Source organism: Nonomuraea sp. NPDC003214, assembly GCF_053590035.1.
Map to the genome: position 1 here is coordinate 444,701 of NZ_JBSFSX010000006.1, position 112,660 is coordinate 557,360.

The window sequence follows — 112,660 nt, forward strand, 5'->3', positions numbered from 1 at the left end:
GGCTCGGCGACCACCTGGTGAGCCTGCCGCTCGGCTGGTTCGACGCCGGGCGCACCGGGCGGCTGACCCGCGTGGCCACCGACGGCACCATGATGATCACCGGGATCTTCGCGCACCTGCTGGCGCCCCTGGTCATCGCCGTCGCCTCGCCCGCCGCCGTGACCGTCGCCCTGTTCTGGTACGACTGGCGGCTCGGGCTCGCCGCCGCGCTGTCCGTCCCGGTCCTGGCGCCGGCGTTCCGCTTCGCCGCCGCGAGCCTGTCGCGCGGGGAGGCGCGCAACCACGCCGCCGACGTCGAGGCGGCCACCCGGGTCATCGAGTTCGGCAGGGACCAGCGGGTGCTGCGCGCCTTCGGCCGCGGCGCGCACGGCTACCGTCCGCTGGAGGAGGCGATCGAGGAGCAGCGGCGCACCCGCCGCCGCACCCTGGCCCAGGGAGTGGCGGGGCTGACCGTGGGCGGGCTCGCGGTGCAGCTCGCCGTGACGGCGCTGCTGCTGGTGTGCGTGTGGCTCGCGCTCGACGGGGCCGTCACGCCCGCCGCCGCGGTCGCGCTCATCGCGCTCGCGTTCCGCTTCGCCGGCCCGCTCGCCGACGCCGTCGAGTACGCGGGCGCGATCCGGATCGCCGGGAACGACCTGCGCCGCCTCACCGACGTGCTGCGCGAGCCTGCCGTGCCGGAGCCGGCCGTCTCGGCGCCCCTGCCGCGGCCCGGGCGGATCGAGCTCGACGGCGTCACGTTCGGCTACCGGCCGGGGACGCCGGTGCTGCGCGACTTCTCGCTCACCGTGCCGGCCGGCTCGGTGGCCGCGCTGGTCGGGCCGTCCGGCTCCGGCAAGACGACCGTCATCCGGCTCATCAGCCGGTTCTGGGACGCCGGGCAGGGCACGGTCCGCGTCGGCGGGGCCGACGTGCGCGAGCTGCGCACCGAGGACCTGGTTGGGCAGCTCGCGCTCGTCTTCCAGGACGTCTACCTGTTCGACGACACGCTGGAGGCCAACATCCGGCTCGGCCGGCCGGAGGCCACCGGCGAGGAGCTGGCCGAGGCGGCCCGGCTCGCGGGCGTGGACGAGATCGTCGCCCGGCTCCCGGACGGCTGGCGTACCCGGGTCGGGGAGGGCGGCGTGTCGCTGTCCGGCGGCGAGCGCCAGCGCGTCTCGATCGCGCGGGCGCTGCTCAAGCGGGCGCCGATCGTGCTGCTGGACGAGGCCACGGCCGCGCTCGACGCCGAGAACGAGCGCTTCCTGCGGCGTTCGGTCCGCGAGCTGGCCCGGCACAGCACGGTGCTGCTCGTCGCGCACCGGCTGGGCAACGTCGTCGACGCCGACCAGATCGCCGTCGTCGAGGGCGGGCGCGTGACCGAGACCGGGACGCACGACTCCCTCGTGGCCGCCGGTGGGCCCTACAGCAGGCTCTGGCAGGCGCAGCGCGGCGGGCGGGGCTGGCGGCTCACCGCCGCCCCGTCCTGACCACCGCGCCTCCCGGCGCTCCTGCCCGAGGGGGGCGTCAGGCGTCCGGCGGCCTGTTCCGGCGGGTTCTGCGGACGGCGAGGCACCGGCCGAGGAGCACCGAGCCGGGGACGAGGACGACGCCGAACAGGCTGGTGCCGAGCCCCAGGCCGACGTCGGCGTCGAGCAGCCCGTCGCCCTTGCCGCCGAGGACGGGCACGTCCACCGACACCTTGACCGACACCGAGACCAGCGGCTCCTTGCTCTTGGCCGGCGGCCGGGTGCTGGGAGGGGGCGGCGGGGCGCTGGTGGCGGGCGGGTCCGGACGCTCGGTGCCGGGCCCGGGTTCGGGCTTGGGCCGCTCGTGCTCGTCGGGCTCGGCGGGGCCCGCCGTGCCGGTCGGAGCGGGGGCCGTGGTGGGGGTCTTGGTGGGCGCTTCGGTGGGTGCGCCGGTGTGCGCGTCGGTGGGCGCCGGGTCGCCGGGGCCGGCGTCGCGGGTGGGGCGGTGCGGATCGGGCGTGCGGGCGGGCGGGACCGTGGGGCCGAACGTCGCCGCGCGGGCAGGGTCGCGGGCAGGGTCGCGGGCGGGTGGCGTGCCGGGCTGGGCGGTGAAGCGGACCGGGGGCGTCATCCAGCCGGACGCCGTGGGCTCCGGGCTGCCCGTACCGGGTACGGGCGCGGGCTGCGACGTGGCGGGCGGGGACGCGTACCGGGGGCCGGGTGTCTCGTTCCAGATGAGGAAGACGGAGACCACCGCCACCGCGGTCGCCAGCACGAGGCCGCCGGTCACGGCGAGGCGGGAGGCGGGCGCGAGCCCGGCCGGGAACGGGAGGGCGCCCGCGCCGGGGGCCGGCTGCGGGGTGCGCAGGGTGAGGAACGGCACGGTGAGCGCGCCCAGCCGGGAGCGGCCCCGCGCCTCCCACCGCGAGCCGTAGGCGGCCGACGCGACGCGGTCCAGCTCGGCCAGGAACGCCTCGGCCGAGCCGGGCCGCTCGGCCGGGTCCTTGGCCAGCCCGTACAGGACCAGGCCGCGGACCGGCTCGTCGACCGCGCCCAGGTCGGGGACGGCGTGCCGGTGCTGGTGGGCGAGGGCGGCGACGTTGTCGCCGGTGAACGGGCGGCGGCCGGTGAGGCACTCGTAGAACACCGCCGCCGCCGCGTACACGTCGGAGCGCGGCCCGGCCGGGGTGTCGTCCCACCGCTCGGGCGCCATGTAGGGCGGGGTGCCGGCCGGCGGGCCCGCCTCGCCGGTGCGGGCGGCCACGCCGAAGTCGACCAGCTTGCTGCCGCCGTCGTCGGTGACGATGACGTTCTCGGGCTTGAAGTCGCGGTGCACGATGCCGTGGCGGTGCGCCTCGGCCAGGCCGAGCAGCGCGCCCTTGAGCACGGCGAGCGCGGCCTCGGGGCCGGTGCCGCCCTCCTGCCCGAGCAGGCGGCGCAGCGGGACGCCGTCGACGAGCTCCATCACGATGGCGGCGCCGGCCTCGTCCTCCACGTAGTCGAGCAGGCGGGCGATGTGCGGGCTGTCGAGTTCGGCGATCACCCGCGCCTCGGCGCGGAAGCGCGCGGCGAAGACGGGGTCCTCGCGTAACCGGTCCGACAGGTGCTTGACGGCGACGGCCGTCCCGTCGGAGTCGCGCACGGCCAGCGTCACGTGCCCGGTGCCGCCGCGCCCGAGTTCCCGGATCTCGGTGTAGCCGGGAACCTCCATGACGGAACCTCCGCGTTCGAGGGGGAAAGATCCTTCTGCGGGGGACGCTAGCCTATCGTCACAGCCTGTGTCGAGAGGTTCCGAATTTGTAACCATGAGCCGCTGAGTCGGTATTTTTCCCCTCGCCGATGCGGTCCGGCGAACGCTCAGGCAGCGGGCACGCCGGCTGACCCGCCGATCAGTCCGGGCCGGTTTTCGGTCGCCCCCGACAGCAGCCGGCGCACCTCGGCGGCGGCGGTGCGGCCGGCCCGGTTCGCGCCGATGGTGCTCGCCGAGGGGCCGTAGCCGACGAGCTGCAGCCGGGGCTCGCGCACCGCCCGGGTGCCGTCGACCTTGACGCCGCCGCCGGGTTCGCGCAGCCGCAGCGGGGCGAGGTGGTCGAGCGCCGAGCGGAACCCGGTCGCCCACACGATCACGTCCGCCTCGTGGTGCCGCCCGCCGGCCCAGGCGACCCCGCCGGCGGTGATCCGCTCGAACATCGGCACCCGCTCCAGCACGCCCTTGGCCAGCGCGTCGCGGACGACGGCGGTGTGGCCGAGCCCGGTGACGCTGACGACGCTGCGCGGCGGCAGCCCCGCCCGCACCCGCTCCTCGACCAGCGCGACCGCCTCCCGGCGGGCCTGCTCGCCGAACTCGCCGTCGCGGAAGTCGGGCTCGCTGCGGGTGACCCACAGCGTGCTCGCGGCCACCCCGGCGAGCTCCGACAGCACGTGCGCGGCCGAGTGCCCGCCGCCGACCACGACGACGCGCCGCCCGGCGAACTCCGCCGGACCCCGGTAGGAGGCGTAGTGGAGCTGCCGGCCGCCGAACGCGCGGGCGCCCGGGTAGTAGGGCCAGTACGGGCGCGTCCAGGCGCCGGTGGCGTTGACCACCGCGCGGGCCGCCCACTCCCCCGCGCCGGACACGACGGTGAGCCGGTCGCCCGGCAGCACGGCGGTCACCCGGACCGGCCGCAGCACGCGCAGCCCGGCGCTCGCCTCGTAGCCGGCGTAGTAGGCGGGCACCACCTCGGCGGCGGGCCGCGCGCCGTCGACGTCGGGCTCGCGGCGCACGCCCGGCAGGTCGAAGATGCCGTGCACCTTGTCCATGGTCAGCGTCGGCGACCGGTGCCGCCACGCGCCGCCAGGACCGTCGGCCGCGTCGAGCACCAGCGGCTCGAAGCCGAACCTGCGCAGGAAGTACGCGCTGGACAGGCCCGCCTGCCCGGCGCCGATGACCACGACGTCGATCTCCTCCATGTCCTGTCCCAACCACGCGGGCGCCCGCCGTCTTCCTTGACAACCCCGCATGTGATGAACGATCGTTCATGAACGCACGTTCATGAGGAGGCGCGATGATCGTCAACGAGCACCAGTCCGAGGCGTGGAACGGCTACGAGGGCGCCCACTGGGCCGGCCACCCCGACCGCTACGACGCCGTCAACAGCGGCTTCAACGACCACCTCCTCCGGCACGTCGCCGACGGCGACCGGGTGCTCGACGTCGGCTGCGGCACCGGCCAGATCAGCCGCCTGGCCGCGCGCCGCGCCCGCCACGTCACCGGCGTCGACCTGTCGGCCCCCATGCTGGAGACCGCCCGCAGGCTGGCCGCCGCCGAAGGGCTCGGCAACGTCGCGTTCGAGCGGGGCGACGCGCAGATCCACCCGTTCGAGGCCGGCGCGTACGACGTGGCGACGAGCCGGTTCGGGATCATGTTCTTCGCCGATCCGGTGGCCGCGTTCGCCAACATCGGGCGGGCGCTGCGGCCCGGCGGGCGGGTGGCGTTCCTGGGCCTGCGCGACCCGGGCGACCTCGGCACGGTGCTCGCCGCCGTGACCGCGCACCTGCCGGAGGCGCCGCCGTCGCCCGACGGCACCTCGCCGCTCTCGCTCGCCGACCCCGGCCGCGCCGCCGAGGTGTTCACCGCCGCCGGGTTCACCGGCGTCCGGGCCGAGGCGGTCGGGGCCGAGCAGGTGCTGGGCCGCGACGCGCGCGACGCCGCCGACTTCCTGGCCGCCGGCGGCCCGCTCCGCCACCACCTCCGCCACTCCGACGCCGGCTCCGCCCGCCGCGCCCTCGCCGCCCTGGAGCCCGCGCTGCGCCCCTTCGAACGCGACGGCGCCGTACGGCTGCGCGTCACCGCCACCTTGATCACCGCCACCCTGGACGCCACTCTGGACACCGCCACCCAGGACACCGGCACCCGTCTCGCGGGCGGCCGCCCGTGAGCCCGCGCAAGGCGGGGGCGGTGGGCGGGGACGTGACGCTGCCCGAGCACCTGGTCGCCGCCGCCGGACGCCTGATCGCCCGCCAGGGCGCGGCCGGGCTCACCGTACGGGCCGTCGCCCGCGAGGCCGGGGTGGCCGACGGCGTCCTGTACAACCACTTCGCCGACAAGGACGAGCTGCTCGCCCAGGCCCTGCACGCGCACGTCCGCACGGTCGCCCGCGCCCTCCCCCCGCTGCCGGAGCCCGGGACGGGCGACCTGGAGGCGAACCTGCTCGCGTACGTGACCTACGGCGTGGAGTTCCACCGGGCGATCCTCCCCGCGTTCACCGGCCTGCTGACCCAGCCCGGCATCCTGACCCGGTTCGCCGCCCTCGACGGCGGCCCGGCCCTGAAGGAGACGCTGGCCGGCTACCTGCGCGAGGAGCTGGCCCTGGGCCGCCTCTCCCCGTCGGCGGACCCGGACGCCGCCGCCACCATGATCGTCGGCGCCTGCCACGAGCTGGTCCTCCCCCACCTGTTCGCCGGCGCCCCGGCGGCCGCCGTCGACGTCCCGCCCGGCTTCGCCGCCCGGCTCGTCGCCACCTGCCTCCACGGCATCGGGCCGCACGGTCCGTGACCTATCGTGAGCGGAGAGTTCCGGGGCGTGTCAGCGATGATTCCGGCCGCGCCCGCGGGTCCATCTCACGACAGGACGGCCGAGCCACCGGGAGAACACGTCATGGGCCTCATCCACATCGAGCTGTTCACGACCCTCGACCTCGTCGGGCAGGCGCCCGGCGGCCCCGAGGAGGACCCGCTGGGGTTCTCGTTCGGCGGCTGGCAGGCGCCCCTGCTGGACGAGGTGGCCGGGGCGCAGGTCGCCGCCGCGTACGAGGGGACCGACGCGCTGCTGCTCGGGCGGCGGACGTACGACATCTTCGCCGCCTTCTGGCCGCACCAGGAGGGCGGCGAGGACCACGAGTTCGCGGTGCTGTTCAACCGCGTCCCCAAGTACGTGGCCTCGCGCGGCCGTCCGGACCTGTCCTGGGCCGGGTCGGCGCAGCTCGGGCCGGACCTGGCCGGGGCGGTGCGGGAGATCCGGGAGCGGCACGAGCACGTCAAGGTGGTCGGCAGCCTCAACCTGGTGCAGACGCTGCTGCGGGAGAAGCTGTTCGACCGGCTCGACCTGTGGGTGCATCCGATCGTGCTCGGCAGCGGGAAGAAGGTGTTCGACGGCGGCGCGGTGCCGACGAACCTCACCCTGCTCGAACCGCCGGCGGCGAGCCCGAAGGGCACGGTCCTGCTGCGTTACGGGCTGGCCGAGGGCACGCCCGCGACGGGGGACATGAGCGCGCCCGGCCGCGAGGGCTGAAGGGCGGCCGTCCGGGGGCGGCCGGGAGTGGCCCGATTGCGGACGAGTCCGTCCGGGCCTCTGTTGGACAGCCCTGACCTGCGGGTTCGCTGGTTCTCGGCAGCGGCGACAGGCGCCGCTCCCCGACAGGGATGAGGAACAGCGATGAACGACATCCGCACGGTCAAGGGTCTCTTCGCGGCGGCGGTGCTCGCCTGCGGCGTGGTCGCCCTGGCTCCGTCGGCCCACGCCGACCACCAGTCCTGCAGCAACCGGAGCGACGTCCCCGGGGTGTGCCTGAAGGTCGTCAACGAGGGCACCCGCGTCACGTACGCCGAGGCGTACCACGACGGCCGCACCGGGGCCTGGGAGGGCCACATCGACCTGCACCGCGAGGGCAGGGCGACGATCCAGCGGGGTGACTCCCGGCCGCCGCAGGCGGCGATCTGGAGCGGCGTCGACGACTACGCGCCCGGCATGCGGATCTGCGCGCAGGGCTGGGAGAAGGTCGGCGCGGGCTGGCGGGCGAAGGGCCGGACCTGCTTCACGCTCTGAGCGTGGAGCGCGGACGCCGGGCGGGCAGCCGGGGGCGCCTGTCCGGCGTCCGCGCGTGGTTTGCTCCATGCCTCCCGTGGCAGGGGGACGAAAGGCATGAAAGGGGGCTAAACCATGACGAAGCCACAGCAGCAGGAGCTCCGCAGGTCCGGAAAGGGCGCCACGGACGACAGCTCCGCGCAGGCCATCCCCGAGAAGCGGCGCGGCACCCGGGGGACCGCCCAGCCGCACGGGACGGACAAGGGCAAGAAGGGCGGCGGCAAGGGCGGCGGCGTGCCTCCCGAGCAGCGGCCGCCGCATCCGGCCTGACCGGCTCCTGGGAGGACCGCCATGCGCGACAACGGGCTGACGTTCATCGGGAACGCCACCATGCTCATCCGGTACAACGGGTTCACGCTGCTCACCGATCCGAACTTCCTGCACCGGGGGCAGGCGGCCTATCTCGGGTACGGGCTCGCGTCGCGGCGCAGGACGGACCCGGCGCTGGAGATCGAGGAGCTGCCGACGCTGGACGCCGTGGTGCTGTCGCACCTGCACGGCGACCACTTCGACCGGGTCGCTCGGCGCGGCCTCGACCGCGACACGCCGATCGTCACCACCGGCCAGGCCGCGCGCCGGCTGCGGCGGCGCGGGTTCCGGCAGGCGACCGGGCTGGACACCTGGGGGCAGTACGAGCTGCGCGGCGCCGGGGGAACGCTGACGATCACCGCCACGCCGGGACGGCACGCGCCGGGGCCCGCGCAGGCGCTGCTGCCGCCGGTCATGGGCAGCGTACTGGAGTTCTGCGACCGGGACGGGCTGCTGGACCTGCGCATGCACATCAGCGGCGACACTCTGATGGACCGGCGGCTGGAGTCGATCCCGATCCGGTTCCCCGACATCGACGTGGGCGTCGTGCACCTGGGCGGCACCAGGCTGCTCGGGCTGATGACGGTGACGATGGACGGGGAGCAGGGCGCGAGCTGGGTGGACCTCATGGATCCGGACACGGTGGTGCCCGTGCACTTCGACGACTACACGGTCTTCAAGTCGCCGCTGTCGGACTTCCGCGACCACGTCGAGCAGGCCGGGCTCGGCGACCGGGTCGCCTACCTGCGGCGGGGGCAGACGCTGGAGCTGTCGGGGCGGCGCGCCCGCCAGCGCCCCGGCGAATAGCACCCGGCGAACAGTTCTGGCGAACAGGGCCGACCAGCAGGGCCGGCGAACAGGCCCGTCAGGCGGGCGTGGCGCCGATCCTGCCGGCCAGCTCGGCGGGGAGCGGGTACGGGCGCTCCTCAGGCAGCCGGGCGGAGATGTCCTGGCCGGCGCGCAGGGCCGCGCGCAGGTCGTGGACCCGGGCGGTGATGTCGGTGATCGACAGCGTCCACTCGTCGGCGTAGCGGGCGACGGCCTCGCCGGACAGCCCGATCTGGATCGAGCGGTACGGCAGCGCGTTGTGGTGCGGGTCGCGTTCCGGGTCCCACTGGACGCGCACGGGGCTGCGCCGCAGCCGCTCCGGCCAGTCGCCGCGCCCGTCGTCATGGCTCAGGCAGGAGTGCGCGAGCGCCCAGGCGAGGCCGTCGCGGGTCACCTCGATCGCCAGCACGCGGGTCTGGCCGGGCTTGGCGGCCCAGCCGCAGCGGTACATCATCCACAGGAACGACGGCTTGATCCAGGTCATCCGCTCCCGCTTGAACGGCGGGACGAACCGCTGGGCAGCGACGGCGGGAGCGGCGACGGCCGGGTCGTAGGCCTGGTAGACGGTGACGGACTCCTCGGTGTGGGCGGCGCGGATCTGCCGGTAGGGGACGTTCATGCCGATCAGCGTGGCGAACCGGAGCGGCCGGCGGCAACGGGATTACCGGATGGCCCCGAACGCCACGGCGGTGGTCGAGGCGATCACGGTGGTGAGCACGACCATGAGGAGCACGGTGCCGAGGGGGTTCTCGCGCCGGGGCGGGGGCGCCGGGCGCGCCGCCCTGGCCCGCAGCTCCGACGCGCTGGGCGTCGGCGTGGGCGTGGGCGTGGGGGTCGCGGTGGGCGACGCGGCGGCGGCCGCGCGGGTGGCGGCGGGGACCGGGACCCGCAGGGTGGCCCGGGGGCGGGCGGTGGCGCGGGCGCGCGGCGAGCGGCACGCGCCCACGTGCACGCTGGAGCCGGGCACGTCCACGCAGACCGCGTCGTCGTAGACCGAGACGCCCGGCACCGAGACGCGCGGCCTGGGGGTGGCCTTGCGGGTGCGCGGCGTGCTGCGGATGGTGACGCCGGGCACGTCCCGCTGCCGGGAGGGCACCGTGCGCGGCACCGTTCGCGGCACCGTGCGCGGCGGAGTGCGGGCCGCCTTGCGTGGCGCCTTGACCAGCCGGTCCACGTCCACGGGCAGCTCGCCGGGCGGGGACCCGCGCCGCGCGCCCGCTCCGGACGCGGCGGCCGGGACGGCGGCGGGGGCGGCGGCGGGGGCGGCGGGGAGGCGGACCGGGGTGACGTCGGCGTCGCGGACGCCGTACAGGCCGCCCTCGGTCGCGGTGCGGCGCGGGTGCTCGGCGGTGGCGGGGCCGCTCACGCAGATGGCGAGGAGCGCGGCGGCGACGAGCAGGGGCGCGTGCCTGGCGGCCATGTCACACCCCGCCGGCGATGCGGGCGAACTCCTGCAGCGCCCCGCCGAACGCCTCCGGCCCCACGGCCAGCGGCCCGGCGAAGGCGTGGGAGATGTCGGCGGTCAGGTAGACGCCGAAGCCGAGCATCGCGGCCATCGCGCCGAGCGGCAGCAGCGACGCCCCGCGCGGCCTGGCCCCGGCCAGGAACGGGAAGACCACGACGATCAGCCCGGTGAGGACGGTCAGCAGCAGCAGCCCGTCGGGCGGGGTGGCGGCGGCGTCGGCGGCGCGCTGCGCGCGGGCGGCGGAGACGGCGGCGAGGTGGTCGAGGACCGCGCCCTTGGCCTCCTGCTCGTTCTCGGTGGCGGGCTTCAGCGCGGAGACCTGGGCGCGCAGCGTGTCGAGGCGGGCGGACCCGGACGGGTCGAGCCTGCCCTGCGCCATGACCGGCCACTCGTCCTCGACCACGAACGCGACGTACTCCTGCAGCCCGCCGCGCACCTGGGCGAGGGAGTCGGCGGGCAGGTCGGCGGCGGCCCAGTAGGCGTCGACGGCGGCCCGGCTCTCGGTGTGGGTGTTCTGCCGGGCGGCGTCGGCGGTGGTCCACGGCACGATGATGGCGATGGCGAACACCAGCAGGAACAGCGCCGACAGCATCGCGCCCGCGTGGCCCGCCGACGGGCCGTCGGCGTGCCGGTCGTCGGTGCCCTTGCGCGCCACCCGGAACACCACGGCGGCGGTCGCGACCACCCCGACCGCCGCCATGACCGACAGCATGTACGCCATCATGTGGATCTCCCTCTGCCCGTCGACTACTGACCGTTATCTGGCTATCACATTGCGCAATGCAAAGGAAGTCATGACGGTCACTGGACGGATCGCCGGAGCGCGCCGTCCACGGGGAAGATCCGTCCAGCCGGGCTGTCAGCCGTCCTTCCGGAGGGCGGCCCGGCCCTCGGCGGCGCCGACGAAGCGCATCTTGCCGAGCGGCACGTCGCCCGGGGCCTCGGGCGCGGGCCGCCGGGCGGGGCGGCTCCTGTCGCCGTCGCCGGGCAGCACGTAGGGCCGTCTGAGCACCTCGTCGAGGATGAACACGGTCTCGGTCGCCTTGACGGCCGGGATGTTGGCCAGCCGGTCGGTCACCATGGCGTGCACCTCGGCGACGTCGGCCACGCGGACCTGGATCATCGCGTCGTGCTGACCGGTGGTGATCGCGCAGTACTCGACCTCCGGCATCCTGGCCAGCTCGGCCCTGAACTGGCGCCACATCTGCTGCCGCACGGTCACGAAGATGAGCGCGGTGATGCCGAGACCGGTCCTGACGTGGTCGATCTCGGCGGTGAAACGCTTGATCGCGCCGTCGGCACGCAGCGCCTCGAATCGGGTGTAGGCGTTCGCGCGGGAGATGCCGACCCGCTCGGCGAGCGCCGCGACGGAGATCCTGCCGTTCTCGCGCAGGACCTCGAGGATCTTCATATGGATGTCGTCCAGCTCGAGACCGATGCCGATCCGTCCAGGCTGAGCGCCACCCATGCCACCATTTCTGGAAATTTCACTCATTGTTACCTCTCGCCCCTTTATATCCGTCTTGGTGACCGCACGGGGCCTGGACATTCTGCCGGACAATCCTCGGCATCCTCGTTCCGAACGTCCATCTGGAGGACTCACCATGGCGACCCGCTCGCAGACGGCGGCTGTGCTGCTCGCCGGTGCACTCGCCCTCGCCGCCTGCGGAAGCGGCGGCTCACAGGCCCCTGCCGCGCAGAGCGGCGGCAAGACGCTCGTCATCGACACGTCCTTCGACCTCAAGACGGCCGACCCCGGCCGCACCTACGAGCCGACCGGCCTCATCGTGGGCAAGGCCACGTACGAGACATTGCTCACCTTCGACGGCGGCGACGTGACCAAGCCGGTCCCGGCGCTGGCGGAGTCGTACGAGCTGTCGGAGGACGGCAAGGTCGTCACGCTCAAGCTCAAGCAGGGCGCGACCTTCGCCGACGGCGCCCCCGTCACGGCCGACGACGTGGTCTTCTCGCTGACCCGGGTGCGCGACATGAAGGGCACCCCGTCGTTCCTGCTCGACGGCGTCGAGATCGCCAAGACCGACGACTCGACGATCACGCTCACGTCGGAGAAGGCCAACGCGGCGCTGCCGTACATCCTGCCGAACCCGGCGCTCGGCATCCTCAACAGCAAGGTCGTCAAGGCCCAGGGCGGCACGGCCGACGCCCAGGACAAGGCCGAGCAGTACCTGAACGGCAACTCGGCGGGCTCGGGCCCGTACCAGATCGAGTCGTTCAACGTCAGCAGCCAGGTCGTGCTCAAGGCGAACCCCAAGTACTACGGCGCCAAGCCCGCCTACGACAAGGTCGTCATCCGCAACGTCGAGGCGGCCACGCAGAAGCTGAACGTCCAGCGCGGCGACAGCCAGATCGCCCTCAACCTGTCCGGCGACCAGGTGACGAACATGCCGGCGACGCTGCAGGTCAAGAAGACCGCCTCGGCCAACGTCATCTTCCTGCTGGCCAACCAGGACCCGGCGATCAGCAAGACCACCACGAACGCCAAGTTCGTCGAGGCCGTGCGCAAGGGCGTCGACTACGCGGGCCTGCTGGAGCTGGCCGGTGAGGGCTCGACGCGGGCGCCGGGTGTCATCCCGTCGCAGCTCCTCGGCGCGCTGCCGGCCGATCGGGCGCCGGCGCGCGACGTCGAGGGCGCCAAGAAGGCCCTCGCCGAGAGCGGCCTGTCCAACCCGAGCGTCAAGCTGGAGTTCCCCAGCGAGCTGACCGTGAACGGCCTGTCGTTCCAGCCGCTGGCCGAGCGCATCCAGGCCAACCTCAAGGAGGTCGGCATCACGGTGGACCTCCAGCCCGCGCCGGTGACGGTGGCGCTGGACAACTACCGCAACGGCAAGGAGGAGATGGGCCTGTGGTACTGGGGCCCTGACTACCCCGACCCCAACGACTACCTGGCGTTCCTGCCCGGCCAGACGGTCGGCGCGCGGGCCGGGTGGAAGACCGGCTCGGCCAAGGAGATCGAGGAGGCGGGCGAGAAGGCCGCCAAGGCGATCGGCGACGAGGCCCGCACCGCCGCCTACCACGAGGTCCAGGAGAAGCTGAACGCCTCCGGCCCGTTCGTGCCGCTCATCCAGCCGGGTCAGAACATCGTGACGGCCGCCTCGGTGACCGGCGTGGAGTACCACCCGGTGTGGACGGTCGACCTGGCCGACCTGGGCGCGAAGTAAGCCGATGGCCTGGACCATGCCGCCGCTGGCGCGGTTCCTCATCCGGCGGGTGCTCACCGCGATCCTGCTGGCCTGGGGCATCACGGTGGTGACGTTCGTGTTGACGAACCTGGTGCCCGGCGACCCGGTGGCGGCCAACCTGGGCCAGCGGGCGATGAACGACCCGGCCATCGTCGCGCAGTGGCGGGCCGAGCACGGCCTGGACAAGCCGCTGTGGGAGCAGTACTGGCTGCACCTCCAGGGCATGCTCCAGGGCGACCTGGGCACCAGCCAGCAGAGCCACCGGCCGGTCGCCCAGGACCTGGCCGAGTTCGTGCCGGCGACGCTGGAGCTGGCCGGCGCGGCCATCCTGGTGTCGCTGGTGCTCGGCGTGGCGTTCGGCGTGGTGGCCGCGCTGCGCCGCGACCGGCTGCCGGACCACGTGCTGCGCGTGCTGAGCCTGATCGGCATCTCGGTGCCGACGTTCTGGCTGGCGCTGGTGGCGTTCTACGTGTTCTTCTACCGGCTGCAGATCACGCCGGGCAGCGGCCGGGTCGACCCGGCGCTCGGCCTGGCGCCCGGCGTGACCGGGCTGCAGACGGTGGACGCGCTGATCGCCGGCCGGTGGGACGTGTTCGTCTCCGCCGTCGGCCACCTGGTCACGCCGGCGCTGGTGCTGGCGCTCTACACGATCGGGCTGCTGACCCGCTTCACCCGCTCGGCGGTGCTGGAGGTGCTGGGCCAGGACTACGTGCGCGCCGCTCGGGCCAAGGGCCTGCCGGGCCGCACGGTCCTGTTCCGGTACGTGCTCCGCTCGGCGCTGGTGCCGGTCATCACGGTGGCGGGGCTGGCGTTCGGCAGCCTGCTGTCGGGGACCGTGCTGGTGGAGGCGATCTTCGCCTGGCCGGGCATCGGCCAGTACGCCTACAAGAGCGCCACCACGCTCGACCTGCCCGCCGTCATGGGCGTCGGGTTCGTGGTGGGCGTGGTCTACCTCGTCATCAACCTGATCGTGGACGTGCTGTACGGCGTGATCGACCCCCGAGTGAGGCTGCAATGAGACGGGACCCGCTGGCCCGCAAGGGGCTGCTGCGGCGCCTGCCCGAGGCCTGGCGGCAGCCGCTGGCCGTCGTGGGCGTGGTGATCGCGCTCGCCTGGGTGGTGATCGCCGTGGCGGCACCGCTGCTGGCGCCGCACGACCCGCTCGCCCAGGAGCTCCCCCGGCTGGCCCCGCCCGGCCCGGACCACTGGTTCGGGACCGATCAGCTCGGGCGCGACATCCTGAGCCGGGTGCTATACGGGGCGCGGGTGTCGATCCCGCTGACGCTGCTGCTGGTGGCGCTGTCGGTGCTGATCGGCGGCCTCCTCGGCGCCTGCGCTGGATATTTCGGCAAATGGGTGGACGAGACGATCATGCGGGTCGCGGACCTGGTGTTCGCGTTCCCGACGGTCATCCTGGCCATGGTGGTCGCGGCGGCGCTCGGCGCGAGCCTCACCAACGCGGTCCTGGCCGTGCTCGTCGTCGCCTGGCCCGCCTACGCCCGCGTCACCCGCGGCCTGGTGCTCGGCGTGCGCGAGCGCGAGTTCGTGCTCAGCGGGCGGCTGCTCGGCTTCTCCGCGTGGCGCTCGCTGCGCGTGGACGTGCTCCCGAACGTGACCGGCCCCATCCTGGTGCTGGCCACGCTGGACATCGGCACCGCGCTGCTGCTGCTGTCGGGCCTGTCGTTCCTGGGGCTGGGCGCCAAGCCGCCGTCGCCCGAGTGGGGCTCGATGGTGGCCTCCGGCATGGAGGTGTTCGACAGCTGGTGGGTGGCGGCCTTCCCGGGCCTGGCCATCCTGACCGTGGTGCTGGCGTTCAACTTCCTCGGCGACACGCTGCGCGACGCCCTCGACCCCCGCACCGCCCGCGCCATCAAGGAGCGTGCCCTGTGACGCTGGACATCACCGGCCTGAAGGTGTCGATCGGCGGCAAGGAGGTGCTGCGCGGCGTCGACCTCACGCTCCAGGAGGGCCGGGTGCACGGCCTGGCCGGGGAGAGCGGCTCGGGCAAGACGATGACCGGGCTGGCCGTGCTCGGCCTGCTGCCGCACGGCTCGCGTACCTCGGGAAGCGTCACGCTCGGCGGCCGGGAACTGCTCACGATGCCGCCCGCCGAGCTGAACAAGGTACGCGGCGGCGAGGTCGCGATGGTCTTCCAGGACCCCGCGACGAGCCTGCACCCGATGCTCACGATCGGCAGGCAGCTCACCGAGCACATGCGCCACCACCTGGGCCTCGGCAAGCAGGAGGCGCGGGCCAGGGCCGTCGAGCTGCTCGGCAAGGTGCGCATCCCGGGCGCGGAGGAGGCCGTCGGGCGCTACCCGCACCAGTTCTCCGGCGGGATGCGGCAGCGCATCGCGATCGCGGTGGCGCTGGCCTGCTCGCCCCGGGTGCTCATCGCCGACGAGCCGACGACCGCGCTGGACGTGACCGTGCAGGCGGGCGTGCTGCGGCTGCTGCGCGGGCTCTGCGACGAGCTGGGCCTGGCGGTGCTGCTGGTCACGCACGACCTGGGCGTGATGTCGGCGGTCGCCGACGAGGTGAGCGTGATGAAGGACGGCCTGGTCGTCGAGACCGGGCCGCGGGGCCGGGTGCTGCGCGAGCCGTCGCACCCGTACACCCGATCCCTGCTGGATTCGCTGCCGGACGCGCAGATCGACGAGGGGGGCCGATGAGCCTGCTGACCATCGACGACCTGGTCGTCGAGCACCGCTCCCCCGGCCGGCCGGTGGTCCGCGCCGTGGCCGGGGCCAGCCTGGAGGTGCGCGCCGGCGAGGTCGTCGGCCTCGTCGGCGAGTCCGGCTGCGGCAAGTCCACGCTGGCCAGGGCCGTGTGCGGGCTGAACCCGATCACCTCGGGCGGCATCTCCTTCGAGGGCCAGGCCGTCACCCCGCTCGGGCTGCGGCGGCGCAGGCTGACCGGCATCCAGATGGTGTTCCAGGACCCGTACGCGTCGCTGAACCCGCGCCGCCGGGTCGGCGACCAGATCGCCGACGGGCTGCGCACCTCGGGCGACACCACCACCCGGCCCGCCGACCTGCTGGAACGCGTCGGGCTGCCGCGCGACTTCGAGCGGCGGCACCCGCACGAGTTCTCCGGCGGGCAGCGGCAGCGCATCGCGATCGCCCGGGCGCTGGCCGCCCGGCCGAGGCTGCTCATCGGTGACGAGCCGATCTCCGCGCTGGACGCCTCGGCGCAGGCGCAGGTCGCCACCCTCATGCGCGACCTGGCGGTGGAGTCGGGGGCGGGGCTGCTGTTCATCAGCCACGACCTGTCGGTGGTGCGGCTGATCGCCGACCGGATCGCGGTCATGTACCTGGGCCGGATCGTCGAGTCCGGCGACACCGCCGAGGTGTGGGCGAACCCCCGCCATCCCTACACGCGGGCGCTGCTGGAGGCGATCCCCGCGCCCGACGGCCTGGGCGTGCTGCCCGCCGAGCTGCCGGGCGACGTGCCGGACCCGGCGGACCCGCCGGCCGGCTGCCGCTTCCATCCGCGCTGCCCGCACGTGATGGACGTGTGCCGGGTCAAGGATCCCACGTTCGGCCCGGTGGCCTGCTGGCTGCACGCCGACGACGGCCCACCGGCCCCGGCGGCGGCCGGGCGGCCCGAGAAGGCGTGATACGGAGGCCGTGGTGACGGGCATTCCCGAAGACCCGGCGCGGCTGGCCCAGGTGCGGGCCGCCATGACCGGATCCGAGATCGACGCCCTGGTGCTGCGGCCGTCGCCGGACTTCCGGTTCCTGGGCGGGCGCGGCGGGGCGTTCCTCGTGGTGACGGCGGACGCGGCCGTCGAGACCGCCGACCCCGCGCCGCACGTGCCCGCGGGGGCTCGGCGGGTGGGCGTGGACCCGGAGATGCGGGTGCGGGAGCTGTTCGGGCTGGCGATCGAGGCCGAGCTGGTCCCGGCGGCGGCCGTGCTGGCGCCGCTGCGGCTGCGCAAGCACCCGGCCGAGGTGGAGGCGGTCGCGGCGGCGGCCGGCGCGGCCGAGGCGGTGCTGGCGCAGGCGCGGGAGCTGGCCTGGTTCGGCGCGACCGAGCGGGAGATGGCCGCCCGGCTGCGGCTGCTGCTGCTGGAGGGCGGCTGCGAGGAGGCGCTGTCGGTGCGGGTGTCGGCGGGCGAGCACACCGCCAGGCCCGCGCACCTGCCGGGCGAGCGGGTGATCAATCCGGGGGACGCGCTGCTGGTGTCGGTGTGCGGGCGCTGGGACGGCTGGTGCGCGGAGGCCGCGCGGGTGTTCGCCGTCGCCGAGCCGCCCGAGGACTTCGAGGCCATGTACTCGGTGGTGCTCGCCGCGCACCGCGCGGCCCTGGCCGCGGTACGGCCCGCCGCCCCGGCCGGGTCGGTGGCCGCCGCCGCCCGGGCGGTGATCGAGGGCAGCGGCTACGGCCACTTCGCCGCCCCGTCGGCCGGGCGGGGGCTCGGCCTGGGCCACGACGAGGGACCCCGGCTGCGGCCGGGCGAGGACACCGCGCTGGAGCCGGGGATGGTGCTCTGCGTCGAGCCGGCCATCTACGTGCCGGACCTGTTCGGCGCCCGGGTGGCGGACGTGGCGGCCTGCACGGCGCAGGGCGCGGCGCTCCTGACGGCCGGCCCGCAGCCCCTGCTCGTCCTCGACCGCTGACCCCCGGCGAGGTTCCCGGCTCCCATAGGACGGCTGGACGAAGGTCGGCGCGGTCTTGGTGCTCTGGCACGAATCCGTTCGGCCCCGCCGCGAAGTACGGTCGCGGTGACATCCGATCCAGGGAGAGGGCCGACAGCTTGATCGCCATCAGGGAGCTCCACGACATCGCGGAGTTCAAGCAGGTCATGGCGCTGTTCGAGGACATCTGGCAGTTCGAGCCGGCCGGCCGGCCGATCACCGTCGAGCTGATGCGGGCGCTGGCGCACGCGGGCAACTACGTGGCGGGCGCCTTCGACGGCGAGCGGCTGGCGGGCGCGTCGGTCGCGTTCTTCGGCGCGGGCGCGACGCTGCACTCGCACATCACCGGAGTGTCCCGGGCCCCGGGCACGGGTTTCGCGCTGAAGCTGCACCAGCGGCGCTGGGCCCTGGAGCGCGGCGTGGAGCGCATCACCTGGACGTTCGACCCGCTGGTGCGCCGCAACGCGCACTTCAACCTGGCCAAGCTGGGCGCCATGCCGCAGGAGTACCTGCCGGCCTTCTACGGGGTGATGGGCGACGCCATCAACCAGGGCGACGAGTCGGACCGGGTGCTGGCGGCGTGGCCGCTGACCGCGCCGCACGTGCGCGCGCTGGAGGGCGGCCGGGTGGCGCCGGCGCGGGTGCCGGCGGACGCGGTGGTGGCGCTGGCGGACGAGGGCGGCCGGCCGGTGCCCGGCCGGGCCGACGCGGCGACGGTGCTGGTGGCGGTGCCGGAGGACGTCGAGCGGTTGCGGGGCGCCGACCCGGGAACGGCCAAGGCGTGGCGGCACGCCGTACGGGACACGCTGGGCGAGATGCTGTCCGAGGGCCGCAAGGTCACGGGGTTTCACGATAAATCGTTCTATGTAGTGGAGAGAGCGTGAAGATCACAGGAGTAGAGCTGCGCCGGATCGCGATGCCCCTGGTGGCGCCGTTCCGCACCTCGTTCGGCACCGAGACGGCCCGGGACGTGCTGCTGGTCCGGGTGGTGACGCCGGAGGCCGAGGGCTGGGGCGAGTGCGTGGCCATGTCGGAGCCGCTCTACTCCTCCGAGTACGTCGACGGCGCGGCCGAGGTGATCCGCCGCTTCCTGCTGCCGGCGCTGCCCGCGACGCTGGACGCCCAGTCGGCCGGCCGGGCGATGGAGCACGTCAAGGGGCACCGGATGGCCAAGGCGGCCGTCGAGACCGCGGTGCTGGACGCGCAGCTCCGGGCGTCGGGCGAGTCGTTCGGCCAGTATCTCGGCGCGGCCCGCGACCGGGTGCCGTGCGGGGTGTCGGTCGGCATCATGGACTCGGTGCCGCAGCTCCTCGACGCGGTCGAGGGCTACCTGGACGAGGGCTACGTGCGGATCAAGCTCAAGATCGAGCCCGGCTGGGACGTGGAGCCGGTCCGCGCGGTGCGCGAGCGCTTCGGCGACGACCTGCTGCTCCAGGTCGACGCCAACGCCGCCTACACGCTCGTCGACGCCCGCCAGCTCGCCAAGCTGGACGACTTCGGGCTGCTGCTGATCGAGCAGCCGCTGGCCAACGACGACTTCGTCCAGCACGCCAAGCTCGCCAGGCAGCTGCGCACGCCGATCTGCCTGGACGAGTCGATCGAGTCGGCCGAGCATGCGGCGGCGGCGATCGCGCTCGGCTCCTGCTCGATCATCAACGTCAAGCCGGGCCGGATCGGCGGCTACCTGGAGGCGCGCCGCATCCACGACCTGTGCCGGGCCAACGGCGTCGCCGTGTGGTGCGGCGGCATGCTGGAGACCGGGCTGGGCCGGGCCGCGAACGTGGCGCTGGCCGCGCTGCCGGGCTTCACGCTGCCGGGCGACACCTCCGGCTCGCGCCGCTACTACGCCACGGACGTCACCGAGCCGTTCGAGCTGCGTGACGGCCACCTGGACGTGCCGACCGGCCCCGGTCTGGGGGTGGAGCCGGTCCCGGCGATCCTGGACGAGGTCACCACGGCCACGGAGTGGATCCCGCTGTAGCGAGACGGCAGCAGCGGCAGGGCCGCCTTCCGGTGCGAAGGCGGCCCTGCCCGTTTCGCGGGCTCAGCGGCGCAGGCGGGGCACCGCCTCCAGGAGGGTGCGGGTGTAGTCCTGGCCGGGCGAGCCGACGACGTCCTCGGTGGGGCCGTGCTCGACGAGCCGGCCCCGGTGCATGACGGCGACCTCGTCGCACACGTACCGGACCACGGCCAGGTTGTGCGAGATGAACAGGATCGGCAGGCCGAGCCGGTCGCGCAGCGAGCGGACCAGGTTGAGCACCGCGCCCTGCACGGAGACGTCCAGGGCGCTGGTGATCTCGTCGGCCACCAGCAGGTCGGGCTCGGCGCCGAGGGCGCGGGCGATGGCGACGCGCTGCCGCTGGCCGCCCGACAGCTCGCGCGGGTAGCGGCCGGCCGCCTCGGCGGGCAGCGACACCAGGCCGAGCAGCCGTTCCACCTCGGCGGCCCTGGCCTGCCTGGGCATCCGCAGCAGCGCCTCGGCGACCGACTCGCCCACGCGCATGCGCGGGTCGAGGGAGGCGTACGGATCCTGGAAGACCATCTGGACGCGGGAGGCGCCGGTGACGCTGCCGGTGTGCGGGACGAGCCCGCACACGGCCTTGGCCAGCGACGACTTGCCGCTGCCCGACTCGCCGACGAGGCCGACGATGCGGCCGGGCGGCACCTCCAGGGTGACGGAGTCGACCGCGGTGAAGGCGCCGAAGCGCACGGTCAGGCCGTCGATGTGCATGTGACCTCCCAGCAGGCGACCCGGTGGGCGGGGCCGTGCTCGACGAGCGGGGGGCGCCCGGCCGCGCACGCGCCGGTGGCGAGCGGGCAGCGGGGGGCGAACGCGCACCCGTCGCCGACCTCGGCGGGGGCGGGCTGGCGGCCGGGGATGCTGGCCAGCGGCAGCGACCGGTCGGTGTCCATGTCGGGCAGCGAGGCGATGAGCGCCCGCGTGTAGGGGTGGGCGCCGTCGGTGAGCCGGTCGGCGGGCAGTTCCTCGACGACGCGGCCGGCGTACATGACGACGACGCGGTCGCACAGCTCGCCGACGACGGCGATGTCGTGGGAGATGAACAGCACGGCCGACCCGGTCTCCTCGGTGACCTCGCGCAGCAGCCGCAGGATCTGCCGCTGCACGGTGACGTCGAGCGCGGTCGTGGGCTCGTCGGCGATGATCAGGCGGGGCGTGCCCATGAGACCCATGGCGATGACGGCGCGCTGGCGCATGCCGCCGGACAGCTCGTGCGGGTGCCTGCGGGCCTGGCGTCCGGGCTCGGGCAGGTGCACGTGGCCGAGCCGGTCGACGGCGCGGGCGCGGGCCTCGGCGCGGGTGGCGCCCTGGTGGACGACGGCGACCTCGGCGAGCTGGCCGCCGACCTTGAGCGCGGGGTTGAGCGAGGCCATCGGGTCCTGGAAGACCATGGCGAGCGAGGTGCCGAGCTCCTTGCGGCTGAGGCCGGCGACGTCGCGGCCGTCCAGCCGCAGCCGGGCGTGGCCGACGACGCCGGGGTAGGGGACGAGGCCGCCGATGGCGGCGGCGGTGAGCGACTTGCCGCTGCCGGACTCGCCGACCAGGCCGACGATCTCGCCGGGGGCGGCGCTCAGCGACACGCCGCGCACGGGCGTGACGCCGCCGGGGAAGGTGACGGTCAGGTCCCGCACGTCGAGCACGGCGCCCGGTTCGGGCTCGCCGGGGTCGGCGCTCTCGGGCGCCACGGCCTTCGTCCGGGGCGCGGAGGTGCGCGCGGCGCCTCTGGCCAGGGCGTCGCCGAGCAGGTTGAAGCCGATGCCAGCCAGCGCGACGGCCAGCGCGGGCCCGAGCGCGACCTCCGGCGTGACGTAGATGCGGCCGAACCCGTCGAACAGCAGCCGTCCCCAGTCGAACGAGGGAGGCTGCACGCCGAGGCCGAGGAACGACATGCCGGCCAGGCCGAGCAGCGCGCCGCCGAGCGCCTGGGTGAGGTGGAGGATGAGCGGTTCGGCGATGTTGGGCAGCACGTGCCTGGCCAGGATGCGGCGGCGCGGCACGCCGAGCATGCGGGCGGCAGAGACGTAGTCGGCCCCGGCGACGGAGGCGGCGAGCGTCTGGGTGAGGCGGGCGAAGCCGGGCGCGATGGCGGCGCCGATGCCGAGGACCGCGCCGCGCGCGCCGAGCCCGGCGACGACCGCGGTGAACATGGCCAGCAGCAGCCCGGGGAAGGCGACGAGCGCGTTGACGGCGCCGGTGACCAGGCGGGCGGGGCGGGCGGGCAGCACCGACGGCAGCGCGCCGAGCACGATCCCGGCGGTGGCGCCGATGAGGGCGGCGGCCAGCGCGAGCAGCAGCGAGTAGCGGCCGGCGACGAGCACCCGGGCGAGCAGGTCGCGGCCGAGGTTGTCGGTGCCGAGCGGGTGGGCGGCCGAGGAGCCCTGGAGGATGGCGCCGGCGTCGATGTGCTCGGCGGCCTCCCCCCAGATGGGCGGCCCGATGACGGCCAGCACCACCATGGCGGCGACCAGGACGGCGCCCGCGACGGCCGCGGGGGTGCGGAACATCACGACTCCTTGATCGAAGAGGTGGGGTCGAGGACGCCGAGCGCCAGGTCGACGAGGAGGTTGACGAGCAGCACGATCGCGCCGTAGACGAGGATGACGCCCTGGGCGACCGGGTAGTCCTTCTGCGTGATCGACTCGACGATCTTCATGCCGAGGCCGGGCCAGGCGAAGACGTACTCGACGAGCACGCTGCCCGCGATGAGCGCGCTCAGCATCAGGCCGCCGAGCGTGAGGGTGGCGGTGAGCGTGTTGGGCAGCACGTGCCGCAGGTGCAGCCGGGCGGCCGGCAGCCGTTTGGCCCGGGCCAGGCGGACGTAGTCGGTGCCGAGCGCGCGCAGCGTCTCGACCCTGGCGATGCGCGCGATCGTGGCGGTGGGGCCGATGGCCAGCGCGAGCACGGGCAGCACGTACGAGACGGCGCCCTCCTTACCGGCGGGCGGCAGCACGCCGAGGCCGATGGCGAAGACGGTGACGAGGGCGATCGCGTACAGGAACTCGGGGACGGCGACGGCGGTGCCGGTCACCGAGCCGAACGCGGCCTCGGTGCCGCGGTTGCGGCCGTTCTCGGTGCGGACGGCCGCCCACATGCCGAGCGGCACCGCGGCCAGCAGCGCGACCGCGGTGGCGATCAGCGCCAGGCCCACCGTGTTCGGCAGGCGGGTGGCGATCACCTCGGCGACGGGCTCGCCGGTGAGGAACGAGGTGCCGAGGTCGCCGGAGAACAGCCCGGCGACGTAGGCGGCGAACTGGGCGGGCAGCGGCTGGTCGAGGCCGAGCGCGGCCCGGCGGGCCTCGATCAGCTCGACCGGGGCGGCCGGGCCGAGCGAGGCCCGCACGGGGTCGCCGGGGATCAGGTGGATCATCGCGAACGCGGCCACGACGAGCACCGCGAGCGACACGGCGAACCGGACGAGCCTCCTCAGCACAAGGCGTGACACTCAGGTCCCCGTGACGCGGATCGACGTGGGCACCAGCGCCCCGGCATCGAAGGCGAACGTGGCGCCCTTGGTGGCGACGAGCAGCGTGTTCTCCACGACGGGCACCAGGTCGACGTTGTCGAACAGCGCGGACTCCGCCTCCAGCCACGACTTGCAGCCCTCGGCGCCGGGCACCGGCATGGCCTTGGCGACGAGCTCCTCGTAGCGGTCGTTGGACAGGTGCGCGAAGTTGGCGCCCTTGGGCGCGGCGGGGCCGGACAGGAACCCGATGAGCTGGGAGGGCAGGGTGACGGTGATCGGCAGCCAGACCACGTCCCAGTCCTGGGTGGCGTTGAGCGACTCCGACAGCTTGGTGTCCAGGACGCCGTTGAGCTTGACGTCGACACCGATCTTCTTCCAGGCGGCGGCCATGTACTCGACGGCGGCCTGCACGCCGGGCCCGCGGGTGGTCGCGTACAGCACGCGCAGGCTCAGCTTCTCGCCGTCCTTGGCGCGGGTGCCGTCGGGGCCGGCCTTCCAGCCGGCGGCGTCGAGCGCGGCGGCGGCCGCGGCGGCGTCGAAGGCGGGCAGGTGGCCGGTGACGCTGTCGCCGGGGCAGGGGCGCGGGTCGATGACGAGCCCGGTGACGGGCCTGCCGGTGCCGCTGGAGGCGATGCCGGCCAGCTCCTGGAGGTTGAGCGCCTGGGTGAGTGCCTTGCGCACGGCCACGTCCTCGGTGGGCCGGCCGTCGCCCTGGTGGAAGAGGAACTGGCCGTTGCCGCCGGGCGGCGTGAGCTTGCCGAGGCCGGGCGTGGACTCCATGCGGGCGCGGTCGGGGCCGAAGAAGGTGGCGCCGTTGATGCTGCCGGCGACGAGCAGGTTGGCGGCGGTCTGCTCGTTCGGCACGACCTTGAGGACGACCTTGTCGGGCAGGTCCTTGCCGGTGGCGCCGCCGGGCCCCCAGGCGTACTCGCGGCGCGGCTCGAAGGTGTAGTGGTCGCCGGGCGCGGCCTCGGTGAGCACGAACGGGCCGGAGCCTGAGGTGCCGCGGGCCAGCACGGACCGGTCCTCGACGCCCTTGCCGCAGACGATGAACAGGTTGCGGGTGGTCTCCAGGATGAACCCGTACGGCTCGGGCATGGACAGCGTGACGGTGCCCGCGGCGTCGTCGGCCTCGGCCTTCATCCCGGTGGGCAGCAGGACGCCGTAGACGGGCGACTTGGTGGCGGGGTCGGCGATGTGGTTGACGTTCGCGGCGACCTGGGCCGGGGTGAGCTTGGAGCCGTCGGAGCAGGTGACGTCCTTGCGCAGGGTGAAGGTGACGGAGTCGGGTTTCACCTCCCACTTCTCGGCCAGCCCGGGGATGATCTCGCCCTTCTCGCCGACGTTGACGAGCGTGTCGTAGGCGAAGACGAGCAACGAGTTCGTGGCCGACAGCACGGCGGTGGCGGGGTCGAGCACCCCGGGGTCGGCGGGGATGGCGAAGGTGAAGGTGCCGCCGCCCCCGGCGGGCGCGGTCTCGGGGGCGCCGCCGCAGGCGGTGGCGAACAGGGCCAGTGCGGCGGCCGCTGCTGCTTTTCTCATGGTGACTCCGGGAGTCTGGGGGTGATGCCTCACCCTGTCCGCTCACCGGCGCGCGTTCTTCGTTCCCTGCGACGAAATGTACGGGCGGCGTCGTGCTAGGGGCCGAAGATCCGCATCTGCAGCATGACGGTGAGCCGGGCGTCGGGGTCGGTCAGGTCGAGGCCGCTGATCTCGACGAGCCGCTTGAGCCGGTAGCGGAAGGTGTTGGTGTGCACGTGCACCCGGGCGGAGGCGGCGTTGACGTCGCCGAAGGCGTCGAGGTAGGCGCGCAGGGTGGCGACGAGCTCGCTGCCGTGCTCGCGGTCGTGGGCGAGCAGCCGCTGGTAGGGGCCGGTGGGGGTCTGCTCCTCGGCGTTGACCACGTCGGCGACCTGGAGCAGCAGCGACTCGAAGTGGACGTCGGCGTAGCCGGCGGCCTCGCCGGAGGCGCCGCGCGAGCGCAGCACGCGCAGCGCCCGGTCGGCGTCGGCGCGGGACCTGGCCACCTGGGCGAGCGTGCCGGCCAGCCGGCCGACGCCGACGTTGGCGGGGTGGCGCGGGCCGACCCTGGCCAGGAAGCTGCGCGCGATGCGGACGGCGCGGGCCTCCTCCTCGCCGCCGGGGTTGAGCGGCAGGACGGCGTAGGCGACGGAGCCGACGAGCGCGGCGGCGGCCTTGGGGTGGATGGTGGCCACGTGCAGGGCGAGCGCGTCGCAGAAGCGCTGCCGGTCGCTCTCGCCGCGTGCCGGGTCGCCCTCGGGCTCGCCGGTGAGCTGGGCGGCCAGCACGCACAGCCGCTGGGTGGCGACGCCGAGCCGGCCCGCGGCCTCGGCGGCGTCGGCGCCGCCGGCGAGCACGGTGGACAGCAGGTCGGCGCGCAGGCGGCGCTGGGTGTCGGCGCCGGCCCGCTCGCGCAGCAGCCGCAGCGCGACGATCTTGGCGGCGTCGGCGAGCGCCCGCTGGCGCTGCTCGGTCAGCGGCTCGTGCACGGCCGCCCAGATCGAGCCGAGGATCTCGTCCCCGGACCGGACGGCGACGGCGGCCCGGTTGATGCTGTCGCCGGGCAGCTCCATGTAGATGGGGTCGCGGCTCTGGTAGAGCTGCTTGATCAGGCCGCGCTCGTCGAGCATGCGCTGGTAGCGCTCGGGCACCTGGCGGCCGAGCACGGTCTCGACACGGCCGGGGTCGGCCTCGTCCTGGCGGCCGGAGTAGGCCAGCACCCGCGAGGAGCGGTCCTCGATCGTGACGGGCGCGTCGAGGAGCGCGCACACGGCGTTGGCCAGCGAGAACAGGTCGCCCTGCGCCTCCTCCCCCGCCTCAGCCAGGTCGCCCTCGGCCAGCAGCGAGCGCAGCAGCGCGGCGACCTGCGCCCAGGAGGCGGCCCGGGTGAGCCCGAGGACGGCGACCCCGGTCTCGGCGACCGCCGCCCGGACGCCGTCGTCCACGTCGACGGGCAGCTTGACCACCACGCCGGCCGCGGCCGGCACGGACTCCAGCAGCGCGCGGATGCCGGCCGCGCCGTGGATGCCGACGGCCAGCACGATCCCGCCCGGCGGCACGTGCGGCTCGTCGAGCGGGTCGTGGATGTGCACGCCGGTGACCTCGGCGTCGAGGTCGCCGGGCGCGGCGGCGACGTCGAGCACGGTGCTGCCGAGGTCGTCCAGGATCCGCCGCAGGCTGGCACGTGGGCGGGTGGTCATCCACACACCATAGGCGGCGTTCGTCATCGCCCGCGCAACCGGTCCACCGCGTGGCGGGCGGCGCGGCCGATGGCGGCGTCGGCCTCCGGGTCGCGGCCGCCGAGACTGGTGGTGCGCAGGAAGACGGCGACGGCGTAGCGGCCCCCGTCGGGGTACTCCACGACGCCCGCCTCGTTGCGGATTCCCCACAGGGTGCCCGTCTTGCCGGAGACGCGCACCTCGTCGCCGAACCCGGCGGCCAGGCGGTGCGGCCAGATCTGGTTGCCCATGATCGTGCGCACCTCGGCGCACGCCTCGGGCGGGCCGGCCTCGTCCCGCCAGATGGCCGCCAGCAGCGCGGTCGTCTCGCGGGGGGTGCTGGACGTGGTGCGCTCCGGGTCGCGCACGGCCAGCGGCTCGATCCGCTCGCGCGGCATGCCGTCGGTGTCGATCGTGCCCAGCTCGGCCACCACCTGGGCGAACAGCTCGGCGCAGCCGCCGATCAGCCGGGTCCGGCGCAGGCCGAGACCGGCGAGCGTGGCGTGCACCCGGTCCAGGCCGACCCGGCGCAGCAGCACGTCGGTGGCGGCGTTGTCGCTCATCGTCAGCATGAAGTGGGCCAGGTCGCGCAGCGTGAGCGAGACGTCGTCGGCGCAGCCGGAGGTGCCGATGCCGCCGTCCTTGTCGGCGGCGGTGACGGTCAGCCGCTCGGTGCGCGACAGCTCGCCCGCCGCGGCCTGGCGGGCGTACTCCAGCGCCACCGCGATCTTGAACACGGAGGCGAGGACCACCGGCTCGTCCGGGTCGAGACCGAACTCGGCGTCGCCGTCGATGTCGCGGGCGTGCACGAAACCGCGCGCGCCCGCGAGCATCTCCCGCACCGCTCAGCTCACCTTGGGGGTCGCCCTGGCCCCCAGGTGCACGTACGGGGATCCGTCGGGGAGTTCGTAGAACACCGCGGACATCCAGTCGGGGTCGCCGTCGCGGCGGCCGACGAACGTGGTCGCGTCGACGGGGACCAGGCCGAGCTCGACCGGCTCCTGCAGCTCGGCGAGCGGGCCGGTGGCCTCGATGCGCAGCTGGAGGCCGCCCTCCCGCTCGCTGATCGTCATCCGGGCGCCGGCGCGCTCGTAGACGCCCGCGTAGCGGGACGCGTCGACCTCGACCGGTGTCGCGGGCGGGCCGAGCGTCGGCGGCACGGTGATGCCGTCGAGCTCGGCGAACAGCTCGGTGGCGACGGCGTGGGTGAACGCGCCGCTGTGGCCGCCGTTCGCCACGACCGCGACGACCGTGCCGGTGCTGGGCACCACCCACAGCATCGCGTGCTGGCCGATGGTGTTGCCGCCGTGCGAGATGACGCGGTGGCCGTCCCACTCGTCCAGGATCCAGCCGATGCCCCACTGCTTGCCGAGCGTGTGCGGGTTGGGGATGTCGATCTGCGGCTCCCACATGGCCTGCGGGTCGTCCAGCAGGCCGCCCTCCAGGTGGGCGCGGCCGAAGGCGACGACGTCGGCGGCGCGGGCGCAGATGAGCCCGGCCGGTCCGGCGGAGCGCATCAGCCCCCACACCGGGGCGACCTTGCCGCCCTCGACGTGGCCGATGGCGGCCCGGTGGCGCAGCACGTCCTCGGGGAGCGTGCAGGTGTGGGTGAGGCCGAGCGGCTCGATGATCCGCTCGCGCAGCACGGCGTCCCACACCTTGCCGTCGAGCTTCTCCAGGATGCGCCCGGCGACGGTGAACCCGGAGTTGCAGTAGGACTGGGTGACGCCGAGCGGGTGGTTCTGCACCAGGTCGGCGCAGGCCTCGACGTAGCGTTCCACGCAGTCGTCGCCCCGGCCGGTGTCGAGGAACAGGTCGCCGTCGATGCCGCTGGTGTGCGACAGCAGGTGGCGGATCGTGACCGTCTTGGTCACCTCGGCGTCGGCGACGCGGAACTCGGGCAGCACCTCGGCGACGGGCGTGTCGAGGGTGAAGGCGCCCGCCTCGACGTGCTGCATGAGCATCGTCGCGGTCCACACCTTGGTGACCGAGCCGATCTGGAAGAGCGAGTCGGGGGTCGCCTCCACGCCGGTGTCCGCGTTGAGCACGCCGGCGGCGAACTCGTGGACCTGGCCGTCGTGCAGGTAGGCGAGGGCCGCGCCGGGCACCTCGTACTGGGTGATCAGCTCGGCGAACCGGTGACCCATTGCTCCAGCCACGCGATGATCCTCTCGTTGTAGTCCAGGCGGTGTGAGGGGCGTCCGTTGAGAATGAACAGGTGGGAGGCGTTCGGGTAGCGCACCATGCGTACGGGGACGTTCCGCTCGCGCAGCGCGCCGAACCACTGCTCGGCCTGGCTCACCGGGCATCGGTCGTCGGCGTCTCCGTGGAGGATCAGGGTGGGGGCCGTCACGTCGCTCACGTGGGTGAACGGGGACTGGGCGACGACGTCACCTCCACATTCAAAGGTTTTCAGGAAATATCCCATATCGGAGGTTCCTGCCATGCTGACCAGATCGGTCACGGCTCCGCCGGGGATGGCGGCCCTGAACCTGCCGGTGCGCGCCGACAGCCAGCACGTCATGTAGCCGCCGTAGCTGTAGCCGGTGACGGCCTGCCGCTCCGGGTCGGCGATCCCGTCGGCGATCAGGTCGTCGAGCGGGCCGAGGAAGTCCTGCTCGTCGGCCAGCCCCCAGGCCCCGGCCGCCGCCGTGTAGAACGCCTCGCCGTACCCGTCGCTGGCGCGCGGGTTCATGGTGAGGACCGTCCAGCCGTTCGCGGCGAGCACCTGGTGGTAGAGGTGCGCGCCGTCGAAGACGGGCGCCCACGCGTTGTGCGGCCCGCCGTGCGCGTCGAGCAGCACCGGGCCCGGCCCGTCCCGCGTCTCGTCCCGCAGCACGAAGCCCTCGACCGGCGTCCCGTCGGCCGCGGTGAACGTGCGCCGCACCGGCTCGAACAGCTCCACCCCGTCCAGGGCGTACGCGGTGAGCGGCCTGCCGGGCAGCGTCCGGCACGGCTCGTCCGCAGGGAGGCCGGCCAGGTACACGTCCCCGGCGCTGCGCGGCGTCGACGCCACGTACGCCATCACGCCCCCGGCGACGCTCGCGCCCGACACCACCGCGTCGCCGCCGGCGACCTTCACGGCCGCTCCCCCGCCCGCCGGCAGCGCGTACAGGTGGGTGCAGCCCGCGTCGCGCGCCGCGAACAGCAGCCGGTCGCCCGCGAGCTGCGGCGCCGCGCCCGGGTAGCCGGGGGCGCCCACCATGACGTTGCGGTCGAGCCCGGTCTCCAGCTCCTCGGCCCCGCCCTCGCCGACCGTGTACAGCCGCGTGTGGGCGACCGGCCCGCGCATCCCCGCCACGACCAGCCGCTCGCCGAGCCACCACACGCCCACGGCGATCATCTCGGGCCCGGTGAGCCGCTTGGGCTCGCCGCCCGCCGCCTCGACCGTGTAGACGGAGCTCGACAGGTCGAGGTCGCCGTCGGGCTCCATCCCGGCGGTGAACGCGAGCCGCTCCCCGTCCGGCGACCACGCCGGCTGGCCCGCGTGGAAGCCACCCTCGGTCAGCCGCACCGGCTCGCCGCCGTCCTGCCCCGCTGCCACGACGAACACGTGCGTGGTGACGCCGCGCAGCAGCCCGGCGCCGTCGGCCTTGTAGTCCAGCCGGTCGGCCACCACCGGGGCGTGCGGGTCGACGTCGCCGTGCGGGCCGGCGTACGCGATCCTGGTGCCGTCGGGCGACCACACCGGCGCGCCCGCGCCCAGCGGCGCGGACGTCAGCGCGACCGGCTCGCCGCCGTCCATCGGCAGCAGGCAGATCTGCGGCGGCCCGCCCTCGGCGCGCAGGTACGCCAGCGTGCGCCCGTCCGGCGACCAGCGCGGGCACGAGCCCTCGGCCAGCCGCCGGGGCTCCGCGCCGGGCGCGGCGAGCCAGATCTCGGCACGGTTCTCGTCCGGCTCGCGCCGGGAGGTGGTCAGGGTGTACGCGACCGCGGAGCCGTCGGGCCGCGTCTGGGGATCGGACGGTACGGCGATGCGGAACAGGTCGTCCAGCGTGAGGCGGGGCATGAGGCGAACGCTAGGCCAGCGCCGCCCCGCGTTCTTCGGTCTGCACGACGAAGGCGAGCTCCGACCTTGTACGGCGGGCCAAAGGGAATATCCCGTTGCCCGGGAACGCTCACTGCCTCACCATGGTCACCATGATCCGGCACGCCCTCCTGACGACGCCCCGCACCGCGGGCGCGTCCGGGCTTGCCTGCGACGGCCTGGAGCGCTGACCTCTTCCCGTATGTCCCGAGTGTGACCCGGCGGGGGGAGGTAGCGGCCCGTACGGGTCACCACGGATTCCAGGCGTCAAGAAGGAAGGATCATGGCGAAGCAGGCTTACGCCCGCACCAAGCCGCACCTCAACATCGGCACGATGGGCCACGTCGACCACGGCAAGACCACGCTGACGGCGGCGATCACCAAGGTGCTCGCCGAGCGGGGCCGGGCGACGTACACGCCGTTCGAGCGGATCGACCGGACCCCGGAGGAGCACTCCCGGGGCATCACGATCAACATCTCGCACGTCGAGTACGAGACCGCGACCCGGCACTACGCGCACGTGGACATGCCCGGGCACGCCGACTACGTGAAGAACATGATCACGGGGGCGGCGCAGCTCGACGGCGCCATCCTCGTCGTGTCCGCGCGTGACGGCATCATGCCCCAGACCAGGGAGCACGTGCTGCTCGCCCGGCGCGTCGGCGTCGAGCACCTGGTCGTCGCGGTCAACAAGGCCGACGGCGCCGACCCGGAGCTCACCGACCTCGTCGAGCTGGAGCTGCAGGACCTGCTCGGCGAGCACGGCTACCGCGGCACCCCGATGGTGCGGGTGTCCGGGCTGCGCGCGCTGGAGGGCGACCCGTACTGGACGGCGTCCGTCGAGGCGCTGCTCCAGGCCGTCGACGACCACGTGCCGGTCCCGGTGCGCTACGTGGACGCGCCGTTCCTCATGCCGGTGGAGAACGTCCTGACCATCACCGGCCGGGGCACGGTCGTCACCGGCGCCATCGAGCGCGGCGCCGTGCGCGTCGGCGACACCGTCGAGGCCGTCGGGCTCGGCGGCGAGCTGACGGCCGTGGTGACCGGCGTCGAGACGTTCGGGCGGACGATGGAGCGGGGCGAGGCGGGCGACAACGCCGCCGTGCTGCTGCGCGGCGTCCGGCGCGAGCAGGTGCGGCGCGGCATGGTGCTGGCGGCCCCCGGCCACCAGCGGGCGCACCGCACGTTCACCGCCCGCGTCCACCTGCTCACGGCGGACGAGGGCGGGCGGCGCACGGCCGTCGCGCCGGGCTACCGGCCGCAGTTCTACCTGCGCACGACCGACGTGCCGGGCGAGCTGCTGCTGCCCGGGCCCGTCCGGCCGGGCGACACGGTGGACGTCAGGGTCGAGCTCGGCAAGCCGGTCGCGCTCGACCCGGGGCTCGGCTTCGCCATCCGCGAGGGCGGCCTCACGGTCGGCGCCGGCACCGTCCTCACGGTGGACGACTGACCCTCCCGCCGCCACCACGGGACGCCCCCTCCCCTCCCGGGAGGGGAGGGGGCGCCTCCTCGCCCTCAGGGACGCGGCCCGGGACCGGGCGAGAGCACCCGGCGGGCCACGGCCCCTCGGCCGGGCGAAGCGCCCGGCGCCAGGCGCGGCTCCGGAACCGGGCCGGGCGGTCGTTGCCGGGGGCGGTCGGGTCAGATCGGGGCGAAAGTGAAGGTGAAGGTGGTGGGGGCGGGCCTGAGTTCGTAGCGGGGCAGGGTGCCGGGGCCGCACGCGGCGGTGCCGATGCCGTGCTGGGCCGCGTCCAGGTGGACGTGCACCCGGTCGCCCGGCACGAGGTCGGGCAGGTGGGTGGCGCGGTCCAGGTCGGCGGTGCTCCAGCGGCGGGCGGTCAGCCCGAACACGGGGTCGCCCGTCACCCGCAGGCCCGCCGCCGGCCCGGTGAGCTCGGCCCAGCGCACGTCCGCGCGCTGCCCGTTCTCCTGCGGGTAGACGTACGGGGTCTGGAGCTCGTCGACGGTGGCGCTCCAGCGGCCGACCCGGGTGGCCATCCCGGTGTCCGGGTACGCCTCGCCGGGCCCCCTGCCGAACCAGGTGACGCGGTCGAAGGCCGCCGGCAGGGTCAGGGCCACGCCGAGCCTGGGCAGCGGCTCGGTCCAGTCGCCGTCGGGCTCGACGTCCACGGTGAGGCCGAGGACGTCGCCGCCGGCGCTCCACCGGTAGGTGACGCGCAGGCCGACGTCGGTGGCGGCGGGCGCGACGCGGGTGCGCACGACCAGCCCGTCGCCGGTTTCGACGGCGTCGACCCGGTGGGTGAGCCGGTGCAGCCCGAGCCGCCGCCAGCGCCCTTCGGCGTCGCTGTAACGGTCGTTGTCGATCGGCGCCCGCCACAGCTCCAGGCGTGGCCCCTCGACGTCGATCCCGAACAGGCGGGTGAGCCGCCCGCCGACCGGGTCGAACACGCCGCCGCCGAGCACCAGCTCACCGCCGGGCGCGGCGGTCACGGACCCCGGGGCGGAGATCGCGGCCGTCGCGGGCCGGGCGCCGCCGTCGTGGTACGGGGCTCCGCCGTCGTGGTAGGGGGCTCCGCCCGTGCCCAGGCGGACCTGGCCGAACGCCACCTCGTGGCCCGCCGGCGCCCACGCCTCGTCGCGGGCCAGCACGGCGCGCACGGTCAGCCACCGCTCACCGTCACCCTCGGGCAGGTCGGGCATCTTCACCTCGCCCCCGCCCGCGGGCACCTCCAGAGCGAACGCGGCGGCCTCCTCCCCGTCGATCTCCAGCAGGGCGGAGAAGGCCAGCCCGGTCAGGTCGCGGAACCCGTACAGGCAGGTGATCGACACGGCCCCGGCCGAGAAGGCGAACCGGACGGGCTCGTACACCTTCTTGAGGTCCAGCAGCCCGGGTGACGGCGTCCGGTCGGGGAACAGCAGGCCGTCGATGACGAAGTTGCCGTCGTGGACCGGCTCGCCGTAGTCGCCGCCGTAGGCGTGGCCGAGCACCGGGTGGGTGAGCCCGTGGTCGATCCACTCCCAGACGAACCCGCCGGCCAGCCTCGGGTAGCGTTCGAACAGCTCCTGGTATTCGGCCAGGCCGCCGGGCCCGTTGCCCATCGCGTGCGCGTACTCGCACTGCAGGAACGGCATCGCGCGCCGCCGGGCGTCGAGCGCCGGGTCGGCCAGCGGCTCCTCCACGCCCCGCCCGATGGCCTCGACCTCGGCGTGGGAGGCGTACATGCGGGAGTAGACGTCCACGTCCGGGCAGGACAGGTCGCCCTCGTAGTGGATGGGCCGGGACGGGTCGCGCTCGCGGGTCCAGGCGGCCATGACGGCGAGGTTGCGGCCGGTGCCCGCCTCGTTGCCGAGCGACCACATGACGACGCTGGGGTGGTTCTTGTCGCGTTCCACCGTGCGGCGCATGCGGTCGAGCAGGGCTTCTTCCCAGCGCGGGTCGTCGATGGGGTTGGCGCGCCAGCCGACCTGGCCGAAGCCGTGGGTCTCCAGGTCGCACTCGTCGATCACCCACAGCCCGAGCTCGTCGCACAGGTCGAGGAAGTCGGGGTGGGGCGGGTAGTGGCTGGTGCGGACGGCGTTGACGTTGTGCCGCTTCATCAGCAGCACGTCCTCGCGCATGGTCTCGTACGGGACGGCGCGGCCGTGGTCGGGGTGGAACTCGTGCCGGTTGACGCCCTTGAACAGCAGCGGCCGCCCGTTGGCCAGCAGCACGCCGTCGGCGATGGAGATCGTCCGGAAGCCGATGCGCAGCCGCACGGTCTCGTCGTCGAGCCGCACCTCGGCGTCGTACAGGCGGGGCGTCTCGGCGGTCCACGGCTCGACGTCGAGCGTGACGGGGGTGCCGGGGGCCAGGCCGGTGACGCCGAGCTCGGCGACGGTGAGCAGGCCGGGCCCGTCGAAGCTGAGCGTGCCGCGCCCGTCGTCGTAGGAGGCGTGCACGAACACGTCGGCGGCCGAGCGGGTGAGCGTCACGTCGCGGAAGATGCCGGGCAGCCACCACATGTCCTGGTCCTCCAGGTAGCTGGCGGCCGACCACTGGTGGACCCGGACGGCGAGCACGTTGCGCCCGGGGCGCAGCCAGGGCCCGGCGTCGAACTCGGCGGGCAGGCGGCTGCCGGTGGTGAAGCCGAGCTCGTGCCCGTTGAGCCACACCTTGGCGTACGACTCGACGCCGTCGAACCGCAGCCGCCCGCCGGTCCAGCCCTCGGGCAGGTCGAAGACGCGGCGGTAGTCGCCGGTGGGGTTCTCCGACGGCACGTGCGGCGGGTCGATCGGGAACGGATAGGACACGTTGGTGTAGGCGGGCGCGCCGTGGCCGTGCAGCGGCCAGTGCGACGGCACGGGCAGCTCGTCCCAGCCGGAGTCGTCGTAGCCGGGGGCGGCGAAGTCGTCGGCGGCGCGGGCGTGCGGCGAGAGCCGGAAGCGCCAGGGGCCGTTGAGGTCGAGGGAGGGTGCGTCGGAGCGGAGAGCCGCCCTGGGAGCCAGGCGGCCGGAACCGGGGGTGAATGTCTCGATGTCCATCGCCGCCGAGCCTAGAGGCTGGCGGTGCTTTCGTCAGCGGCGAGGTAGCCGGCCAGCATGCTCTCCGCGACGGCGCCCACGCTGGCGTCGTCCGGCAGGAATTCGGGCGTGTGCAGGCCGGTCTCGGTGTCGACGCCGACGAACATCATCAGCGACGGCACCAGCGCCCCGTACTGGGCGAAGTCGTCCGCGCCGCACGAGCGCAGCTCGGCGGTGACCGTACGGCCCTGCGCGCGCAGCAGCTCGCCGGTCCGCACGGCCAGGGAGGCGTCGTTGACCAGGACGGGCTCGCCGGGCAGGACCGTCACCTCGGCCTCGCAGCCGTGCGCCCTGGCCACGTCGGCGGCCATCTGGGCGAAGCGCTCGTGCAGGGTCTCGCGCCAGGGCTGCGACAGCGACCGGAGCGTGCCCCGGGCGACGGCCTCGCCGGGGATGGCGTTGGGCGCGGTGCCGGCGTGCACGGTGCCGAAGGTGACCACGGTCGGCGTCATCGGGTCGGCGGCCCGGCTGACGAGCTGCTGGGCGGCCACGATGACCTGCGCCATCGCCACGACGGGGTCGCGGGCCAGGTGCGGGTAGGCGGCGTGCCCCTCCTTGCCCCTGACCGTCACCCGGAACTCGTCGGAGGAGGCGTTGACGGCGCCGGGCGTGCAGGCGATGACGCCGTCGTCCAGCACCGGCTGCACGTGCGCGCCGATCATGGCGGCGATCCGGTGGCGGCCGAGCGCCCCGGAGCGGACGATGTCGGCGGCGCCGGACGGGTAGCTCTCCTCGCGCGGCTGGAGCACGACGACGAGCGGCGTGACGCCGCCGTCGCGGGGGCCGAGCACGTCCGTCACCCGGTCGACGGCGCGGGCGAGCGCGACCACGGCGGCCAGGTGCACGTCGTGGCCGCAGGCGTGCATGGCGCCGTTGACCGACGCCCACGGCACGCCGGTCCGCTCGACGATCGGCAGCCCGTCCAGCTCGCCGCGCACGCCGACGGCCGGTCCGGCGCCGCCCACGCGCAGCAGCGCGCCGGTGCCCGCGACGTGCTCCACCTGGCCGCCGGGCAGCGCGTCGAGGACCCGTTTGAGCGTCGGGCCCTCCTTGCCGGACAGCCGGGGCTCGGCGTGCAGCTCGCGCCGCAGCTCCACGGCCGTGTGCAGCTCGCGCCGGAGCACCTCGCGCAGCAGGACGTCGCGGCGGCTGGTCACGGCGCCCCCAGGCCGTAGACGCGGCGGGCGTTGTCCGCGCCCACCATCGCCGCCACCCTCGCCGCCTGCGCCGCCGACCACTCCCCCTCGGCGACGAAGCCGCCCAGCACCCGGGCCATCGCCCGGCGCCACAGCTCGGCGCCGAGGAAGTGCAGCTCGGCCGGCCCCCACGCGTCGGAGGAGAACAGCAGCTTGGCGAACGGCGCCACCTCCAGGCTCTCGGCCACCAGCGCGGCGCAGGCGGCGCCGCTGTAGTGCAGGCCCAGGCCGACGTCGAAGTAGACGTTCGGGTACGCGTGCGCGAGGTAGCCGGCCTGGCGGTGGTACGGGTAGCAGTGCAGGAGCAGCAGCGGCACCCCGGACGGCTCGGCCCGCTCGATCAGCCCGCGCAGCAGCAGCGGGTCGGAACGCCGCAGGTCCAGGTCGGGGTCGCCGAGCCCGGTGTGGATCTGCAACGGCAGGCCGCGCTCGATCCCGGCCCAGACGGCGTGGCGCAGCAGCACCGGGTCGTCCAGCCGGGCGCCGCCCCCAGCCAGCCAGCGGCCGGCCGCCTCGGTCACCTCGGTGGCCGTGGGCGGCTCGGGGTCGGCGTCGAGGCCGTGCCGGTAGGCCAGGACGGTCTTGACCGCCCGGGCGGTGCGGGTGCGCTCGGCCAGCGTCTCGGCGAAGCGTCCTGCGTAACCGGCGGCGTCGACGCCGGTGGCCGCGACCTGTTCGGCGACGGCCTCCAGCCGGACCACCTCGTCCACCGGGGCGCCGGTGACCTCGGCCATGCCGGACGGGCCGAGGATCTCGCCGGGCCGGTAGCCGGTCTCCACCAGGTAGTGGCCGACGCCGGAGGCGCCGAGCAGGCGGCGGTTGACCTCGTCCGCGCCGAGCCGGGCACGCCTGGCCAGGTACGCCTCGGGCGCGGTGTGCGGCTCCAGCCCGAGCAGCGGCGCGCAGTGGCGCAGGATCGCGTGACCGAGCTGGGAGTCGAACTGCGTCATCCAGGAGGGCACGGGCCGGTCGGACTCGGTGATGAGCTCCTCGAACGCGGTGCGCGACAGGTCGTGCCCGGTGACGCCGTGCACGTGGTGGTCGACCAGCGGCAGGTCGCGCAGCGCGGTGATCAGGTCGGTCACTGGGAGGGTCCTACCCGGTTGTCGGACTTCGGCATCCTCCCTCCGTTCCCGCGAGATCGCCTCCCGAACGCCCCGCCCGCGAAGGGGCGGGGCGCCCGGGGCGATCAGGCCGCGGCTCTGAGGTCAGGCCGCGGCCTTGGCGGTCAGGCGGCGGCTCTGAGGTCAGGCGGCGGCCTTGGCGGTCAGGGCGACGCCTGCCTGCCGGGTGACGCCGTTGACCGTCACGGCGACCGTGACGTTCCCGGGCCGCAGCGCGGTGAGCGTGCCCGCCTCGGGGTCGAGGACGGCCACGTGCCACGGCTTGGCCGTCTGCCGGGGCCCGACGTGCAGGTTCGGCGAGCCCGACCAGCGCGCCGACACCGGGTAGGCGGCCGGGACCGCGCGCTCGTCCTGCTTGACCGTCGCCGACACCGTGGCCGGCGCGCCGACCGCGACGGTGGCCGGAGCGGTCAGCGTGAGCTCGTCGACGTGCGGCCTGACCTGGGCGCCGATCCACGTGGGCGCGTCGGCGAACCAGTTGCGCCTGACGTGCTCGGCCTCCTTGCCCGTAACCGGGTCGACGCCCCACAGGGACCAGCCGGTGAAGCCGCCGTCGCCGGGCGCGGTGGCCGGGTTCTTGCCGGAGTTGCCGTTGATGAAGTACGGCACCGCGTCCACGCGGGAGGCGTGGAAGGTCCCGACGTGCGCGCCGATGAACGCGGCGCCCTTGCCGGTGTCACGCTGGAAGGCAGCCAGCCAGCCTTCGACCAGCGCGGCCTCCTTGCGGTCGCCGAGCTGGCTGCCCTTGCCGGGCGTCGGGTCGCGCGGCGGCACGTGGAACAGCACCGCCACCGAGCCGACCGAGGAGTCACGGGCGGCCTCGTCGAGCTCCGAGCGCAGCAGCGCGACCTGCTCGAAGCCGCCGCCGCGCAGGTTGAGGCGGGAGGTGTCGAGCGTGATGAACCGGGTGCCCTTGTGGTCGAAGGTCCGGTACGTGTCGCCGAAGACGGCCCGGAAGTTGTCGATCTTGCCGCCCATCACCTCATGGTTGCCCGGGATGTAGTGATATTTCAGCTCACCGCCGAGTTCCTCGTCGAGGATGCGCTTGGCCAGCGCGAAGTCCTCCGGCGACGCCTCGTCCACCAGGTCACCGTTGATCACCAGGAAGTCGGGCTTGGCCGCCTTGATCTCGCGCAGCGTGCGCCGGGCGTTGCGGACGATGTCGCTGTCCGGATCACGCGCGACGAACTGGGCGTCCGACATGACCGCGAACCGCCACGGCATGTCGCCCACCTCCGGCCGCACCACCGGATCGGCCACGGCCGGGACCTCGGGCGCCTCGACCGACGGCGGCACCTTCGCCACCAGCCCGTCGATCAGGATCTCGTTGGTGTACGAGGCCGCGGCCTTGGTCTCGGCCACGTAGAAGCGCCGCAGCTTGAGCGGGTAGTTGACGCCCGCCGGCACCGCGAACTCGACGAACTTCCAGCCCGTCCACGTCAGGTACGGGCCGCGCAGGATCTGCGACTGCCCGGCCGCGTCGTAGAACTCCAGGCTGGGCCACTCGCCCTTGCCCGTGGAGTGGATCCACAGGCCGAACGCCTGCGGCTGGCCGTTCACCACGATCTGCTCGGGCGGGCTGGCGTACGCGGCGCGGGTGGCGGTGGACTGGGTGAAGTCGTAGGCGAGCTTGAGCCCGCCGCCGCTCTGGCCGGGCGCGGCCGACAGCGAGCCGGTGGCGCGCGCGGTGGCGAACTTCCACGAGGCGGCGTTCTCGAAGTCGGCCACCGGCTGGTCCTCGAAGCCGACCGTCACCGGCACCGCGGTGCTGATCTTGCCGACCTTGGCGGTGATGAGCCCCGACCCGGTGGGCCGCTTGGCCTTGACCGTGAAATAGCCCTGCTCGGCCGCGGTGACCTCGAACAGGCCGCGGTCGTAGTCGAGCGTGAGGTCGGCCGGCTCGATGGGCGCGCTGTTGCCGTTGCGGTCGTAGCCGACGACGCCGAACGCGGCGGTGCCGTCCTGGCCGGGCAGGCCGACCCGGTCGGTGGTGGCGCCGAGCCGCCGCAGCGGCTGCAGCACGGTCAGCTCCAGGGTGCCCTTGGCCTTGCCGCGCGAGGCGGTGACCTTCGCCTGGCCGGGGACCAGGGCGTGGAACCTGCCGTCGCGCACGACGCCGTGCACGGCCGGGGTGGAGCGCCACAGGGGCGTGCCGGACGCGGGCCCGTACGTCTCGTCGTAGCCGGCGGCGGTCAGCCGCCGGGTGAGCCCGGGGAAGACGCGGTCGGGGCGGCCACCGGCGACGGGGGCCGCGCCGGGGGCCCTGGCCGGGTCGGTAGCGGTCTCCAGCCAGAAGCCCTTGAGCTTGCCGCTGCCCTCGGGCGCGTAGAGGGCCAGGCCGTTGGGCACGTGGCGCTCGCCGCCGTCGGAGGGGCTGTTCTCCACCTGGACGTCGGCCTGGCCTGGCTCGCGGGCGAGCAGCGTGGAGGAGCCGCCGCCGTCGAGGTTGAGCGCGTCGGCGGCGCCGAGGTCGGCCATCATGGCGGCCAGCTCGTCAAGCGTGACGCCGCGGCTGTCGGCCTGGCGGCCGTCCACCGTGAGCAGGTACATCTTCCTGCCGTCGGCGGAGAAGCCGACCGCGGTGCGCGGGTGGGCCGACTGGTCGGACGAGTGCTGCACGGCGCCGTCCTTGACCAGGACGTAGTTGCCGCCGACCGCGGACTCGACGGCGCCGCCGTCGGAGGCCTTCGGCTGGTAGCGCACGTCGACCCGGTCGCCCGGCTTGAGCGCGGCCAGGGCGCTCGCGCCGGCGTCGCGGCCGAGCAGGATCGTGGTGCCGGCCGTGACGGGGCCGCTGCCGGCCTCCTGCCGCACCGCCGCGACCACGCCGTCCTTGAGCTCGACCTCGGTGACCGAGGCGGCGCCCTCGACCGCGCGGGCCCGGGTGTAGGAGCCCCACAGCGGGGTGAACAGGCCGACGCCGTTGTTCTGCACGATCTGGTTGAACTGGGTGAGCGTGACCGGCGCGCCGCCCTCGGGGGTGGCGGTGCCCTCGAAGTACATCTTGAGCACCCGGCCGACGCCGTCGGCGCTGACGGCGACCGCGTTCTCGTGGCCGGCGCGCGGCGACTGGACGAGCTCGCCGTTCTGGACGCCGATGCCCTGGGCGGCGCCGGAGTTGTTGATGTCGAAGAAGTCGCCGTTGACGGCGGCGACGGCGCGCGAGCGCTTGGCCGGTCCGGACAGCGGCTCGGTCTTCGACACCTCGCCGGAGTACACGTACCCGGCCTTCGCGCCGCCGCCGAGGTCGGCGGTGAGCGCGTCGGCGCGCAGCCAGCCGAGCGCGTCGTAGGTGTCGAAGGAGGTCAGGGTGATGCCGGGCGCGACGGGCCGGGTCTTCTTGTCCGTCTCCAGCCTGCCGCCGGGGGCGTCCGAGGCGGCGATCAGCGTGGAGGGCGGCGGATAGGACGACGCGGTGAGCGCGTCCTCTGCGGGGGGTGTGGGCTCGGCGTGAGCGGGGGACGCCGCGGTTAACACCAGAGCCGCGGCGGCCAGATAACGGAGGGTCTGCACGACCGAACTCAATCGCCCATGGATATAACTTTCAAGACTTGGGGGTGAACTAAAAGAAAATTTCAGATCTTGCCGGCGACGACCCGCCCATCGGGCGCCCCGTCACCGGCTCCGGCCTCCTGCGGGGCCGACCTGATGCCCGCGTAGAGCACCAGCGGCACCGCCGTGGCCACCGCCATCGACAGCACGGCCGTGCCCGAGTCGTTGACCAGCATGCCGACGACGCCGCTGACCAGGGCGCCGATGAGCCCCGCCCGCAGCATCGGGGTGCGCGCGAACGCCCTCGGCACGATGCCCGCGCTGATCTTCTCCGGCCGCAGGATCGCGAAGACCAGGAACGCCAGCCCGGCGATGACGATCGGCATGAGGTTGGGCGAGAGCATGGTGTTGAGCATGGCGCCGAGCTTGCGCATGATCATCGGCCAGAACGTGCCGTCGATCACCTGGCCGACAAACCTGCCCAGGTGCGTCTGCGCGGCCGGGGGCCGCAGGTGGTCGAGCACCGCGATGATCGACACGGCCACGCCGCCCAGCACGCAGAACGCGCCGAGCTTCACCACCGACACCTTCCGGCCCGCCACGAGCAGCGCGGTCACCGCGATGCCCGGCACGAACGCGATCACGCCGCCGAAGTCGCTGCCGACGCCCGGCCAGCCCGCCAGCAGCATCGCGACCACGCCCAGCCCGGCCACCACCCACACCGCGGCCCGCCTGTGCCCGCGCCGCACCAGCCGGTCGGCGGCCATCGCCGTGGTCATCAGCACGCCCGTCGCCAGCAGCGCGAACGGGATGTTGGCCAGCCCGTAGTAGCGCCCGCCGACCACGGCGGTGTAGCCCATGAGGCTGTTGAACTGCAGGTTCGTGCCGGTCAGCAGGTCGGCGACGAGCACCAGGCCGGTGAACGTCGCCACCACCGCCGGCGGCCCCAGCGGGTCGCGCCGCCACGGCCCGCCCACCGCCAGCCCCACGATCGCCAGGTCGATCGCCACGACCGCGCAGACCAGCGGGACGATCGGGTACGTGCCCTGCACCCAGGGCACCAGGTTGACCAGGTACGTCGAGACGGGGACCGCCGCCAGGCCGAGCGCCACCGGGCCGATCGCCCCCGGCCGCCTGCGCCGCGACAGCACGAAGTAGGCGATCGCGTAGAAGAACACCGTGATCGTGGCGAAGACGGTGAAGAACACGCCGGTCGCGCTCCGTACGGTGGTGGCCTTGAGGTCGGCCTCCCGCAGCCGCTCCACGCCCGCGTCCCGCCCGGCGACGTCGCCGGGCTTCCAGGCGATGCCGATGACCGTGGGCGGCACCGGGATGCCGGCGGCGGTCAGCACCGTCGTGGTGATGTCGGTGAGGATCACGATGTCCTCGCGCCGGGTGGAGCTGGTGCCGAGGATCGCCCCGCGCGCCTGGTCGTGCTTCCACATGGCCACGCGCAGGTGCGGCACCGAACCGTGGTCGCCGTTGCCGGCCAGCACCACCTGGGTCCCGGCGGGCAGCTTGGCCAGCGCCGCGCCGACCTCCGCGTCCGCCGCCCGCACCGCCGCGCGCCGCGCCTCCGGCGTGATCGCCTCCGGCTCCCTCGACAGCTTGCCGTCGGCGCCGAGATAGGGCCTGATCAGCTCGTCCACGTCCACGGCGACGACCTTGCAGCGCGACCAGTCGGCCAGCGAGGCCGGGTCGGGCGCGTACACGTCGACGCGGCCCTCACGGTCGCCCAGCGCCAGCGCCGCGCCCCGGCCGACCGCCGTCGTGCACTCCCCCGCCGCCTGCACGGCCGCGCCGAGCGTGCCCACGTAGCCGCCGTCACGCTTGGCCAGGATGCCGGCGAACCCCGGCACCACCGCGCCCTCACCCCGCCGCTCCGGCTCCGGCGGCAGGCCGCAGCGCTGCCCGAACGCCGACCGCACGCCCGCCGAGACGGTCAGCCAGCCGTCGTACGGGCACGCCACGGTGCCCAGGGTCTTGACCGACACCGAGCCGAGATCGCTCTGCCCGGCCAGCCGCCACAGGTTCGGGGCCGACTCGGGGGTGACGTCGTCCCAGTGCAGGCCCGGCACCCCGATGAAGGCCACCCGGCCGGGAGCGGCGTCGTCGGTCGCCGCCACGGCGGGCGCCGCCCACCACAACGTCGAAGCGACCAGCAGGAAAAGCGCCCACCTCACCGTTGGCCCCCATGCGGAGAAGGAAGGGAGTGCGGCGGGGCCGCCCCGCGCCACTCATGTCATGGAACGCAGGCAACCTAGCACGGGAGCAGCCGCGGAGGTGATCCTTTTCACGCCCCGGGACCGGGTGCGGCACAGGCACCCGGGGCGCGGCTCACAGGAAGGCGGCCACGACGATCCCGGCGACGATCAGGGCCGCCGCGGTGAGCACGACGGCCCGGGCGATCGTCACGACGAGGCGTCCGGGGTGAGGCCCGCCCGCTCCTCCAGGCGCTCCAGCCGCCGGATCACGGGCTGCAGCTGGTCCCGCATCACGGCGGCCAGCATCTGCGCCGGATCCTGCGCACCGCCCGCGGGCGCCCCCGCCGGCCCGCCCGCCGCGGGGGCGCCCGCCGCGGGGGCGCTCGCCGTGGGGGCCTGCTGGGCCTGGGCGCGCAGGTGGACGTAGCCCGCCAGCGCGGCGACCACCGCCCGGCGGGTCAGCCTCGGCTCCGCGCCCAGGCCGCGCAGCACCTGCCCGGCCGTCCCGTCGGGCTCGTTCACCAGGCCGAGCAGGAGGTGCTCGCAGCCGATGTAGTTGTGCCCGAGCGAGGCGGCCTCGTTCACGGCGAACTCCAGCGCATTGGCCGCCGCCCCGCTGAACCGCCCCCCACCCTGCTCCCCAGAGGAAGCCACCCCGGCAGCGCTTTCGGGGGCAGCGCCTTCGGAGGCAGCGCCTTCGGAGGCAGCGCTTTCGGGGGCAGCGCCTTCCGGGGCAGCGCCTTCCGGGGCAGCGACTTCGGGAGACGGCGCATCGGCGGGCCGGGGGGCGGCGCCCTCCGGGGTCGGAACCCCCGGGAGGCGGGAGGCGCCTTCCGTGGTCGGGGCGGGCGGGAGGTGGGGGCGGGCGTGGGCGGGGTCGATGTCCATGGCGCGCAGGACGTGCAGGGCGAGGTTGGTGCCCTCGTCGAGCATGGCGGCGAGCAGGTGCTCGGTGCCCACGGCGGGGGCGCGGCCGGCGGCGGCGAGGTCGGCGGCGCGTTTGAGGACCGTGCGGGTGCGGGCGGTGAGGTGGCTGAGCGCCCCGGACGGCCGGTCCGGGTCGAGGTCCGCGGGGACGCTGGCGCGGATCGCCGTCACCCGGCGCACCGCCTGCTCCAGCGCCCGCTGGCAGATGGCCGACACGGGCACCCCCGCCTCCTTGACGGCCTCCGCGAGCTCGTCGGGCAGATAAACGTTGATCTTCGGCACGCGACCTCCTCCTTCAACTATGCCCCCACTATAACCCCACGCGGGTTATATGATCCCCGAGCTGGAGAAGACTGGCTTTGCCGCGACCGGGAGCGCAGACTGGAAGGACGGCGATCCCGCGAAACAGTGGAGCACCCGTGGACAACCACCTTGATCACATGCCGGTTCTGTCCCGAGGCAGGCATCGCAACCCCAAGCGGGGCGCCTGCTTCATGGAGCTGGCCTCCTACCTGGCCGGAGAGCGGTGGAGCGACCACCCCGCCTGCACCCATCCGCTGCTGGCGGCCCTCGCCCGGCTGGTCAACGACAACATCGGCGACGCGCAGCGCGGCCAGCTCGTGGAGCTCGTCCCGTCGATCATCGGCCTGACCTCCGACGACCTGCGGGTGGACGCCCACATCGCACTGCGCTGCGCCACCACCGCGCTGCCCGTCGCGGCGGCCGAGCGGCAGCTCGCGCTGGCGGTGTCGGTGCTGGCGGCCGAGGAGATGCTGGCCAGGCTCGACGGCCGGCCGCCGGGGCGGCTGAGCGAGCGGAGCCGGGCGGCGATGGAGCAGGTGCCGCAGGCCGCCGAACAGGCGCGCAGGTTCAGCCGGGCGGCGCGGATCACCGAGAAGGGCTTCCGCCGCTACGCCGCGCCCAACGCGGTCCAGCTCGCCGTGGTGGGCATCGTCCAGGCGTGCGTCCCGGACCCGGACCCGCTGCTGCGTGACCTGCTGGCGGGGGCGATCGCCGACTGCGCCGCCCTCATCCAGGGAGGAGAAACCCGGCAGGCCGTCACGAACCCTCTCCCGGTCCCCCTGTCCTGAGCGGACCGGGCCGTACCCTTGACCCTCTGGATGGGGGTGGGGATGGACGACGAGGACGTGCGGGTGGCCGTCTACGCCGGGTTCGCCCGTACGGGACGGGCCCCCGGGGTCGAGGAGCTGGCCGCGACCACCGGCGCCGGGCCCGGCGAGGTGCGGCGGGCGTTGCGGCGGCTGCACGGGGCCCGGGCACTGGTGCTGGGCGACAACGGCGACAGCGACAGCGACGAGGGCGAAGGCGAGGGCCAGGGCCAGGGCGGCGCGATCGTCATGGCGCATCCGTTCTCGTCGGTGCCGCTGGGGTTCTCGGTCATGGGCCGGGAGACGCTGTGGTGGGGCGGCTGCGCGTGGGACGCGTTCGCCGTGCCGCACCTGCTCAAGGACGAGCCCGAGGTGCTGGTCGCCACCCGGTGCCCCGGGTGCGGGACGCCGCACGCCTGGTCGGTGGGGCGCGCCGCGCCTCCCCCGGGTGAGCAGGTGGCGCACTTCCTGGTCCCGGTGGCCCGCATGTGGGACGACGTGGTGCGGACGTGCTCGAACCAGCGGCTGTTCTGCTCGGCGGGCTGCGTGGACGGATGGCTGGCGCGTACGGGGCTGCCGCGCGGTTACGTGATGGACGTGCCGGCGCTGTGGCGGCTGGCCCGGGGCTGGTACGACGGCCGTCTGGAGCGCGGCTACACCCGCCGGGAGCCGTCCGAGGCCGCCGCGCACTTCGCCGCCGCCGGGCTGGACGGCCCGTTCTGGGGCCTCTGAGACCCCCGCCCCGACCTGCGCCTTTTCTCGTCAACACGTTCGGGAAGCGGTTCCGCCCGAGGACGGAACCGCAGGTCAGGCAAGCCTCCCCTTCGTTGCGGATCATGCCGACATATGTCTAAATGTCGGACGAGTTGGTCTTATGGGAGGGAATGTCATGACCATTGAGCTGGAGCGGACGTACTCGCCCGAGAAGCACCACAGCCACCGTGACGTGACCGGCGGCTGGCTGCGGCCGGCGGTGTTCGGCGCCATGGACGGCCTGGTGTCCAACTTCGCGTTGATCGCCGGAGTGGTGGGCGCCGCCGGGGCCGGGCGGGGGGCCGTGCTGGCGGGGTTCGCCGGGCTGGTGGCCGGGGCGTGCTCGATGGCGGCGGGCGAGTACACGTCGGTGAAGTCGCAGACCGAGCTGATGCGCGCCGAAATCGCCGTGGAGCGCCAGGAGCTGGCCAGGAACCCGGAGGGCGAGCGGGCCGAGCTGGCCGCGCTCTACCGTTCGCGGGGCCTGGACGCCGAGCTGGCCGACCGGGTGGCGGCGGGCCTGTCGGCCGACCCGGAGCAGGCGCTGCGCGTGCACGTGCGGGAGGAGCTGGGCGTGGACCCGGACGACCTGCCGTCGCCGCGCCTGGCCGCCGCCGCGTCGTTCGGCGCGTTCGCGCTGGGCGCGCTGGTGCCGCTGGCGCCGTTCCTGTTCGGGGCGTCGGGGCTGACGCTGGCCGTGGTGCTGAGCGTGCTGGGGCTGTTCGGGTTCGGGGCGGTGGTGGCGGTGATGACGGCCCGCCCGTGGTGGCTGGGCGGCCTGCGCCAGCTCGCGCTCGGCGTGGGCGCGGCCACGGTCACGTTCGGGCTGGGCCACCTGCTGGGCGTGACCATCGCCTGACCGGCCCACGCCCGAGCCGGTACGCGCCCCGCCCCCGGTCCCGGCACGCGCCCCGTACCGGGAAGGGGGTCAGGGGCGGGCGGCGGTGGCGAGGTTGACGCCGAGGGCGACGAGCGCGGCGCCCGTGAGGCCGTCGAGCGTGCGGCGGACGGCGGGCCGGGCGAACGCGCGGCGCAGCGCGCTGACGACGTTGGCCACGGTGAGGAACCACAGCACGGTCCCGGCGAGCGCGATCAGCGACAGCAGCAGCGTGTCGGCGAGCGAGGCCCCCGCGGAGAGGAACTGCGGCACCAGCGCGACGAAGAACAGCGCCGCCTTGGGGTTGAGCACGTTGGTGAGCAGCCCCTCGGCGAAGGCCGCCCACGGCCCCCTGCCGCCCCTGGCGGGCGCGTCGAGGGCGAGCCCGCCGCCGCCCTTGACCGCCGCGCGCAGCGCCTTGGCGCCCAGGTAGAGCAGGTAGGCGGCGCCGACGACCTTGACCACGGTGAACGCCACCGCCGAGGCGGCCAGCAGCGCGGCGACGCCGGTCGCGGCGGCGACGACCCACACGAACACGCCGAGGGAGATGCCCGCGGCGGCGGCCATGCCGTGGCCGCGCCCCGACAGCGCCGAGCGGCGCACCACGACCGCGAAGTCCGGGCCGGGCGACATCGCGCCGAGCATCACCACACCGCCGAAGGCCACGATCTGCGTCAGAGAGGTCATGGCCCCCAGCGTAGAGGCGATCACCGCTTGCGGCGGCCCCGGCGTTTGAGGATCGCGCGCAGCGTCAGCAGCAGCACGACGGCGACGGCCTGGCCGCCGAGCACGATGCGGTTGACGTCGACGGCGGGCTGCCAGCGGACGTCGCCGTCCTTGACGACGAAGACGCCCGCCGGGGCGGCGGCGACGCCGTAGCCGGAGCCGCTGCCCTGCTCGCCCTGCCCGCCGGTGCCCTGGCCGCCCCCGCCGCCGTGGGCGACCCGGGCGACCGGGATGATCGTCACGCCGTCGCGCTCGACGGGCTCGCCGAACACGCGCCCGACCGTCGCGGCGTCCTTGGCCTGATCCACCAGTCGCATGATGTCCATGCGGCCATGCTCTCCCCGCGACGGCCCGGGCGCCAGCGCCCTCGGGGTCAGACGCGCCGTCCGCGCAGCTCGCGGTAGCGGCGCACGAGCAGTTCGGTCGACGGGTCGGGGAACTCGGCGGGCGGCTCGGCGGACGTGAGCGCGGGCGCCAGGTCGAGCGCCATCTTCTTGCCCAGCTCGACGCCCCACTGGTCGAAGGAGTCGACGCCCCAGATCGTGCCCTCGACGAACACGACGTGCTCGTAGAGGGCGACGAGCTGGCCGAGCGTGGAGGGCGTCAGCTTGGGCGCGAGGATGGTGGAGGTGGGCCGGTTGCCCGGCATCACCTTGTGCGGCACGACCTCGGGCGCGGTGCCCTCGGCGGCGATCTCCTCGGCGGTCTTGCCGAACGCCAGCGCCGAGGTCTGCGCCAGCAGGTTGGCGGTCAGCAGGTCGTGCATGCCCTCGTGGTCCTCGTACGGCTCGGCGAAGCCGATGAAGTCGGCCGGGACGAGCCGGGTGCCCTGGTGCAGGAGCTGGTAGAAGGCGTGCTGGCCGTTGGTGCCGGGCTCGCCCCAGAAGATCTCGCCGGTGTCGACGGTGACGGGGGTGCCGTCGGCGCGCACCGACTTGCCGTTGGACTCCATCGTGAGCTGCTGCAGATAGGCGGGGAAGCGGTGCAGCCGCTGGCTGTAGGGCAGCACGGCGCGCGTCTGGGCGCCGAAGAAGTCGGTGTACCACACCCCGAGGAGGCCGAGCAGCACCGGCATGTTGGCCTCGAACGGGGCGGTGCGGAAGTGGCGGTCGATGGCGTGGAAGCCGGCCAGCATCTCGCGGAACCGGTCGGCCCCGATCGCGATCATGAGGGAGAGGCCGATGGCGCCGTCGTAGGAGTAGCGTCCGCCGACCCAGTCCCAGAAGCCGAACATGTTGCCGGTGTCGATGCCGAACTCGGCGACCTTGGCGGCGTTGGTGGACACGGCGACGAAGTGGCGGGAGACGGCGTCCTCGCCGAGCGCGCCCACCAGCCAGTCGCGGGCCACCTTGGCGTTGGTGAGCGTCTCCAGGGTGGTGAAGGTCTTGGAGCTGACCACGAACAGCGTCGTGGCCGGGTCGAGGCCGCGCAGGTTGCCCGAGATGTCGGCCGGGTCGACGTTGGAGACGAACCGGGCCTCGATGCCGGCGTCGGCGTAGTCGCGCAGCGCCTCGTAGGCCATCGCCGGGCCCAGGTCGGAGCCGCCGATGCCGATGTTGACCACGGTGGTGATGGGCTGCCCGGTGGCGCCGCGCCACTCCTGGGACCGGACCCGGCCGGCGAACTCGCTCATCCGGTCGAGCACCGCGTGCACGTCGCCCGTCACGTCCTGGCCGTCCACGACCAGTTTGTCGCCGGCGGGGGCGCGCAGCGCGGTGTGCAGCACGGCGCGGTCCTCGCTGACGTTGATGTGCTCACCGGTGAACATCGCCTCGACGCGCTCACGCAGCCCGGCCCGCTCGGCCAGGCGCACCAGCAGGCCGATGGTCTCCTCGGTGGCGCGGTGCTTGGCGTAGTCGAGGTAGAGGTCGCCGGCGGTCACCGTCATGCGGGCGGCCCGGCCGGGATCGTCCGCGAACAGCTCGCGCAGATGCCTGCCCGCCAGCTCCTCATGATGCTTCTCCAGGGCCGCCCACTCCTGGCTCCGGGTGATGTCGCCGCTCACGTTTCCTCCTGGCACCGTCAATCCGATCTCATCCGGCCGATCACCGCCGGCCGGTCACATCGTCCCGCAACCCCGTACCCCCCGGTCCTCATTCCGCGCATGGCGGAGCGGACTCTTTGCCGGCCGGTTTGCCGGTCAGTGGGAATCGCGGCCCACGGCGTCGCCGCTCGACCCGCGCAGGAAGTCCAGGTCGGCGCCCTGGTGGGCCTGGTTCACGTGGTCGATGTAGAGGCGTTCCCAGCCGCGGGCGGGCCTGGCGTGGCCGTCGGCGACGGGCGGCCTGGAGTTCAGCTCGGCGTCGGGGATGTCGACGTCGAGCCGCCGGGCGGCCACGTCGAGCACGATCGGGTCGCCGGTGCGGACCCGCGCCAGCGGCCCGCCGGCGGCGGACTCGGGCGAGGCGTGCAGCACGACGGTGCCGTAGGCGGTGCCGCTCATGCGGGCGTCGCTGACGCGGACCATGTCGCGCACGCCCTTGGCCAGCAGCTTGGCGGGCAGCGGCAGGTTGCCGACCTCGGGCATGCCGGGGTAGCCCTTGGGGCCGCAGCCGCGCAGCACGAGCACGGAGGTCTCGTCCACGTCCAGGTCGGGCGAGTCGAGCCGGGCGTGGACGTCCTCGACGCTGTCGAAGACGACGGCGCGGCCGCGGTGGCGCAGCAGCTCGGGCGAGGCGGCGGCGGGCTTGATGACGGCGCCCGACGGCGCCAGGTTGCCGCGCAGCACGGCGATGCCGGCGTCGGGCAGGAGCGGGTCGGCGCGCCGCCTGATGACGGTCTCGTCCCAGATGCGGGCGTCGTCCAGGCAGGCGGACAGCGGCGCGCCGGTGACGGTGGGCTCGTCGTGGAGCAGGTCGGCGACCTCCTTGAGGAGGGCGCGCAGCCCGCCCGCCCGGTAGAGGTCGTCCATGAGGTGGCGTCCGGCGGGCTGCAGGTCGGCCAGCAGCGGCACGCCCGACCCGGTGCGGTCGAAGTCGTCGAGGTCGAGCTCGACGCCGAGGCGGCCGGCGATGGCCAGCAGGTGGATGACGGCGTTGGTGGAGCCGCCGATGGCAGCGAGCGTGACGATCGCGTTGAGGAACGCGCCGCGCGTCATGACGTCGCTCGGCCGGCGTCCCTCGCGGACCAGGCCGACGGCCAGGCGGCCGGTCTCGTGGGAGCGTTCGAGCAGGCGGCTGTCGGCGGCGGGGATGCCGGCGGTGCCGGGGATCGTCATGCCGAGCGCCTCGGCCATGCAGGCCATGGTGGAGGCGGTGCCCATCGTGTTGCAGTGGCCCCGGCTGCGGATCATGGAGGATTCGGAGTCGAGGAACGCCTCGCGCGACAGCGTGCCGGCGCGCACCTCCTCGCTGAGCCGCCACACGTCGGTGCCGCAGCCGAGCGGGACGCCGCGGAAGTGGCCGGTGAGCATCGGCCCGCCGGGCATGACGACGGCCGGCAGGTCGACCGAGGAGGCGGCCATGAGCAGCGACGGGATCGTCTTGTCGCAGCCGCCGAGGAGCACGACACCGTCGATCGGGTTGGCGCGCAGCATCTCCTCGACGGACATGGCGGCCAGGTTGCGCCAGAGCATGGCGGTGGGGCGGACGTTCGTCTCGCCGAGTGACATCACGGGCAGGTTGAGCGGGACGCCGCCGGCGGCCCAGACGCCGTCGGAGACGCTGCGGGCCACCTCGCCGAGGTGGGAGTTGCAGGGGGTCAGGTCGGAGGCGGTGTTGGCGATGGCGATGTGCGGCCGCTCGCCGTCGAAGGCCTCGCGCGGTAAGCCTCTGCGCATCCAGGCCCGGTGGATGTAGGAGTTCCTGTCGTCGCCCGAATACCACCGTGAGCTTCTCAGCGCCATGCGGGCACTGTAGCCGAGCGTCCGGCTCCGGTCCCGTACCCGCTCGCGGCCCGCCGCTTACGCCCCGCCCTGCCGGGGCAGGGGGGACGGCATGGACCATGTCGACGCATACTGGCGCGCGGCCAACTACCTGTCGGTCGGCCAGATCTACCTGCTGGACAACCCGCTGCTGAGCGAGCCGCTGCGGCCGGAGCACATCAAGCCGCGCCTGCTCGGCCACTGGGGCACGACACCGGGCCTGAACTTCTGCTTCGCCCACCTGAACCGGGTGATCCGGGAGCGGGACCAGGACATGATCTACATCGCCGGTCCCGGTCACGGCGGCCCGGCGGCGGTGGCGCACGCGTGGCTGGAGGGCTCCTACACCGAGCGCTATCCGGACGTCACGCGGGACGCGGAGGGGATGCGGCGGCTGTTCCGGCAGTTCTCCTTCCCCGGCGGGGTGCCCAGCCACGTGGCGCCGGAGACGCCGGGGTCCATCCACGAGGGCGGCGAGCTCGGCTACGCGCTGGCGCACGCCTACGGGGCCGCGTTCGACAACCCGGACCTGGTGGTGGCGTGCGTCATCGGCGACGGCGAGGCCGAGACGGGCCCTCTCGCCGCGAGCTGGCACTCCAACAAGCTGCTGGACCACGAGCGTGACGGCGTCGTGCTGCCGATCCTCCACCTGAACGGCTACAAGATCGCCAACCCGACGCTGCTGGCCCGCATCCCGGAGGCCGACCTGCTCAAACTCCTGGAGGGGTACGGGTACCGTCCGCACGTCGTGGGCCCGGACCACGGCGAGATGGCGGCCACCCTGGACGAGGCGTTCGAGGAGATCGCCGCCTACCGGGAGGGCGCGGACCGCAGGCTGCCGATGATCGTGCTGCGCACGCCCAAGGGCTGGACGGGCCCGCGCGAGGTCGACGGGCTGCCGGTGGAGGGCACCTGGCGCGCCCACCAGGTGCCGCTGGCGGCGGTGCGCGACAACGCCGAGCACCTGGCGATGCTGGAGGAGTGGATGCGCTCCTACCGGCCGGAGGAGCTGTTCGACAGCGGCGGGCGGCCGGTCGCGGGCGTCCTCGGCACGGTCCCGGAGGGCGGGCGCCGGATGAGCGCCAACCCGCACGCCAACGGCGGCGAGCTGCTGTCGCCGCTGCGGCTGCCCGACTTCCGCAGGTTCGCCGTCGAGGTCAAGTCGCCGGCGACGCAGGCGAGCGAGCCGACCAAGGTCCTCGGCACGCTGCTGCGCGAGGTCATCAGGGACAATCCGCGCACGTTCCGGCTGATGGGCCCGGACGAGACCGCCTCCAACCGGCTCAGCGCCGTCTTCGACGCCACCGACCGGGCCTGGAACGCCGAACGGCTGCCCACCGACGAGCACCTGGCGCCCGGCGGCCGCGTGATGGAGGTGCTGAGCGAGCACCTGTGCCAGGGCTGGCTGGAGGGCTACCTGCTGACCGGCAGGCACGGGCTGTTCAACTGCTACGAGGCGTTCATCCACATCGTGGACTCGATGTTCAACCAGCACGCCAAATGGCTGGAGTCGTCGCAGAAGATCCCCTGGCGGCGGCCGGTGGCGTCGCTGACGTACCTGCTGTCGTCGCACGTGTGGCGGCAGGACCACAACGGCTTCAGCCACCAGGACCCGGGCTTCCTGGACGTGGTCGTCAACAAGAAGGCGTCGGTGGTGCGCGTCTACCTGCCGCCGGACGCCAACACGCTGCTGTCGGTGGCCGACCACTGCCTGCGCTCGCGCGACTACGTGAACGTGATCGTGGCGGGCAAGCAGCCGGTGCTCGACCTGTTCACGATGGACGAGGCGATCGCGCACTGCACGCGCGGCCTGGGCATCCTGCCGTGGGCCTCCAGCGACGCGGGCGCCGAGCCCGACGTGGTGCTCGCCTGCGCCGGCGACGTGCCCACGCTGGAGACGCTTGCGGCGGCCGCGATCCTGCGCGAGGAGCTGCCGGACCTGAAGGTGCGGGTCGTCAACGTGGTGGACCTGATGCGGCTGCAGCCATCCTCGGAGCACCCGCACGGCATGTCCGACGCCGAGTTCGACACGCTGTTCACCACGGACAGGCCGATCATCTTCGACTTCCACGGCTACCCGACGCTGATCCACCAGCTCACCTACCGCCGCCACGGCCACGCCAACCTGCACGTGCGCGGCTACAAGGAGGAGGGCACCACGACCACGCCGTTCGACATGGCGATGCTCAACGACATCGACCGCTTCCACCTGGTCATGGACGTCGTCGACCGGGTCCCCGGCCTCGGCGCCCGGGCCGCCCACCTGCGCCAGCGGATGGCCGACGCCCGCCTCCAGGCCCGCGCCCACACCCGGCTGCACGGCGAGGACGCCCCCGCGATCAGCTCGTGGACCTGGCCGGACACGTCCATGTCCTGAGCGCCGCGCCGGGTCTAGCCGGCGGCGGCCCGGCGCACCGCCGCCACGATGGCCGTGTTGGGCAGGCCCTTGAGCAGGTACGTGGTGACGCCCGCCCGGCGCATCTCGGCCACCGAGCCGGAGTCGCCGTAGGCGGAGAACGCCACGACGCGGGTGGCGGGCGAGCGGCGGCGGATCTCGCGGGCCGCCCACGCGCCGCCGCCGGGCATCCGCACGTCCAGGACCGCCACCGCCGGCCGGTGCAGCTCCGCCAGCTCGGCCGCCTCCCCCGCGTCGGCCGCCACCGCCACCACGGTCAGTCCCGGCTCGGCCTCCAGCACCTCGGCCAGCACCTCCCTGATCAGCGGCTCGTCATCGGCGACCAGCACCGTGACCGGGTCGCTCACGGCTCGCCCCGGGAGACGGCGGGCACCCAGAACTCGACCGTCGCCCCCTCTCCCGGGTTGCCGCGCACGGCGCACCAGCCGCCCGCGATCTCGGCGCGCTCCCGCATCTCGATCAGCCCGAAATGGCCGGGTTCGGGGTCGTTCTCCCCGGCGTGCTCGAAGCCGTGGCCGTCGTCGTTCACCCAGACGTGCACGCCCTGCTCCGCCGAGGCCAGCCGGACCGTCACCGCGCGGGCGCGGGCGTGCTTGCGGACGTTCGTCAGCGCCTCCTGGCAGATGCGGAAGATCGTGATCGACGTCTCCGGCGGCGGCTCGGCCGCCAGGTCGTGGGTCAGCTCGTAGGTGAGCCCGTCGCCCGACACCACCTGGTCCAGGTAGCGGGTCAGCCCCTCGACCAGGCCGGTGCTGTCGATGCCCGGCGGGTGCAGCCGGAAGGTGAGGTTGCGCAGCCGGCCCACGGCGGCGTCGACCGTGTCGTTGAGCCGCGTCACCGCCGCCTGGTGCTCGCCCGTCAGCCGCGTGGCCAGCAGTTGCAGCCGCATGCCCACCGCCACCATGGACTGGATCGTGTCGTCGTGCACGTCCCAGGCGATGCGCCGGCGCTCCATCTCCTGCGCGTGGACCAGGTGCGCCAGCAGCCTGCCGCGCTCGTCCAGCGCCCGCTCGACCGCGCGCCGCTCGGTCAGGTCGCGCGTCACCTTGCCGAACCCGCGCAGCCGCCCCTGGTCGTCACGCAGCGCGGTGATGATCACGTTCGCCCAGAACCGGGTGCCGTCCTTGCGGACGCGCCAGCCCTCGTCCTCCAGCCGGCCCTCCGCGACGGCCACCTCCAGCTCGCGCGCCGGTTTGCCCGCCGCCACGTCGGCGGGCGGGTAGAGCGCCGAGAAGTGGCGGCCGACGATCTCGCCGGCGGTCCACCCCTTGATGCGCTCGGCGCCGGCGTTCCAGCTCACGATGTGTCCGCGCGGGTCCAGCATGAAGATCGCGTAGTCGACGACGTTCTGGACCAGCAGCTCCAGGTCGCTCTGCTCGGGCATACCGCAGCTTCGCACAGCCGCGCGCTCGTCACACCGCCCGCTCCCCGGCTGTCAGCTCGCACCAGACCACCTTCCCGCCCGTGTGCGGCGTGACGCCCCAGCGGGTGCACAGCTCGCCGATGACGTGCAGGCCCCAGCCGTCGGCCGGTCCGGGCATGCGCGCCTCCGGCAGCCGCTCCGCGTCGTCGCCGACCTCGACGCGGACGTGCCACGAGCCGCCGGTGATGCGCAGCACCGGCTCGCCCGAGCCGTGCCGCAGCGCGTTGGTGACCAGCTCCGACACCACCAGCAGCACGTCGTCGCGGGAGCCGTGGTAGTCCCAGGCGTCCATGGCGTCGCGGGCGATCCGCCGGGCCGCCGTGATGCTGCCCATCTCCTCGGCCAGGCGGTGCTCCAGCCTGAACGGCCCGACCTCCGTGCCCATGCCTTTACTGTCGGGCAGCGCGCCCGTCGATCACGAGACGCATCCGCCCCGGTCCGCCTGGTGCAAACGCATCAGTCGAGCAGGCCCTCGCGGCGGGCGATCGCCACCGCCTCCAGCTTCGAGCGGGCCCCCAGCTTCTCCAGGACGTGCTGCACGTGGTTGCGCACCGTGTTGCGCGCCACCCCGAGCCGCCTGCTCATCTGCTCGGTGCTCACCCCGTCGGCGAGCAGCAGCAGCGTCTCCCGTTCGCGCCCGGTGAGCGTCCCGCCCGGGCCGCGGTCCCGGCCCGCCAGCCGGTCGAGCACCCCGGGCAGCAGCGCCGGCCCGAACACCACGCCGCCCGCCGCCACCTCGCGGACCGCCGACTCCAGCTCCCGCAGCGGCGACGTCTTCACCACCAGGCCCGCTCCCCCGGCCTCCACCACCCGCGCGGCCACGTCCGCCGACGCCTCGGCCGTCAGCACCAGCACGCGCGCGCCCGGCGCCGCCTCCCGGATGCGGCCGATGGCCGCGACGCCGTCGCCGTCGGGCAGCCGCCGGTCCAGCACCACCACGTCGGGGCGCCACCTCCCGGCGCCGGCCACCGCCGCCGCCACGGTCGCGGCCGTGGCCACCAGGTCGATGCCCGCCGCCTCGCCCAGCGCCGCGCCCAGCGCCTCGGCCACCATGTCGTGGTCCTCCACCAGCATGAGCCGGATCGGGCCGGTCGCCGTGGGGCGCGGTAACTGCGTCATGCGGGCTCCGTTCGCTGAGGGCCGATCACCGGGCCCGTCCATTGTCCGCGATCCCGCCGGACGCCCGCGAGACCCCTGCCTGCGTGCGGGGGCGACCGAACCGGGCTCGGTCTGTGGCCGCGAGGGGAGCCTGTTGTGCCCTGAAGAGGGCTTCTGTATGGACAAACCCAGCAGAGAGCATTGGTAGGGTATTCGGGATATTTCCGGACTTGATGGGTGGGATAGACCGGTGGAGGTCGAGCAGACGGCACTGCCCGGGATCGGGCTGCGCCATGATTTCACCACCCAGTCCGGCAAACGCGTCGGTGTCGTCTCGCACCGCACCGGCCGCCGCGACCTGGTGATCTACGATCGCGAGGACCCCGACCGCGCCTGCGAGGTCGTCAAGCTGAACGACGAGGAGGCCGACGCCCTGGTCGAGCTCCTCGGCGCCCCCCGCATCGTGCAGCGGCTCAACCAGGCGCACCAGGAGGTCGAGGGGCTGGTCAGCCTCCAGCTCGCGATCCCGCCGGGCTCCCCGTACGCCGGCCGCCCGATGGGCGACGCCCGCGTCCGGACCCGCACCAACGCCTCCATCGTGGCGGTGGTGCGCAACGGGAACGTGGTCGCCAGCCCGGGCCCCGGCTTCGTGTTCGCGGCCGGCGACATCGTCGTCGTGGTGGGCACCGCCGACAGCACGTCCGAGGTCGCCGACATCCTGGCCGAAGGTTAAGGGCCGCGGGTGCACCACACCGCCATCCTGTTCCTCGAATTCGGTGCCGTACTTCTTGGTCTGGGTGTGCTGGGCGCGCTGGCGTTGCGCGCCGGCATCTCGCCCATCCCCCTCTATCTGATCGCCGGCCTGGCCTTCGGGACGGGCGGCGTGCTGCCGCTGGCCACCAGCGAGGAGTTCATCTCCGTCGGCGCGGAGCTGGGCGTCGTCCTGCTGCTGCTGACGCTGGGGCTCGAGTACAACGCCGACGAGCTCGTCACGAGCCTGAAGAGCAACGCCCGCGCGGGCATCGTCGACCTGGTGCTCAACGCCGCGCCGGGGGCGATCTGCGCCCTGCTGCTCGGCTGGGGCCCGGTCGCGGCCGTGGCGATGGCGGGCGTCACGTACGCCACCTCGTCCGGGATCACCGCGAAGGTCCTGTCCGACCTGGGATGGATCGGTAACCGCGAGACGCCCACGGTGCTGTCGCTGCTGGTGTTCGAAGACCTCACGATGGCGATCTACCTGCCGGTGCTGACGGCGATGCTCGCCGGGCTGAGCCTGCTCAGCGGCGCGGTGACGGTGGCGATCGCGCTGGGCACCGTGAGCGTGGTGCTGCTGGTCGCGCTCAGGTTCGGCAAGTGGATCGAGGCGTTCGTCTCCAGCCCGAACTCCGAGGTGCTGCTGCTGAAGGTCGTCGGCCTGGCGCTGCTGGTGGCCGGGCTGGCGCAGCAGCTCCAGGTGTCGGCGGCGGTCGGCGCGTTCCTCGTCGGCATCGCGCTGTCGGGCCAGCTCGCGCACGACGCGCAGGCGCTGCTCGCGCCGCTGCGCGACCTGTTCGCGGCGGTCTTCTTCGTCTTCTTCGGCCTGCAGACCGACCCGGCGAAGATCCTCCCGGTGGCCGGGCTGGCCGCCGCCCTCGCGCTGGTCAGCATGATCACCAAGCTGCTGACCGGCATGTACGCGGCCCGCCGGGCGGGGATCTCGAAGGCCGGTCAGGCGCGGGCCGGCATCGCGCTGGTGCCGCGCGGCGAGTTCAACATCGTCATCGCCGGTCTGGCGGTGGCGGCCGGGGCGCATCCCGACCTCGGGCCCCTGGCGGCGGCGTACGTGCTGATCCTGGCGGCGTTCGGCCCGCTGGCGGCCAAGCTGGTGCAGCCGCTGTTCGAGGCCATCGCCAAGCGCGCCTGACCCCGGGCGCGTTTTCTGTCGGTGGGCGATGGCAGGCTGGTCCTCCGAGGTGAGCGCTGGGCGCGGAAGGGGTGACGGGCTGGATGGCCGACCGCAAGCACGGGGTCCCGGCGCCGCCGACGGAGTCGGCGATCAGGTCCGCCGACTGGGACGGCCGTGAGCTGATCCGCGAGACCTATCACCGGGTGCTGTTCGTCGACGTCGACATGACCGAGCTGGTCGACCGGGGCTCGGCGTTCGAGGAGTGCACGTTCAGCAACGTGCGCTTCAACGTCTCCGAGCACGAGGACGCCAGCTTCCTCAACTGCACGTTCTCGCGTTCCTCCTTCTTCGACGCGACGTTCCGCGGCTGCAAGCTGACCGGCAGCATGTTCGACGGCTGCACGTTCGGCCTGTTCAAGGTCGAGGGCGGCGACTGGTCGTTCGCCGGCCTGCCGGGCGCCGACCTGCGCGGCAGCTCCTTCCACGACGTCCGGCTGCGTGAGGCCGACCTGACCGGGGCCCGGCTGGAGGGTTCGGAGGTCAGGCGGTGCGACCTGTCGGGCGCGTGGCTGCACAGCGCCGACCTCACCGGCTGCGACCTGCGCGGCAGCGACCTGGGCAGCCTCGACCCGCACGTCACGGCGGTCAACCGGGCGATCATCGACCCTTTCCAGGCCACGGTCGTCGCGAGCGCCCTGGGTTTCACGGTGACCGGCTGAGCCTCGCCCCTCATTCGTGGGGTTGACCGGGTGGTTCACGCGGCGGACAGTCGCGTTGTCAGGTCGGCCACGCACGACGGTGAGAGCCGCGCGACGCGTTCTCCTTCGCCGACCGGTCCGTCTCACCGGCCCGTCCCACCCGCGCGTGCTGCCGTCCAGCCCTCGCTCGCCCGCCGTCCAGCACCCTGAGGAGAAGCATGCAACCGCCCGCCCCCGCAGAACGCCGCCCCACGCGCCGGGTCCGCCGCGCCTTATCGGCGATCGTCGGACTCGTCGCGCTGGTCTTCCTCGTCACCCCGCCCGTCAGCGCCGTCGCGCTGCCCACCCCGCTGCAACTGGTGTCGAACCTCGACCTGGAGTGCTTCAAGACCAGCCCCTACCAGCCGCCCGCCGTCGGGCTGACGCTGCGCCACCTCAACCCGGTGCTCAGCGGCCTGCGCAGCGAGCAGGTCACGCTCGGCCAGCGCGACCAGCTGTGCGTCCCCGTCGCCAAGAACGGCGTGATCCCGCCGGACGGGGTGCTCGACTTCATCCGGTTCGTGGACCTGTCGTGCTACCGGGTCACCGGGCCGGCGGCGAACAAGCCGCTCGTGCTCAGCCAGCTCAACCCCGTCCTGCGTGACGTGCCGCGCAAGCAGATCACGCTGAACCGGCCGGAGCAGCTCTGCGTCCCGGTCGCCAAGAACGGCGTGCTGCCCCCGGCGGAGGTGCTGCGGGTCGCCAGCCACGTCGACCTGCTCTGCTACGGCGCCACCCCGAACGTGCCGATGAACAGGGCGCTGACGCTCCAGCAGCTCAACCCGGTGCTCGTCGGCAAGATCCCGACGGCGGACGTGCGGGTGAGCTACTCGCGCCAGCTCTGCGTGCCCGTGTACAAGGGCGGCGACGACATCCCGGCCGACGTGCTGGAGATCGTCCGGTGGATCGATCTGGAGAAGTACGACATCACGGCGCGCGCGATCACGCCCGTCGACCTGGCGCTGCGGCATCTCAACCCGGTGCTCGCCCGCCTGCCCGAGGAGCGGGCGACGCTCACCGCGGCGGTCCAGCTCGGCGTCCCGGTCGCCAAGGACGGCCGGATCCCGCCCGGCTGACCGGGGGTTCCGACAGCGGGCCTCGCCGCCGGTGGCGGCGGGGCCCGCCCTGCCGTGCTCAGCCGGTGAGCGCGCGGGGACGCCGCTCCGCGAGCGCGTCGAGCGCCGCGGCCGTGGCGGCGTCGCCCGGCAGGTGGACGATCAGCCGCTGGTCCGCGTCGGGGATCTCCAGGGTCTCCGGCGTCAGCCGCAGCTCGCCGGCCTCCGGATGGACGACCCGGTACGCGCCGGGCTCCGCGGCCGTGAGCGCCGGGCGGCCGGTGAACGCGGCCCCGGCGGTGACGGCGAGTTCGTCCACCAGGGCGCGGGCCTGGACGTCGGCGAGCGCGGCGGCGCGGTGCAGCTCGACGGCCTGCGCGGCGGCGAGGCGTTCCCAGTCCGGGAAGGCGGCCCTGGCCCGCGGATCGGTGAACAGATGACGGGCCAGGTTGGGCGCCTCACCGTCGAGCACGCCGAGCGGCCCGGCGAGCCTGGCGTAACCGGTGGTGTGCGCGAGCACGTCGTACACCCGGTTGACCAGCACGGCCGGGGCGGGCTCCAGCCGGTCGAGCACGGCCCGGACGGTGGCGCGCACGGCCCGCGCGGGCGGCTGGTCCATGCCCGGGCACAGGGCGCTCTCACCGGTGTTGACCTTGACGAGATGGTGCAGGTGGAGCCGCTCGCCCGGAGGCAGGCGCAGCGCGTCGGCGAGCGCGCCCAGCACCTGCGGCGACGGCTTGCGGTCGCGGCCCTGTTCGAGCCGGGTGAGGTACTCGACGCTGACGCCCGCCAGCGTGGCCAGCTCGGCGCGGCGCAGGCCGGGGGTGCGCCGCCGGGGGCCCGCGGGCAGCCCCACGTCGGCGGGGCGGACGGCTTCACGGAGGGCGCGCAGGTAGGAGCCGAGCTCGTTGTCACTCACGGGGACGAAGTGTACGGATCGGACGGGCTCAGGGTGGCCCCCGCAGGGCCGGTATCGGGCCGGTCTCCCTCCGGCGCGACCAGCACGGCATCGTGGGCGGGGACCGCTCATGACGAAAGGGTACGGACAACATGCGTTATCGCCTGCTCGGCCGGACCGGGTTGCGGGTCTCCGAGCTGTTCCTGGGGGCCATGACGTTCCGCGAGGCGTCCCCGGAGGTGCGCGAGATGGTCGACCTGTACGCGGAGGCCGGGGGCAACGTCATCGACACCGCCTCGGCGTACGGGGAGAGCGAGGAGGTCGTCGGCGAGCTGCTGGCCGGGCGGCGCGACCGGTTCGTGCTCGCCACCAAGTACACGCTCAGCCGCGACCCCTCCGACCTGAACGCCTCCGGCAACCACCGCAAGAACCTCGTCCTGTCACTCGAACGCAGCCTGCGCCGGTTGCGCACCGACTACGTCGACGTGTTCTGGGTGCACATGTGGGACCGGCACACGCCGATCGAGGAGACCATGCGCGCCCTCGACGACGCGGTCCGCGCCGGGAAAGTCCTGTACGTGGGTATGTCGGACGCTCCCGCGTGGGTGGTGAGCCGGGCCGACACGCTGGCCGAATGGCGCGGCTGGACCCGCTTCGCCGGGCTGCAGGTGCCGTACAACCTGCTGTGGCGCGACATCGAGCGCGAGCTGCTGCCGATGGCGGGCGAGCTCGGGATGAGCGTCGCCGCCTGGGGGCCGCTGGCGGGCGGCGTCCTGTCGGGCAAGTTCACCGGCGGCGCGCCGGTCGCGCCCGGCACCCGCGTCGCGCCCGGCTCCCTCGGCGAGCGCGAGCACGCGGCGGCGCGCGCGGTGCTGGAGGTCGCGGCCGAGCTCGGCGCCACGGCCTCGCAGGTCGCCATCGCCTGGACGATGGCCCGCTCGCGCGCCGTCCACCCCATCATCGGCGCCAGCGGCCCCGGCCAGCTCCGCGACAACCTCGGCGCCGCCGCCGTCACCCTGCCCGACGACGCCCTGCGCCGCCTGGAGGCCGCGGTCCCCTTCTCCCTGGGCTTCCCGCTGGACTTCATCGGCGACGCCACCTCCGCCGCCCTCGGCCCCGAATACCGCCTCCTCGACGGCCGCTGAGACGCGACCCGGGGATCCGGCCCCCTGGAGGCGGACGAGGTCAGCGTGGGACGGCCCGGCGCGGGCGGTCCGGCGCGGGTGGTCCGGCGCGGGGGCGGGGGTGCCCACGTCCGCGAGGGTCAGGGGGGAGCCAGGGTGTGGGCGATCCCGGTAAGGGCGGGGAGGGCGGCGAGGACGCGGGTGGCGCGGTCGCGGCGGGCCTGCGGGGTGTCGGCGCCGAGGTCGGCGAGGAGGGCGTGGAAGCCGTCCAGCAGGACCGCCGGGGGCCGCCGGCCCGCTGAGGCGAGTTTGGCGAGACAGCGGGCGTACGTGGCGACGAGCCAGAAGGCGGCTTCGCGGTGGAGGCCGCGGTCGAGGAGGTCACGGCTGCCGTCGACGGCGACGGGCCGGGCCGCCCTGCTGATGTCGGAGGAGAAGCGGTAGGCGGGCGCGTGGACCGGGGCGGCGTGGTCGAAGGCGCGTTCGACGGCGGCCAGGTGGCGGCGGGCCCTGGCGGGGGTGAGGGCGGCGCTGCCCAGCAGGTCGAGCAGGTGTTCGTGGCACCCGGGCAGCCCGCGTGCGGCCAGCAGCTCGCCGGCGGCCTCGTAGCGGCGGCGGATGGTCGGGTTGCGCAGCCCGGCGACGAGGAGGACGTGCGCGGTGACGCCGGTGCCGAAGAGCCAGGCGGTGACGTGCGCCTCCTCCGTCATACCCGGGCGGCCGGGGGTGACGACGTCGGCCAGGAAGGCGCGTACCCGGCTCAGCGCGTGGCCGGTCCGGGCGAGGACCCAGCGGCGTTCGGCGAAGCGGCGGGAGACCTCGCGCTGGAGCGCGGTGAGCCGCCCGGCGGGGTCGGCGAGCACGCCGGGCCGGTGGAAGGCGCCCGCGAGGTGGTAGTCGGCGAGGACCGTCTCCGCGTCGGCGACGGCGTCGGCGGGCAGGCAGGAGACCTCCAGCAGCACCCCCCGGTGCCGGAACTTGCCGCCCCCGGCGAGGGGGACGGGGTCGAGGGCGACCATCACGTCCACGTCGGAGCCGGTGGGGAGGTCGTCGCCGGGCTCGGCCCACAGGGCGGACCCGGTGAGGAACGCCCCGGCGAACCCGGGCAGCCGCGCCCCCTCCTCGCGTGCCCACTCCCCCGCGACGCGCCGGGCCTCAGCGATCAGCATCCCGCCGAGCCTAGCGCGGCCAGGTTCGCCGCGCCCGTCCTCGGGCAGTCGTACGGGATGCACGCTGTGAGCCCGGACCTGGAGCGGCTGGTCCGCCGGGAGCTGATCGACGCCGGGTTCACGATCGAGCGGGCGGCGGCCCCGGCGGACGGCGGGCTGAGCGTGTGGCGGGAGCCGGGCCGCGGGGTGGTGGTCCGGTGGGACGTGCCCGCCCGCGGCGACGGCGCGCGGGGGGCGACGATCCGGGTGGCGGTCCGGCTGGCGTTACGGACGGTCCTGGCGGAGGCGGGGTTCGAGGTGTCGGAGGACGGCGACGGCGCGGAGCTGGTGGTGCTGCCCTCACCGTAGCGGGCGGCCGACCTCGTGCAGGTGGCGCAGCGCCTGTCCCCAGGAGGCGAGGAGCCCGGCCTCGGTGTACGAGACGTCGAGGGAGCGGCAGTAGTCGCGCACGATGGGCCGGGCGCGGCGCAGGTTGGGCGCGGGCATGCTGGGGAACAGGTGGTGCTCGATCTGGTAGTTGAGCCCGCCGAGCGCCACGTTGACGAGATGGCCGCCGCGGACGTTGCGTGAGGTGAGCACCTGCTTGCGCAGGAAGTCGAGCTCGTCTTCGGCGGTCAGGACCGGCATGCCCTTGTGGTTGGGGGCGAACGTGCAGCCGAGGTAGACGCCGAAGCACGCCTGGTGGACGAGGAGGAAGACGAGCGCCTTGCCCACGGGCAGGACGGCGAACACGGCGGCCAGGTAGGCGACGTCGTGGGCGATGAGCAGGGCGGCCTCGGTGCCGCGGTTCTTGAGCGTGGGGCGGCGCAGCGATCGCAGGCTGGAGACGTGCAGGTTGAGGCCTTCGAGCGTGAGCAGCGGGAAGAACAGGAACGCCTGCCACCGGCCGACGAAGCGGGCCACGCCGCTGCTGTTCTCGGCCTGCTTGACGGACCAGACGAGCACGTCGGGCGAGACGTCGGGGTCGTGGTCCTCATGGTTGGGGTTGGCGTGGTGGCGGGTGTGCTTGTCGGTCCACCACCCGTAGCCGAGGCCGATGCCGAGGTTGCCGGCGATGAGGCCGGCGACGCGGCTGCGGCGGCGGGAGCGGAACACCTGGCCGTGCGCCAGGTCGTGGGCGAGCAGCGCGACCTGGGCGAACATCACGGCGAGGAAGACGGCGACGAGGATCTGCCACCAGGAGTCCCCGACGAGGGCGAAGGCGGTCCAGCCGCCGGCGAACAGGGCGGCCACCAGGGTCATGCGGACGGCGTAGTAGACGGGCCTGCGCTCCAGGAGCCCTGCCTGGGCGATGCGGCGGGACAGGCCGGCGAAGTCGCTGCCCTGCCGGGCCGGGCGTGCCGGGGCTTGGTCGATCGTCATATCGCTCAAGCATCGCGGTCGCGCCCGGCCGGCGGACTGCCGCTGCCACCCGTCTTCGCGGTAGGGCTGGCCCTACCACGGCGGGGGGTCAGAGCCGGGTGACGAACTGCTCGTCCATCGGCGGCGTGTCGCCGAACACGTGCAGGTCCTGGCGGAACGTCCGCAGGTAGGCGTCCTTGTCATGGTAGGTCCCGGCCAGGGCGTCGCCGTAGTCGATGAGCTCGCCGTGCGCGCGCCTGCGGGGCTCGTACGCGTCCTCCAGCGCCTTCTCCAGCCGGGCGGGGTCGCCTCCGGCGCCGATGACGGCCTCGGCGAGGATCTCGGCGTCGTGCAGCGTGTAGCTCATGCCCATGCCGGTCATCGGGTGGCAGGCGAACGCGGCGGAGCCGAGGAGCGCGGCGTTGCCCCGGTGGTAGGCGGGCACCCGCATGGCGGAGATGGGGATCGTCTGCCAGGCGGCGTTGCCGAGCACGCCGAAGGCGTCGGCGTTGTCGGTGACGAACGAGCGGAGGCCGTCGAGCAGTTCGGGCGTGCTGGGCTCGGCGTCGCCGGGCAGGCCGACGAACACCCTGGCCTGGTCCTGGTCGACCGGGTACAGGTAGCTGAACCAGCCTCTGGAGTCGAAGTAGAGCCGGTTGAGCTGGGCGATGCTGGCCGTCAGCGGCACGGTGGCCACGCGCAGCAGGTGCGGGTACGCGGTGGTCTTCTTCTCGACGCCGAGCGCCTGGCGCACGGCCGAGCGGGTGCCGTCGGCGCCGATGACGACGCCGGCGCGCAGCTCGCGGCCGTCGGCGAGGACCAGGTGGCCGATGCGGTCGCCGTCGGCGGCCAGGTGGTCGATGCGGGCGTCGAACAGGAACTCGACGCCTTCCATCGCGCAGGAGGAGTAGATGACCTCGACGAGCTCGCGGTAGGGGCGGATGAGGAACCCGTCGGGGTAGCGGCACTCCTGGATCGGCTGCCCGTCGTGGTAGTAGCGGACGACGTCGCGCTTGAGCGCCTGCCGTTCGACGAGGCCGATGAGGCCGTGGCGGGCGAGCACCTGCATGCCGGGGCGCTTGACGAAGTCGGCGCCGGCGGTGGGGACGGACGGCCCCTGCTCCACGACGACGACGTGCTTGCCGCCGCGTCCCAGCAGCAGTGCCAGGAAGCAGCCGCCGAGCCCGGCGCCGACGATCGCGACGTCGCAGGATGTCATTGCCATGACGAGAGCCCTTCTGATGATCGGACGAGACGCGTGCCCCCATGGGCGCGGGTGGACGAGCCGGGGGTGGCCCTCATGGCATGGGCCTGGGCTCGCCGCGGAGCTGGTACGGGATGGGGGGCTCGGCCGGTCGCGGCTGCCGGGCGCTCTCCGGGTTGGGCGGGCAGCAGCGCGTCGGCCTCGGCGGCGACCGCGGCGAGCGTGCTGCGGAGCTCCAGGAGCATGCGGCGCGGCACCAGTACCATGACCTCGCCGGTGGCGTGCGGCATGCGGAGCATCTTGATCAGGGCCAGGCTGCCGATGAGCACCGAGACGGCCACGCACAGCGCGAGCGCGCTGGCGAGTCCGCCCATGGGCCCGGCCATGAACGGGTGGTCGATGACGACCGAGACGGTGGCGACGCCCACGGCCCCGCCGACCATGCGGGACATGACGGCGGCGCCGACCGCGGAGGCGTACTGGTGCGGGTGGGCGGCCAGGGTGGTGGCCATGGAGGTGCCGGGCGCGAGGGCGCCGACGCCGACGCCGACGGCGACGCTGGCGGCCAGTCCCCACAGGGTCGGCCCGGTCTGGGCGAGCGCCACGACGCAGGCGCCTCCGGAGACCGCGGCGCCGAGGTAGATGAGCCCGTACGGCCCGATCTTGCGGACGATCTTGCCGCCGAGCCAGGCGGTGATCACCATGGCGATCGAGGTCGGGGTCAGCCAGAGGGCGACCTCCATCATGGAGAAGCCCACGTGCATCAGGTAGAGCGGCTGGAGGGTGAGCAGCCCGTACGACAGGACGCCGAATCCCCACGTGGCCAGCCAGCCCCAGGCGAACCCGGGCCGGCGCCAGAGCGTCAGGTCGATGGCGGGCACCCGGTGGCGGCGGGCCTGCGCGAGCGCGGCGGCGAGCAGCACGAGGGCGCCGCAGGCGAGCCAGCCCGCGTCGGCTCCCCAGGCGGTGACCTTGGAGATGGCGAGCACGAGCGCGGCGATGGCGGCGGCCAGCAGCACGGCGCCGATCATGTCGGGCCTGCTCCTTGCCTGGGCGCGGGCGCTGCCCTCGGGCAGCCAGGCGCTGGCGACGAGGAGCAGCAGGCCGACGACGACGACGGGCGCGAACAGGGCGCGCCAGCCGAAGGCGCCCGCGAGCCAGCCGGCGCCGGCCTGCATGAGCAGGCAGCCGAGGCCGGAGGCGGAGCTCCACAGCGCGATGGCGCCGCGCCGCTGGTGCTCGGGCAGTTCGCCGAGCAGGACGGCGAGGCTGGCGGGGATCATCGCGGCGGCGCCCGCGCCCTGCACGGCCCGGGCGGCCAGCACGAGCGGCCAGGTGGGCATGGTGAGGGTGGCGATGCCGCCGATGACGAACACGAGCAGCCCGATGACGAGCACGCGCCGCCTGCCGAACAGGTCGGCCCAGCGACCGGCGGTCGCCAGCAGCGCCGCGATCGGGACGAAGGCCGCGCTGGTCAGCCAGACCAGGTCGTTCAGCGGCATGCCGTTGCCGGCGTCGGTGTGGCGCATCAGGCCGACGGCGATCGTGGTGGCCGTGATGTCGGCCATGACCGCCAGCATGACGCCCGCTCCTACGAGCCGGAGCAGGGTTCCGCGCCGGACGGCGGGGCCTCCTGCCTGGATGGCCGCTGGTGACGAGGGCACGTGGTCACCTCCATGAGAGCCTATGGTTGACCGCCGCCGGCGCGGGGTTCCGGCCCTGGCGCGCCGGCCGGCGGACGGGGGTCGGTCAAGCGCTGTAACGTCCGGGCGACACCAGCCCGTACGGGTCCATCGCGGTCTTGAGCCTGCGCAGCATGCCGAGGGTGTCGGGCGTGCTCTGCGCGTAGAGGTCGGCGGCGGAGTTGTCGATGTCGGAGCGGTAGATGGCGCATCCGTGGCCGCGCAGCAGGCCGCCCGCGTCCTGGCGGAGCCGGTGGGCGCGGCTGACGGCGTCGGCGTCGTCGCGGTCGAAGAAGATCTGGATGACGCCGTTGGCGAGGTTCCTGCTGATCAGGTTCCACTCCAGCATGGCGGCGGTGCCGTTGCACTCGACGGCGGCGCGCAGCACCTGGAGGATGTTGTCGGTGGAGCGCGACTCCATCGGGAGCTGCGGCAGCAGGGCGAGGAAGCCCATCTTGCCGGTGTCGATCTGGTCGCAGGAGGTCACGCCGAGCGCCTTGTGCACGCCGCGGCAGGTGGGGATGCCCTGCGCCATGAGCGCCCGCGGGTAGAGCGGGTCGTCGGGCATGACGGCGGTGGCGTCCAGGACGCGCAGGCCCTCGGCGCCCTCGACCTCCAGCAGCGCCTTGCGCAGCAGCTCCTCGGCGAGCTGGACGGTCTCGCCGCTGCCGAGCAGCGGTCCGACGATGGTGAACAGCTCGGGGTCGACGCCGTCAGGGACGGTCCAGCCGCCCCGGCTGGGCACGAGCGCGATGTCGCGGACGCGCAGCAGTCCTTCGGCGGGGTTGCCGCGGCGCAGGAACGTTCCCAGCGCGCCCACGGCCCGGCCGACCTGGTCGCGGGGGATGCGCCCGTGCACGAGGCCGAAGCTGGCCGGCCTGGGCACCAGCGCGATCGCCATGGCGGTGACGATGCCGAGGTTGCTCTGCACGAACGCGCCGGTCAGGTCGGGGCCGGCGACGCGGCCGCGGTAGCGGCCCCAGGTGTCGAGCCCGCCGGTGTGGACGAGGCTGCCGTCGGGCATGACGGCCTCGATGCCGGCGACGTCCTGGATGCGGGAGCGCACGGAGCCGTCGCCGCGTTCGAGGGCGTTGCCGAGCACGGAGGTGTCGGCGCACGAGGCGGTGACGTTGAGCAGCCACGGCGTGTCGCGCAGCTCGGCGGCGAGCTGGGCCTGGGTGACGCCGGGCTCGACGACGGCGAAGCCGTTGTCGAGGTCGAGGCTGCGGATGCGGTCGAGGCCGCTGAGGTCGACGACCACGTTGTCGTCGGTGGAGGGGACGCCCGATCCCATCCCCCAGTTGCGGCCGGTGCTGATCGGGTAGATCCGGTGTCCGTCGGCGGCGGCGCGGCGGACCACGGCGCGCACCTCGGTGACGCTCTGCGGGCGTGCGACACCCGCGATGACGCGTGGACGGTGAGCTCCGACGTCCCGTGCTGCCGACGCCAGTCGCGTTTGACCCTGCATGACACTCCTCTTTGCTGAGATGTCGTCCCGTGTGGTCCCGCCGGTGCGCTCCCGGCGGAATCCCCCCGCTGGTCCCGCGATCAGGCGGTGCGCTTGAGCAAGTCGTCGATGGATCCGATGGCCCGGTGGGAGATCTCCCGGATCTGCTGGAGTCGCTCGGCCACCTGGGTGTCGGGCTCTTCCGGGGGGAGTTCCGGCGGGGCTTCCAGCACGGCGAAGCGCGGCCGGCGCGGCGGGTCGGCGCTGTAGGGGTGGCGGTAGTTGTCGGTGTGGAGGGACATGACGTTGGGCTCCTACCGTGGGGGTGCGGTCAGCCGTGCCTCTGTAAACTTCCACTAATTCTGTGAGTCATGATCCTGCCAATAGCCCCCCTTCTGTCAACTGGCACTTAACGAAGGCGGCTGGTTTACCGTTCGGCAGGCTGGGCAAGCGCCTCGCCCGCCGCAGGGCGCCCCGAACGCCGCTCCAGCCGCGCCCGTGCGCCATTTCGGCAGGACTCGTCAGGTAAATGCGGCTCATCGCGCCTTTCGTGATCTACAGTCCGGATATGGCGCTAAGGCAAGATGAACGTCCCCTGAGGCCGGGAAAAGGCGACCCCGCGGTTACAGCGGGGGACCCCGATACGCGGGCTCCGTCGCGGTCGTCGCGGCGGCCTGCCTCCTGCCGATGCTGCCCGCCACCCGGAGCGCGGCGGGGGTCGCGTACTGCCGGGTGCCCGACACGCGGCTGACCGAGCCGGGCTGGATCCACCCGGCCCCGCACCCCCCGGCGGCCGAGCCCGACACGCGGCAGCGGCTGGACTTCGCCGGCTTCCCGAACGCCACGGCGATCGACACCGCCGAGGCCGACGGGTCGCCCTCGCAGCGGGTGCTCGTCACCTACTCCCGGAACGCCGACGCCGTGATGGAGTCGTACAAGAGCGCCGAGGCCGCGTCCACGGACGGCGGCCTGACGTTCGGCGCGCCCGCCGACACGCCGCTGCGCGAGGCGCCGATCCAGCTCCACGACGGCAGCCTGTTCGCCACCGCGTACTACCTGACCAGGCAGGACGAGCACACCAACCGGCTCGGCGTGTTCACCTCCCCGGGGCTCGGGCAGCCGTGGACGCGCACCGAGGCCACGTTCACCAGCCCCGGCGAGCTGATCGGCGGCGGGGTGGCGCACGGGCTGCCGATCCAGCTCGCCGACGGCACGATCCTGGTGAGCGTCTACACCCGCTACACCGACACCGGCAAGCACCAGGCCGAGGTGTACGCCAGCGCGGACGGCGGCAGGACGTTCACCCGGCGCGGCGTCATCGCAAGGCCGTCCGGCATCCACGTGTACAACGAGGCGGCGATCGAGCAGACGGCCGACGGCAGCCTGCTGGCGGTGCTGCGCCGGGAGGGCGGCCAGTACGCCACGCTGGCCACCAGCCGCTCGGCCGACGGCGGCGTCACCTGGTCGCCGGTGCGCGAGCTGACCTTCGCCGGCCAGGACTGCGTGGTGCGCGGGGTGGCGCCGCGGCTGCTGCTGATGCCGGGCGGGACCCTGGTGCTGAGCGCGGGCCGCCCGGACGTGTGGCTGGCGCTCTCACCCGACGGGCTCGGCGAGACGTGGGAGGACCCCCGGGTCACCTACCACAACCGCGACGGCGTCTACGACGCGCACGGCACGTCCGGCTACACCGGCATCGCGGCGGTCGGGCCGCACCGGCTGCTGCAGGTGTTCGACAACTGCAAGCTCCCTGGGCTGCTGCCCGGCGGCGGCCTCAACGAGACCGCCTGCCCGGACAGCGGGCTGTTCGAGCACGGGAGCTGGTACGGGATCCGGCACCGGACGATCGACCTGCCGGAGCCGGCCCCGGGCAGGCTGGACCTGGCGGCGCTGCACCGGTCGGGCGCGCTCGCCGTGGACTCGACGATGACCTGGTCGAGCCCGTCACGGCCGCGCACGCGCGCGGAGGGGGCCTTCGACGGGAGCACCGCCTACTGGTCGGGCGCGGTGGCCGCCGGCGGGCCCGGCACGCTCACGCTCGGCTTCGGCAAGCGGCAGCGGTTCACCCGGCTCGGGCTCAGCCTGCGGCCGGGGCATCCGGCGAGCGCCCGCGTGTACGTCTCGGACGACGGGGTCTCCTGGGGCGAGCCGGTGGCGACGGTCACGGACCGCACCGATTACGCGCTGCGTCATGTGACGTTCGACCCGCCGGTCAGGGGCAGGCACGTCAGAATCGTCGCCGAGGAGAGCGCGGGATGCGATCCCGAGATCGGCGCGACCTGCGCGATGCTCAACGAGGTCGAGCTTTATGTCAAGCCTCGCAAAAAGCTTCTGACAGGCGACTTGACTGAGCTTGACAATACAATATTCGATTGAATCTATAACTTTATTAGGAAATGGCGGGAAACGCGGTGCGCTCCCGCCACATCCGGGCCGGCGGCCGCCCGCTCAGCGGTCGCCGCGCCTGTCGCGGTCGCGGCGGACGCCTTCGTCCAGGGGCCTGCCGTCCTGGTCCTGCTCCACGTCGAGGTGCTCCTTGCGCACCTTGCCGCGCACCTTCTCCTCGCGGCTGACCCGCTCCTTGTGCACGTGCACCCGCTCGACCGGCGTGGTCTCGGTCCCGACGACGGGCCGCTCCTCGTACAGGGTGATGACCTCCTCGTCCTCGCCGATCCTGGCGTCCATGGAGCTGCCGTCCTTGATGGGCTCACGCTCGATCACGACCTCGTCGTGCGCGAGCGGCACGGTCTCCTCGACGTCCTCGCTCTCGACGTACTTGCGCAGCCGCACGTGGCCGGCCTCGCGGCGCTCCTTGCCGACGTGCATGTGCTCCTCGGAGCGGGTCATGTCGATGTCGCCCTCGCGATCGCGCTCGCGCCCCCGCATCGCCTGGCCGGCGCCCGCCGCCGTGCCCGCCGCCGTGCCCCTGCCCGCGGTCGTGCCGGTCGTGCCGGTCGTCCCGGTGCCCGTCTCGGGCTTGCGCTGGGTCGGGATGTTCGACGGCTGCAGGCCGTAGTAGCGGTAGAGCGCGGCCTCCTCCTCCAGGGTCAGGCGGTCGTCCACGTCGACGTTGGGCGCGCCCTTGATGGTCTCCTTGTCGTACGGGGCGCGGATCTCCCCGCCCGAGCGGCGCGAGCCGGCCAGCGGCACGAAGGTCTGCCGCATGCCGAACATGCCGGTCCGCACCGTCACCCACTCCGGCTCGCCGGTGCGGTCGCTGAGGAAGACCTGGCCCACCTTGCCGATGTGCTGGCCGTCCGAGCCGATGACATGGCAGTCGAGCAGACTGCGGATCTCTGTTTGCATAGCCACGACGATTCCCCCGAATTGTTCGTCCCGCGGCCTATGTCATGGCCGACAGGTGGCTCAAATCGGACAAATACCCCGCATTTCTATAAGCGCACGCCTGACGGGCAGGTTTTGCCGGATCCCGGGATTCAGTTCCCCGCCCCGGCCTCCTTGATCATGTCCAGATGGTGCTGCAGCTTGGGCAGCGCGTCCTCGGCCATCGCCTTCACCTCGGGCGAGGAGCCCTTCTTCAGCTCCGTCTGCGTCTCGGCGACGGCCTTGCGGTGCTCGACCCGCATCGCCGCGAGGAACTCCTCGTCGAAGTCCGCCTTGGCGGCCGACTCCAGCGCCTGGACGGCCTTCTTCTGCGTGCTCGTCGCGCTCGACGGCAGCTTGACGCCCAGCTTCCCGGCGGCGGCCGTGAGCTGCTCGTCCAGCGCAGTGTGGTCCTTGACCAGCAGCTCGCCCACCTCCTTGACCTTGGCCCCGGTCGCCTTGTCCGCCGCGAGCTCACCGGCCTGGATCTCGGCCAGGTTGCCCTGGTGGATCTTCTTCATCCAGATCCGGTCCTGGTCGGACAGCGCCCCCGGAGAGGCCGTGCCCGTCGCCGTGGGCGAGGGGGCGGGCGACTGCAGCCCCGCCGAGGTCCTGGCGTCGGCGCAGCCGGACACGGCGGCAGCGGCAGCCCCCGCGGCCACCAGCAGGGCAAGAGATCGGATACGCATGAACGGTCCCCCGAATCACTGTCAGCGAGATGTCAACCACGAACAGTAATAAGGTGTTCGCGTTCTCCGCAGCGCCATGCCGCGCCGGGCGGCGCGCACCGAACGGTAAAGATTTCGGCCGCGGATGGTTGGGTCCGGTGGAAGGGGGAAGGGCAGGCAACTCATGTACGTCGAAAACGAGGAGGAGCCCTGGTGCTCACCCTGACAGCCAACGCAGCGCAGGCCATCCGCGACCTGACGGCGACGGCGCCCCAGCCGGCCCAGAGCGGCATCCGCATCTCGTCCCAGGGCGACAGCGCGAACTCGCTGACCCTGTCGCTGGCGACGGCTCCGGAGCCGGCCGACGAGGTGGTGGAGGCCGAGGGGGCCCGCGTCTACCTCGACCCGGTGGCCGCCACGGTGCTGGAGGACAAGTCACTCGACGCGGGCGCCGACGACCAGGGGGCGGTGTCGTTCCTGGTCACCGACCGCCCAGCCTGACCACACAGCCTGACCCCGCACGCCCACGCCGCCGGTCCGGTACGCGCCCGTACCGGACCGGCGGCGTGTCAGGCGGACAGCAGCTTGTGCAGGTAGCGGAGCTGCTCCTCACGCTGGTAGCCGCTGCCGCCCTCGTGGTCGTTCCACGGCCAGACGGTGATCTCCTTGGCGCCCTGCCAGTGGTTGTAGCCCGCGAACACCGTCGAGGGCGGGCAGGTCAGGTCCATCAGCGCCACCGAGTACAGCGCCGGCACCCGGCCGCGGGCGGCGAAGTTCATCCCGTCGAAGTACGACAGCGTGCGGAACACCTGGTCGGCGACCTCGCGCCGGCTCGCCAGGAAGCGCACGATCTCCTGGTACGGGTCGCGGTCGGTGATCTCGACGGCCCGGCGGAAGTGCGTCAGGAACGGCACGTCGACGAGCGCCGCCAGGACCCCCGGGCGCAGCGCGGCCGTGGCCTGCGCGATGCCGCCGCCCTGGCTGCCGCCGGAGACGACGATGCGGCCGGGATCGACGGCGGGGTGCTCCGCCGCCGCGTCGACCGCCCGCACCGCGTCGGTGAACACGCGCCGGTAGTAGTAGTCGTCCGGGTCCATGATCCCGCGCGTCATCATGCCGGGGGCCTGCGCGTTGGCGCTGCCGTGCGGGTCGGCGGTGGTGCCCGGGCTGGCGAAGTTCGCGCCGCCGTGGCCGCGCGTCTCCATGACGAACACCGCGTACCCGGCCGCCGGCCACAGCAGGTGGTCGTGCGGGAAGCCGCGCCCGCCGCTGTAGCCGATGTAGTGCATGACGCAGGGCAGCGGCCCATCGGCGCCGCGCGGCGTCAGGAACCAGCCGTTGATCCGGTGCCCGCCCCAGCCGGAGAAGGAGACGTCGAACGCGTCCACGTGGGCGTAGGGAGCGTCGTAGGGGGTGTAGACGGCGTCCAGGGCGAACTCGCGCGCCTCGCTCAGCGTACGGGCCCAGAAGTCGTCGAAGTCGGCGGGCTCGTCGCGTTCCGGGCGGTAGTCGCGGAGCTGGTCAAGCGGCAGATCGAACAGGGGCACTGCGAAACTCCAGCCTTTTGTTGAGGGTCCGGAGATATTTCACCGCATGAACCCTGGTAACCGCTATCCCCCGTTTTCCTGGGTAGTGCGGGCGGATGGACCTCATCGAGACCTCCGACCCCCGGCTGGCCCCCGGCATGATCCTGGACGCGCCGGTCGAGTTCGACGACCTGCTGCTGCGCTTCGGCGACGACTCCGAGTCGCGCGCGGAGCTGACCCTCGACGACACCGGCCGCCCGGTGCTGCGCGTGGGCGGCTACATGACCATGGACGGCACGGTGGTGGCCGAGCGCGTGTGGACGGTGAGCGAGGTCGTCGAGCGCGGCGGGCGCCGCCTCATCCGCCTGGGCCACCCCCTCGACTAACCGCCGCCTACGCCCGGCAGCCCCCGGCGCGCGCGTCCACCTTCCACACGGCGCCGGGGAACGGCGACATGAAGTGGGTGAGCAGGTCGACCGCGTAGTCGGGCGTCTGGCCGCCGGGGTCCAGGAACGACACCATCTGCGGGCCGCCCGCGCCGCGCAGCGTGATGGAGTCGCCCTTCCCCCGCGCCGCGAACCCCGGCTTGGCGCTGACCGCCAGGCAGGCGAGCCGGATCCCGGCCGCCGCGACCTGCGGACGGGTGGAGATGCGGCGCAGCCGCTGGTCGTAGCGGCGCGGCGCGAGCGACGTGGCCGCGCCCAGGCGCACCGACTCGCGGAAGACGTCCGCGCCGACCTCCCGGCTGAGCCGGACGCCCAGCGTGACGTCCGGCCGCAGGTCGACGCCGCGGGCACGCAGCGTGAGCCGGTCGTAGGCGCCCTCGAAGCCGGGCGTCAGGTAGCCGAGCGCCGCCGGCGCCTTCAGCCCGAACGGCACCCGCCCCGGCCGCACCGTGAGCCGCGACACCTTCCGCACGGCCAGCGACAGGTCGGCGACGGAGCTGCGGCCGAGCGCGAAGTCGCCGTTCACCTGGTAGGACAGGAAGCCGCCGGTGTAGGGGACGTCCTGCGCGGCGCGCACCCGCTGGCGGGCGACCGGGTCGACGGTGAGCCCGGCGCGCAGCGCGACCCGGCCGGTGGGCACCGGCCGCGACACCAGGTCCACCGACAGGTCGGGGCCGAGCCTGACGGTGGTGTCGGCGGCCAGGTCGGTGACGGAGAGCGACACGTGCCCGAGCCTCCCGGACCGGTCGGCCAGCCCGCCGTCCACGCGGAGCAGGCCGTCGAGCGTGGACAGGCCGCCCTCGGCCTTGTACGTGACGGCCGGGACGCGCAGCCCGGTGGCCGAGGCGTCGGCGTCCACGCCGAACCGGGCGGGCACGTCGGTGAACCGCAGCTCCCCGCTCCCGGCTCCCGGGACCGTCACCTGGGCGCTGAGGCGCTCGACCGGCGCGGAGTTGATCACCCTGACGCGGGTCCGCGCCCCGTACGTGCCGTGGACGGCCACGGCGGCGGGCACCGGCGCGACGGCGACCCGCCCGCGCGCTCCCCCGGCCTCGGCGTGCGCGGTGAGCGCGCCCAGCGTGGCCGCCGGTTCGACGCGGTAGGCGGCCTCGACGACGTTCCCCTGCGGGCCGGGCGTCACGCCGAACGGGCCCAGGGACATGCGGGTGATCCGCGACGGCAGCCCGGTGAGCCGGGCGGCGACCTTGACCGGCGCGGGCGGCAGGACCGTCCCGGCCAGGTAGAGCCCGAGGCCGCGGCCGCCCGGCCGGTAGCCGTCGAAGGTGAACGTCCTCCTGGCGGGGTCCACCGTCACCTTCTCCGGCAGCCCGGCCACGTCCAGGTGGGCCCGGACGGCGAAGCAGCCCCGTTCGGCGCAGAACGGGCCCGGCGCGCACCCCCGCGTGCCCGGCCGGCAGCCGCCGTCGACGAGCGAGATGCCGTCGTCCAGCGCGGGCGCGTCCTTCAGGTCGCGCAGCGCCCCGGTCTTGCCGGCCCAGGCGCGGGCGCGCACGTCCATGCGGGTGCCCGAGTACGTGACCTGCCCGCCCGACACCGAGACCGCGAGCCGCCCGGGCGCGGGCCCGGCGGTGCCGAGCAGCCCGGCGCGCACGTCGCCGCGCGTGACGTCGGCCGACAGCGCGAGCGTCTGCCGGGCGGCCCGGACGTCGGCGGCGAACCCGCCGTCCGACGGCGTGAACGCGACCGAGCGCAGCCCCCTGACCCGCACGGCGGCGTCCAGGTCGCCGGACGCCTCGTCATAGTGGGCGGCCAGGTGCGGCCCCGCCGGGACCTTGGCGCCGTCGTGGTTGGTGAACGCGAGCGCCGCCGAGCCGACCGGCCCGGACAGGCCGCGGAAGCGGTAGCCGCGCGGGTCCCAGGAGGCGTCGAAGCGGGCCGGCACGCCGGTCACCCGGGCGGCGGCCCGCACCTTCCGGCCGCCGGCGGTGGCGCGGGCGAGCGCGTCCACCGAGCGGACGGGCGCGCCGGAGGTCCAGGTCAGCGTCCTGGCGGCGGCGTCGGCGACGAGCTCGGCGCGCCTGCCGGGGCCGGTCACCGTGGCGCTCAGGTCGTCGCCGCCGCGCCGGGCGCGCAGCCGGATCTCGCGCAGCGGCGCGGACCCCGAGACGGCCGCCCTCGACCGCTCCCCCAGCTCCCACGACGCGCCGGCGTCGCCGCGCACGCCCCGCGCGGTGACGTCGACGGCGAGGGCGGAACGGGTGTTCGCGTAGGCGGCGCGCACCTCGCCGATCGTGCCGGCGGACCGGTAGACGGCCTTGCCCGCCGGGTCGAGCGTGACCTCCACCTCGTGCGGCGTGTTCGACAGCTCCAGCCTGGCCCGGTGCGCGCCGTCGACGCTCGCCGCGCCGGTGAACGGCCGGCCGCCGCCCGACTCCAGCCGCGCCCGCGGCCGCGCCCCGTACGTGACGTCGAACGCCGACAGCTTGGTGAGCAGCGCCGAGACGCCGAACGCGGCGCCGTCCTTGATCATGGTGACGTGGCCGCCGCGCGGGGTGGCGATCGCGCCGCCGCCGCGCTGGAGCACGGCCTCGAACCGGCCCACGGGCGAGCTCGCCGTCAGCCGCACCCGGTGCGCGGCCGGGTCGTTGACCAGGCGCAGCCGGGCGGGCAGGCCGGTGAGCCCGGCGCGCAGCACGGCGCGGCCCGCCGCCCGGTCGTAGTAGCGGACGCGCGCCGCCCCGGCCCGGCCGCGCCCGGTGCCGAACGTCAGCACCTGCCTGCCGCGCTCGGTCGCGTACCGGGCGGTCAGGACCGGCGGCACGTCGCGCAGCTCGACGCTCGCCAGCCGGGTGAGCCGGCCCTCGCTGTAGTGGTGGTCGTGCAGCTCGGCGCGGCCGATCCGGCTCGGCGCGGTGAAGCGCGCCCCGCCGCCCTCCAGGGTCACCCGGGCGCTCCTCGGCATCCGGTCGAGCACCGCCCGGGTCACGCGGCGGCCGGTGACCGCGAGCGCCTCCACCCGGGCCGGGGCCGACGCGGTCACGTCCAGGCGCGGCGAGCCCAGGCTCGCGTCCACCGTGAGGCGGCCGGTGGCGGGCGTCTGGCGCAGGCTCACCAGCGCCTTCCCGGTCAGCCCCGCCACCGTCGTGGCGGACGCCCCCGGGTCCGTACGGGTCACGCTCGCCTTCACGCGGCCGCCCGACAGGTCGACGGTGAACGTGCCCCGGTCGGTGCCGGACAGCAGGCCGCCGAAGCCCACGGAGACGCGGCCGTCGTACTCGGCCCACACCCGGGCCCTGGCGGCCGGGCGGCCGGGCAGCCGCCTGACCGTGAAGCCGAGCCCGACGGCGGACTTCCCCGGCTCGGCCTCGGGCAGCAGGTACGCCGCCACGTCGGCCCTGTCGTCGCCGGTCACGTCCGCGGCCACCGGCTTGGCCAGCGGCTGCGGGCCCGAGCAGGAGACGGGCACCCGCTCGCTCTCCACGCACAGCCGGTACGTCAGGCCGGGAACCTGCTTGGCCAGCTTGCCGAACAGCCCGGCGACGGGGGCCTGCAACGCCAGCGGCGCGGCCCCGTCGGCGGCGGGCAGCACGTCCCGCGGCGACACCGGCCCGCCGTCGCCCGGCCCGTCGTTCTCCCGCCCGTTGCCCGGCCCGTCGCTGGCCGGCCCGTCGTCCGCCTGGGGGTTCGTCTCCGGCGCCCGGGCGCTCTCGCGGGCCTCGGCCTCGACGGCGTCGGCGAGCGCCGGACCCGCCGGGGTGGTCACCTCGGGGGCCTCCGGGCCGGTCTGCCCGTCGCCGGGGTCGGCCAGGGCGGGCGACGGCTCCAGCGCGACCCGCACCGGCGTGCCGGACGGCGTGGGCACCGGCGGCACGGTCCCGGCGCGGGGAGTCTGGGCCTCCGTCCGGGCAGGCTGCCCCGCGGGGCGGGCCGGGTCGGCGTGCGCCGGGGCCGGGTGAGGGGTGGCCGCCAGAGCGGCGATCGCCATGGACGTGGAAGCGAGCACGCGGCCCACGGCGTGCCGGCATGGCATGGCGCGAAACCCCCCGAAGTCATCCCGTTACGAATAGAAGTGACGAGACGACCACATATCCTGACTTGTAGTCAAGCCGTGGAGCTCCAGGCTACGGACGGTGAGCACGGAGCCGGTCGGACGGCGGCTCATCAGGCCGTCAACGCGCGAATGCCGCACCCGTGGCACGGGTGCGGCATCAGCGTTCAGGCCGGGCGGGCGCGCGGGCGCGCCCGCCGGTCAGTCGTCGTCGTGGTTGCGGTCGTGGTGGCGCCAGCCTTCCCACCAGCCGTTACCGTCGTCCCAGCCGCGGTTCCAGTCGCGGTCGTGGTCGTGGTCGTTGTGCGCCCACCACGGCTCCAGCTCGTGCTGTTTGTGGGGCCACACCGGCTTGTGGATGACCTTTCCGGGAGGGCCCTGGGGGCCCTGCGGACCCGCCGGTCCCTGCGGGCCGCGCGGGCCCTCGGGGCCCCTCGGGCCGCGCCGGCAGTGGTGGTGGTGACGGTGGCACTTGTGGCGCCAGCCACCCCACCAGCGGTGGCCCCAGCCGTGCCCGCAGCGGCGGTGACGGCAGCCCAGGAGGGGCTTCTCGTGCGCACCGGTGACCACGCCCGCCTGGACGGCGGTGCCGGCCACCTGAGCCGTGCTGGCGCCGGCGGCCTGCGCCGCCGGGAGAAGCATGACGCTGGCGGCAGCAGTCGCGAGGGCCAGGGTGGCGACCCGCTTGAGCGCGCGTGGCGCTCGACTCTCAGTGTTCATGGGCGATCGTTTCCGTTCATGGGTTTATCGATCTGGACGCGGGGCGCCGACTCGCTCGCTCCGCGACAGCCGCAGACATACCCGCACTCCCGATCACTCTTATCCAGTCGAACAGCAATGGATGATCAAAGGATCGCCATTTCCGCGAGGCGTGAGAGCGTAATTCAATTTGTCCGGATTTAGTGGGACAACAATGGCTCGCAGCCCTTTACGGAAAAAGGCATTTCGCCGGGGTGCGCATGCACCGAACAGGGAAACGAAGTGGCGTATGATCAACGTCTTGGTTCTCGCGGTGGGCCTGGGACTGCCCCTCGCTCCCGCCGTCCCCGCACCCACGGCGCTCGCGCCCGCCGCCCGCGCGGCCGCCGATCCCGCCGCTCCGGCGGGCGTGCTGCGGCCCGGCGACCGGGGCCCCGCCGTGAAGCAGATGCAGCGGCGGCTGCGGGCCGGCGGCTATTTCTGGGGACAGGCCGACGGGGTCTTCGACGAATCCACCCGGGCCGCGGTGTGGGGGTTCCAGAAGAGCCAGGGAATGCGCCCGCGCAACGTGGCCGACGCCAAGGTGCTGCGCGCCCTGGAACGTCCCCGGAGAATGCGCCCGCTGGTGCCGGGCGGCCCCCGCGACCGGGTCGAGATCGACCTGCGCCGCCAGCTTCTCGCCGTTTACCGCGACCGGCGGCCGGTGCTGGTCTCCCACATGTCGAGCGGCGCCGGAGTGCGGTTCTGCGAGGGCGGCCGCTGCCGGATCGCGCGCACCCCGGAGGGTGACTTCCGGGTGACCAAGCGGGCCCCGGGATGGACGACGGGGCCGCTCGGGTCGATGTACAACTCGCTGTACTTCGTCGGCGGGGTGGCGATGCACGGGTCGACGAAGGTGCCGCTGCGGCCCGCCTCCCACGGCTGCGTGCGGGTGCCGATGGACACCGCCGACAAGCTGTATCGCCTGGTCGACGTGGGTGAGCCCGTGTACGTGCGGCGCGGCGGGAGGTGAGCCGGCCGCCGGGGGCGCGGACCGGCCGGACGGGGTCTCTGCCAGAATGGCCGCATGTCCCCAGCCCGCGCCCTCCTGATCACGGGCACTGTCGGCGCTGGCAAGACCACGGTGGCTGACGCGCTCGGCGACCTGCTCGCCGACGCCCGCGTCCCCGGCGCCGTGCTCGACCTCGACTGGCTGCGCCGCTCCTGGCCGTCGCCGCCCGGCGACCCGTTCAACTCGGCGATGACCGTGCGCAACCTGCGCAGCGTCGCCCGCAACTACCTGGAGGCGGGGGCCGTGCGGCTGGTCCTCGCGGGCGTCATCGAGAGCCTGGAGGAGCGGGGTCGCTACCGGGAGGCGCTCGGCGTCGACCTGACCGTGTGCCGGCTGCGCGTCGAGCCCGCCACGCTCCGGCGGCGGCTGGTCCGGCGCCACGACGGCGACGAGGCGCGGCTGCGCTGGCACCTGGCCCGCGCGGGCGAGCTCGACGACATCCTGGACGCGGCCGAGGTCGACGACGTCACGGTGCGCGTGGCGGACGACCCGCCCGCCGCCGTGGCCGCCGCCGTCCTGAAGGCCACCGCCTGGGCCCCGTGACGCCGCCGCGAGTCCCGGTACGGCGTCCGGTCAGGTGAGGAGGGGCCGCACCTCTTCCGCGGTGAAGCGGACGAAGCCCGCCGGGTCGGGCTCGTCACCGGTGGGCTGCAGGATCACGGTGTCGGCCCCGGCCTCGGCCAGCCGCGCGGCGGCCTCGGCGATCGCCGCGGCCGGCCCGGCGGCACCGTACTCCGGCCTGCCGCTGAGTGCGGTCTCGGCCTCGAGCCGGGCGGGCCCGTCGGGGCCGGTGGCGGCGTGCAGGTAGCAGACGAGCTCGTGCCGGTCGTCACGCCCGGCCGCCTCCCGCCCCTCGTCGATGAGCCGGCGCGCCCGCCGTACGTCGTCCGGGGCGGTGCCGGCGACGATGACGGTGCCGTCGGCGGCCTCTCCCGACAGGCGCAGGGTGCGCGGCCCGGTGGCGCCGGCGAGCACCGGCGGCGGCGAGGCGGGCGGCCACACGAGGGCGACGTCGTCGAGCCGCACGTAACGCCCCCGCGTGGTGACGCGCTCGCCGCGCAGCAGCGCCCGGGTGGCCGCCAGGTGCTCGCGCAGCAGCGTGAGCGGCGACTCCACGCGCGCGCCGGTCTGCCCCATCCAGCTCTGCACGCCGTGGCCGAGCGCGACGACGGCCCGGCCGGGGAACATCCGGTGCAGCGCGGCCGCCTCCATCGCGGCCAGCGCGGCGTTGCGCAGCGGGACGGGCAGCAGCCCGACGCCGACGCGCAGCCTGCGGGTCCAGGCGAGCGCGGCGGAGGCGGTGGAGACGCCGCCCTCGAAGAAGCAGTCCTCCCACAGCCACAGCTGCTCCAGCCCGGCGTCGTCGGCGGCCTGGGCGACCTCGCGGAGGCGTTCGGGCGGGAGCTGGGGCCGGAACACGGCGCCGAGTGCGGTCATGTGATCCTTTGTACCCCGCCGGTCCGGGACTCAGGCGAGGCCCGTGTCGCGTTCGACGACGGTGAAGCGGTCGGCCACCAGCCCGACCGTGGCGCCGGTGGCGAGCGGCCGGCGGTGCTCGAACGTGACGTGCTCGCCGCCGGGCAGCTCGGCGACGGACTCGCGGCCGGACCCCTGGAAGCTGCTGCGCACCACGGTGCCGGTGAACTGGGCGCCGGCGTCGACGAGGCGCAGGTCCTCGGGGCGCAGGGCGACGTTCACGACGGCGCCGGGCGGGCCGGGCGGCCGGCCGAGCGCGACGGTGGCGCCGCCGCCGAGCGCGAGCCCGCCGTCGGCGGTGACCTCGCCCTTCAGCAGGGTGACGGTGCCGACGAACGAGGCGACGAACGTGGTCTCCGGCCGGTCGTAGACGTCCTCGGGGGCGCCGATCTGCTCGACGCGGCCGCCGTTCATGACGGCGACCAGGTCGGAGATCTCCAGCGCCTCGTCCTGGTCGTGGGTGACGTAGACGGCGGTGATGCCGGTCTCCTGCTGGATGCGGCGGATCTCGCGGCGCATCTCGATCCGCAGCTTGGCGTCCAGGTTGGACAGCGGCTCGTCCATGAGCAGCACGTCGGGCTCCAGGGCGAGCGCGCGGGCCAGGGCGACGCGCTGCTGCTGGCCGCCGGAGAGCTGGCCGGGCCTGCGCTGCTCGCGGCCGGTCAGCCCGACCATGGCCAGCCCGGCCTCCACCTTCGCGGCGATCTCCTGCTTGGGCAGCTTGCGCAGGCGCAGCCCGTACGCGACGTTCTCGGCGACGGTCATGTGCGGCCACAGCGCGTAGCTCTGGAAGACGAACCCGATGCGGCGCTTCCACACCGGCACCCGGGCCAGGTCGCGCTCGCCGAACCGGACGCTGCCGGTGTCGGCCGTCTCGAACCCGGCGACGATGCGCAGCAGCGTCGTCTTGCCGCAGCCGGACGCGCCGAGCAGCGTGACCAGCCGCCCCGACGGCACCCGCAGGTCGACCGACTCCAGGGCGGTGGTCTCGCCGAAGGACTTGGAGACGCCCTCGATGCTGATGTCCATCAGATGCTCCGGATGTTGTAGCGGCGGCGCAGCAGGTAGAGGGGGACGTAGACGGACACGAGCAGCACGGTGGTCATGGCCGAGGCGACGCCGAACGGGCTGCCCGGCTGCATGGCGTTGGTGAAGATGACCACGGTCATGGTCACCCACGGCACCGCGTACAGCATGACGGTGGCCGACAGCTCGGTGATCATCTGCAGGAAGCCGACGGTGCCGCCGGAGATGACGGCGGGCCTGATGATCGGCACGACGACGTCGCGGAAGCTGCGCCTGGGCGGCGCGCCGACGCTCATCGCGGCCTCCTCCAGCGACGGGTGCACCTGGGCGAGCGCGGTCTCGATGGACTTCATCACGTACGGGAGCCGCCGGATGAAGTAGGCGACCACGATGATCAGCGCGGTGCCGGTGAGGATGACCGGCAGGTGGTTGAACGCCAGGATGAACCCGATGGCGAACACCGTGCCCGGCAGGATGTACGGGACCATGACGAGGTTGTTCAGCAGCGGGCCGGAGATCCGGAAGCGCTTGCGGGCCACGATGTAGGCCACGACCACGCCCGTGACCAGCGCGAGCAGGCAGGCGATGCCGGCGAAGACGAAGCTGAGCACGATCGGCTGCAGCGACTCCTCGAACAGCCGCCGGTAGTTGTCCAGCGTCGGCTCCCACTGCAGGATGCCCGACTGCCAGCGCAGGAAGCTGGTGAGGACGACCACGAGGTGCGGCACGAACCCGAGCAGCAGCGCCGTCCAGATCCCGCCCAGCGTCAGCGCCCTGGGCAGGCCGCGCAGCTCGCGCAGTGGCTGCTCCCGGCCGCCGGTCACGGCGAACGAGCGCCGGGCGACGATCCGGCGCTGCGCGACCAGGGCGAGCCCGGAGACGAGCACCATCACGATGCTGGCCGTGGCGGCGACGCCGGGGCTGGCGGCCACCTCGGACATGAAGTTCTGGTAGACCACGACGGGCAGCATCTGGTAGCCGCCGCCGATGAGCATGGGCGTGCCGAAGTCGGCGAAGATCCGCATCCCGGCCAGATAGCAGCCGGTGACGATCGCGGGCACCGCCAGCGGCAGCGTCACCTTCCAGTGCGCCCGCCACGGCGTGGAGCCGACCGACAGCGCGGCCTCCTCCAGCGCCGGGTCGACCGCCCGGAACGCGTCGTACACCATGAGGAAGATCAGCGCGAACGTGAACCACACGCCCACCCAGATGATGCCGCCGACGCCGAGGATCGAGTCGAACGGCAGCGGCACCCCCGCCTCGCGGGCCGCCTTGGTGACGATGCCGCCGCTGCCGAGCAGCAGCAGCCACGCGTACGCGCCGAGGAACGGCGGCGAGGTCGTCGCCATCGTCAGCAGCGTGAGCACGGCCTCCCGGCCGGGCACCCGGTAGCGGGCCATGACGAACGCGAGCGGCACCGCCACCAGCGCCGCGCCCGCCGCCACGGCGAGGCTGACGACGACGCTGTGCACCAGCGGCGCGGTGAACCGGTCGTCGGCGGCGAACGCGGCGAACCGGTCGAGCGTGAACTCGCCCGTGTCGGAGGTGAACGCGGCCGTGACGATCCACAGCTGCGGGTAGACGATGAAGATCAGCAGGACGAGCAGGGCGAGGAGGCCGGCCAGCCGCCACGGGTCGCGCCAGTTCGCCCGGGAGGAACGGGACCGGGACCGGACGGCCATCAGCCCGCGCTCTTGACCGCGTCGTCGAACTTGGCCAGGATCTCGTCCTTCTGCCCGGCCGCCCACTTCTCGTCCACGCCGGCCCGCTTGAGCTGCTCGACCGGCGGCAGCCCGGTCGGCGCGGACACGTCGGCGCGGGAGGAGCGCCGCTGCACCTGGTCGACCATCGTCTGCTGGGCCTCCTTCGACATCAGGAAGTCCACGAACGTCTTGGCCGCCTCCAGGTGCTTGGCGCCCTTGATGACCCCGGCGGAGCCGATCTGGCTGGACACGCCGTCGGACGGGTAGATCAGCTTGATCTTGGCCCCGGCCTCGATCCACTTGGCGCCCAGGTCCTCGTTGATGAACGAGGTGCCGACCTCGCCGTCCTTGACCATGTTGAACATGGCCGTGGAGCCGTCGAGCAGGCGCGCGTTCTTCGCGAACCGCGTCACGTACTCCCAGTCGTGCAGCGTGACCATGGTGGTGAGCAGGCTGTAGGAGGTGCCGGACGACTTGGGGGTGGCGAAGGCGATCTCGCCGCCGGGGTAGTCCGGCTGGGCCAGGTCGGCGAACGTTTTGGGGTGCTTGCTCGCGTCGGGGAACTTGTCGGTGTTCACGGCGATCGCCTGGAAGAGCAGGTCGGTGGCGTGCCACACGTGGTTGGGGTCCTTGGCCACGGTGGCGGCGTCGTTGGGCAGCTCGACGGGGGCGATCAGGTCGGCGTTGGCCGAGTACAGCTCGGACGAGCCGCCCCAGATGACGTCGCCGAGCGGCCGGTCCTTCTCCGCCCTGACGCGGGCGAACGCCTCGCCGGTGCCCGGCAGGCTGATCTTGTTGACGGTGATGTCGGGGTGCGCGGTCCTGAACGCGGCCAGGATCGGGTCCGTGACCTCGGGGCCGCTGACGGAGTAGAGCGTGAGCGAGTTCGCGTCGCCCTGGCCGGCGCCCGCGTCGTTGTTGGTCAGCACACCCGAGCAGCCCGCCAGGGCCAGCGTGACCGCGCCGAGCATGATCCCGTACCGCATGGTGGTGTCTCCTGATCTGAGGGGGGTTTCAGCGGATCCATACCGGGTTGCCGGCGGCCCGCAGCGAGCTGTGGTCGCGCATCGAGCTGGCCCAGAAGCGGGGGTCGTGCCTGCCGGGGTCGGCGTGCGCCTCGGCCCGGTAGTAGCCGGGCCGGTCGATCACGTCCTCGACGGCGATCCGCTGCCACTCCCCCGGCCGGTCCGCGGCCGGGACCACGCCGATGATCAGCCCGTCGCGCAGCACGAACACCACGACCGGCTCGTCCGCCCGCACGTCCACCTCGACGCGCACCCGCCCGCGCCCGGTGCTCGACCCCATCGGCGCGCCGTCCACGCGCATGTCGAGGTCGGCGCCGCGCCACACGGCCACCCGCCCGGCCCGCAGCCCCGCCACGATCCCCGCCCGGCTCGCCTCCTCGGCGTGCACCACGGTGACCACCTGGCCGAGCGCCTGCGCCGGGTCGTGCGGGTCGTGGCAGTCGCTGCCCGCGACGCCGATCACCCGGTGCCCGGCTGTGAGCAGCCGGTCCCACAGGCCGATCTGCGCGTCGTTGTTGGCGCCCTGCTGGAGGTGGGCGATCTCGATGAGGTCGACGCGGTCCCACGGGGTGTCGAAGCGCCGCCACGCCTGGTCGCCGCTGAAGGCGTGGTTGACGCAGAGCAGCCCGCCCTGCTCGTGCACGTCGGCGGCCACCTGGGTCATCGTGTGCTCGGGGCGGTCCACGTACGTGTCGACCCAGCGCGACAGGCCGTGCAGGTTGGCGTGGCCTCGGTGGCTGGTGAGCTCCATCGAGCGCAGCAGCACGAGCTCGTCGTCGTGCGCGGCCAGGTCGTCCCAGTGGGCGGAGGTGAAGTGGTCGGTGACGGCCAGGAAGTCCAGGCGGGCGTCGCGGGCGGCCCGCACCAGGTCGGCGACGGGCCTGCGGCCGTCGGAGTGGTGGGAGTGGCTGTGCAGCTCGCCCCGGTACCAGCCGGCGCCGCCGCGCGCGACCTCCCCGGGCGCGGGACGCTCGCGCGGCACGGCCCGCACCGCCGCCGTCACCGGCTCTCCGGCCGGGCGGGCGCGCACGGTCAGCTCGTACGGCGCGGCCCGCTTGTGGCGGTCGAGATCGAGGCGTACGGTCCACCGGCCTGGCGGGACCGGGCCCGGGACGCATCCCGGCGTCGCGTCGTGCCGCCCGACGCGGATCACCAGCCGCCTCGGCCCCGGCCCGCCGGGACACTGCACGTGCCCCCGGAACGTTCCGGCGGGGTCGAGGAGCACCGCGTAGATCTGGACGACGTCCATGACCTTGTCGTACGCGAGCTCCAGCTCCAGCTCGCCCGCGCCGTCGGGGACGTCCAGCGGGTAGTGCAGGTAGTGCAGGTCCAGCGCGGGCTCCGGCAGGCTGGTGGCCACGCTGAGCAGCTCGATCTCCCCGATCATGGTGCCGCCGGACTCCCGTCTTCCTTGCCGATCAGTGACAGCTTTCTATCCGGGAGATGAACAAAAAGTCAACGTTTGTTAAGACATAAGGTGAATCTGTCGTATGGTCGCGGGGACATCCCGGCTTTCCGAGGAGGGGCGGAGTGCGGCAAGCCGGTTGAAATCGCCGGTCATTCACCGGCAAGCCGGTTGAAACCGCCGCATCACACAGTGAGGCCATCCACCAGGAAGGACGGTCCTCCGATGAGCCTCTCCCGCGCCCTCGCCGGTCTCGCAGCCGCCGCCACCGCCGCCATCACCCTCGCCACCGTCGCCCCCGCCGCGCACGCCGCCCCCGCCGCCGGGTCGTGGGGCCCGTACCAGGCTCCCGGGAAGCGCGCCGTCGCGGCGGGCACGCTGACCGCCACCGGGGAGGACCACGCCGACCTGCCGACCGCCGACGCCGTCCGGATCAGCGGCACCGTGCGCGACAACACGCGCGGCGCCGCGTGCGGGTGGGCGGTCTTCCGCATCACCTACCGCACGGGGGGCGAGCTGCCGTTCCGGCACCGCTGGGCCCGCGACTGCTCCTACCGCACCCCGAAGCACTTCACGATCAGCCACGGGGACGTCTACCAGGTCGAGCTCAAGGTCTGCGCCGAGCCCAAGGCCGCCAAGCCCTCCCTCACCTGCCTGTACGCGGGCACCTGGAAGACCCTCTACCTGTCGAAGTGACCGGCGGCCGGGCCGGGAAAACCTGTCGAACCGCGCCGGAGCCGGGTGGTATGCGTGTGCGGGTGGACATCTACCTGCGGACCGACCGCCTGGCCCTGCGCCGCTTCACCGAGACCGAGGCCGACGCCGGCCTCCTGTACGACCTGCACAACGACCCCGAGGTGATGCGCTACCTCAACGGCGGCAAGCCGGTCCCCCGCGAGGTGATCACCGGGGAGACGCTGCCGAGGTTCGCCGCCGGGGGCTTCTACGCCGCGTTCGACGGGGAGACGTTCATCGGCTGGTTCCTCCTGAACGGCCCCGCCGAGGGGCCCGAGCTGGGCTACCGGCTGCACAAGGCGGCCTGGGGCCAGGGCTACGCGACCGAGGGCTCGCTGGCGCTCATCGACCGCGCCTTCTCCCTCGGCGCCCGGCGCGTGCACGCCGAGACGATGACGATCAACCGCGGCTCGCGGCGCGTCATGGAGAAGTGCGGGCTGCGCTTCGTGCGCACGTTCTTCCAGGACTGGCCGGACGTGATCGACGGCTCCGACCAGGGCGAGGTCGAGTACGAGATCACCCGCGAGGAGTGGGAGGCGCGCCGGTCCTGAACCACCCGGCCTGGTGCACTGGTCAGACCAGTCGTTAGGGTGCCTCCATGGCATACGAGCGGTTGTTCCGCCTGGACGGGCGGCGTGCGGTGGTCATCGGGGCCGGCAGCGGCATCGGCAGGGAGTCGGCGCTCGCGCTGGCCGCGCACGGCGCCGACGTCGTGTGCGCCGACCGCGACCTGGCCGCCGCCACCGCCACCGCCGAGCGCTGCGGCGGCTCCGCCCGGCTGCTCGACGTGCTCGACACCGGCGAGCTGCGCGCCGCAGCCGCGGCCGAACACCCCGTCGACGTGCTCGTGTTCACCGCCGCCACGAACGTGCGCAAGCGGCTGCTCAACTACACCGGCGAGGAGTTCGACCGGGTCGTCGACCTGAACCTGCGCGCCTCGTTCGAGGTGATCCGGGCCTTCGGCGCGGGCATGGTCGAACGGGGCCGCGGCTCCATCATCGGCTTCGCGTCGATCCGCGCCTCCGTGACCGAACCCGGCCAGGGCGTCTACTCGGCCACCAAGGCCGGGCTGGTGCAGCTCCTGCGCACCGCCGCCGCCGAGTTCGGGCCGTCCGGGGTGCGGGTCAACGCGATCGCGCCCGGCGTCGTCGAGACGCCGCTGACCAAGCAGATCAAGGACAACCCCGCCTGGTACGACGCCTACGCGGCCAAGAGCGCGCTGGGCCGGTGGGCCACGGCGGACGAGATGGCCGGCGCGGTCGTCTACCTGGCGAGCGACGCGGCCGGCTTCGTCACCGGCTCCGTGCTCCATGTCGACGGCGGCTGGACCGCCGTCGACGGCCGCTTCGACCCACCGAACTAGCGACCGGCCGAGGTCACCCGCCTCCCGGGCTGGCCGCCTCCTGGGCCGGCTGCCCCCGGAACCCGCTGCCCTCCGGACCGGCCCCCTCCCGGACCGGCCCCCTCCTCCCGGACCGGCCCCCTCCCGGTCGGGCCGCCCGCCGGGCCGGCGTGGCGTGGCAGAGTGGGGCCATGCGCATCGGGGTGCTCGGGCCACTGGAGGTGGTGGCGGACGGGCGGCCGGTCGACGTCGGCGGGTTCCGGCTGCGGGCGCTGCTCATCCGGCTGGCCCTGGACCCGGGCGGCGTGGTGACCTCACGCGCCCTGGCCGAGGCGCTGTGGCCCGACGGCGGCCCCGCCAACCCGGCCCCGGCCCTGCACTCGCTCGTGTCCCGGCTGCGCCGCGCCCTGCCCGGCCGCGACGCCCTGCGCTCCGAACCCGCCGGGTACCGGCTCGACCTGCCCGGCGACAGCGTGGACGTGACCCGCTTCGAACGGCTCGCCGCCCAGGGGCACCGGGCGCTGCGCCAGGGCCGCCCGGACGCCGCCCTGACCGCGCTGGCCGGCGCGCTGGCGCTGTGGCGGGGCGAACCGCTGGCCGACGTCGCCGCCCTCCCTTTCGCCGCCTCGGCCGCCGTACGCCTGGAGGAGCTGCGGCTCGGCGCGCTGGAGGACCGCATCGAAGCCGAACTTGCCGCCGGGCACCGGCCGCCGGGCGGCGTGGCCGAGCTGGAGCAGCTCACCGCCGCCCACCCCCTGCGCGAGCGCCTGCGCGCCCTCCACCTCCGCACGCTCGCCGCCCACGGCAGGCAGGCCGAAGCCCTGGCCGCCTTCGAGACCTACCGCCGCCTGCTGGCCGCCGAACTCGGCACCGACCCCGGCCCCGACCTCCGCGCCCTGCACCTCCACCTCCTCCGCGGCACACCCCCCGCCCCGCCCGCCCCGCCCCCGTCGCGCACCCCAGCGCACGGCCCTGGGCACCCCACCCCCCTCCCCTCCGACCCCCCACCCCCCGGGGCCACGCCAGACGGCGCACACCCGAGGGAACTTCAGGACCGCACCCCCTCCGGAGCGGACGAGCGCGAAGGCCAGCGCCCGAGCAAGGGCGAGCGCCCGCACGGAAGCCAAGCCCCGCACGGAGACGAGGGCCAGGCCCAGCACGGGGGCGAGGGCCCGCATGGGGCCGAGGGCGCGCACGGAGGCCAAGCCCCGCACGGGGACGAGGGCCCGTACGAAGGCCAAGGTCCGCGCAAGGGCCAGCCCCGGCACGGGCGCCAAGCCCCGGACGAGGGCGGGAGTCCGTACGGAGGCGGGAGCCCGTACGGAGGCGGGAGTCCGTACGGGGGCGGGGGCGCGCACCTCCCGGACTCCCGCACCGGTCCGTCAGGAGAGGGGCCGTTCGGGGGTGAGGGGCGGGTGCCGGTGGCCTTGACGGAGCTCGTCGGGCGGGAGGCGGAGCTGCGGCTGATCGCGGCGCGCCTGGCCGCCGGTCGGCTGGTGACGCTGGTCGGCCCCGGCGGCGTGGGGAAGACGCGCCTCGCCATCGCAGCCGTGGCCGCCGGCGGGGTGCCCGCCGAGGCGCGCCGGAGCGATCCCACCCGTCGGGTGTGGTGGGCGGGGCTGGCGGCGGTGGCCGACGCGGGGGACGTGGCGCTGGCGGTGGCGCGGGCGTTGGGGCTGCGGGTCCGGGCGGACGCCGTGGAGCAGCTGGCCGAGGCGTTCGCGGGGGCGCGGGCGCTGCTGGTGCTGGACAACTGTGAGCACGTGGCGGACCCGGTGGCCCGGCTGGTGGAGGCGCTGCTCGGCCGCTGCCCCGGTCTGCGGGTGCTGGCGACGAGCCGGGAGCCGCTGCGCATCGGCGGGGAGGCGCTGTGCCCGGTGGCCCCGCTGCCGCAGGAGGAGGCCGAGCGGCTGTTCACGGCGCGGGCGCTGGCCGTGCAGCCGGGGTTCGTCCCGTCGGGGCGGGTCGGTGAGGTGTGCGGGCGGCTGGACGGGCTCCCGCTGGCGATCGAGCTGGCCGCGGCCCGGCTGCGGACGATGACGCTGGACCGGCTGGCCGATGGGCTGGGCGACCGGCTGCCGCGCGGGGACGGCCCGTTCCGGCTGCTGACGGGCGGCAGCCGGACGGCCTCGCCCCGGCACCGGACGTTGCGCGGCGTGGTCGAGTGGAGCTGGGACCTGCTGGACGGCGGCGTCCGGGAGGCGGCGGAGCGGGCGGCGGTCTTCCCGGCGAGCTTCACGGCGGAGGCGGCGGCCGGGGCTGGAGTCGGCGAGGACGCGCTGCACGCGCTGGTGGACAAGTCGCTGCTGCAGCTCGACGGCGACCGCTACCGGATGCTGGGGACGATCCGGGAGTACGGGCTGCTGCGGCTGGCGGAGTCGGGCCGGTTGCGGGCGGCACGGGAGGCGCATGCCGCGTGCTTCCTCGCGCTGGCCGAGTCCGCGGGTCCGGAGCTGCGGGGCGCCGGGCAGCTGGGCGCGGTGGCGCGGCTGGCGGCCGAGCGGGACCATCTGCTGGCCGCGCTGCGCACCGCGTGTGACCACGGCGACGCGGATGTGGCCGTGCGGCTGGGTGCGGCCCTGGCGATGTTCTGGACGGTGCGCGGTGAGCACGCGGAGGCGGTCGCCCGGCTGCGCGCGGCCCTTCGGGTGCCGGGCCGGTCCGCGCCGGGTCCCCGGCGGACGGCGGTGGCCGTCTTCCTGCTGAACGCCCTGATGGCCGGTGATCTGGCGGGCGCGGCGGCGGCCCTCGCCCCGGATGATCTCGGCGGTTCGGGTGAGGAGGGAGCGCTCGGGGCCTTCGCGGGGGCGTTGCTGGCGCTGGCCCGTGGCGAGGCGGGCAGCGGGCTGGGCGGGCTGGAGCCGTACCTGGGAGCGGGAGATCCCTGGACGCGCGGGATGGTGTGGCTGGCGCGGTCGCTGCTGCGCGGCACGGGCGCCGGGATGGCGGCCGGGCGCGCCGATCTGGTGGCGGCGGTCGCGGGGTTCCGGGAGGCCGGGGAGCGGTGGGGGCTGGCGTTGACGCTGATGTCGCTGGCGTCCGTCGAGATCGCCGCCGACGCGTACCAGGCGGCCGTGGCGGCGCTGGAGGAGGCCGAGGGGCTGGCCGCCGACCTGGGCACGTACCACGAGCTGGGGGTGTGGGTGGCGATGGTGCGCGTCCACGCCGGGCAGCCGGAGCGGGCCCGGGCGCGGCTGCTGCGGCTGGCCGAGGAGGGCGAGCCGGGGCCCGGCGGGCCGCGGCGGGCGGCCGTGGCGCGGGTGGCGCTGGCGGACCTGGCCCGCTACGAGGGGGACCTGGACGAGGCCGGCCGGCAGTTGCGGCTGGCGGGCGAGGAGGGCGACACGCCGTACCGGACGCTGTACGCGGCGGGGGCGGGGCGGCTGGCGGTCGCCGCCGGGGAGCTGGAGGCGGCGGCCCGCTGGCTCGGGGAGGCGCTGGCGCTGGCGGCGGCGATGCCGGACCCGCCGATGGTCGCGCAGGTGGGGGTGGGGCTGACGGATCTGCTGCTGCGGCGCGGCGAGCCGGTGCGGGCGGCGGAGACGCTGGGCGCCGCCGAGGCGGTTCGGGGCGGTCCGGACGCGCGCCACCCGGACGTCGTCCGGCTGACGCGCGCCCTGCTGGTCACCTCCGGGCGCCGGGCCGCCTACGAGCGCGGCCGCCGCCTGGACCGGGCGGCCGCGCTCGCCGTCCTGCGGGCGGTGTGAGGCGCGTCAGGAGCGGGCGGCCTGCCTGGCGCGCCTGTCGACGTAGGCGTCGCGGCAGCCGGAGCAGCAGAAGGCGTGCAGGACGCCGTCCTCCTCCAGGGTGACCGCGTCGTCGTCCAGGGGCACGATCACGCCGCACATCGGGTCGCGGGCGGCGCGTCCGCCGGCGAGGTCGGTTTCGACCGGCGCGTTCAGGAGTTCCACGATGCCCTCGGAGGTGGTGGCCCGCCCGTTGAGGCCGATGCCGCCCTCGGGCACGCCCAGCACGTGCACCTGCACGTCCGGGTCCCGGCCGTCGGACTCCCTGAGGACCTTGGTCACGTACGAGACCACCGCCTCGCTCATGTCCTTGCGCCAGGGGCCGGGAACGTACACGCGGACCAGGTAGCGGGGCCGGTCGCCGGGGCCGAGGGCGCGTCCGGCGGCCACCCACACGTCCGGTTCGTGCACGACCACCTGGAACATGGACCGGAACACCTCGGCGGTCCCGTCGCCGATCAGCTCGCCTCCCCCGGTCAGCTCGTGGAGGGAGCCGAGGCGTTCGGCGACGAGGCGGCGGTCGGAGTCGAGGACGCCTTTGGGAACGAAGAGTTCGATGAACATCATGCGGCCCAGCGTGCCGCCGGGGCCTGCCGGGCCGCTGTCAGACGGCTGTCAGGACGGGCGGATGATGGCCATCCGGGTGACGGTCAGCTCCTCGATGGCGAAGCGGGGCCCCTCGCGGCCCGCGCCGGAGTCCTTGACGCCGCCGTACGGCATGTTGTCCGCCCGGAAGCCCGGCACCTCGTTGACCACCACTCCCCCGGCGTCGATGCGCTCGATCGCGGCGAACGCGGTGGCCAGCGAGCGGGTGTAGACGGAGGCGTGCAGGCCGTACCGGGAGGCGTTGACGGCGTCGAAGGCGGCGTCGAGGTCGGGCACCGGGCGGACGCACACGACGGGGCCGAAGATCTCCTCGTCCCACACCTCGGCCCCTTCCGGGACGCCGGTGAGCACGGTGGGCGCGATGGCGCGGCCGTCGCGGACGCCGCCCGTCACGACGCGGGCGCCGGACGCGCCGATCCGGTCGAGCACCCGGTCGGTGGCGGCCGGGTCGATGAGCGGCGCGACGCGGGTGTGCGGTGAGCGCGGGTCGCCCACGGTCACGTCCTTCATCCGCTCGGTCAGCAGCGTCAGGAACTCCTCGTGCGCGGCCTCCTCGACGAGCACCCGCTGGACGGAGATGCACGCCTGGCCGGAGGCGTAGTAGCCGCCGCGCACCACGGCGTCGGCGGCGGCCTCCAGGTCGGCGTCGGCGGCGACGACGAGGGCGGCGTTGGAGCCGAGTTCGAGCAGGACCTTGGTGGGGGCGGCGGCGCGGGCGATGGCGTGCCCGGCGGCGGCCGAGCCGGTGAACGACACCGCGCCGATCCGCCGGTCCTCCACAAGGGTGCGGCCGACCTCGACGTCTCCGGTGACGAGCTGGACGGCGGCGGGCGGCAGCGCGCCGGAGGAGCGCAGCAGGTGGACGAGCCAGAGCGTGGCCAGCGGGGTGGCGGGGGCGGGCTTGACGATCACCGGGCAGCCCGCCGCGACCGCCGGGGCGATCTTGTGGGCGGCCAGCAGGAGCGGGTAGTTGAAGCCGGTGATGCCGACGACGACGCCGATCGGCCGCCGCGTCCAGAACCCGATCAGGCCCTCGCCCGACGGGAGGAGGTCGAGCGGCACCGTCTCGCCGTGCAGCCTGGCCACCTCCTCGGCAGCCGTGGCCAGGGTGATGACGGTGCGCGCGACCTCGACCTTGCAGTCGGCCAGCGGCTTGCCGGTCTCCAGGACGAGCAGGCGCTCGAACTCCTCGCGCCGCTCGCGCAGCGCGTCGTGGGCGGCCGTCAGCGCGGCGCGGCGGGCGTGCGACGGGAGCGCCGCCATGGCGGGGGCCACGGCCAGCGCCTCGTCCACCGCGCGGGCCGCGAGCGCGGCGTCGCCGACGGGCGCGCGGGTCACGGCCGAGCCGTCGTACGGGAAGATCACGTCCGAGGTGGCCGGGGCTTCCACCCAGCCGTCGCCGACCGGCAGCCCGGCAGGCCACTCCGCCTGAAATGTCATTTCATTTCCCCCAATTGATCGCTCATCGCAGCGCGCTCGGGAACGCGTCCAGGTACGCCGGGGCGCCCTCGCGGCCCGTCGCCGCCAGGATCGCGTGCGCGACGGCCCGGCTGAACACGTCCGCCCCTGCCGACAGCAGGTCGTGCAGGTGCGCCTCGCCCGTCCCGAACACCTCCGGCTCCGCGCCCGGGGCGGGCCGCGCGCAGGTCGCCAGGCCGAAGACGGTGTCGCCGTCGACCATCGTGTGCGCCGGGCGGATCGCCCTCGCCAGGCCGTCGTGCGCCACCCCGGCCAGCTTGCCGCACTGCGCCTTGGTCAGCGTCGCGTCGGTGGCGACGACGCCGATGGTGGTGTTGAGCGACGTGACCTTCGCCTGCTCCCAGGCGGCCACGTCCCGCGGCGACGGCGGTCCCAGGTGATCGAACTCGCCCGGCAGCCCGTAGCGGGTGCCCGACAGCACCCCGCCGCCCGGGTCCAGCACCGACCCGGCGGCGTTCACCACGACGAGCGCGGCCACGGTCACCCCGGCGTCCAGGACGGCGCTCGCCATCCCCACGCCCCCGGCCAGCCCGCCCGCCACCGCCCCGGCCCCCGCCCCGACCGACCCGGCGGCGGGCGCCTCACCGGCGGCGCGGCGTTCTGTGGAGGGCAGGGCGGCGTCGCAGGCGGCGCGGCCGAAGGCTGCGTCCGGGGTCGCGCGGAAGGCCCCGCCCCGGCCGAGGTCGTAGATGACGGCGGCCGGGACGATGGGCACGACGCCGCCGTCGACGGGGAAGCCCACGCCCGCGTCCGCGAGCCGGTCCATGACGCCGCAGGCGGCGCTCAGCCCGTACGCGCTGCCGCCCGACAGGACGACGGCGTGGACGCGTTCGACGAGGTTGCGCGGGTCGAGCAGCTCGGTCTCGCGGGTGCCGGGCGCGGCGCCGCGCACGTCGACGCCGGCGACCATGCCGCCCGGCGGGGCGAGGATGACGGTGGTGCCGGTGCGGTAGCCGTCGCCGACGCGGTGGGCGTGTCCGACGCGCAGGCCGGGGACGTCGGTGAGGGCGTTGGCGGGGCCGGGTCTCACGTGAGGGTCCCGGTGAGGAAGCGGCGGGCGGCCTCGGCGAACACGCGGGTGCACCGGACGATCTCGTCGACGGAGACGTGCTCGTCGGCCTGGTGGGCGATCCACTTGCCGCCGGGCCCGTACACGACGGACGGGATGCCGCCCCAGTGGGTGAGGACGGTGCCGTCGGTGGAGCCGGGGACGCCGCCGTAGACGGGCTCGGCGCCGGTGACGTCGCGGTGGGCGGCGGCGAGCGCGGCGACGACGGGGGTGGTGACGGGCACGTCGACGGGCGGCCGGTCGACGAGGACGGCCACGTCGGCGGTGATGCCGTCGCGGGCGGCCAGCGTGGCGACGCGGGCGGCGACGTCGTCGTGGGAGACGCCGGGCACGGTGCGCACGTCGACGAAGACGGAGGCGGTCGCGGGGATGACGTTGACCTGTTCCTCGGTGCCGGCCCGGACCACGGTGGGCGTGACGTACACCTCGCCGAGGTGCTCGTGGGCGGGGTGGCGGCGCTGGAGCTCGGCCTGGAGGTCGCGCAGCGCGGTGAGGAGGTCGCCGACGGCCTCGATGGGGTTGCGGCCGTGCTGGGGCATGGCGCCGTGCGCCATCTTGCCGGTGAGGTCGACGCGCAGCCGCAGCGCGCCCTTGGCGACGGCGCAGATCTCGCCGGCCTCGGGCTCGGCGACGATGGCGCCGTCGACGCCGGCGGCGAGCCCTTCGGCGACGAAGTGGTGGGCGCCGAGCATGAGGCCCTCCTCGTCGGCGAGCGCGCACACCTTGATCCGGCCGGGGAAAGGCCCGGCGAGCTGGAGCGCGCGGGTGGCGTAGAGGGTGGCGGCCAGGCCGGACTTCATGTCGGCGCTGCCGCGTCCCCACAGTTTGCCGTCGCGGATCTCGCCGCCGAACGGGTCGACGGTCCACTCCGACAGGTCGCCTTCGGTGACCACGTCGGTGTGGCCCTCGAACATCAGCGTCGGCCCGTCACCGCCGCCGCCCTCGACGACGGCCACCACGTTGGGCCTGCCGGGCGCGGCCTCGTACACGCTGGGCTGCCAGCCCCATTCGCGCATCTTGGCGGCGACGAGGTCGGCGGCGGGCTGCTCGCTGCGGCCGCGCGCCGGGTCGTTGGTGCTCGGGATCCGGACGAGCGCCTGGGTGAACTCGACGACTCCGCGGGCGTCTACCTCGATCAACGAAACCCCTCCAAGGTCGGTACGGCCTGCAGCAGCGTGCGCGTGTAGGCGTGGCGGGGCTCGGCCCAGACGTCGTCCACGGCGCCCGTCTCCACGATCTCGCCGTCGTTCATGACGGCGACCGTCTCGCACACGTGCCGGACGACGGACAGGTCGTGCGAGACGAAGACCAGGGTGAGGCCGAGCTCGTCGACGAGGTCGGCCAGCAGGTTGAGGATCTGCCCGCGGACGGAGACGTCGAGCGCGCTGACGGGCTCGTCGGCGACGAGCACCTTGGGGCGGGGGGCCAGGGCGCGGGCGATGGCGATGCGCTGGCGCTGGCCGCCGGAGAACTGGTGCGGGTAGCGGCCGGCGGCGGTGGCGGGCAGGCCGACGGCGTCGAGCAGTTCGGTGACGCGGTCGCCGACGGGCTCGCCGAGGGCGACGAGCGGTTCGGCGACCAGGTCGCGGACGCGCATGCGCGGGTCGAGCGAGCTCATCGGGTCCTGGAAGACGATCTGCAGGCTGTGGCGCAGGAAGCGGAGCCGGCGTTCGGGCAGGCCGGTGATCTCGCGGCCGTCGAAGCGGATGGACCCGGCGGTGGGCCGGTCGAGCGCGCACAGCAGGCGCAGCAGCGTCGACTTGCCGCTGCCGGACTCGCCGACGATGCCGAAGCGCTCGCCCTTGCGGATGGTCAGCGACACGCCGCGCAGCGCGTGGACGGGCTCGCCCGGCCTGGTGAGCGAGGTGCGCGGGCGGTGGTAGACGCGGGTGAGGCCGCTAGCCTCGATCAGCGGGGTGCCAGCATGCGTGGGCATGGCCCTCTCCTGTCAGCGCCGGTGCTTGCTCGCAGGTGGTGTCGGCGTGCGGGCAGCGGTTGCGGAAGACGCATCCGCCGGGGAACGTCCCTGCGGCCGGGACGCTGCCGGCGATGGTGGGCAGCCGGGTGCCGCGCGGGGTGAGTTTCGAGGCGGCCAGCAGGCCCTCGGTGTAGCGGTGGCGGGGCCGGGTGAAGACCTCGCGGATGGGGCCGCTCTCGACGACGCGGCCCCCGTACATGACCAGGACGCGCTCGCAGACGGAGGCGACGACGGCCAGGTCGTGGGTGATGAACAGCAGCGCGGGGGCGACCTCGGCGATGAGGTCGAGCATCTGCTTCTGCACGGTCACGTCGAGCGCGGTGGTGGGCTCGTCGCAGATGAGCAGGTCGGGGCCGTTGGCGAGGGCGATGGCGAGCATGACGCGCTGGCGCTGGCCGCCGGAGAGCTGGTGGGGGTAGGCGCGGGCGACCTGTTCGGGGTGGGGCAGGCGGACGCGGCCGAGGAGCTCGGCGGCGCGGGCGCGAGCCCGGTCGCGGGGGACGCCGTGCAGGGTCATGACCTCGGCGACCTGGGCGCCGACGCGCATGAGCGGGTTGAGCGCGGTCATCGGCTCCTGGAAGACCATGGCCAGCTCGCTGCCGCGCAGGTCCTTCAGGCGTTTCTCGGGGACGCCGACGAGGTCGCGGTCGTGCAGCCGGGCGGCGCCGGTGGCGGTGACGCCCTCGGGGAGCAGGCCCATGAGCGACAGCGCGGTCAGGGACTTGCCGGAGCCGGACTCGCCGATGAGGCCGACGCGTTCGCCAGGGGCGATGGTGAACGACACGTCGTGGACGAGCTCGACGCCGTCGGCGGCGACGGTGAGGCCCTCAACGCTCAGCACGGATCCTCCTGAGCTTGGGGTCGAGGTAGTCGCGCAGCCCGTCGCCGAGCAGGTTGAAGCCGAGCACGGCCAGCGCGATGGCCAGGCCGGGCCACAGCGCCAGGCGGGGGGTGGAGAACAGCAGCTCCTGCGACTCCTGGAGCATGCGGCCCCACGACGGGGTGGGCGGCCGGGTGCCGAAGCCGAGGAACGACAGCGCGGCCTCGGCCAGGATCGCGATCGCGAACGACACCGACGCCTGGACGATGAGGACAGAGGAGATGTTGGGCAGCACGTGGCGGAAGGCGACGGCGGCGCGGCGGCGGCCGGCGGCCCGCGCGGCCAGGATGTAGTCGGTGACCATGACCTGGAGGGTGGCGGCGCGGGCGACGCGGGCGAACGCGGGCACGGTGGCGACGCCGATGGCGATCATCGCGGTGAGCGTGCCGGCCCCGTAGACGGCGCCGAGCATGACGGCCAGGAGCAGCGCCGGGAAGGCGAACACGAGGTCGTTGACCCGCATGACGAGCTCCGACAGCCAGCCGAGCGGCGTCATCCCGGCGATCACGCCGAGCGGGACGCCGATCGCCGCGGCGATGCCGACGGCCACGATGCCCACGTAGAGGGTGGTGCGGGCGCCGACCATGAGCTGGCTGAAGGTGTCGCGGCCGAACTTGTCGGCGCCGAGCAGGTAGCCGTCGCCGGGCTCGCGCAGCTTGCCGGCGGCGTCGACGAGCGTGGGGTCGTGCGGCGTCCACACGAACGACACCAGCGCGGCCAGCACGACGATCCCGACGAGGACGCCGCCGGTGACCAGGCTCGCGTTGAGCCGTCCTCTCATCGCGCCCCCCGCAGCCTCGGGTCGAGCGCGGCGTAGGCCACGTCCACCAGGAAGTTGATCAGCAGCACGGCGGCCACCAGCACCATGACGACGCCCTGGACGAGCAGCAGGTCGCGGCCGGCGACGCCGTTGAGGAGCAGGTCGCCGAGGCCGGGGATGACGAACACCCGCTCGACCACGACGGCGCCGATGAGCAGCGTGGCCAGTTGCAGGCCGAGCACGGTGACGACGGGGACGGAGGCGTTGCGCAGCCCGTGGCGCCACAGCGCGCCCATCCGGCCCCGGCCCTTGGCGCGGGCGGTGCGCAGGTAGTCCTCGCGCATCACGTCCAGCACGGCGGAGCGGACGTAGCGGGTGAGCACGGCGCCCTGGACGAGGCCGAGCGACAGCCACGGCAGCAGCAGGCTGCGCAGCCATTCGGCGGGGTCGTCGGCGAACGGCACGTAGCCGCCGGAGGGCAGCGCCTGGGCCTTCACCGCGAACACGAACACCAGCAGGATGCCCGCCAGGAACGCCGGGACCGCGATGCCGACCTGGGAGAAGGCGCTGATGGCCGCGCCCAGCGGATTGCGGTGGTGCACGGCGGCGAACGTGCCCGCCGGGACGGCGATGAGCAGCGCGATGACCATGCCGCCGAGCACCAGCGCCACCGTGACGTTGAGCCGCTCGGCGATCTGCGGCCCGATCGGGGCGCTGGTCACGTACGAGGTGCCGAAGTCGCCGGTGACGAGCCCGCCGAACCAGTCGGCGAACTGGGCCGCGGCGGGCCGGTCGGTGCCGAACTCGGCGCGCAGCGCCGCCACCGCCTCGGGCGTCGCGTTGACGCCCAGCGCGACCTCGGCCGGGTCGCCGGGCAGCACCGCCATGAAGGCGAACACCAGCACCCCGGCCACGGCGACGCTCGCGACGAACACGCCGAGGCGCTTCAGCAGATAGAGGATCACTGCTTGGCGAGCCCGGTGAAGTCGAAGGACTCGGAGATGGCGTTCTCCGGCAGGCCGGTGACGCCCTTCTTGGCGACGATCAGGTTGGGGAACAGGAACAGCCAGTCGGCGGCGGCGTCCTGCGACAGCAGCGCGGCGGCGGCCTTGAGGTCGTCGGTCTGCTGCTGCTCGGTGCCGGTGTCGGCGGAGGCGAGCAGCTTGCCGTACTCGGGGTTGTCGTAGCGGAAGTAGTAGTCCTTGTCAGCGAAGATGCCCATGTCGCGTGGTTCGACGTGGTTGATGATCGACAGGTCGTAGTCGCCCTTGGTGAACACCACGTCCAGCCAGCGGGCGGGGAACTCCAGCGGCTCGATCTCGGCGTTGATGCCCACCTGGGCGAGCTGCGACTTGACCACCTGCGCGGAGGCGACGGCGTAGGGCAGGTTGGGGATGCGCATCTTCACGTCGTACGTCTTGCCGCCGAGCAGCGCCTTGGCCTTGGCGACGTCGTGGGGGTAGTCGCCGGTGCGGTCCTCGTACCAGGGGTCGGTGGGCGGGACCATCGAGCCGATGAGCTGGCCGCGCCCGGCCCAGGCGGTGTCGAGCAGGGCCTGGTGGTCGATGGCGTGGCGGACGGCCTGGCGGACCTTCTTGTCGTCGAAGGGCGGGCGGCCGTTGTTCATGGACAGGACGACCTCGCCGTTGGTGGTGCCCTCGATCGTCTGGAAGCGGTTGGTGTCGGCGAACTGCTGCAGCGACTCGGGCGCCTGGACGCTGGAGACGACGTCGATGCCGCCGGTGAGCAGCGCGTTGTTCATGGCCGTGGCGTCCTTGAAGTACTTGAGCGTCACGGTGGAGATCTGCGGCTTGGCGCCCCAGTATTTCGGGTTGGCGTCGAGGCGGATGGAGTCGCCGCGCCGCCAGGCGCCGAGCTGGTAGGGGCCGGTGCCGACGGGCTTGTTGGCCAGGTCGGCGACGCCGGTGCGGCTGAACATGGCGCCGAGCCTGGTGGCCATCGTGTAGAGGAAGCCGTTGCTGGGCCGCGAGAGGGTGACGACGGCGGTGGCGTCGTCCTTCTTCTCCACGTCCTCGACCATGTCGAGCTGCGACTTGATCTTGAGCTTCCAGTCGGACCTGACCCGGTCCAGTGAGAAGACGACGTCGTCGGCGGTAAACGGGGCGCCGTTGGTGAAGGTGACGCCCTTGCGCAGGGTGAAGGTGTAGGTCTTGCGGTCGTCGGAGACGTCCCACTTCTCGGCGAGCAGCGGCTGGATCTGCCCGGCCTGGTCAAGCTTGACCAGGCCCTCGTAGACGTTGACCAGCAGCGCCTGCGGGATCGCCGCGCCCTCGGTGGAGGTGAAGTCGAGGTTGGCCGGCTCGGCCACGAACCCGACCGACAGCGCCTCGGCCTTGCCCCCGGCGCCGCCGGTGCCGCCGGTGCCGCCGTCGCCGGACCCGCCGGAACCGCCGCCACAGGCGGCTACGCTCAGCAGGAGACCGCCCACGGCGATCCATGTCCCGATTCGCCTCATTGTTCAGCCTCCTGGCTAGTGCACTGGTCTGACCAGTAGGCTACGCACACTGCCAGTCCGCGACGGCTCGGGTCAAGGGGGCTTACATGGGTGGTCCACGCTTCGAGCCGGTGCGGACCGTACGCGCCTACGAGCGCATCGTGGAGCAGATCGAGGAGGCCGTCGAGAGCGGCGGACTGCCGCCCGGCGCGCGGCTGCCGAGCGAGCGCGAGCTGATGGCGCAGTTCGGCGTCAGCCGCTCCACCGTGCGCGAGGCGCTGCGGGTGCTGCAGGCGCGCGGCCTGGTCAGGTCGCGGCCCGGCGATCCCAACGGGGCGGAGGTGCTGCCCTTCTCCCCCGCCGCATTACACAAGTCGATGACCACGCTCGCCCGGGTCGACGAGCTGTCGCTGGGCGAGCTGGTGCAGTTCAGGATGGTGCTGGACGCCTCGGCCAACCTGCTGGCGGCGCGGCTGCGCACCGACGCCGAGCTGGCCGAGATGGACGCGGCGATCGGCCGGATGCGCGAGGCGGTCGGGGCGGGCTACGACGCGTTCAGCGCCGCCGACGTGGCCTTCCACGACGCGGTGGCCCGGGCCAGCCGCAACAAGCTCATCCAGATCTGCACCGACGTGGTCCGCTCGATCGTGCTCGGGCTGATCGCCGGGAAGATCGCGGGCTCGGACGACCGGGAGGCGCTGATGCTGCGGAGCATCCGCCACCACGAGGAGGTGCTGGCCGCCGTCCGGGCCGGTGACGGGCCGCTGGCCGCCCGCCTGTCGCGGCGCACGATGTACGACTACTACGTCGGCTACGTGCCGGCCGGCGAGCGGGCCGCTCTGCGGGCCCTGCTGGAGTAGGGGGGCGGGGTAGTGTGACTTCCGTGGCTGAGGAGGATGGGGACGGGGTGGCCGAGGCGTTCCTGCGTGAGCCCCGGCGCTACACCAGTCACCAGGTCGCCGAGATGGCCGGGGTGCCGGTCTACAAGGCCCGGCGGTTCTGGCGGGCGCTCGGCTTCGCCAACGTGGCCGACGACGCCGTCGAGTTCACCGAGTCGGACGTGGTGGCGCTCAAGACGCTGCTCGGCATGGTCAGCGACGGCGTCTACGACGAGGACCACGTGCTGCTGATCGCCCGCTCGCTCGGCCGGGCCGCCGCCCGGCTGGCCGAGTCGCAGGCGGAGATCGGCGCCGAGGCGCTCGACCAGGCCGGGGTGCCGCTGGCCGAGCGGCCCAAGGCGTGGCGGCGCCGGGCCGAGCGGGTGGTGCCCGACCTGGCGCGGCTGCTGGTCTACTCCTGGCAGCGTCAGCTCGCCGCCGCCGCCGGGCGGCTCGCCGTCCAGGACATGAGCACCGTACGGCTGGCCGTCGGGTTCGCGGACCTGGTCGGGTTCACCCGGCTGAGCCGGCAGATCACCGAGACGGAGCTGGCCGCGCTGATCGACCGGTTCGAGGGCCGCTCCGCCGACGCCGTCACCTCGTGCGGCGGCCGGGTCGTCAAGACGCTGGGCGACTCGGTGCTGTTCGTGGCCGACAAGGCGCACGTGGCGACCGAGATCGGGCTGCGGCTGCTGGAGGAGCACGCCCGCGGCAAGGGCATGCCGGAGCTGCGGGTGGGGCTGGCCGCCGGGCCGGTCATCTGGCGGATGGGCGACGTGTTCGGCACCACCGTCAACCTGGCCAGCAGGCTCACCGCGCTGGCCCTGCCGGGCACCATGCTGGCCGATCCGGAGCTGGCCGAGGAGCTGGAGGGCGACCGGGCGTTCCGGCTGCGTCCGGTCGACCGGCTGTCGGTGCGCGGGCTGGGCGAGCTGTCGCCGTTCACCGTGAGCCGCGCCGGGGCAACCTGATCGGCGCCTCGATGCGTCTGTACCGTCAGCAAGCTGATGGGGAGGCGCACCGGTGGCAGACAGGGCCATGTTCCAGGACTTCGTGAGCGCGAGGTCCGACCGGCTGTTACGCACCGCCTACCTGCTCACCCACGACTGGGGCACCGCCGAGGACCTGCTGCAGGAGTCGCTGGCCAAGGCGTGGTCCGCCTGGCCCGGCATCGACGAGCCGGAGTCGTACGTCCGCAGGGTGCTGGTGACCACGTACACGTCGTGGTGGCGCAGGAGGTGGCGCAGGGAGCTGCCGAGCGACACGATCCCGGACGTGGCGGTGCTCGACCCGCCCGCCGACGGCCGGGAGGAGCTGTGGCGGGCGGTGGGCCGGCTGCCGGCGCGGCAGCGGGCGGTGATCGTGCTGCGGTTCTACGAGGACCTGGCGGTGGCGGAGGTGGCCCAGCTGATGGGCTGCGCGGCGGGGACGGTCAAGAGCCAGACCGCCAAGGCGCTGGCCTCGCTGCGGGTGGACGAGTCGATCGTGAAGGAGCTGCGGGGATGACCGTACAGGATCTGCGTGACCTGCTGCGCGAGCGCGCCGACGGGCCGCCGCCGGCGAACCCGGCCCGGCTCGCGCAGGTGCGGGCCCGGGTGAGCAGGACCCGGCGGCGCAGGCGGATCACGACCGGGGTGGCCGTGGCCGCGGCCGTCGCCGCCGGCGCGGCGGTGCTTCCTGGCGCGCTCCCGGACACCGTCACGCCGGGCGGGCGGACGACGGCCGCCACCGCCCCGGGGCCGGAGCTGCCGGAGTCCTTCACCGCGCCCGACGGCGCCGCCTACCGGCGGCTCGCGGTCACCTCGATCGGCCGGTCCGGCGAGCAGAAGAAGACGCTGACCGTCCCGGTCACCGGCAGGCCGCTGGACCTGGCGGTGGCGTGCGACGGCGACGGGCGCGCGAACAACACCCCGATGGTGTCCATCGGCCGCGCGCCCTCGCCGTCCGCCCGGATCGGGCCGTGCTCGTCCCGGATGGAGCTGCTGCCGCTGGTGGTCTCCCAGGGTGACGGGCAGGTCGAGGTCACCTTCGACGGCACCCGCAGCGGTGTGTGCGGCCCGGGGATGACGGCCTGCGACGAGGCGGCCCCCGCCGCCTGGACGCTCGGCGTGTACGAGTGGACGCCGCCCGCCGAGCCGGCCGACCCCGCGCCCGTCAAGGAGTTCCCGGCCCGGTTCGAGGGGTGGAAGCTGGCCGGGTCCACCTCCGGGGTGTGGCCGCGCGACTCCGTCGTCCGGCTGGAGATCGAGGGCCACGGCCGCAAGGTCGCGCTCGACCAGCTCTGCTCGGGCGAGCTGGCGCGGCGGATGCGGTTCACCTACCGGGTGGGCGACGAGGAGCCGGTGGGCGGCGCGAACTGCGGCGTGTGGGAGTCGGGCGCGTACCCGGCCGCGCTCACCGAGGTCGAGGTGCCCGAGGGCGAGCGCCTGGTGGTCACCGGCGAGGTGGCGGCGTGGGGCGAGACCACCAACCGCCCGGTCCGCTGGTCGGTCGGCGTCTACACCAGGACCGGCGGCTCCGGCGAGTAGGAACATTTCCGGCCTGGCCGCGTTGCATCCTGACATGACCAGGCTCGCGATTCTCGACCGTTCCCTCGTCCGGCAGGGGCACTCCCCCTCGGCCGCGCTGCGTGAGACCGTGCGGTTCGCGCGGCAGGCCGAGGAGCTCGGCTACCACCGGTTCTGGGTGTCGGAGCACCACAGCGTGCCCGGCGTGGCGGGCTCGGCGCCCACCGTGCTGGCGGCGGCCGTCGCGGCGGCCACGGACCGGATCCGGGTCGGCACCGGCGGCGTGATGCTCCCGAACCACCGGCCGCTGGTGGTGGCCGAGCAGTTCGGCGTGCTGGAGTCGCTGTACCCGGGCCGGATCGACATGGGCCTGGGCCGCTCCGTCGGCTTCACCGGCGGCATCCGCCGGGCGCTCGGCCACGGCAAGGAGGACGCCGACGCGTTCGGCGACCGGCTCGCGGAGCTGCTCGGCTTCTTCACCGGCGAGCAGGACGTCCATCCGGGCGTGCACGCGCTGCCGGCCGAGGGGCTGCGCCCGCAGCCGTTCGTGCTGGCCATGGGGGCGGGCGCGGACGTGGCCGCCGAGCACGGGCTGCCGCTGGTGATCGGCGGGGGCGGCGCGAAGCTGCGCGAGTCGGTCGGCCGCTACCGCGCCGCCTTCCGCCCCTCGGCCTGGGCGGCGCGGCCGTACGTGATGGTGGCGGCGAACGTCGCGGTCGGCGAGAGCGCCGAGCGGGCGGCGCTGCTTCAGGCGCCGGAGGCGTGGGCGACGGCGCGCTCGCGGACCGACGGCTCGTTCCCGCCGCTCGAACCGGCCGGCGCGGTGATGCGGCTGGAGATGACGGCGCGCGAGCGGGCGCTGTTCGAGGAGGCGCGCAAGGGCCAGATCCACGGCACGGACCGGGAGGTGGCGATGCGGCTGCACGACCTCGTCGAGCTCACGGGGGCCGACGAGGTCATGGTCACGATGAACACCTACGACCTGGAGGAGCGGCTCGACTCCTACCGGCGGCTGGCCCGGCTCGTCTGAGACGGCTCAGGCGAGCCCGTAGGCGAGCCAGACGTGGCCGATGATCCCGACGGCCGCCAGGCCGAGCGCGGCCAGGAACACCAGCACGAGCAGCATGCGGAACAGCGTGGTGACGACCTTCCTGATCTGCCGGACGGCGTAGACCAGGGTCCAGACGGAGAGCATGGCGAGCAGGCCGTAGACCATGCTGGCCATCGCGATGCCCTCAGGGGTGGGGAAGACTGTGGCGACGAGCATGTAGGGTCCCGTTGTGTGAAGCGCCGATGGGGTCGTGGACGACCTCGCAGAAACTTCAGTTAACCTTCAGAAGATCTACATCGAACTCCTAAAGATTGCATTCCCCCGATAAAGTCGCACTAATCGCCGTGCGGAGTGAGGGTCCTCTGGCCTAGAATGACCTCCCACTGTCCTGCGATCCGCGACCCGGCGCTGAACAGGAAAAATGTGCTCGCATCTGGGCATCAGTAGAGGTTTACTGAAAACACTGAAGTTCAGATGGGGGGTGTCCTCATGACGGATTCCGGTCCGGCCCTTGCACGCCGGCTCCGTTCGCTGCGCACCCGGCAATGGCCGGGCACCCGCGTCACCCAGCCCCAGCTGGCACGCGCGCTCGACGTGAGCGTCCCCCTCATCTCCTCGTGGGAGTCCTCCACCGCGCCGAAGGTCCCGCCGGCCGGCCGCCTGGAGGTCTACGCCGCCCTGTTCTGCACGCCCCGCTCGCTGCGCGGCGACGACCTCGTCCGGCTCGGCGAGGACGAGCTGACCGCCGAGGAGCAGCGGCTGCGCGAGAAGCTGCTGCACGAGCTGCTCACGCTGCGCGCCGCCGCGCTCGGCGAGCCCGGCCACACGGTCTTCCACGCCACGCGCAACCCGTGGCAGTTCGACGACGGCCAGCAGATCACGCTCGTGTGCGGCCGGCTGCCGCCGGAGCTGTTAACGCGCATGCCCTACGTCGTGCCCGAGGACCCCGACTACATCGAGCTCTACACCTACGCCGACCTCGACGCCCTGTTCGAGCTGCACGGCCACATCCGCGCCTGCAACCCGGGCAGCGAGGTGCGCCGCCGCACGCCCCGCGAGCTGGAGCCCGACGACCTGACCGCCCACCTGGTGCTCCTGGGCGGCGTCGACTGGAACGACATCACGACCGGCGTCGTCCACCAGCTCTCCCTGCCCGTCGAGCAGGTCAACGACTGGAAGGGCGAGAACGGCCCGTACTTCGACAGCGGGAGCGAGCGCTTCCACCCCCGGCTGTCCGACGGCCGGCTCGAGGAGGACGTCGCGCTGTTCTACCGGGGCCCCAGCCCGCTCAACAAGGAGCGGACCCTGACGATCTGCAACGGCATGTACGGGCGCGGCACGCTGGGCGTGGTCCGGGCGCTCACCGACAGCGTCTTCCGCGACAGGAACACCGAGTTCCTGCGCGAGCGCTTCGGCGACAGCCCCTCGTTCGCCATCCTGAGCCGCGTCGTCATCCTGAACAACCTGGTGATCACACCCGACTGGACGAGCCCCGCGTCGAGGCTCGTCGAATGGCCGGAGTGACCGCTCCGATCCCTTCTCGCACATCCCGAACGGTGAAGCCCATCCATGAAGCCTTCGCTGAGATCCGGGGACCATCACGGCTCCCACAGGCACCTGCTCCCGGCCCCGGGGGCGGCCGTGGGACCGGCCCGGATCGACGCCGTCGTCGTGCCGACCGCACGGCCCAGCCGCTACCTGGCGCACGCGCTGCGGCTGTCGATGGACCTGCGCTGCCCGCTGGTCGCGCTCTGCAGCGGGAGATGGACCTCGGCGGCCGAGGTGCGCGCCATGGCGCCGCCCGGCGCGGAGGTCGTCGCCGTCGACGTGGGCGGGGCCGAGGGGCTGACGCTGCCCCGCTTCGAGACCTCGCAGATGCTGCCGAGGATCTTCCGGCGGGGCACCGACACGGCGGCCAAGCGCAACCTGGCGCTGGCCCTGGCGCGGATGCTGGGCTGGGCGCGGATCGTCTTCCTCGACGACGACATCGAGGTGAGCGCGCCTGACGACCTGCGGCGGGCCGCCGGGCTGCTCGACCGGTTCGCCGCCGTGGGGCTGTCCATCGGAGGGTTCCCGGACAACTCCGTGGTGTGCCATGCGTACCGGGCGGTGGGCGGGAAGCAGGACTCGTTCGTCGGGGGCGGGGCGCTCGCGGTGGAGACGACCCGAAATATCGCCTTTTTTCCGGATATTTATAACGAGGACTGGTTCTATCTCCTCGAAGCGGACGGGCTGCGGCCGCTCGCCGTCACCGGCCAGGTGCGCCAGGCCCGCTACGACCCGTTCCGCACCCCCGACCGGGCCCGCACCGAGGAGCTCGGCGACGTGCTCGCCGAAGGCGTCTTCTGGCTGCTGGACGAGGGCCGCACGATCGCCGACGCACACCGGTCCCACTGGGTCGACTTCCTGGCCAGGCGCCGCCGCTTCATCGTCAGCGTGCTCGACCGCGTCCCCGCCGCCGGTCTCGAACCCGGCGAGCGGCGGCGCATGGAGGAGGCGCTGAAGGCGTCGCTGGGCCGCCTCACGCTCATCACGCCCGAGCTGTGCCTGGGCTACCTCGACGCCTGGCGGGCCGACCTGAAGGTCTGGCGCGACTTCGTCACGTGCCTGCGCCCGGCCGGGACCGTGCGCGAGGCGCTGCGCGCGCTCACCGCGCCCGGTCACGCCCCGCCGCACCTGCAACTGAGGCTGCCGAAAGTTGCCGAAGCCCGGCCTGATCCTTCGTCGTCATCTGACAGATTGCCGGTGTGAGCTTGTGATGGGGCGTTTCGTCCCCTGATCGTGGAAGTCATGCGTCATGTCCGGATCAGGGTGGCTTCTGATGGGGATCTCTCCGCGCTCGTCCGCGCTCTGGGGCAGGGGCCGTACTTCGCCGCCCAGCTCCGGCGGCAGCGGGCGGGGCACGGGGTGCTGCTGGTGGCGTGGCACGCCTTCACGCCGGTCGGCGACGTGTACCTGTGGCTCGGCTCGGCCGAGGAGCCGGAGCTGCGCGACCGGCTGCCGGGCGTGCCCCTGCTGACGCACCTGGAGGTGCTGCCGGAGCATCGCAACCGGCGGATCGGCACCCGGCTCGTCGAGGCGGCCGAAGGGTGGCTGCGCGACCTCGGGCACGCGCGGGTGGCGCTCGGCGTCGACCTCGACAACGACCGCGCCGGCTCGCTGTACGGGCGGCTCGGGTATCGGGAGTGGGGCCATCCGCCCGTACGGACCACGCGCCGCGTCTACCGGGCCGACGGGCGCGTCGAGCAGGTGCCGGACGTCTGCCGCATCCTGGTCAAGGATCTGCGTGAGGTCCGGGCGCGCTGAGGGTTAGGATCACCGAACATAGTTCGGGCCTAGTGAGGATGTGCCGGTATGACCTCTCGCCAGCATGCCATCGGTGACCTGTTGCGGCGCTCGGCCGCCCGCTTCCCCGGCAAGACCGCGATCGTCTTCGGAGACCTGCGGCAGAGCTACGCCGACCTCGACCGCACGGTCAACCGCACCGCCAACGCGCTGGCCGCCCGCGGCGTCGGCAAGGGCGACCGGTTCGCGCTGTTCTCGCACAACCACCACGCCTTCGTGGTCGCCTACTTCGCCCTCGCCCGGCTGGGCGCCGTCTCCGTGCCGATCAACTTCATGCTCGGCGCCGACGAGGTCGCGTACATCCTGGAGCACTCCGGCGCGACCGGGATGCTCGTGGAGGAGGCGCTGGCGCCGGTGGCCGCCCGGGCGGCGGGCGAGCGCGTCACGGTGCGCGGCGTCATCGGGCGGGCCGACGGGTGGGAGCCGTTCGACGACTGGGCCGCCCACGCCGACGACACCGAGCCGGCCGCGGAGATCGGCGACGACGACCCCATCCAGCTCATGTACACCAGCGGGACCGAGTCGCGGCCCAAGGGCGCGGCGCTGTCGAGCCGCAGCCTCATCGCCCAGTACGTGACCTGCGTCGTCGACGGCGAGATGAGCGCCGCCGACGTGGAGGTGCACGCGCTGCCGCTCTACCACTGCGCGCAGCTCCACTGCTTCCTGACGCCCGGCGTCTACCTCGGGGCCACGAACATCGTGCTGCCCGGCGCCGACCCGGCGGCGATCCTGGCCGCCATCGAGAGCGAGCGGGCCACCAAGCTGTTCTGCCCGCCGACCGTGTGGATCGCGCTGCTGCGCCACCCCGACTTCGACCGCCGTGACCTGTCGTCGCTGCGCAAGGGCTACTACGGCGCCTCCATCATGCCCGTCGAGGTGCTCAAGGAGATCGCCGCGCGGCTGCCCCAGGTGCGGCTGTTCAACTTCTACGGCCAGACCGAGATGGCGCCCGTCGCCACCATCCTCGGGCCGGACGAGCAGCTCACCCGGCTCGGCTCGGCGGGCCGCCCCGCGCTCAACGTCGAGACCCGGATCGTCGACGACAACGACGAGCCCGTGCCGCCCGGCGTCGTGGGCGAGATCGTGCACCGCAGCCCGCACGCCATGCTCGGCTACTGGAACGACCCGGACAAGACGGCCGAGGCGTTCCGGGGCGGCTGGTTCCACAGCGGCGACCTGGGCGTGATGGACGCCGACGGCTACCTGTCGGTCGTCGACCGGAAGAAGGACATGATCAAGTCGGGCGGCGAGAACGTCGCCAGCCGTGAGGTCGAGGAGGCCATCTACCAGCATCCCGCCGTGGCCGAGGCGGCCGTGTTCGGGATGCCGGACGAGCGGTGGATCGAGGCCGTCACCGCCGCCGTCGTGCTGCGCGACGGCGCGAGCCTCACCTCCGCCGAGCTGATCGCCTTCCTGCGGGAGCGGCTGGCGCCGTTCAAGACGCCCAAGCGGGTGGAGTTCGTGACCGCGCTGCCCAAGAACGCCAGCGGCAAGGTGCTCAAGCGGGAGCTGCGCGAGGCATTCTGACAGCGCGGGTTCTGACAGCGCGGGTTCTGACAGCGCGGGTTCTGACAGCGCGGGTTCTGACAGCGCGGGTTCTGACAGCGCGGGTTCTGACCTGCGCTGGGCGGCGGTCGCTACCAGGCGTGCAGGGCGAACGGGACCCGGTCGCGGATGTGGGCGATCGCGGCGGCCGGGTAGTCGACGGTGTCCTCCGGCAGCCGGTCGAGCGGCCACCAGGCGACCTCCGCGCACTTGTGCGGCTCGGCGTTGCGCGGCTCGCCCCGCCAGCGGGTGACGGCGTAGAAGAGGCCGACGCGGTCGGGCGCCCGGTGCATGACGTGCGCGAAGGCCAGGTCGGCGGGGTCGATGACGACGCCGGTCTCCTCGCGCGCCTCGCGCACGGCGGCGGCCACCACCGACTCGCCGGCCTCCAAATGGCCCGACGGCAGGTGCCACAGCCCGTCGGCGTAGCCGGTGCCCGACCGCCTGCCCAGCAGCACCTGGCCGTCGCGGACGAGCATCACGTGCACGTCCACGATCGCCCGGAACCGGCCGGGCGCCGGGCCCGCCGCGGCTCCCGCCCCGTGGCCCGGCTCGGTCGCGGGGCCGTCGCGGCGGTCGAGGGCCTGGAGCCACTTGACCGCCACCGCCGCCACCTGCACCAGCTCGGCGCGCAGCGGCCCCGGGTCGCTCTCCGCCGCCGCCTCCAGGACCTCCTCCATGAGGATGTGCCGCCAGGTCAGCGCGCTGTCGCGGGCCGCCTCGTCCGTCTCCCGCCGCGCCTTCCCGGCCGCCTCGGCCGCCGCCGCGCCGCCGGTGCCGTCGGGCAGCGCCTGCATGCCGAAGCGCGCGTCCTGCGCCGCCCGTTCCGCCGCCACCTCGGCCAGCACCTTCGCCAGCGACCCTGGCACTCCCGCGTCACCGTCATGCGTCATGGCCGACAAGTGTGCCGCGCCCGCCCCTCGCCCGCACGACCCCGGCCCGGCTTCGCCTGAGATGCCCGGAAGATCAGGGCTGCGGGGCGGGGGCGCGGGCGTGGTCGAGGAAGGCGCGGACGACCGGGGTGAGCGGATCCCCGGCGCGCCAGGCGACGCCGATCGTCCGGTACACCGGCGGCGACAGCGGGATCTCGACCACCCCTGACGGCACGGGCCCGGCACTGGGCAGGCCGGCACTGGGCAGGCCGGTGCCGGGCAGGCCGGTGCCAGGCAGGCCGGTGCTGG

General features: G+C 74.1%; 101 protein-coding genes (2 of these 101 cut by a window edge). 44 read left to right on the top strand and 57 right to left on the bottom strand.

Annotated features, from left to right (window positions below):
• Positions 1–1,466 carry the 3' portion of an ABC transporter ATP-binding protein gene (locus ACWDXC_RS21165; protein WP_449984436.1) on the top strand. It extends 274 nt beyond the left edge of the window, so 1,466 of the gene's 1,740 nt are visible here — the last part of the coding sequence; its start codon lies off the left edge, out of view; the stop codon is at positions 1,464–1,466.
• Between the two features lie 37 nt (positions 1,467–1,503).
• Here ACWDXC_RS21165 and ACWDXC_RS21170 read toward each other — a convergent pair whose 3' ends face one another.
• Both ACWDXC_RS21170 and ACWDXC_RS21175 read right to left on the bottom strand, forming a co-directional pair.
• A complete protein-coding gene (locus ACWDXC_RS21170) occupies positions 1,504–3,156 on the bottom strand; it encodes a protein kinase domain-containing protein (RefSeq protein ID WP_449984438.1) in 1,653 nt (550 codons plus the stop codon).
• Between the two features lie 146 nt (positions 3,157–3,302).
• Complete coding sequence (locus ACWDXC_RS21175) at positions 3,303–4,394, bottom strand: FAD-dependent oxidoreductase (protein ID WP_449984441.1); 1,092 nt, start codon at positions 4,392–4,394, stop codon at positions 3,303–3,305.
• Positions 4,395–4,489: 95 nt separating this feature from the next.
• Between ACWDXC_RS21175 and ACWDXC_RS21180 the strand changes: the two genes are divergently transcribed.
• The 6 genes from ACWDXC_RS21180 to ACWDXC_RS21205 all read left to right on the top strand — a co-directional run bounded on the left by ACWDXC_RS21180 (position 4,490) and on the right by ACWDXC_RS21205 (position 8,403).
• On the top strand, positions 4,490–5,362 hold the full coding sequence (locus ACWDXC_RS21180) for a class I SAM-dependent methyltransferase (protein ID WP_449984444.1): 873 nt from the start codon (positions 4,490–4,492) through the stop codon (positions 5,360–5,362).
• The gene (locus ACWDXC_RS21185; protein ID WP_449984447.1) at positions 5,359–5,979 is read left to right on the top strand and encodes a TetR/AcrR family transcriptional regulator; all 621 of its coding nucleotides are present in this window, start codon (positions 5,359–5,361) and stop codon (positions 5,977–5,979) included. Before ACWDXC_RS21180 ends, ACWDXC_RS21185 begins: the two co-directional genes overlap by 4 nt.
• 102 nt (positions 5,980–6,081) lie before the next feature.
• Positions 6,082–6,714 (top strand): dihydrofolate reductase family protein, encoded by a 633-nt coding sequence (locus ACWDXC_RS21190; RefSeq protein WP_449984450.1) that lies wholly within the window; start codon positions 6,082–6,084, stop codon positions 6,712–6,714.
• A gap of 144 nt (positions 6,715–6,858) precedes the next feature.
• The gene (locus tag ACWDXC_RS21195) at positions 6,859–7,248 is read left to right on the top strand and encodes a hypothetical protein (protein WP_219519876.1); all 390 of its coding nucleotides are present in this window, start codon (positions 6,859–6,861) and stop codon (positions 7,246–7,248) included.
• 114 nt (positions 7,249–7,362) lie between these two features.
• Positions 7,363–7,557, top strand: a complete 195-nt coding sequence (locus ACWDXC_RS21200; protein WP_219519873.1) for a hypothetical protein — start codon at positions 7,363–7,365, stop codon at positions 7,555–7,557.
• A gap of 21 nt (positions 7,558–7,578) precedes the next feature.
• A complete protein-coding gene (locus tag ACWDXC_RS21205; protein WP_449984453.1) occupies positions 7,579–8,403 on the top strand; it encodes an MBL fold metallo-hydrolase in 825 nt (274 codons plus the stop codon).
• A 58-nt stretch (positions 8,404–8,461) separates the two neighbouring features.
• Here the strand turns inward: ACWDXC_RS21205 and ACWDXC_RS21210 are convergent, their stop codons facing one another.
• The 4 genes from ACWDXC_RS21210 to ACWDXC_RS21225 form a co-directional block, all read right to left on the bottom strand.
• Positions 8,462–9,043 (bottom strand): DUF4291 domain-containing protein, encoded by a 582-nt coding sequence (locus ACWDXC_RS21210; RefSeq protein ID WP_449984455.1) that lies wholly within the window; start codon positions 9,041–9,043, stop codon positions 8,462–8,464.
• A gap of 42 nt (positions 9,044–9,085) precedes the next feature.
• Positions 9,086–9,844, bottom strand: coding sequence for a hypothetical protein (locus ACWDXC_RS21215; protein WP_449984457.1), 759 nt, complete (start codon positions 9,842–9,844; stop codon positions 9,086–9,088).
• Position 9,845: 1 nt separating this feature from the next.
• On the bottom strand, positions 9,846–10,613 hold the full coding sequence (locus ACWDXC_RS21220) for a bestrophin-like domain (RefSeq protein WP_449984460.1): 768 nt from the start codon (positions 10,611–10,613) through the stop codon (positions 9,846–9,848).
• A 135-nt stretch (positions 10,614–10,748) separates the two neighbouring features.
• Positions 10,749–11,438, bottom strand: a complete 690-nt coding sequence (locus ACWDXC_RS21225; protein WP_357588391.1) for an Lrp/AsnC family transcriptional regulator — start codon at positions 11,436–11,438, stop codon at positions 10,749–10,751.
• A 55-nt stretch (positions 11,439–11,493) separates the two neighbouring features.
• On the opposite strand from ACWDXC_RS21225, the gene ACWDXC_RS21230 reads away from it, so the two are divergent.
• From ACWDXC_RS21230 to menC, 8 genes are all read left to right on the top strand, one after another.
• Complete coding sequence (locus ACWDXC_RS21230) at positions 11,494–13,068, top strand: ABC transporter substrate-binding protein (protein ID WP_219517719.1); 1,575 nt, start codon at positions 11,494–11,496, stop codon at positions 13,066–13,068.
• A gap of 4 nt (positions 13,069–13,072) precedes the next feature.
• Complete coding sequence (locus ACWDXC_RS21235; protein WP_219517720.1) at positions 13,073–14,107, top strand: ABC transporter permease; 1,035 nt, start codon at positions 13,073–13,075, stop codon at positions 14,105–14,107.
• Complete coding sequence (locus tag ACWDXC_RS21240) at positions 14,104–14,979, top strand: ABC transporter permease (protein ID WP_449984464.1); 876 nt, start codon at positions 14,104–14,106, stop codon at positions 14,977–14,979. Before ACWDXC_RS21235 ends, ACWDXC_RS21240 begins: the two co-directional genes overlap by 4 nt.
• Complete coding sequence (locus ACWDXC_RS21245; protein WP_449984467.1) at positions 14,976–15,761, top strand: ABC transporter ATP-binding protein; 786 nt, start codon at positions 14,976–14,978, stop codon at positions 15,759–15,761. Before ACWDXC_RS21240 ends, ACWDXC_RS21245 begins: the two co-directional genes overlap by 4 nt.
• Entirely contained in the window at positions 15,758–16,708 is a 951-nt protein-coding gene (locus ACWDXC_RS21250; protein ID WP_449984470.1) for an ABC transporter ATP-binding protein, read from the top strand. Before ACWDXC_RS21245 ends, ACWDXC_RS21250 begins: the two co-directional genes overlap by 4 nt.
• Before the next feature lie 13 nt (positions 16,709–16,721).
• Positions 16,722–17,711 carry a M24 family metallopeptidase gene (locus ACWDXC_RS21255; RefSeq protein WP_449984472.1) on the top strand — a complete coding sequence of 330 codons (990 nt, stop codon included), beginning with the start codon at positions 16,722–16,724 and terminating at the stop codon, positions 17,709–17,711.
• Between the two features lie 137 nt (positions 17,712–17,848).
• On the top strand, positions 17,849–18,613 hold the full coding sequence (locus tag ACWDXC_RS21260) for a GNAT family N-acetyltransferase (RefSeq protein WP_364179578.1): 765 nt from the start codon (positions 17,849–17,851) through the stop codon (positions 18,611–18,613).
• A complete protein-coding gene (menC, locus tag ACWDXC_RS21265) occupies positions 18,610–19,710 on the top strand; it encodes an o-succinylbenzoate synthase (RefSeq protein WP_449984475.1) in 1,101 nt (366 codons plus the stop codon). The genes ACWDXC_RS21260 and menC overlap by 4 nt, the downstream gene beginning before the upstream one ends.
• Positions 19,711–19,773: 63 nt before the next feature.
• On the opposite strand, the gene ACWDXC_RS21270 is transcribed toward menC, so the two are convergent.
• From ACWDXC_RS21270 to ACWDXC_RS21305, 8 genes are all read right to left on the bottom strand, one after another.
• Entirely contained in the window at positions 19,774–20,460 is a 687-nt protein-coding gene (locus ACWDXC_RS21270) for an ABC transporter ATP-binding protein (RefSeq protein WP_357588398.1), read from the bottom strand.
• A complete protein-coding gene (locus ACWDXC_RS21275; RefSeq protein ID WP_449984478.1) occupies positions 20,442–22,253 on the bottom strand; it encodes a dipeptide/oligopeptide/nickel ABC transporter permease/ATP-binding protein in 1,812 nt (603 codons plus the stop codon). Before ACWDXC_RS21275 ends, ACWDXC_RS21270 begins: the two co-directional genes overlap by 19 nt.
• A complete protein-coding gene (locus ACWDXC_RS21280) occupies positions 22,253–23,191 on the bottom strand; it encodes an ABC transporter permease (protein WP_219517728.1) in 939 nt (312 codons plus the stop codon). The genes ACWDXC_RS21275 and ACWDXC_RS21280 overlap by 1 nt, the downstream gene beginning before the upstream one ends.
• Complete coding sequence (locus ACWDXC_RS21285) at positions 23,192–24,754, bottom strand: ABC transporter substrate-binding protein (protein WP_449984482.1); 1,563 nt, start codon at positions 24,752–24,754, stop codon at positions 23,192–23,194.
• Positions 24,755–24,849: 95 nt separating this feature from the next.
• Positions 24,850–26,433, bottom strand: coding sequence for a PucR family transcriptional regulator (locus ACWDXC_RS21290; RefSeq protein ID WP_246646769.1), 1,584 nt, complete (start codon positions 26,431–26,433; stop codon positions 24,850–24,852).
• Between the two features lie 23 nt (positions 26,434–26,456).
• Positions 26,457–27,284, bottom strand: coding sequence for a serine hydrolase (locus ACWDXC_RS21295; RefSeq protein ID WP_219517738.1), 828 nt, complete (start codon positions 27,282–27,284; stop codon positions 26,457–26,459).
• 12 nt (positions 27,285–27,296) lie between these two features.
• A complete protein-coding gene (locus tag ACWDXC_RS21300) occupies positions 27,297–28,610 on the bottom strand; it encodes a serine hydrolase (protein ID WP_308126187.1) in 1,314 nt (437 codons plus the stop codon).
• The gene (locus tag ACWDXC_RS21305; RefSeq protein ID WP_449984485.1) at positions 28,574–30,460 is read right to left on the bottom strand and encodes a S9 family peptidase; all 1,887 of its coding nucleotides are present in this window, start codon (positions 30,458–30,460) and stop codon (positions 28,574–28,576) included. Before ACWDXC_RS21305 ends, ACWDXC_RS21300 begins: the two co-directional genes overlap by 37 nt.
• Before the next feature lie 301 nt (positions 30,461–30,761).
• Here ACWDXC_RS21305 and tuf point away from each other — a divergent pair, with 301 nt between their 5' ends.
• Positions 30,762–31,928 (top strand): elongation factor Tu, encoded by a 1,167-nt coding sequence (gene tuf / locus ACWDXC_RS21310; RefSeq protein ID WP_449984487.1) that lies wholly within the window; start codon positions 30,762–30,764, stop codon positions 31,926–31,928.
• A 191-nt stretch (positions 31,929–32,119) separates the two neighbouring features.
• Here the strand turns inward: tuf and ACWDXC_RS21315 are convergent, their stop codons facing one another.
• From ACWDXC_RS21315 to ACWDXC_RS21340, 6 genes are all read right to left on the bottom strand, one after another.
• Positions 32,120–34,960, bottom strand: coding sequence for a glycoside hydrolase family 2 TIM barrel-domain containing protein (locus tag ACWDXC_RS21315; RefSeq protein ID WP_449984489.1), 2,841 nt, complete (start codon positions 34,958–34,960; stop codon positions 32,120–32,122).
• An 11-nt stretch (positions 34,961–34,971) separates the two neighbouring features.
• Positions 34,972–36,156: a M20 metallopeptidase family protein gene (locus ACWDXC_RS21320; RefSeq protein WP_449984492.1), complete on the bottom strand. Its 1,185-nt coding sequence runs from the start codon at positions 36,154–36,156 to the stop codon at positions 34,972–34,974.
• Entirely contained in the window at positions 36,153–37,280 is a 1,128-nt protein-coding gene (locus ACWDXC_RS21325; protein WP_449984495.1) for an amidohydrolase family protein, read from the bottom strand. Before ACWDXC_RS21325 ends, ACWDXC_RS21320 begins: the two co-directional genes overlap by 4 nt.
• Positions 37,281–37,442: 162 nt before the next feature.
• The gene (locus ACWDXC_RS21330) at positions 37,443–40,832 is read right to left on the bottom strand and encodes a phosphodiester glycosidase family protein (protein WP_449984498.1); all 3,390 of its coding nucleotides are present in this window, start codon (positions 40,830–40,832) and stop codon (positions 37,443–37,445) included.
• A gap of 62 nt (positions 40,833–40,894) precedes the next feature.
• On the bottom strand, positions 40,895–42,994 hold the full coding sequence (locus ACWDXC_RS21335; protein WP_449984500.1) for a hypothetical protein: 2,100 nt from the start codon (positions 42,992–42,994) through the stop codon (positions 40,895–40,897).
• A 228-nt stretch (positions 42,995–43,222) separates the two neighbouring features.
• Positions 43,223–44,224 carry a Clp protease N-terminal domain-containing protein gene (locus tag ACWDXC_RS21340; protein ID WP_449984503.1) on the bottom strand — a complete coding sequence of 334 codons (1,002 nt, stop codon included), beginning with the start codon at positions 44,222–44,224 and terminating at the stop codon, positions 43,223–43,225.
• A 158-nt stretch (positions 44,225–44,382) separates the two neighbouring features.
• Here ACWDXC_RS21340 and ACWDXC_RS21345 point away from each other — a divergent pair, with 158 nt between their 5' ends.
• From ACWDXC_RS21345 to ACWDXC_RS21355, 3 genes are all read left to right on the top strand, one after another.
• Positions 44,383–45,033 (top strand): hypothetical protein, encoded by a 651-nt coding sequence (locus ACWDXC_RS21345; protein ID WP_449984506.1) that lies wholly within the window; start codon positions 44,383–44,385, stop codon positions 45,031–45,033.
• A 42-nt stretch (positions 45,034–45,075) separates the two neighbouring features.
• A complete protein-coding gene (gene merB / locus ACWDXC_RS21350) occupies positions 45,076–45,783 on the top strand; it encodes an organomercurial lyase (RefSeq protein WP_449984509.1) in 708 nt (235 codons plus the stop codon).
• A gap of 157 nt (positions 45,784–45,940) precedes the next feature.
• Complete coding sequence (locus ACWDXC_RS21355; protein ID WP_219518870.1) at positions 45,941–46,663, top strand: VIT1/CCC1 transporter family protein; 723 nt, start codon at positions 45,941–45,943, stop codon at positions 46,661–46,663.
• Between the two features lie 69 nt (positions 46,664–46,732).
• On the opposite strand, the gene ACWDXC_RS21360 is transcribed toward ACWDXC_RS21355, so the two are convergent.
• The 4 genes from ACWDXC_RS21360 to ACWDXC_RS21375 form a co-directional block, all read right to left on the bottom strand.
• Positions 46,733–47,368 (bottom strand): LysE family translocator, encoded by a 636-nt coding sequence (locus ACWDXC_RS21360; protein WP_449984513.1) that lies wholly within the window; start codon positions 47,366–47,368, stop codon positions 46,733–46,735.
• A gap of 20 nt (positions 47,369–47,388) precedes the next feature.
• Positions 47,389–47,733: a spore germination protein GerW family protein gene (locus ACWDXC_RS21365; protein ID WP_219518865.1), complete on the bottom strand. Its 345-nt coding sequence runs from the start codon at positions 47,731–47,733 to the stop codon at positions 47,389–47,391.
• 47 nt (positions 47,734–47,780) lie between these two features.
• On the bottom strand, positions 47,781–49,412 hold the full coding sequence (gene pgi / locus ACWDXC_RS21370) for a glucose-6-phosphate isomerase (RefSeq protein ID WP_449984517.1): 1,632 nt from the start codon (positions 49,410–49,412) through the stop codon (positions 47,781–47,783).
• A 135-nt stretch (positions 49,413–49,547) separates the two neighbouring features.
• Positions 49,548–51,251, bottom strand: a complete 1,704-nt coding sequence (locus ACWDXC_RS21375; RefSeq protein WP_449984519.1) for an IlvD/Edd family dehydratase — start codon at positions 51,249–51,251, stop codon at positions 49,548–49,550.
• Positions 51,252–51,342: 91 nt separating this feature from the next.
• On the opposite strand from ACWDXC_RS21375, the gene ACWDXC_RS21380 reads away from it, so the two are divergent.
• The gene (locus tag ACWDXC_RS21380; protein WP_449984522.1) at positions 51,343–53,646 is read left to right on the top strand and encodes a phosphoketolase family protein; all 2,304 of its coding nucleotides are present in this window, start codon (positions 51,343–51,345) and stop codon (positions 53,644–53,646) included.
• A 14-nt stretch (positions 53,647–53,660) separates the two neighbouring features.
• Here ACWDXC_RS21380 and ACWDXC_RS21385 read toward each other — a convergent pair whose 3' ends face one another.
• From ACWDXC_RS21385 to ACWDXC_RS21400, 4 genes are all read right to left on the bottom strand, one after another.
• A complete protein-coding gene (locus ACWDXC_RS21385; RefSeq protein WP_449984525.1) occupies positions 53,661–54,032 on the bottom strand; it encodes a response regulator in 372 nt (123 codons plus the stop codon).
• Complete coding sequence (locus tag ACWDXC_RS21390) at positions 54,029–55,069, bottom strand: PAS domain-containing sensor histidine kinase (RefSeq protein ID WP_219518854.1); 1,041 nt, start codon at positions 55,067–55,069, stop codon at positions 54,029–54,031. The genes ACWDXC_RS21385 and ACWDXC_RS21390 overlap by 4 nt, the downstream gene beginning before the upstream one ends.
• 28 nt (positions 55,070–55,097) lie before the next feature.
• Positions 55,098–55,493, bottom strand: a complete 396-nt coding sequence (locus ACWDXC_RS21395) for an ATP-binding protein (protein ID WP_375075111.1) — start codon at positions 55,491–55,493, stop codon at positions 55,098–55,100.
• A 71-nt stretch (positions 55,494–55,564) separates the two neighbouring features.
• On the bottom strand, positions 55,565–56,227 hold the full coding sequence (locus tag ACWDXC_RS21400; protein ID WP_449984530.1) for a response regulator: 663 nt from the start codon (positions 56,225–56,227) through the stop codon (positions 55,565–55,567).
• Positions 56,228–56,456: 229 nt separating this feature from the next.
• On the opposite strand from ACWDXC_RS21400, the gene ACWDXC_RS21405 reads away from it, so the two are divergent.
• The 4 genes from ACWDXC_RS21405 (at position 56,457) to ACWDXC_RS21420 (ending at position 59,904) form a co-directional block, all read left to right on the top strand.
• Positions 56,457–56,939, top strand: coding sequence for a cation:proton antiporter regulatory subunit (locus tag ACWDXC_RS21405; protein ID WP_449984533.1), 483 nt, complete (start codon positions 56,457–56,459; stop codon positions 56,937–56,939).
• A gap of 9 nt (positions 56,940–56,948) precedes the next feature.
• A complete protein-coding gene (locus tag ACWDXC_RS21410) occupies positions 56,949–58,109 on the top strand; it encodes a cation:proton antiporter (protein WP_449984535.1) in 1,161 nt (386 codons plus the stop codon).
• 83 nt (positions 58,110–58,192) lie between these two features.
• Positions 58,193–58,810, top strand: a complete 618-nt coding sequence (locus tag ACWDXC_RS21415; protein ID WP_449984538.1) for a pentapeptide repeat-containing protein — start codon at positions 58,193–58,195, stop codon at positions 58,808–58,810.
• 197 nt (positions 58,811–59,007) lie between these two features.
• Complete coding sequence (locus ACWDXC_RS21420; protein ID WP_449984540.1) at positions 59,008–59,904, top strand: hypothetical protein; 897 nt, start codon at positions 59,008–59,010, stop codon at positions 59,902–59,904.
• A gap of 58 nt (positions 59,905–59,962) precedes the next feature.
• Here ACWDXC_RS21420 and ACWDXC_RS21425 read toward each other — a convergent pair whose 3' ends face one another.
• On the bottom strand, positions 59,963–60,802 hold the full coding sequence (locus ACWDXC_RS21425) for a helix-turn-helix domain-containing protein (protein ID WP_449984543.1): 840 nt from the start codon (positions 60,800–60,802) through the stop codon (positions 59,963–59,965).
• Positions 60,803–60,933: 131 nt separating this feature from the next.
• On the opposite strand from ACWDXC_RS21425, the gene ACWDXC_RS21430 reads away from it, so the two are divergent.
• Positions 60,934–61,926, top strand: coding sequence for an aldo/keto reductase (locus ACWDXC_RS21430; protein ID WP_449984546.1), 993 nt, complete (start codon positions 60,934–60,936; stop codon positions 61,924–61,926).
• Between the two features lie 119 nt (positions 61,927–62,045).
• Here the strand turns inward: ACWDXC_RS21430 and ACWDXC_RS21435 are convergent, their stop codons facing one another.
• Positions 62,046–63,074: a hypothetical protein gene (locus ACWDXC_RS21435; RefSeq protein ID WP_449984549.1), complete on the bottom strand. Its 1,029-nt coding sequence runs from the start codon at positions 63,072–63,074 to the stop codon at positions 62,046–62,048.
• A gap of 66 nt (positions 63,075–63,140) precedes the next feature.
• On the opposite strand from ACWDXC_RS21435, the gene ACWDXC_RS21440 reads away from it, so the two are divergent.
• Positions 63,141–63,422, top strand: coding sequence for a hypothetical protein (locus ACWDXC_RS21440; RefSeq protein ID WP_449984552.1), 282 nt, complete (start codon positions 63,141–63,143; stop codon positions 63,420–63,422).
• Here ACWDXC_RS21440 and ACWDXC_RS21445 read toward each other — a convergent pair.
• The 5 genes from ACWDXC_RS21445 to ACWDXC_RS21465 all read right to left on the bottom strand — a co-directional run bounded on the left by ACWDXC_RS21445 (position 63,414) and on the right by ACWDXC_RS21465 (position 69,050).
• Entirely contained in the window at positions 63,414–64,436 is a 1,023-nt protein-coding gene (locus tag ACWDXC_RS21445) for a fatty acid desaturase family protein (protein WP_449984554.1), read from the bottom strand. The genes ACWDXC_RS21440 and ACWDXC_RS21445 overlap by 9 nt on opposite strands.
• Before the next feature lie 88 nt (positions 64,437–64,524).
• A complete protein-coding gene (locus tag ACWDXC_RS21450) occupies positions 64,525–65,640 on the bottom strand; it encodes an FAD-dependent monooxygenase (protein ID WP_449984556.1) in 1,116 nt (371 codons plus the stop codon).
• The gene (locus ACWDXC_RS21455) at positions 65,631–67,283 is read right to left on the bottom strand and encodes an MFS transporter (RefSeq protein ID WP_449984559.1); all 1,653 of its coding nucleotides are present in this window, start codon (positions 67,281–67,283) and stop codon (positions 65,631–65,633) included. Before ACWDXC_RS21455 ends, ACWDXC_RS21450 begins: the two co-directional genes overlap by 10 nt.
• An 85-nt stretch (positions 67,284–67,368) precedes the next feature.
• Positions 67,369–68,769, bottom strand: coding sequence for an FAD-binding oxidoreductase (locus ACWDXC_RS21460; RefSeq protein ID WP_357588444.1), 1,401 nt, complete (start codon positions 68,767–68,769; stop codon positions 67,369–67,371).
• 80 nt (positions 68,770–68,849) lie between these two features.
• Positions 68,850–69,050 (bottom strand): hypothetical protein, encoded by a 201-nt coding sequence (locus tag ACWDXC_RS21465; protein WP_219513901.1) that lies wholly within the window; start codon positions 69,048–69,050, stop codon positions 68,850–68,852.
• 385 nt (positions 69,051–69,435) lie between these two features.
• Between ACWDXC_RS21465 and ACWDXC_RS21470 the strand changes: the two genes are divergently transcribed.
• Complete coding sequence (locus ACWDXC_RS21470; RefSeq protein ID WP_449984563.1) at positions 69,436–71,121, top strand: exo-alpha-sialidase; 1,686 nt, start codon at positions 69,436–69,438, stop codon at positions 71,119–71,121.
• Between the two features lie 72 nt (positions 71,122–71,193).
• On the opposite strand, the gene ACWDXC_RS21475 is transcribed toward ACWDXC_RS21470, so the two are convergent.
• Both ACWDXC_RS21475 and ACWDXC_RS21480 read right to left on the bottom strand, forming a co-directional pair.
• Positions 71,194–72,051, bottom strand: a complete 858-nt coding sequence (locus ACWDXC_RS21475; RefSeq protein ID WP_449984566.1) for a PRC and DUF2382 domain-containing protein — start codon at positions 72,049–72,051, stop codon at positions 71,194–71,196.
• A gap of 131 nt (positions 72,052–72,182) precedes the next feature.
• Positions 72,183–72,758 (bottom strand): DUF4142 domain-containing protein, encoded by a 576-nt coding sequence (locus ACWDXC_RS21480; protein WP_449984568.1) that lies wholly within the window; start codon positions 72,756–72,758, stop codon positions 72,183–72,185.
• 192 nt (positions 72,759–72,950) lie between these two features.
• Here ACWDXC_RS21480 and ACWDXC_RS21485 point away from each other — a divergent pair, with 192 nt between their 5' ends.
• Complete coding sequence (locus ACWDXC_RS21485) at positions 72,951–73,238, top strand: Fe-S cluster assembly protein HesB (RefSeq protein WP_219513915.1); 288 nt, start codon at positions 72,951–72,953, stop codon at positions 73,236–73,238.
• A 68-nt stretch (positions 73,239–73,306) separates the two neighbouring features.
• Here ACWDXC_RS21485 and ACWDXC_RS21490 read toward each other — a convergent pair whose 3' ends face one another.
• Complete coding sequence (locus ACWDXC_RS21490) at positions 73,307–74,284, bottom strand: acetylxylan esterase (RefSeq protein WP_449984571.1); 978 nt, start codon at positions 74,282–74,284, stop codon at positions 73,307–73,309.
• Positions 74,285–74,379: 95 nt separating this feature from the next.
• On the opposite strand from ACWDXC_RS21490, the gene ACWDXC_RS21495 reads away from it, so the two are divergent.
• A complete protein-coding gene (locus ACWDXC_RS21495; RefSeq protein ID WP_219513919.1) occupies positions 74,380–74,649 on the top strand; it encodes a hypothetical protein in 270 nt (89 codons plus the stop codon).
• A 7-nt stretch (positions 74,650–74,656) separates the two neighbouring features.
• Here ACWDXC_RS21495 and ACWDXC_RS21500 read toward each other — a convergent pair whose 3' ends face one another.
• Together ACWDXC_RS21500 and ACWDXC_RS21505 are read right to left on the bottom strand one after the other, a co-directional pair.
• Entirely contained in the window at positions 74,657–78,673 is a 4,017-nt protein-coding gene (locus ACWDXC_RS21500) for a hypothetical protein (protein WP_449984574.1), read from the bottom strand.
• Positions 78,674–78,919: 246 nt separating this feature from the next.
• Positions 78,920–79,438 (bottom strand): hypothetical protein, encoded by a 519-nt coding sequence (locus ACWDXC_RS21505; RefSeq protein ID WP_219513923.1) that lies wholly within the window; start codon positions 79,436–79,438, stop codon positions 78,920–78,922.
• Between the two features lie 280 nt (positions 79,439–79,718).
• Here ACWDXC_RS21505 and ACWDXC_RS21510 point away from each other — a divergent pair, with 280 nt between their 5' ends.
• Both ACWDXC_RS21510 and ACWDXC_RS21515 read left to right on the top strand, forming a co-directional pair.
• On the top strand, positions 79,719–80,429 hold the full coding sequence (locus ACWDXC_RS21510; protein ID WP_449984576.1) for a L,D-transpeptidase family protein: 711 nt from the start codon (positions 79,719–79,721) through the stop codon (positions 80,427–80,429).
• Between the two features lie 54 nt (positions 80,430–80,483).
• On the top strand, positions 80,484–81,011 hold the full coding sequence (locus ACWDXC_RS21515; RefSeq protein WP_449984579.1) for an AAA family ATPase: 528 nt from the start codon (positions 80,484–80,486) through the stop codon (positions 81,009–81,011).
• 30 nt (positions 81,012–81,041) lie between these two features.
• On the opposite strand, the gene ACWDXC_RS21520 is transcribed toward ACWDXC_RS21515, so the two are convergent.
• The 5 genes from ACWDXC_RS21520 to ACWDXC_RS21540 are packed head-to-tail and all read right to left on the bottom strand — an operon-like array spanning position 81,042 to position 87,085.
• A complete protein-coding gene (locus tag ACWDXC_RS21520) occupies positions 81,042–81,905 on the bottom strand; it encodes an LLM class flavin-dependent oxidoreductase (RefSeq protein WP_364179655.1) in 864 nt (287 codons plus the stop codon).
• A 30-nt stretch (positions 81,906–81,935) separates the two neighbouring features.
• A complete protein-coding gene (locus tag ACWDXC_RS21525; protein ID WP_375075125.1) occupies positions 81,936–82,973 on the bottom strand; it encodes an ABC transporter ATP-binding protein in 1,038 nt (345 codons plus the stop codon).
• Positions 82,973–84,652 carry an ABC transporter permease gene (locus ACWDXC_RS21530; RefSeq protein ID WP_219513934.1) on the bottom strand — a complete coding sequence of 560 codons (1,680 nt, stop codon included), beginning with the start codon at positions 84,650–84,652 and terminating at the stop codon, positions 82,973–82,975. Before ACWDXC_RS21530 ends, ACWDXC_RS21525 begins: the two co-directional genes overlap by 1 nt.
• Positions 84,652–85,659, bottom strand: coding sequence for an extracellular solute-binding protein (locus ACWDXC_RS21535; protein WP_449984583.1), 1,008 nt, complete (start codon positions 85,657–85,659; stop codon positions 84,652–84,654). The genes ACWDXC_RS21530 and ACWDXC_RS21535 overlap by 1 nt, the downstream gene beginning before the upstream one ends.
• A 28-nt stretch (positions 85,660–85,687) precedes the next feature.
• Positions 85,688–87,085, bottom strand: a complete 1,398-nt coding sequence (locus ACWDXC_RS21540) for a CehA/McbA family metallohydrolase (RefSeq protein ID WP_449984586.1) — start codon at positions 87,083–87,085, stop codon at positions 85,688–85,690.
• A gap of 243 nt (positions 87,086–87,328) precedes the next feature.
• Between ACWDXC_RS21540 and ACWDXC_RS21545 the strand changes: the two genes are divergently transcribed.
• The 4 genes from ACWDXC_RS21545 (at position 87,329) to ACWDXC_RS21560 (ending at position 92,887) form a co-directional block, all read left to right on the top strand.
• Positions 87,329–87,799, top strand: a complete 471-nt coding sequence (locus ACWDXC_RS21545) for a hypothetical protein (RefSeq protein ID WP_449984589.1) — start codon at positions 87,329–87,331, stop codon at positions 87,797–87,799.
• Positions 87,800–87,849: 50 nt separating this feature from the next.
• The gene (locus ACWDXC_RS21550; RefSeq protein ID WP_449984591.1) at positions 87,850–88,389 is read left to right on the top strand and encodes a GNAT family N-acetyltransferase; all 540 of its coding nucleotides are present in this window, start codon (positions 87,850–87,852) and stop codon (positions 88,387–88,389) included.
• Between the two features lie 47 nt (positions 88,390–88,436).
• Positions 88,437–89,201 (top strand): SDR family NAD(P)-dependent oxidoreductase, encoded by a 765-nt coding sequence (locus ACWDXC_RS21555; RefSeq protein WP_449984594.1) that lies wholly within the window; start codon positions 88,437–88,439, stop codon positions 89,199–89,201.
• 170 nt (positions 89,202–89,371) lie between these two features.
• Entirely contained in the window at positions 89,372–92,887 is a 3,516-nt protein-coding gene (locus ACWDXC_RS21560; RefSeq protein ID WP_449984597.1) for an AfsR/SARP family transcriptional regulator, read from the top strand.
• A gap of 6 nt (positions 92,888–92,893) precedes the next feature.
• Here the strand turns inward: ACWDXC_RS21560 and ACWDXC_RS21565 are convergent, their stop codons facing one another.
• The 9 genes from ACWDXC_RS21565 to ACWDXC_RS21605 are packed head-to-tail and all read right to left on the bottom strand — an operon-like array spanning position 92,894 to position 102,174.
• Positions 92,894–93,493 carry a YHS domain protein gene (locus ACWDXC_RS21565; protein ID WP_449984600.1) on the bottom strand — a complete coding sequence of 200 codons (600 nt, stop codon included), beginning with the start codon at positions 93,491–93,493 and terminating at the stop codon, positions 92,894–92,896.
• A 48-nt stretch (positions 93,494–93,541) separates the two neighbouring features.
• Positions 93,542–94,972, bottom strand: coding sequence for an aldehyde dehydrogenase family protein (locus ACWDXC_RS21570; protein WP_449984603.1), 1,431 nt, complete (start codon positions 94,970–94,972; stop codon positions 93,542–93,544).
• Positions 94,973–94,994: 22 nt separating this feature from the next.
• Positions 94,995–96,041 (bottom strand): P1 family peptidase, encoded by a 1,047-nt coding sequence (locus tag ACWDXC_RS21575; protein WP_449984606.1) that lies wholly within the window; start codon positions 96,039–96,041, stop codon positions 94,995–94,997.
• Positions 96,038–97,219 (bottom strand): M20 family metallopeptidase, encoded by a 1,182-nt coding sequence (locus ACWDXC_RS21580; RefSeq protein ID WP_449984609.1) that lies wholly within the window; start codon positions 97,217–97,219, stop codon positions 96,038–96,040. Before ACWDXC_RS21580 ends, ACWDXC_RS21575 begins: the two co-directional genes overlap by 4 nt.
• Positions 97,216–98,016, bottom strand: coding sequence for an ATP-binding cassette domain-containing protein (locus ACWDXC_RS21585; RefSeq protein ID WP_219510022.1), 801 nt, complete (start codon positions 98,014–98,016; stop codon positions 97,216–97,218). Before ACWDXC_RS21585 ends, ACWDXC_RS21580 begins: the two co-directional genes overlap by 4 nt.
• Complete coding sequence (locus ACWDXC_RS21590; protein ID WP_219510024.1) at positions 97,979–98,899, bottom strand: ABC transporter ATP-binding protein; 921 nt, start codon at positions 98,897–98,899, stop codon at positions 97,979–97,981. Before ACWDXC_RS21590 ends, ACWDXC_RS21585 begins: the two co-directional genes overlap by 38 nt.
• A complete protein-coding gene (locus ACWDXC_RS21595; protein WP_449984613.1) occupies positions 98,886–99,719 on the bottom strand; it encodes an ABC transporter permease in 834 nt (277 codons plus the stop codon). Before ACWDXC_RS21595 ends, ACWDXC_RS21590 begins: the two co-directional genes overlap by 14 nt.
• Positions 99,716–100,663, bottom strand: a complete 948-nt coding sequence (locus ACWDXC_RS21600; protein ID WP_219510026.1) for an ABC transporter permease — start codon at positions 100,661–100,663, stop codon at positions 99,716–99,718. The genes ACWDXC_RS21595 and ACWDXC_RS21600 overlap by 4 nt, the downstream gene beginning before the upstream one ends.
• Positions 100,660–102,174, bottom strand: a complete 1,515-nt coding sequence (locus ACWDXC_RS21605; RefSeq protein WP_364179678.1) for an ABC transporter substrate-binding protein — start codon at positions 102,172–102,174, stop codon at positions 100,660–100,662. Before ACWDXC_RS21605 ends, ACWDXC_RS21600 begins: the two co-directional genes overlap by 4 nt.
• 86 nt (positions 102,175–102,260) lie before the next feature.
• On the opposite strand from ACWDXC_RS21605, the gene ACWDXC_RS21610 reads away from it, so the two are divergent.
• From ACWDXC_RS21610 to ACWDXC_RS21630, 5 genes are read left to right on the top strand one after another with little or no spacing between them, the layout of a single operon-like run.
• Positions 102,261–103,013 (top strand): FadR/GntR family transcriptional regulator, encoded by a 753-nt coding sequence (locus ACWDXC_RS21610; RefSeq protein ID WP_449984617.1) that lies wholly within the window; start codon positions 102,261–102,263, stop codon positions 103,011–103,013.
• 23 nt (positions 103,014–103,036) lie between these two features.
• Positions 103,037–104,002 carry an adenylate/guanylate cyclase domain-containing protein gene (locus ACWDXC_RS21615; protein WP_308125997.1) on the top strand — a complete coding sequence of 322 codons (966 nt, stop codon included), beginning with the start codon at positions 103,037–103,039 and terminating at the stop codon, positions 104,000–104,002.
• Positions 104,003–104,054: 52 nt separating this feature from the next.
• The gene (locus ACWDXC_RS21620; RefSeq protein ID WP_449984620.1) at positions 104,055–104,537 is read left to right on the top strand and encodes a SigE family RNA polymerase sigma factor; all 483 of its coding nucleotides are present in this window, start codon (positions 104,055–104,057) and stop codon (positions 104,535–104,537) included.
• Positions 104,534–105,559: a hypothetical protein gene (locus tag ACWDXC_RS21625; protein WP_449984622.1), complete on the top strand. Its 1,026-nt coding sequence runs from the start codon at positions 104,534–104,536 to the stop codon at positions 105,557–105,559. Before ACWDXC_RS21620 ends, ACWDXC_RS21625 begins: the two co-directional genes overlap by 4 nt.
• Positions 105,560–105,593: 34 nt before the next feature.
• Positions 105,594–106,568, top strand: coding sequence for an LLM class flavin-dependent oxidoreductase (locus ACWDXC_RS21630; protein WP_364179683.1), 975 nt, complete (start codon positions 105,594–105,596; stop codon positions 106,566–106,568).
• Positions 106,569–106,574: 6 nt separating this feature from the next.
• On the opposite strand, the gene ACWDXC_RS21635 is transcribed toward ACWDXC_RS21630, so the two are convergent.
• Positions 106,575–106,805 (bottom strand): hypothetical protein, encoded by a 231-nt coding sequence (locus ACWDXC_RS21635; RefSeq protein ID WP_219510032.1) that lies wholly within the window; start codon positions 106,803–106,805, stop codon positions 106,575–106,577.
• Positions 106,806–107,078: 273 nt separating this feature from the next.
• On the opposite strand from ACWDXC_RS21635, the gene ACWDXC_RS21640 reads away from it, so the two are divergent.
• The 4 genes from ACWDXC_RS21640 to ACWDXC_RS21655 are packed head-to-tail and all read left to right on the top strand — an operon-like array spanning position 107,079 to position 111,461.
• Complete coding sequence (locus ACWDXC_RS21640) at positions 107,079–108,113, top strand: helix-turn-helix domain-containing protein (protein WP_219510033.1); 1,035 nt, start codon at positions 107,079–107,081, stop codon at positions 108,111–108,113.
• A gap of 45 nt (positions 108,114–108,158) precedes the next feature.
• Positions 108,159–109,340: a hypothetical protein gene (locus ACWDXC_RS21645; protein ID WP_449984626.1), complete on the top strand. Its 1,182-nt coding sequence runs from the start codon at positions 108,159–108,161 to the stop codon at positions 109,338–109,340.
• A 39-nt stretch (positions 109,341–109,379) separates the two neighbouring features.
• Positions 109,380–109,895 (top strand): GNAT family N-acetyltransferase, encoded by a 516-nt coding sequence (locus tag ACWDXC_RS21650; protein ID WP_357588475.1) that lies wholly within the window; start codon positions 109,380–109,382, stop codon positions 109,893–109,895.
• A 48-nt stretch (positions 109,896–109,943) separates the two neighbouring features.
• Positions 109,944–111,461: an acyl-CoA synthetase gene (locus ACWDXC_RS21655; RefSeq protein WP_449984629.1), complete on the top strand. Its 1,518-nt coding sequence runs from the start codon at positions 109,944–109,946 to the stop codon at positions 111,459–111,461.
• 110 nt (positions 111,462–111,571) lie between these two features.
• Here ACWDXC_RS21655 and ACWDXC_RS21660 read toward each other — a convergent pair whose 3' ends face one another.
• Positions 111,572–112,372: an NUDIX hydrolase gene (locus ACWDXC_RS21660; protein WP_449984632.1), complete on the bottom strand. Its 801-nt coding sequence runs from the start codon at positions 112,370–112,372 to the stop codon at positions 111,572–111,574.
• A gap of 73 nt (positions 112,373–112,445) precedes the next feature.
• Positions 112,446–112,660 carry the final stretch of a LysR family transcriptional regulator gene (locus ACWDXC_RS21665; RefSeq protein ID WP_449984634.1) on the bottom strand. Its footprint extends 787 nt past the window's final position, so the window shows 215 of its 1,002 coding nt (coding positions 788–1,002); the start codon falls outside the window, past its right edge — the gene reads right to left on this strand; its stop codon occupies positions 112,446–112,448.

Coding starts and splice junctions, on each gene's coding strand:
- ACWDXC_RS21530 (WP_219513934.1), bottom strand. CDS start 84,652: ATGGCCGTCCGGTCCCGGTCCCGTTCCTCCCGGGCGAACTGGCGCGAC.
- ACWDXC_RS21505 (WP_219513923.1), bottom strand. CDS start 79,438: ATGAACACTGAGAGTCGAGCGCCACGCGCGCTCAAGCGGGTCGCCACC.
- ACWDXC_RS21190 (WP_449984450.1), top strand. CDS start 6,082: ATGGGCCTCATCCACATCGAGCTGTTCACGACCCTCGACCTCGTCGGG.
- ACWDXC_RS21230 (WP_219517719.1), top strand. CDS start 11,494: ATGGCGACCCGCTCGCAGACGGCGGCTGTGCTGCTCGCCGGTGCACTC.
- ACWDXC_RS21560 (WP_449984597.1), top strand. CDS start 89,372: ATGCGCATCGGGGTGCTCGGGCCACTGGAGGTGGTGGCGGACGGGCGG.
- ACWDXC_RS21595 (WP_449984613.1), bottom strand. CDS start 99,719: ATGAGAGGACGGCTCAACGCGAGCCTGGTCACCGGCGGCGTCCTCGTC.
- ACWDXC_RS21250 (WP_449984470.1), top strand. CDS start 15,758: ATGAGCCTGCTGACCATCGACGACCTGGTCGTCGAGCACCGCTCCCCC.
- ACWDXC_RS21430 (WP_449984546.1), top strand. CDS start 60,934: ATGCGTTATCGCCTGCTCGGCCGGACCGGGTTGCGGGTCTCCGAGCTG.
- ACWDXC_RS21200 (WP_219519873.1), top strand. CDS start 7,363: ATGACGAAGCCACAGCAGCAGGAGCTCCGCAGGTCCGGAAAGGGCGCC.
- ACWDXC_RS21545 (WP_449984589.1), top strand. CDS start 87,329: ATGAGCCTCTCCCGCGCCCTCGCCGGTCTCGCAGCCGCCGCCACCGCC.
- ACWDXC_RS21270 (WP_357588398.1), bottom strand. CDS start 20,460: ATGCACATCGACGGCCTGACCGTGCGCTTCGGCGCCTTCACCGCGGTC.
- ACWDXC_RS21355 (WP_219518870.1), top strand. CDS start 45,941: ATGACCATTGAGCTGGAGCGGACGTACTCGCCCGAGAAGCACCACAGC.
- ACWDXC_RS21360 (WP_449984513.1), bottom strand. CDS start 47,368: ATGACCTCTCTGACGCAGATCGTGGCCTTCGGCGGTGTGGTGATGCTC.
- ACWDXC_RS21460 (WP_357588444.1), bottom strand. CDS start 68,769: ATGCAGGGTCAAACGCGACTGGCGTCGGCAGCACGGGACGTCGGAGCT.
- ACWDXC_RS21195 (WP_219519876.1), top strand. CDS start 6,859: ATGAACGACATCCGCACGGTCAAGGGTCTCTTCGCGGCGGCGGTGCTC.
- ACWDXC_RS21565 (WP_449984600.1), bottom strand. CDS start 93,493: ATGATGTTCATCGAACTCTTCGTTCCCAAAGGCGTCCTCGACTCCGAC.
- ACWDXC_RS21285 (WP_449984482.1), bottom strand. CDS start 24,754: ATGAGAAAAGCAGCAGCGGCCGCCGCACTGGCCCTGTTCGCCACCGCC.
- ACWDXC_RS21480 (WP_449984568.1), bottom strand. CDS start 72,758: ATGCGTATCCGATCTCTTGCCCTGCTGGTGGCCGCGGGGGCTGCCGCT.
- ACWDXC_RS21210 (WP_449984455.1), bottom strand. CDS start 9,043: ATGAACGTCCCCTACCGGCAGATCCGCGCCGCCCACACCGAGGAGTCC.
- ACWDXC_RS21390 (WP_219518854.1), bottom strand. CDS start 55,069: ATGCCCGAGCAGAGCGACCTGGAGCTGCTGGTCCAGAACGTCGTCGAC.
- ACWDXC_RS21650 (WP_357588475.1), top strand. CDS start 109,380: ATGCGTCATGTCCGGATCAGGGTGGCTTCTGATGGGGATCTCTCCGCG.
- ACWDXC_RS21415 (WP_449984538.1), top strand. CDS start 58,193: ATGGCCGACCGCAAGCACGGGGTCCCGGCGCCGCCGACGGAGTCGGCG.
- ACWDXC_RS21275 (WP_449984478.1), bottom strand. CDS start 22,253: ATGTTCCGCACCCCCGCGGCCGTCGCGGGCGCCGTCCTGGTCGCCGCC.
- ACWDXC_RS21465 (WP_219513901.1), bottom strand. CDS start 69,050: ATGTCCCTCCACACCGACAACTACCGCCACCCCTACAGCGCCGACCCG.
- ACWDXC_RS21295 (WP_219517738.1), bottom strand. CDS start 27,284: ATGCTCGCGGGCGCGCGCGGTTTCGTGCACGCCCGCGACATCGACGGC.
- ACWDXC_RS21555 (WP_449984594.1), top strand. CDS start 88,437: ATGGCATACGAGCGGTTGTTCCGCCTGGACGGGCGGCGTGCGGTGGTC.
- ACWDXC_RS21630 (WP_364179683.1), top strand. CDS start 105,594: ATGACCAGGCTCGCGATTCTCGACCGTTCCCTCGTCCGGCAGGGGCAC.
- ACWDXC_RS21445 (WP_449984554.1), bottom strand. CDS start 64,436: ATGACGATCGACCAAGCCCCGGCACGCCCGGCCCGGCAGGGCAGCGAC.
- ACWDXC_RS21395 (WP_375075111.1), bottom strand. CDS start 55,493: ATGGGCACGGAGGTCGGGCCGTTCAGGCTGGAGCACCGCCTGGCCGAG.
- tuf (WP_449984487.1), top strand. CDS start 30,762: ATGGCGAAGCAGGCTTACGCCCGCACCAAGCCGCACCTCAACATCGGC.
- ACWDXC_RS21305 (WP_449984485.1), bottom strand. CDS start 30,460: ATGCCCCGCCTCACGCTGGACGACCTGTTCCGCATCGCCGTACCGTCC.
- ACWDXC_RS21435 (WP_449984549.1), bottom strand. CDS start 63,074: ATGCTGATCGCTGAGGCCCGGCGCGTCGCGGGGGAGTGGGCACGCGAG.
- ACWDXC_RS21180 (WP_449984444.1), top strand. CDS start 4,490: ATGATCGTCAACGAGCACCAGTCCGAGGCGTGGAACGGCTACGAGGGC.
- ACWDXC_RS21235 (WP_219517720.1), top strand. CDS start 13,073: ATGGCCTGGACCATGCCGCCGCTGGCGCGGTTCCTCATCCGGCGGGTG.
- ACWDXC_RS21215 (WP_449984457.1), bottom strand. CDS start 9,844: ATGGCCGCCAGGCACGCGCCCCTGCTCGTCGCCGCCGCGCTCCTCGCC.
- ACWDXC_RS21660 (WP_449984632.1), bottom strand. CDS start 112,372: ATGACGCATGACGGTGACGCGGGAGTGCCAGGGTCGCTGGCGAAGGTG.
- ACWDXC_RS21225 (WP_357588391.1), bottom strand. CDS start 11,438: ATGTCCAGGCCCCGTGCGGTCACCAAGACGGATATAAAGGGGCGAGAG.
- ACWDXC_RS21610 (WP_449984617.1), top strand. CDS start 102,261: ATGGGTGGTCCACGCTTCGAGCCGGTGCGGACCGTACGCGCCTACGAG.
- ACWDXC_RS21175 (WP_449984441.1), bottom strand. CDS start 4,394: ATGGAGGAGATCGACGTCGTGGTCATCGGCGCCGGGCAGGCGGGCCTG.
- ACWDXC_RS21470 (WP_449984563.1), top strand. CDS start 69,436: ATGCTGCCCGCCACCCGGAGCGCGGCGGGGGTCGCGTACTGCCGGGTG.
- ACWDXC_RS21375 (WP_449984519.1), bottom strand. CDS start 51,251: ATGGCGCTGAGAAGCTCACGGTGGTATTCGGGCGACGACAGGAACTCC.
- merB (WP_449984509.1), top strand. CDS start 45,076: ATGGACGACGAGGACGTGCGGGTGGCCGTCTACGCCGGGTTCGCCCGT.
- ACWDXC_RS21605 (WP_364179678.1), bottom strand. CDS start 102,174: ATGAGGCGAATCGGGACATGGATCGCCGTGGGCGGTCTCCTGCTGAGC.
- ACWDXC_RS21570 (WP_449984603.1), bottom strand. CDS start 94,972: ATGACATTTCAGGCGGAGTGGCCTGCCGGGCTGCCGGTCGGCGACGGC.
- ACWDXC_RS21205 (WP_449984453.1), top strand. CDS start 7,579: ATGCGCGACAACGGGCTGACGTTCATCGGGAACGCCACCATGCTCATC.
- ACWDXC_RS21400 (WP_449984530.1), bottom strand. CDS start 56,227: ATGACGCAGTTACCGCGCCCCACGGCGACCGGCCCGATCCGGCTCATG.
- ACWDXC_RS21550 (WP_449984591.1), top strand. CDS start 87,850: ATGCGTGTGCGGGTGGACATCTACCTGCGGACCGACCGCCTGGCCCTG.
- ACWDXC_RS21535 (WP_449984583.1), bottom strand. CDS start 85,659: ATGCGGTACGGGATCATGCTCGGCGCGGTCACGCTGGCCCTGGCGGGC.
- ACWDXC_RS21450 (WP_449984556.1), bottom strand. CDS start 65,640: ATGGCAATGACATCCTGCGACGTCGCGATCGTCGGCGCCGGGCTCGGC.
- ACWDXC_RS21220 (WP_449984460.1), bottom strand. CDS start 10,613: ATGATGGCGTACATGCTGTCGGTCATGGCGGCGGTCGGGGTGGTCGCG.
- ACWDXC_RS21380 (WP_449984522.1), top strand. CDS start 51,343: ATGGACCATGTCGACGCATACTGGCGCGCGGCCAACTACCTGTCGGTC.
- ACWDXC_RS21640 (WP_219510033.1), top strand. CDS start 107,079: ATGACGGATTCCGGTCCGGCCCTTGCACGCCGGCTCCGTTCGCTGCGC.
- ACWDXC_RS21290 (WP_246646769.1), bottom strand. CDS start 26,433: ATGACCACCCGCCCACGTGCCAGCCTGCGGCGGATCCTGGACGACCTC.
- ACWDXC_RS21655 (WP_449984629.1), top strand. CDS start 109,944: ATGACCTCTCGCCAGCATGCCATCGGTGACCTGTTGCGGCGCTCGGCC.
- ACWDXC_RS21585 (WP_219510022.1), bottom strand. CDS start 98,016: ATGCCCACGCATGCTGGCACCCCGCTGATCGAGGCTAGCGGCCTCACC.
- ACWDXC_RS21240 (WP_449984464.1), top strand. CDS start 14,104: ATGAGACGGGACCCGCTGGCCCGCAAGGGGCTGCTGCGGCGCCTGCCC.
- ACWDXC_RS21645 (WP_449984626.1), top strand. CDS start 108,159: ATGAAGCCTTCGCTGAGATCCGGGGACCATCACGGCTCCCACAGGCAC.
- ACWDXC_RS21625 (WP_449984622.1), top strand. CDS start 104,534: ATGACCGTACAGGATCTGCGTGACCTGCTGCGCGAGCGCGCCGACGGG.
- ACWDXC_RS21495 (WP_219513919.1), top strand. CDS start 74,380: ATGGACCTCATCGAGACCTCCGACCCCCGGCTGGCCCCCGGCATGATC.
- ACWDXC_RS21515 (WP_449984579.1), top strand. CDS start 80,484: ATGTCCCCAGCCCGCGCCCTCCTGATCACGGGCACTGTCGGCGCTGGC.
- ACWDXC_RS21170 (WP_449984438.1), bottom strand. CDS start 3,156: ATGGAGGTTCCCGGCTACACCGAGATCCGGGAACTCGGGCGCGGCGGC.
- ACWDXC_RS21520 (WP_364179655.1), bottom strand. CDS start 81,905: ATGACCGCACTCGGCGCCGTGTTCCGGCCCCAGCTCCCGCCCGAACGC.
- ACWDXC_RS21345 (WP_449984506.1), top strand. CDS start 44,383: ATGCCGGTTCTGTCCCGAGGCAGGCATCGCAACCCCAAGCGGGGCGCC.
- ACWDXC_RS21525 (WP_375075125.1), bottom strand. CDS start 82,973: ATGGACATCAGCATCGAGGGCGTCTCCAAGTCCTTCGGCGAGACCACC.
- ACWDXC_RS21475 (WP_449984566.1), bottom strand. CDS start 72,051: ATGCAAACAGAGATCCGCAGTCTGCTCGACTGCCATGTCATCGGCTCG.
- ACWDXC_RS21365 (WP_219518865.1), bottom strand. CDS start 47,733: ATGGACATCATGCGACTGGTGGATCAGGCCAAGGACGCCGCGACGGTC.
- ACWDXC_RS21315 (WP_449984489.1), bottom strand. CDS start 34,960: ATGGACATCGAGACATTCACCCCCGGTTCCGGCCGCCTGGCTCCCAGG.
- ACWDXC_RS21540 (WP_449984586.1), bottom strand. CDS start 87,085: ATGATCGGGGAGATCGAGCTGCTCAGCGTGGCCACCAGCCTGCCGGAG.
- ACWDXC_RS21635 (WP_219510032.1), bottom strand. CDS start 106,805: ATGCTCGTCGCCACAGTCTTCCCCACCCCTGAGGGCATCGCGATGGCC.
- ACWDXC_RS21420 (WP_449984540.1), top strand. CDS start 59,008: ATGCAACCGCCCGCCCCCGCAGAACGCCGCCCCACGCGCCGGGTCCGC.